101 protein-coding genes, 1 tRNA gene, 1 pseudogene and 2 riboswitches (2 of these 105 cut by a window edge) are annotated in these 111,384 nt (G+C 73.4%); of the genes and pseudogenes, 44 read left to right on the top strand and 59 right to left on the bottom strand.

Annotation, left to right across the window (positions count from 1 at the left end; all coding sequences use genetic code 11):
- The 5 genes from ACIGW2_RS12120 to ACIGW2_RS12100 all read right to left on the bottom strand — a co-directional run.
- A protein-coding gene (locus ACIGW2_RS12120) for an FtsX-like permease family protein (RefSeq protein ID WP_391654053.1) crosses the window boundary here: on the bottom strand, positions 1-2,742 show its 5' portion. Its footprint begins 135 nt before the window's first position; the window shows 2,742 of its 2,877 coding nt (coding positions 1-2,742); the start codon lies at positions 2,740-2,742; its stop codon lies off the left edge, out of view.
- Positions 2,739-3,479: an ABC transporter ATP-binding protein gene (locus ACIGW2_RS12115; protein WP_391654054.1), complete on the bottom strand. Its 741-nt coding sequence runs from the start codon at positions 3,477-3,479 to the stop codon at positions 2,739-2,741. The genes ACIGW2_RS12120 and ACIGW2_RS12115 overlap by 4 nt, the downstream gene beginning before the upstream one ends.
- Positions 3,480-3,712: 233 nt before the next feature.
- On the bottom strand, positions 3,713-4,393 hold the full coding sequence (locus tag ACIGW2_RS12110; RefSeq protein ID WP_391654055.1) for a PadR family transcriptional regulator: 681 nt from the start codon (positions 4,391-4,393) through the stop codon (positions 3,713-3,715).
- Positions 4,394-4,500: 107 nt separating this feature from the next.
- On the bottom strand, positions 4,501-5,193 hold the full coding sequence (locus ACIGW2_RS12105; protein ID WP_399843136.1) for a hypothetical protein: 693 nt from the start codon (positions 5,191-5,193) through the stop codon (positions 4,501-4,503).
- Between the two features lie 226 nt (positions 5,194-5,419).
- Complete coding sequence (locus ACIGW2_RS12100; RefSeq protein WP_399843133.1) at positions 5,420-7,060, bottom strand: protein kinase; 1,641 nt, start codon at positions 7,058-7,060, stop codon at positions 5,420-5,422.
- Between the two features lie 275 nt (positions 7,061-7,335).
- Here ACIGW2_RS12100 and ACIGW2_RS12095 point away from each other — a divergent pair, with 275 nt between their 5' ends.
- Entirely contained in the window at positions 7,336-9,045 is a 1,710-nt protein-coding gene (locus ACIGW2_RS12095; protein ID WP_399843130.1) for a protein kinase, read from the top strand.
- A gap of 3 nt (positions 9,046-9,048) precedes the next feature.
- Here ACIGW2_RS12095 and ACIGW2_RS12090 read toward each other — a convergent pair whose 3' ends face one another.
- From ACIGW2_RS12090 to ACIGW2_RS12080, 3 genes are all read right to left on the bottom strand, one after another.
- Positions 9,049-10,092 (bottom strand): phosphotransferase, encoded by a 1,044-nt coding sequence (locus tag ACIGW2_RS12090; protein WP_361578359.1) that lies wholly within the window; start codon positions 10,090-10,092, stop codon positions 9,049-9,051.
- Between the two features lie 15 nt (positions 10,093-10,107).
- Entirely contained in the window at positions 10,108-10,581 is a 474-nt protein-coding gene (locus ACIGW2_RS12085; RefSeq protein ID WP_399843127.1) for a pyridoxamine 5'-phosphate oxidase family protein, read from the bottom strand.
- 274 nt (positions 10,582-10,855) lie between these two features.
- Positions 10,856-11,515 carry a response regulator transcription factor gene (locus ACIGW2_RS12080; RefSeq protein ID WP_361578353.1) on the bottom strand — a complete coding sequence of 220 codons (660 nt, stop codon included), beginning with the start codon at positions 11,513-11,515 and terminating at the stop codon, positions 10,856-10,858.
- Positions 11,516-11,852: 337 nt separating this feature from the next.
- On the opposite strand from ACIGW2_RS12080, the gene pdhA reads away from it, so the two are divergent.
- The 7 genes from pdhA (at position 11,853) to ACIGW2_RS12045 (ending at position 19,690) form a co-directional block, all read left to right on the top strand.
- Positions 11,853-13,028, top strand: coding sequence for a pyruvate dehydrogenase (acetyl-transferring) E1 component subunit alpha (gene pdhA, locus ACIGW2_RS12075; protein WP_356073008.1), 1,176 nt, complete (start codon positions 11,853-11,855; stop codon positions 13,026-13,028).
- 2 nt (positions 13,029-13,030) lie between these two features.
- Positions 13,031-14,011, top strand: a complete 981-nt coding sequence (locus ACIGW2_RS12070; protein ID WP_356073006.1) for an alpha-ketoacid dehydrogenase subunit beta — start codon at positions 13,031-13,033, stop codon at positions 14,009-14,011.
- Positions 14,012-14,022: 11 nt separating this feature from the next.
- Positions 14,023-15,441 (top strand): dihydrolipoamide acetyltransferase family protein, encoded by a 1,419-nt coding sequence (locus tag ACIGW2_RS12065; RefSeq protein WP_391654061.1) that lies wholly within the window; start codon positions 14,023-14,025, stop codon positions 15,439-15,441.
- Between the two features lie 110 nt (positions 15,442-15,551).
- Positions 15,552-16,883 carry a hypothetical protein gene (locus ACIGW2_RS12060; protein ID WP_399843121.1) on the top strand — a complete coding sequence of 444 codons (1,332 nt, stop codon included), beginning with the start codon at positions 15,552-15,554 and terminating at the stop codon, positions 16,881-16,883.
- The gene (locus ACIGW2_RS12055; RefSeq protein ID WP_391654063.1) at positions 16,867-17,646 is read left to right on the top strand and encodes a hypothetical protein; all 780 of its coding nucleotides are present in this window, start codon (positions 16,867-16,869) and stop codon (positions 17,644-17,646) included. Before ACIGW2_RS12060 ends, ACIGW2_RS12055 begins: the two co-directional genes overlap by 17 nt.
- A 77-nt stretch (positions 17,647-17,723) precedes the next feature.
- A complete protein-coding gene (locus tag ACIGW2_RS12050) occupies positions 17,724-18,398 on the top strand; it encodes a GntR family transcriptional regulator (RefSeq protein ID WP_361578339.1) in 675 nt (224 codons plus the stop codon).
- On the top strand, positions 18,395-19,690 hold the full coding sequence (locus ACIGW2_RS12045) for a nitrate/nitrite transporter (protein ID WP_399843117.1): 1,296 nt from the start codon (positions 18,395-18,397) through the stop codon (positions 19,688-19,690). Before ACIGW2_RS12050 ends, ACIGW2_RS12045 begins: the two co-directional genes overlap by 4 nt.
- A 57-nt stretch (positions 19,691-19,747) precedes the next feature.
- Here the strand turns inward: ACIGW2_RS12045 and ACIGW2_RS12040 are convergent, their stop codons facing one another.
- Positions 19,748-20,575 (bottom strand): maleylpyruvate isomerase family mycothiol-dependent enzyme, encoded by an 828-nt coding sequence (locus ACIGW2_RS12040; RefSeq protein WP_361578333.1) that lies wholly within the window; start codon positions 20,573-20,575, stop codon positions 19,748-19,750.
- Positions 20,576-20,747: 172 nt separating this feature from the next.
- Between ACIGW2_RS12040 and ACIGW2_RS12035 the strand changes: the two genes are divergently transcribed.
- Positions 20,748-21,530 (top strand): carbon-nitrogen family hydrolase, encoded by a 783-nt coding sequence (locus tag ACIGW2_RS12035; protein WP_391654066.1) that lies wholly within the window; start codon positions 20,748-20,750, stop codon positions 21,528-21,530.
- A 7-nt stretch (positions 21,531-21,537) separates the two neighbouring features.
- Here the strand turns inward: ACIGW2_RS12035 and ACIGW2_RS12030 are convergent, their stop codons facing one another.
- Positions 21,538-22,146, bottom strand: coding sequence for a hypothetical protein (locus ACIGW2_RS12030; protein WP_391654067.1), 609 nt, complete (start codon positions 22,144-22,146; stop codon positions 21,538-21,540).
- Positions 22,147-22,232: 86 nt separating this feature from the next.
- Positions 22,233-23,705 (bottom strand): PLP-dependent aminotransferase family protein, encoded by a 1,473-nt coding sequence (locus ACIGW2_RS12025; protein ID WP_399843112.1) that lies wholly within the window; start codon positions 23,703-23,705, stop codon positions 22,233-22,235.
- A 64-nt stretch (positions 23,706-23,769) separates the two neighbouring features.
- Between ACIGW2_RS12025 and ACIGW2_RS12020 the strand changes: the two genes are divergently transcribed.
- Positions 23,770-25,023: a trans-sulfuration enzyme family protein gene (locus ACIGW2_RS12020; RefSeq protein ID WP_399843109.1), complete on the top strand. Its 1,254-nt coding sequence runs from the start codon at positions 23,770-23,772 to the stop codon at positions 25,021-25,023.
- A gap of 36 nt (positions 25,024-25,059) precedes the next feature.
- Here ACIGW2_RS12020 and ACIGW2_RS12015 read toward each other — a convergent pair whose 3' ends face one another.
- Genes ACIGW2_RS12015 through ACIGW2_RS12005 form a run of 3 tightly spaced genes read right to left on the bottom strand, consistent with a single transcriptional unit; the run spans position 25,060 to position 27,818 of the window.
- A complete protein-coding gene (locus tag ACIGW2_RS12015) occupies positions 25,060-25,554 on the bottom strand; it encodes an LURP-one-related/scramblase family protein (protein ID WP_399843106.1) in 495 nt (164 codons plus the stop codon).
- A gap of 42 nt (positions 25,555-25,596) precedes the next feature.
- Positions 25,597-26,349, bottom strand: a complete 753-nt coding sequence (locus tag ACIGW2_RS12010) for a hypothetical protein (RefSeq protein WP_391654071.1) — start codon at positions 26,347-26,349, stop codon at positions 25,597-25,599.
- Positions 26,350-26,405: 56 nt separating this feature from the next.
- On the bottom strand, positions 26,406-27,818 hold the full coding sequence (locus ACIGW2_RS12005; protein ID WP_399843103.1) for a hypothetical protein: 1,413 nt from the start codon (positions 27,816-27,818) through the stop codon (positions 26,406-26,408).
- Positions 27,819-27,971: 153 nt separating this feature from the next.
- On the opposite strand from ACIGW2_RS12005, the gene ACIGW2_RS12000 reads away from it, so the two are divergent.
- Positions 27,972-29,759, top strand: a complete 1,788-nt coding sequence (locus ACIGW2_RS12000; protein ID WP_399843100.1) for a thioredoxin-like domain-containing protein — start codon at positions 27,972-27,974, stop codon at positions 29,757-29,759.
- A 50-nt stretch (positions 29,760-29,809) separates the two neighbouring features.
- Here the strand turns inward: ACIGW2_RS12000 and ACIGW2_RS11995 are convergent, their stop codons facing one another.
- Together ACIGW2_RS11995 and ACIGW2_RS11990 are read right to left on the bottom strand one after the other, a co-directional pair.
- The gene (locus ACIGW2_RS11995; protein WP_391654074.1) at positions 29,810-31,105 is read right to left on the bottom strand and encodes a M18 family aminopeptidase; all 1,296 of its coding nucleotides are present in this window, start codon (positions 31,103-31,105) and stop codon (positions 29,810-29,812) included.
- Between the two features lie 239 nt (positions 31,106-31,344).
- Positions 31,345-33,174 (bottom strand): acyl-CoA dehydrogenase, encoded by a 1,830-nt coding sequence (locus ACIGW2_RS11990; RefSeq protein WP_361578304.1) that lies wholly within the window; start codon positions 33,172-33,174, stop codon positions 31,345-31,347.
- A 165-nt stretch (positions 33,175-33,339) separates the two neighbouring features.
- Here ACIGW2_RS11990 and ACIGW2_RS11985 point away from each other — a divergent pair, with 165 nt between their 5' ends.
- The 3 genes from ACIGW2_RS11985 (at position 33,340) to ACIGW2_RS11975 (ending at position 36,305) form a co-directional block, all read left to right on the top strand.
- A complete protein-coding gene (locus ACIGW2_RS11985; RefSeq protein WP_391654075.1) occupies positions 33,340-33,858 on the top strand; it encodes an SseB family protein in 519 nt (172 codons plus the stop codon).
- A 138-nt stretch (positions 33,859-33,996) separates the two neighbouring features.
- Positions 33,997-34,959, top strand: coding sequence for a pirin family protein (locus ACIGW2_RS11980; RefSeq protein ID WP_391654076.1), 963 nt, complete (start codon positions 33,997-33,999; stop codon positions 34,957-34,959).
- Between the two features lie 284 nt (positions 34,960-35,243).
- Positions 35,244-36,305, top strand: a complete 1,062-nt coding sequence (locus ACIGW2_RS11975) for an AI-2E family transporter (protein ID WP_391654077.1) — start codon at positions 35,244-35,246, stop codon at positions 36,303-36,305.
- Between the two features lie 203 nt (positions 36,306-36,508).
- Here the strand turns inward: ACIGW2_RS11975 and ACIGW2_RS11970 are convergent, their stop codons facing one another.
- Together ACIGW2_RS11970 and ACIGW2_RS11965 are read right to left on the bottom strand one after the other, a co-directional pair.
- Positions 36,509-37,330, bottom strand: coding sequence for an MBL fold metallo-hydrolase (locus ACIGW2_RS11970; RefSeq protein ID WP_391654078.1), 822 nt, complete (start codon positions 37,328-37,330; stop codon positions 36,509-36,511).
- Between the two features lie 545 nt (positions 37,331-37,875).
- Complete coding sequence (locus tag ACIGW2_RS11965; protein WP_399843093.1) at positions 37,876-40,062, bottom strand: SpoIIE family protein phosphatase; 2,187 nt, start codon at positions 40,060-40,062, stop codon at positions 37,876-37,878.
- A 155-nt stretch (positions 40,063-40,217) separates the two neighbouring features.
- Here ACIGW2_RS11965 and aspS point away from each other — a divergent pair, with 155 nt between their 5' ends.
- Positions 40,218-42,038 carry an aspartate--tRNA ligase gene (gene aspS, locus ACIGW2_RS11960; protein ID WP_356063603.1) on the top strand — a complete coding sequence of 607 codons (1,821 nt, stop codon included), beginning with the start codon at positions 40,218-40,220 and terminating at the stop codon, positions 42,036-42,038.
- Positions 42,039-42,128: 90 nt separating this feature from the next.
- Here aspS and ACIGW2_RS11955 read toward each other — a convergent pair whose 3' ends face one another.
- From ACIGW2_RS11955 to ACIGW2_RS11945, 3 genes are all read right to left on the bottom strand, one after another.
- On the bottom strand, positions 42,129-42,935 hold the full coding sequence (locus ACIGW2_RS11955; protein WP_399843089.1) for a hypothetical protein: 807 nt from the start codon (positions 42,933-42,935) through the stop codon (positions 42,129-42,131).
- A gap of 264 nt (positions 42,936-43,199) precedes the next feature.
- Positions 43,200-44,807, bottom strand: coding sequence for a methionine--tRNA ligase (metG, locus tag ACIGW2_RS11950; RefSeq protein WP_356063598.1), 1,608 nt, complete (start codon positions 44,805-44,807; stop codon positions 43,200-43,202).
- Between the two features lie 145 nt (positions 44,808-44,952).
- On the bottom strand, positions 44,953-46,641 hold the full coding sequence (locus ACIGW2_RS11945; RefSeq protein WP_399843085.1) for a VWA domain-containing protein: 1,689 nt from the start codon (positions 46,639-46,641) through the stop codon (positions 44,953-44,955).
- A 229-nt stretch (positions 46,642-46,870) separates the two neighbouring features.
- Here ACIGW2_RS11945 and ACIGW2_RS11940 point away from each other — a divergent pair, with 229 nt between their 5' ends.
- Positions 46,871-48,952 (top strand): PhoX family protein, encoded by a 2,082-nt coding sequence (locus ACIGW2_RS11940; RefSeq protein WP_391654083.1) that lies wholly within the window; start codon positions 46,871-46,873, stop codon positions 48,950-48,952.
- A gap of 39 nt (positions 48,953-48,991) precedes the next feature.
- On the opposite strand, the gene ACIGW2_RS11935 is transcribed toward ACIGW2_RS11940, so the two are convergent.
- From ACIGW2_RS11935 to ACIGW2_RS11910, 6 genes are all read right to left on the bottom strand, one after another.
- Complete coding sequence (locus ACIGW2_RS11935; protein ID WP_399843082.1) at positions 48,992-49,996, bottom strand: hypothetical protein; 1,005 nt, start codon at positions 49,994-49,996, stop codon at positions 48,992-48,994.
- Positions 49,997-50,176: 180 nt separating this feature from the next.
- Entirely contained in the window at positions 50,177-51,589 is a 1,413-nt protein-coding gene (locus ACIGW2_RS11930) for an APC family permease (RefSeq protein ID WP_399843528.1), read from the bottom strand.
- 468 nt (positions 51,590-52,057) lie between these two features.
- Positions 52,058-54,130, bottom strand: coding sequence for an FUSC family protein (locus ACIGW2_RS11925; protein ID WP_399843079.1), 2,073 nt, complete (start codon positions 54,128-54,130; stop codon positions 52,058-52,060).
- Between the two features lie 80 nt (positions 54,131-54,210).
- The gene (locus tag ACIGW2_RS11920) at positions 54,211-54,447 is read right to left on the bottom strand and encodes a DUF2630 family protein (protein ID WP_391654086.1); all 237 of its coding nucleotides are present in this window, start codon (positions 54,445-54,447) and stop codon (positions 54,211-54,213) included.
- Positions 54,448-54,529: 82 nt separating this feature from the next.
- Positions 54,530-54,973, bottom strand: coding sequence for a hypothetical protein (locus tag ACIGW2_RS11915; protein WP_361584644.1), 444 nt, complete (start codon positions 54,971-54,973; stop codon positions 54,530-54,532).
- Positions 54,970-55,410 carry a hypothetical protein gene (locus tag ACIGW2_RS11910; RefSeq protein ID WP_356063579.1) on the bottom strand — a complete coding sequence of 147 codons (441 nt, stop codon included), beginning with the start codon at positions 55,408-55,410 and terminating at the stop codon, positions 54,970-54,972. The genes ACIGW2_RS11915 and ACIGW2_RS11910 overlap by 4 nt, the downstream gene beginning before the upstream one ends.
- Positions 55,411-55,507: 97 nt before the next feature.
- On the opposite strand from ACIGW2_RS11910, the gene ACIGW2_RS11905 reads away from it, so the two are divergent.
- The 3 genes from ACIGW2_RS11905 (at position 55,508) to ACIGW2_RS11895 (ending at position 57,078) form a co-directional block, all read left to right on the top strand.
- On the top strand, positions 55,508-55,978 hold the full coding sequence (locus ACIGW2_RS11905) for an RrF2 family transcriptional regulator (protein ID WP_399843526.1): 471 nt from the start codon (positions 55,508-55,510) through the stop codon (positions 55,976-55,978).
- A 108-nt stretch (positions 55,979-56,086) separates the two neighbouring features.
- Positions 56,087-56,569, top strand: coding sequence for a RidA family protein (locus ACIGW2_RS11900; RefSeq protein ID WP_399843075.1), 483 nt, complete (start codon positions 56,087-56,089; stop codon positions 56,567-56,569).
- Between the two features lie 101 nt (positions 56,570-56,670).
- Positions 56,671-57,078 (top strand): hypothetical protein, encoded by a 408-nt coding sequence (locus ACIGW2_RS11895; RefSeq protein WP_391654089.1) that lies wholly within the window; start codon positions 56,671-56,673, stop codon positions 57,076-57,078.
- A gap of 68 nt (positions 57,079-57,146) precedes the next feature.
- Here the strand turns inward: ACIGW2_RS11895 and ACIGW2_RS11890 are convergent, their stop codons facing one another.
- Together ACIGW2_RS11890 and ACIGW2_RS11885 are read right to left on the bottom strand one after the other, a co-directional pair.
- Positions 57,147-57,779: an FMN reductase gene (locus ACIGW2_RS11890; RefSeq protein ID WP_361584659.1), complete on the bottom strand. Its 633-nt coding sequence runs from the start codon at positions 57,777-57,779 to the stop codon at positions 57,147-57,149.
- 3 nt (positions 57,780-57,782) lie between these two features.
- A complete protein-coding gene (locus ACIGW2_RS11885; RefSeq protein ID WP_391654090.1) occupies positions 57,783-58,877 on the bottom strand; it encodes an LLM class flavin-dependent oxidoreductase in 1,095 nt (364 codons plus the stop codon).
- 101 nt (positions 58,878-58,978) lie between these two features.
- Between ACIGW2_RS11885 and ACIGW2_RS11880 the strand changes: the two genes are divergently transcribed.
- Genes ACIGW2_RS11880 through cobM form a run of 3 tightly spaced genes read left to right on the top strand, consistent with a single transcriptional unit; the run spans position 58,979 to position 61,147 of the window.
- Positions 58,979-59,110: a DUF6126 family protein gene (locus ACIGW2_RS11880; RefSeq protein ID WP_356063565.1), complete on the top strand. Its 132-nt coding sequence runs from the start codon at positions 58,979-58,981 to the stop codon at positions 59,108-59,110.
- A 43-nt stretch (positions 59,111-59,153) separates the two neighbouring features.
- Positions 59,154-60,401, top strand: a complete 1,248-nt coding sequence (cbiE, locus tag ACIGW2_RS11875; RefSeq protein WP_399843069.1) for a precorrin-6y C5,15-methyltransferase (decarboxylating) subunit CbiE — start codon at positions 59,154-59,156, stop codon at positions 60,399-60,401.
- Positions 60,398-61,147 (top strand): precorrin-4 C(11)-methyltransferase, encoded by a 750-nt coding sequence (cobM, locus tag ACIGW2_RS11870; RefSeq protein WP_356063561.1) that lies wholly within the window; start codon positions 60,398-60,400, stop codon positions 61,145-61,147. Before cbiE ends, cobM begins: the two co-directional genes overlap by 4 nt.
- Before the next feature lie 159 nt (positions 61,148-61,306).
- Here the strand turns inward: cobM and ACIGW2_RS11865 are convergent, their stop codons facing one another.
- From ACIGW2_RS11865 to ACIGW2_RS11855, 3 genes are all read right to left on the bottom strand, one after another.
- Positions 61,307-61,381, bottom strand: a complete 75-nt coding sequence (locus ACIGW2_RS11865) for a 50S ribosomal protein bL37 (protein WP_099895366.1) — start codon at positions 61,379-61,381, stop codon at positions 61,307-61,309.
- A 109-nt stretch (positions 61,382-61,490) separates the two neighbouring features.
- Complete coding sequence (locus ACIGW2_RS11860; RefSeq protein ID WP_399843065.1) at positions 61,491-62,057, bottom strand: GNAT family N-acetyltransferase; 567 nt, start codon at positions 62,055-62,057, stop codon at positions 61,491-61,493.
- Positions 62,058-62,161: 104 nt separating this feature from the next.
- Entirely contained in the window at positions 62,162-63,403 is a 1,242-nt protein-coding gene (locus tag ACIGW2_RS11855; RefSeq protein WP_399843062.1) for a cobalt-precorrin-5B (C(1))-methyltransferase, read from the bottom strand.
- 12 nt (positions 63,404-63,415) lie between these two features.
- On the opposite strand from ACIGW2_RS11855, the gene ACIGW2_RS11850 reads away from it, so the two are divergent.
- On the top strand, positions 63,416-64,159 hold the full coding sequence (locus ACIGW2_RS11850) for a cobalt-precorrin-6A reductase (protein ID WP_391654096.1): 744 nt from the start codon (positions 63,416-63,418) through the stop codon (positions 64,157-64,159).
- Positions 64,160-64,251: 92 nt separating this feature from the next.
- On the opposite strand, the gene cobJ is transcribed toward ACIGW2_RS11850, so the two are convergent.
- The 3 genes from cobJ to ACIGW2_RS11835 are packed head-to-tail and all read right to left on the bottom strand — an operon-like array spanning position 64,252 to position 67,753.
- Entirely contained in the window at positions 64,252-65,760 is a 1,509-nt protein-coding gene (cobJ, locus tag ACIGW2_RS11845) for a precorrin-3B C(17)-methyltransferase (RefSeq protein ID WP_399843058.1), read from the bottom strand.
- Positions 65,757-66,410: a precorrin-8X methylmutase gene (locus tag ACIGW2_RS11840; protein WP_361584679.1), complete on the bottom strand. Its 654-nt coding sequence runs from the start codon at positions 66,408-66,410 to the stop codon at positions 65,757-65,759. Before ACIGW2_RS11840 ends, cobJ begins: the two co-directional genes overlap by 4 nt.
- Positions 66,407-67,753 carry a cobalamin biosynthesis protein CobG gene (locus ACIGW2_RS11835; protein WP_399843055.1) on the bottom strand — a complete coding sequence of 449 codons (1,347 nt, stop codon included), beginning with the start codon at positions 67,751-67,753 and terminating at the stop codon, positions 66,407-66,409. Before ACIGW2_RS11835 ends, ACIGW2_RS11840 begins: the two co-directional genes overlap by 4 nt.
- A 112-nt stretch (positions 67,754-67,865) precedes the next feature.
- A riboswitch (cobalamin riboswitch) is annotated at positions 67,866-67,949 on the top strand.
- A gap of 58 nt (positions 67,950-68,007) precedes the next feature.
- Here ACIGW2_RS11835 and cobN point away from each other — a divergent pair.
- The gene (gene cobN / locus ACIGW2_RS11830) at positions 68,008-71,634 is read left to right on the top strand and encodes a cobaltochelatase subunit CobN (RefSeq protein ID WP_399843052.1); all 3,627 of its coding nucleotides are present in this window, start codon (positions 68,008-68,010) and stop codon (positions 71,632-71,634) included.
- Positions 71,635-71,831: 197 nt separating this feature from the next.
- Here the strand turns inward: cobN and ACIGW2_RS11825 are convergent, their stop codons facing one another.
- A complete protein-coding gene (locus ACIGW2_RS11825; RefSeq protein ID WP_399843049.1) occupies positions 71,832-72,179 on the bottom strand; it encodes a DoxX family protein in 348 nt (115 codons plus the stop codon).
- A 92-nt stretch (positions 72,180-72,271) separates the two neighbouring features.
- Between ACIGW2_RS11825 and ACIGW2_RS11820 the strand changes: the two genes are divergently transcribed.
- The 3 genes from ACIGW2_RS11820 (at position 72,272) to ACIGW2_RS11810 (ending at position 74,279) form a co-directional block, all read left to right on the top strand.
- Entirely contained in the window at positions 72,272-72,715 is a 444-nt protein-coding gene (locus ACIGW2_RS11820; RefSeq protein WP_361584691.1) for a MarR family transcriptional regulator, read from the top strand.
- Positions 72,716-72,894: 179 nt separating this feature from the next.
- A complete protein-coding gene (locus ACIGW2_RS11815) occupies positions 72,895-73,920 on the top strand; it encodes a hypothetical protein (RefSeq protein WP_399843045.1) in 1,026 nt (341 codons plus the stop codon).
- A 2-nt stretch (positions 73,921-73,922) separates the two neighbouring features.
- Positions 73,923-74,279, top strand: coding sequence for a GntR family transcriptional regulator (locus ACIGW2_RS11810; protein ID WP_356063531.1), 357 nt, complete (start codon positions 73,923-73,925; stop codon positions 74,277-74,279).
- Here the strand turns inward: ACIGW2_RS11810 and ACIGW2_RS11805 are convergent.
- Entirely contained in the window at positions 74,272-74,829 is a 558-nt protein-coding gene (locus ACIGW2_RS11805) for a histidine phosphatase family protein (protein WP_399843042.1), read from the bottom strand. The two genes, ACIGW2_RS11810 and ACIGW2_RS11805, sit on opposite strands and share 8 nt — an antisense overlap.
- A 108-nt stretch (positions 74,830-74,937) precedes the next feature.
- A riboswitch (cobalamin riboswitch) is annotated at positions 74,938-75,018 on the top strand.
- Positions 75,019-75,076: 58 nt separating this feature from the next.
- Between ACIGW2_RS11805 and ACIGW2_RS11800 the strand changes: the two genes are divergently transcribed.
- Positions 75,077-75,304 carry a CbtB-domain containing protein gene (locus ACIGW2_RS11800; protein ID WP_356063526.1) on the top strand — a complete coding sequence of 76 codons (228 nt, stop codon included), beginning with the start codon at positions 75,077-75,079 and terminating at the stop codon, positions 75,302-75,304.
- 15 nt (positions 75,305-75,319) lie between these two features.
- On the top strand, positions 75,320-76,198 hold the full coding sequence (locus ACIGW2_RS11795) for a CbtA family protein (protein WP_399843038.1): 879 nt from the start codon (positions 75,320-75,322) through the stop codon (positions 76,196-76,198).
- 213 nt (positions 76,199-76,411) lie between these two features.
- Here the strand turns inward: ACIGW2_RS11795 and ACIGW2_RS11790 are convergent, their stop codons facing one another.
- On the bottom strand, positions 76,412-77,389 hold the full coding sequence (locus ACIGW2_RS11790; protein ID WP_399843035.1) for a D-2-hydroxyacid dehydrogenase family protein: 978 nt from the start codon (positions 77,387-77,389) through the stop codon (positions 76,412-76,414).
- A gap of 254 nt (positions 77,390-77,643) precedes the next feature.
- Here ACIGW2_RS11790 and ACIGW2_RS11785 point away from each other — a divergent pair, with 254 nt between their 5' ends.
- From ACIGW2_RS11785 to ACIGW2_RS11775, 3 genes are read left to right on the top strand one after another with little or no spacing between them, the layout of a single operon-like run.
- The gene (locus ACIGW2_RS11785) at positions 77,644-79,137 is read left to right on the top strand and encodes an APC family permease (RefSeq protein WP_399843032.1); all 1,494 of its coding nucleotides are present in this window, start codon (positions 77,644-77,646) and stop codon (positions 79,135-79,137) included.
- Entirely contained in the window at positions 79,134-79,574 is a 441-nt protein-coding gene (locus tag ACIGW2_RS11780) for a hypothetical protein (protein ID WP_391654106.1), read from the top strand. The genes ACIGW2_RS11785 and ACIGW2_RS11780 overlap by 4 nt, the downstream gene beginning before the upstream one ends.
- A complete protein-coding gene (locus ACIGW2_RS11775; RefSeq protein ID WP_391654107.1) occupies positions 79,571-80,932 on the top strand; it encodes a hypothetical protein in 1,362 nt (453 codons plus the stop codon). The genes ACIGW2_RS11780 and ACIGW2_RS11775 overlap by 4 nt, the downstream gene beginning before the upstream one ends.
- A gap of 12 nt (positions 80,933-80,944) precedes the next feature.
- Here the strand turns inward: ACIGW2_RS11775 and ACIGW2_RS11770 are convergent, their stop codons facing one another.
- Entirely contained in the window at positions 80,945-82,186 is a 1,242-nt protein-coding gene (locus ACIGW2_RS11770) for an NAD(P)/FAD-dependent oxidoreductase (protein WP_399843029.1), read from the bottom strand.
- Between the two features lie 123 nt (positions 82,187-82,309).
- Entirely contained in the window at positions 82,310-83,257 is a 948-nt protein-coding gene (gene sigJ, locus ACIGW2_RS11765; RefSeq protein WP_356063509.1) for an RNA polymerase sigma factor SigJ, read from the bottom strand.
- A gap of 308 nt (positions 83,258-83,565) precedes the next feature.
- Here sigJ and ACIGW2_RS11760 point away from each other — a divergent pair, with 308 nt between their 5' ends.
- From ACIGW2_RS11760 to ACIGW2_RS11745, 4 genes are all read left to right on the top strand, one after another.
- Positions 83,566-84,018 (top strand): hypothetical protein, encoded by a 453-nt coding sequence (locus tag ACIGW2_RS11760; protein ID WP_391654110.1) that lies wholly within the window; start codon positions 83,566-83,568, stop codon positions 84,016-84,018.
- A gap of 116 nt (positions 84,019-84,134) precedes the next feature.
- Positions 84,135-84,731 (top strand): toxin, encoded by a 597-nt coding sequence (locus ACIGW2_RS11755; RefSeq protein ID WP_399843523.1) that lies wholly within the window; start codon positions 84,135-84,137, stop codon positions 84,729-84,731.
- Positions 84,732-84,787: 56 nt separating this feature from the next.
- The gene (locus tag ACIGW2_RS11750; protein ID WP_361584721.1) at positions 84,788-86,038 is read left to right on the top strand and encodes an MAB_1171c family putative transporter; all 1,251 of its coding nucleotides are present in this window, start codon (positions 84,788-84,790) and stop codon (positions 86,036-86,038) included.
- Positions 86,035-86,652, top strand: coding sequence for a hypothetical protein (locus ACIGW2_RS11745; protein WP_391654111.1), 618 nt, complete (start codon positions 86,035-86,037; stop codon positions 86,650-86,652). The genes ACIGW2_RS11750 and ACIGW2_RS11745 overlap by 4 nt, the downstream gene beginning before the upstream one ends.
- A 25-nt stretch (positions 86,653-86,677) precedes the next feature.
- Here the strand turns inward: ACIGW2_RS11745 and ACIGW2_RS11740 are convergent, their stop codons facing one another.
- Positions 86,678-87,076 carry a hypothetical protein gene (locus ACIGW2_RS11740; protein ID WP_399843024.1) on the bottom strand — a complete coding sequence of 133 codons (399 nt, stop codon included), beginning with the start codon at positions 87,074-87,076 and terminating at the stop codon, positions 86,678-86,680.
- A gap of 183 nt (positions 87,077-87,259) precedes the next feature.
- Here ACIGW2_RS11740 and ACIGW2_RS11735 point away from each other — a divergent pair, with 183 nt between their 5' ends.
- Positions 87,260-89,446: an FG-GAP-like repeat-containing protein gene (locus ACIGW2_RS11735; protein ID WP_399843022.1), complete on the top strand. Its 2,187-nt coding sequence runs from the start codon at positions 87,260-87,262 to the stop codon at positions 89,444-89,446.
- A 179-nt stretch (positions 89,447-89,625) separates the two neighbouring features.
- On the opposite strand, the gene ACIGW2_RS11730 is transcribed toward ACIGW2_RS11735, so the two are convergent.
- From ACIGW2_RS11730 to ACIGW2_RS11680, 11 genes are all read right to left on the bottom strand, one after another.
- A complete protein-coding gene (locus ACIGW2_RS11730; protein ID WP_399843020.1) occupies positions 89,626-90,276 on the bottom strand; it encodes a pentapeptide repeat-containing protein in 651 nt (216 codons plus the stop codon).
- Positions 90,273-90,785: a hypothetical protein gene (locus tag ACIGW2_RS11725; RefSeq protein WP_391654116.1), complete on the bottom strand. Its 513-nt coding sequence runs from the start codon at positions 90,783-90,785 to the stop codon at positions 90,273-90,275. The genes ACIGW2_RS11730 and ACIGW2_RS11725 overlap by 4 nt, the downstream gene beginning before the upstream one ends.
- 20 nt (positions 90,786-90,805) lie before the next feature.
- Positions 90,806-95,551 carry a putative T7SS-secreted protein gene (locus tag ACIGW2_RS11720; protein ID WP_399843017.1) on the bottom strand — a complete coding sequence of 1,582 codons (4,746 nt, stop codon included), beginning with the start codon at positions 95,549-95,551 and terminating at the stop codon, positions 90,806-90,808.
- Between the two features lie 2 nt (positions 95,552-95,553).
- Positions 95,554-96,198 (bottom strand): hypothetical protein, encoded by a 645-nt coding sequence (locus tag ACIGW2_RS11715; protein ID WP_361584739.1) that lies wholly within the window; start codon positions 96,196-96,198, stop codon positions 95,554-95,556.
- Entirely contained in the window at positions 96,195-96,692 is a 498-nt protein-coding gene (locus tag ACIGW2_RS11710) for a hypothetical protein (RefSeq protein WP_399843014.1), read from the bottom strand. The genes ACIGW2_RS11715 and ACIGW2_RS11710 overlap by 4 nt, the downstream gene beginning before the upstream one ends.
- Before the next feature lie 117 nt (positions 96,693-96,809).
- A complete protein-coding gene (locus ACIGW2_RS11705) occupies positions 96,810-97,148 on the bottom strand; it encodes a MerR family transcriptional regulator (RefSeq protein ID WP_356063481.1) in 339 nt (112 codons plus the stop codon).
- A 241-nt stretch (positions 97,149-97,389) separates the two neighbouring features.
- Positions 97,390-97,671 (bottom strand): SCO5918 family protein, encoded by a 282-nt coding sequence (locus tag ACIGW2_RS11700; protein ID WP_391654120.1) that lies wholly within the window; start codon positions 97,669-97,671, stop codon positions 97,390-97,392.
- Between the two features lie 682 nt (positions 97,672-98,353).
- Positions 98,354-98,557, bottom strand: coding sequence for a cold-shock protein (locus tag ACIGW2_RS11695; protein ID WP_356063473.1), 204 nt, complete (start codon positions 98,555-98,557; stop codon positions 98,354-98,356).
- A 296-nt stretch (positions 98,558-98,853) separates the two neighbouring features.
- Complete coding sequence (locus ACIGW2_RS11690; protein WP_391654122.1) at positions 98,854-99,201, bottom strand: YciI family protein; 348 nt, start codon at positions 99,199-99,201, stop codon at positions 98,854-98,856.
- Positions 99,202-99,237: 36 nt separating this feature from the next.
- On the bottom strand, positions 99,238-99,891 hold the full coding sequence (locus ACIGW2_RS11685) for a CatB-related O-acetyltransferase (protein WP_399843009.1): 654 nt from the start codon (positions 99,889-99,891) through the stop codon (positions 99,238-99,240).
- Positions 99,892-99,943: 52 nt separating this feature from the next.
- Positions 99,944-100,342, bottom strand: a complete 399-nt coding sequence (locus tag ACIGW2_RS11680) for a VOC family protein (RefSeq protein ID WP_391654124.1) — start codon at positions 100,340-100,342, stop codon at positions 99,944-99,946.
- A gap of 165 nt (positions 100,343-100,507) precedes the next feature.
- Here ACIGW2_RS11680 and ACIGW2_RS11675 point away from each other — a divergent pair, with 165 nt between their 5' ends.
- Both ACIGW2_RS11675 and ACIGW2_RS11670 read left to right on the top strand, forming a co-directional pair.
- Entirely contained in the window at positions 100,508-101,161 is a 654-nt protein-coding gene (locus ACIGW2_RS11675) for a TetR/AcrR family transcriptional regulator (protein WP_399843005.1), read from the top strand.
- 248 nt (positions 101,162-101,409) lie between these two features.
- On the top strand, positions 101,410-101,868 hold the full coding sequence (locus tag ACIGW2_RS11670) for a hypothetical protein (protein ID WP_391654126.1): 459 nt from the start codon (positions 101,410-101,412) through the stop codon (positions 101,866-101,868).
- Positions 101,869-101,960: 92 nt separating this feature from the next.
- On the opposite strand, the gene ACIGW2_RS11665 is transcribed toward ACIGW2_RS11670, so the two are convergent.
- Positions 101,961-102,677, bottom strand: a complete 717-nt coding sequence (locus ACIGW2_RS11665; RefSeq protein WP_399843001.1) for a TetR/AcrR family transcriptional regulator — start codon at positions 102,675-102,677, stop codon at positions 101,961-101,963.
- Between the two features lie 105 nt (positions 102,678-102,782).
- Between ACIGW2_RS11665 and ACIGW2_RS11660 the strand changes: the two genes are divergently transcribed.
- A complete protein-coding gene (locus ACIGW2_RS11660; RefSeq protein ID WP_399842998.1) occupies positions 102,783-103,976 on the top strand; it encodes an FAD-dependent monooxygenase in 1,194 nt (397 codons plus the stop codon).
- A 282-nt stretch (positions 103,977-104,258) separates the two neighbouring features.
- Here the strand turns inward: ACIGW2_RS11660 and ACIGW2_RS11655 are convergent, their stop codons facing one another.
- The 3 genes and pseudogenes from ACIGW2_RS11655 to ACIGW2_RS11645 all read right to left on the bottom strand — a co-directional run bounded on the left by ACIGW2_RS11655 (position 104,259) and on the right by ACIGW2_RS11645 (position 105,542).
- Positions 104,259-104,819, bottom strand: a complete 561-nt coding sequence (locus tag ACIGW2_RS11655) for a DUF5994 family protein (protein WP_391654130.1) — start codon at positions 104,817-104,819, stop codon at positions 104,259-104,261.
- Between the two features lie 142 nt (positions 104,820-104,961).
- Positions 104,962-105,117 (bottom strand): annotated as a pseudogene (locus tag ACIGW2_RS11650) (serine/threonine-protein phosphatase); the annotation flags it as partial.
- 152 nt (positions 105,118-105,269) lie between these two features.
- Positions 105,270-105,542, bottom strand: coding sequence for a hypothetical protein (locus tag ACIGW2_RS11645; RefSeq protein WP_391654132.1), 273 nt, complete (start codon positions 105,540-105,542; stop codon positions 105,270-105,272).
- Positions 105,543-105,768: 226 nt separating this feature from the next.
- On the opposite strand from ACIGW2_RS11645, the gene ACIGW2_RS11640 reads away from it, so the two are divergent.
- The gene (locus tag ACIGW2_RS11640) at positions 105,769-106,293 is read left to right on the top strand and encodes a DUF5994 family protein (RefSeq protein WP_399842995.1); all 525 of its coding nucleotides are present in this window, start codon (positions 105,769-105,771) and stop codon (positions 106,291-106,293) included.
- Between the two features lie 18 nt (positions 106,294-106,311).
- Here ACIGW2_RS11640 and ACIGW2_RS11635 read toward each other — a convergent pair.
- A tRNA-Gly gene (locus ACIGW2_RS11635) sits at positions 106,312-106,382 on the bottom strand.
- Between the two features lie 417 nt (positions 106,383-106,799).
- Between ACIGW2_RS11635 and dcd the strand changes: the two genes are divergently transcribed.
- A complete protein-coding gene (gene dcd, locus ACIGW2_RS11630; RefSeq protein ID WP_030690788.1) occupies positions 106,800-107,375 on the top strand; it encodes a dCTP deaminase in 576 nt (191 codons plus the stop codon).
- 13 nt (positions 107,376-107,388) lie between these two features.
- A complete protein-coding gene (locus ACIGW2_RS11625; protein WP_356063452.1) occupies positions 107,389-107,886 on the top strand; it encodes a phosphoribosyltransferase in 498 nt (165 codons plus the stop codon).
- Between the two features lie 75 nt (positions 107,887-107,961).
- Here the strand turns inward: ACIGW2_RS11625 and ACIGW2_RS11620 are convergent, their stop codons facing one another.
- Complete coding sequence (locus ACIGW2_RS11620) at positions 107,962-108,852, bottom strand: Yip1 family protein (RefSeq protein WP_391654134.1); 891 nt, start codon at positions 108,850-108,852, stop codon at positions 107,962-107,964.
- Positions 108,853-109,044: 192 nt separating this feature from the next.
- On the opposite strand from ACIGW2_RS11620, the gene ACIGW2_RS11615 reads away from it, so the two are divergent.
- On the top strand, positions 109,045-109,839 hold the full coding sequence (locus ACIGW2_RS11615) for a hypothetical protein (protein ID WP_399842992.1): 795 nt from the start codon (positions 109,045-109,047) through the stop codon (positions 109,837-109,839).
- Positions 109,840-109,923: 84 nt separating this feature from the next.
- On the opposite strand, the gene ACIGW2_RS11610 is transcribed toward ACIGW2_RS11615, so the two are convergent.
- A protein-coding gene (locus ACIGW2_RS11610) for a heterodisulfide reductase-related iron-sulfur binding cluster (RefSeq protein ID WP_391654136.1) crosses the window boundary here: on the bottom strand, positions 109,924-111,384 show its 3' portion. Its footprint extends 795 nt past the window's final position; only the last 1,461 of its 2,256 coding nucleotides appear in the window; its start codon lies beyond the right edge, outside the window; its stop codon occupies positions 109,924-109,926.

The following is a 111,384-nucleotide window of genomic DNA, read 5'->3' as shown; positions in this document are numbered from 1 at the left end:
GCCCTCGGTGCCGCCCCAGCCCTCGGCCACGCTCTGCTCGTAGAAGCGGACCGCTTCCCGCTCCTCGGTGAGCCGCAGCGCCACGGCGGGCAGCACGCCGGCGGCGGAGCCCAGGACCACGCCCATCGCCGCGACGACGCCGCACTGGAAGCCGCTGAGGGTGCGGCGCACCCGGGGCGGGGCGCCGACCGCGGAGAGGGTCTTCAGATCGGCCTCGGCGTCGGCCTGGGCGAGACCGGTGGCGATGCCGGCCGCGCCGATGGTGACCAGGCCGGCGAAGACGGTCAGCGCGAGCAGCACCAGGCTGTTCTTGCTGACGTAGCCCTCCTCCAGGGTCAGCTCGACCTGGCTGCCCAGCTTGGCGATCTCGCCGTCGAGCCGCTGCCGCTGCTCGCTGCTCGGCAGCCGGTCGGTGGTGAAGTACGCGCCCATGGGGGCGGTCGTCAGTCCGGCGGCCTTGGCGGCGGCGGGGGTGAGGACGCTCTGCACGCCGTACGAGCGCGGCGAGCCGGGCACCTGGTAGGCCGGGAAGGACGTGACCTCGCCGGGCAGCGGCTTGTTGTCCTGGGCGGCCTTGTCGTAGGCCTCCATGTCGGTGATCAGCCGGATGCCGACGGTGTGCGTCTTCCGGTCGACCTGCGGTGCGCTGAAGCTGACCAGCTTGCCCTCGGCGAGGGCCTTGGCGGCGCCCGGGTCGGTGATGCCGAGGACCTTCAGGATGGGGGCGTCCGCGATGAGCATGTTGCCCTCCACGTAGACGCCCTCGCCCTCCATGCCCCGGCAGCGCCAGTCCTCCGTGCGCAGCTTGGTGCGCTCGGCGGGGGTGAAGCGCTCCGAGGGGTCGCTGCCGTCCTTGGTCGGTGCCCAGAGCGGGCACTCGTTGGCCGGCGGGGTGACGATCTCGAAGCGGCCGCAGCCCTGGCCGCCGCCCCAGCTGTCGCAGCCGGGCTTGCCGACGGAGATCCGGGAGACGTCGACGCGGAGGTCGACCGGGAAGAAGCGCTGCACGGCGTCGCGGACGGCCGGCGCGTCCCGCCCGCCCTCCTCGGTGACGATCGCGGCGACGGCCCCGTACGGCAGCTTCGGCTGGTACTCGTTCAGTCCCTGGGCGTCCCGGCTCGCGGCGTACGTGGAGACGGCGACGGTGCCCGCGACGGCGGCCAGGACCGCGGCGACGGCGGGCGCCGTGCGGCCCCGGTTGCGCACCGCGTCGCGCAGCGCGAGCCGCGGCGACAGCGGCAGCCAGCGCCCACCGCGCCCGAACAGGCCGACCAGCGCCGGGGTGAGGGCGACCACGCCCAGCTCGGCGATGGCCGAGCCGCCCGCGACCATGAGGACCTGGTCGGTGAAGACCGAGCCGTACAGCGCGATCACGGCGCCGAGGGCGACGGCGATCAGGCCGAGCACGGGCAGCACCCGGCTGGAGCGGCGGACGCCGCGGCGGCCGGTGAGGGAGGCGAGGACGGTCTGCCGGGAGGCGGTGACCGCAGGGACGATCGCGGAGAGCAGACCGGTCAGGACCGCGAGGCCGGCGATGCCGAGGAGCTCCAGCGGCCGGATGGTGAAGCCGCCGAACCGCTGCCCCATGTACTCCTCCAGGAGCGGCCGGAGCACGAAGGTGAGCAGCAGGGCGAGGACCGTGCCGACGAGGGCCGCGGCGGCGCCGATGACCAGGCCGCCGCTCAGCACGATGGCGCGGATGTGACGGCGGTCGCCGCCGTTGGCGCCGACCAGACCGAGCTGGCGGCGCGAGCGGCGGGCGCCGACGGCGAAGGCGGGGCCGGCGAGCAGGCAGATCTCCAGCATCGCTAGGCCGACGATGGTGCCGACGGCGGCCAGCGCGGCGGCGTCACCCGCGGCGCTGCGCTCGTACGGGCGCCCGCCCTCCCGCTGGTAGAGCGGGATCTCGGAGTCGGCGGGCGGGTCGAGGACGACCGCGCGCGAGGTGACCAGGACGCCCTTCTTGTTGATCTCCTGGACCGTGTTCCACGTGAAACCACCGGCCCGGGAGGTCTTCACCAGATAGGTGGTGGTGAGGTCGGGCGCCGGGATGCCGGCCTTCTCGACCGCGGCCCCGTACGGCGCGAGGAAGGCCCCCGGCAGCGCGTTGACCTGCTCGGTCTTCAGCTCGCTGGGCAGCTCGTAGGCGCCGGTGATCCGGTACTCGCGGTCGAAGCCGCGGGCGGTGAGGGTCGAGCCGACCGTGAGCCCGCTGCTCTTCAGGAACGCGGTGGTGGCGGCGAGCTCGTCGTTCTTCTCCGGGAAGCGGCCCTCGGTGAGCGTCATGATGCCGCGGGCGATCGGGTCGGCGGCCTTCAGCTCGCGCACCTGGGTCTGCAGCAGACCGTGCGCGGTGGTCAGCTTGGCGCCGCCGCGGGTGTCGGTGAGGACCGTCGCACCGGCGGGTATGACCTTGCGGACGTCCGTCGGGCCGTCCGGCCAGGGCTTGTTGCTCTTGCTGTAGTCCTCGACGGGCGTGAACTGGTCGCCCTTCGGGTCCTGGAGCAGCGGGACCCCGCTCATCTGGGCGTCCCTCAGCTCCGCGTCGGCGGCGCCCAGGGAGCGCTCCAGCTGCTGCGCGGGGGTGAGTTCGGAGCTGCGCATGGTCAGCTGGAAGGCGCTGACGCCGAGGATCGGCAGCGCGATCATCGCGAGGACGAGGAAGCTGCGGCCCTTGGAGCGCCAGGCGTCACGGCGGGCGATGCGGACCGCGGCCCGCCAGGAGTGGAACCAGGTCGTCACTGCTGCGTCACCCGGCCGGTCAGGAGCGAGTCGGCCTCGCTGCGCACGGTCTGGTCGACGACGGAGCCGTCCCGCAGGAACACCACGCGGTCGGCCCAGGCGGCGAACCGCGGCTCGTGGGTGACCAGGATGCCGGCGGCGCCCGCGTCGCAGCGGGAGCGGAGCAGCGCGAGCACGGACTCGCCGGTCTCGGAGTCGAGGGCACCGGTGGGCTCGTCGGCGAGCACCAGCCGGCGTGCGCCGACCAGGGCGCGGGCGATGGCCACCCGCTGCTGCTGGCCGCCGGACATCTCGTCGGGGAAGCGGTCGGCGAGGTGGCCGAGGTCCATCTCGGCGAGCGCGGCGAGGGCCTCGCCCCGGGCCTTGCGGGCGGAGACGCCGTCCAGTTCGCGGGGCAGGGCCACGTTCTCGGCGGCGGTGAGCGCCGGGATGAGGTTGTAGTCCTGGAAGACGTAGCCGATGCTGCGGCGGCGCAGCGCGGCGAGCTCCTTGCGGCCGGCGGTGGTGATGTCGGTGCCCTCGACGAAGACCTGGCCGGAGGTCGGGGTGTCGAGGCCGCCGGCGATGGTCAGCAGCGTCGACTTGCCGGAGCCGGACGGGCCCATGACGGCGACGAGTTCGCCGGGGTGGACGTCGAGGTCGACGCCGCGCAGGGCGTGCACCTCCGTGGCGCCCGAGCCGTGGACTCGGGTGAGGTTCTGCAGGCGCAGCACGGGCTGCTGCTGGGCGGTGGTCATGGAATCCCCCTCGGGCGTACGCGGCGAACGGGCGCGCGCGGAGCGGTCGCGATCGGCGCCGGGCGTACGGACGGTCTGGGTAGGCCGGACGGCTGTCCGGAGGGTCGGACGGGTGGACGGAAGGTCAGGCGGTGAACGGAAGGCCAGGTCGCGGACGGAAGCGGAAAGGCACTCGGAAGCGGAGGCCCGGATGCCCGGAGCCCGGAAGGGCGGCGGGAAGGAGGGCCGGGCGCTCAGCGCCGGCGGGCGGACCCGGTGGCCGGCGCGGTGCCGGTACGGGGAGCGGGGCCGGCGGCGGCCTCGGCCGCTCCCCCTGCCGGACCCGGCCCCGGGCCCGGGGTCTCGGCCGTGGCTCCGGCGGCCGCGGCCACCGCCGAGAGGCGGATCAGCCGCGCCTCGCAGTGGTCGAGCCAGCGCGCCTCGGCCTCGGTCTGGAAGATCAGCTGCTCCAGGACCAGGAGCCAGGCGACGTCGTCGCGCTCCTGGGCCCCGCCCCGCTCCACGGCGGTGATCGCCTGCGCCTTGAGCCGGGTGTAGTCCTGCATGGCCTTCACCGTGTGGCGGCGCTGCGACTGGATGACGTCGCGGATGTCGACCCCTGGCGCGCCGACGGCCATGGCGAGCTTGATGGCCAGCTCGTCACGGGCCGGACTGGTGCGGTCCACGGGGTTCTCGAACCAGCTGCGCAGCTCGGCGCGACCGCTGTCGGTGATCGCGTAGAGCGCGTGACCGGCCGCGTCCTCCCCGTCCTGGACGACCATGCCGTCCCGTTCGAGACGGCTCAGGGTCGTGTAGACCTGGCCCACGTTGAGCGGCCAGGTGGAACCGGTGCGGGACTCGAACTCGGTGCGGAGCTGAGAGCCGTAGCGCGGCCCGCGTTCGAGGAGGGCGAGGAGCCCGTGGCGGATCGACATACCGAGTATGTATACCGAGTAAGTCGGTGAGGACAAGCGCCGTACGACGGATGCGGAGGGTCCGACTCAAGGGGGACCCGGCGGTCCGGCCCGGCCCCCGCGGGCGCTCAGCGGCGCCGCATCCGGACCCCGAGGAAGCCGATGCCGAGACCGACCAGGGAGAGCCCGACGCCCAGTGTGAGCACGGGAATCCGCCGGTCGGAGAGGCTCGTGGCGGCCTCCGCGCCGATGCCCGCGCCGGCCGCCGGCTGATGCGCGGCGGGGCTCGAAGCGGCCGGCGGGTCCGTCTCCGGGAGGACGTCGGCGGGGTCCTCGGGGCTTGTTTCCGGCTCCGCTTCTGTTGCCGTTTTGGTACGAGCGGGGTCGGCCGGGCTCTCCCGTGCCGGCTCGGCGGGCGAGCCGGACCGCCCGGGCCGCTCCCGGCCCTCCCCCGCGAGGCGCCCCGCGAGCGAGGGGGAGCCGCTGGGCCCGGGCGCCTCGGAGGGGCCGTGGGCCCCGGAGCTCGCGGACGGCGACCCGGCCGCCCCGGAGGCGGAGGGCGCGGCGGAGCCGCTCGGCGCGGGCGCGGGGGAGACGGTCGCGGAGGGCGGCGCGGAGCCGCGCGGCGCGGTGCCGCTCGGTGCGGGGGCCGAGGTCCCGGGCGCCGAGGTGCCGGGCCCCGAGGGGGACGAGGGCGTGGGGGTCGGCGCCGGGGTGGCCGTGCCGGAGGCCGGTGCCGTGGCCCGGGGCGTGGCTTCGGCCCCGTACGCCGGTGTCACCGCGCCCGCGGCCAGCCAGCAGACGAGGACGGGCGCGAGCACCCGCGCACGAGGACCTGATCCTGGAGTCACCGGGTGACCCCCTCCCGTACCGAACCGCCGAGTCGCGTTGTTCCACTCAGCGTCACATGTCGGCACAAAGCGGGCATCCCGGACGGGGCCGCCCGGGGGCGGTCCCGCCCGGGACGGAAGGGATCAGGGCCGGATCGGCGGCCGGATCAGGAAGGGATCAGGGCCGGATCAGGGAGTGATCGGAGAGGAACGGGGGCTACTGCTGCGGCGGGTTGCCCGTCGAGACCTGGAAGTCGAACTCGGCGTCGGCCTTGCTGATCTCCGTGCCCTGGCGCGGGTACTGCGTCATGACCGTGCCCTGGCCGTAGGTGGACTCGTCGACCGAGGACTCCGACTTGATCTTCCAGCCGGCGGCCTGGAGGCAGTCCTTCACCGACTTGATGTTCTTGTAGGTGAAGTCGGGGACCTCGAACTTGTCCGGGTCGCTGCTGGACTCGCGCGGCTCGGTGCACTTCTTCGAGTCGATCGTCTTGCTGTAGTCCGGACCCTTGTAGCCGGGGGCGGTGCTCGTCGTCTGGGTCGGGTCCGTGCCGCCGCCGCCCGCCTCGTTGTCCGGGTCCCGGTTCATCAGGGAGATGCCGGTGATGACGCCGGCCACGACGATCAGGGCGGCCGCGATCAGCGCGATCCGGTTCCGGCTGCCGCTGCCGCCGCCGGTGCCGCCCACGTGCGACTGCACCGTGTACGGGCCGGGCGCGGGCGTCGCCACCGGCGCCGGGGTCTGGTAGGCGGGCGCCGGGGCCGGGGTGTGCGCCTGCGGGTAGCCGTAGGAGGGCGCCGGGGTGGGGACGCCGTACGGGCCGGGCTGCGGGGTGTGCGGCATCGGCGGCTGGTACGGGGTCTGCACCCCGTGCGTGGACGGCGGCGGGGTCTGGCCGACCGGCGGGAAGACCGCCGAGCCGACGCCCGAACCGCTCTGCACCGGGCCGCCCGCGACGATCACCGGCGCGCCGGTCTGCCCGGCCGACAGCACCCGCAGGCACTCGTCGCGCATGGCGGCGGCGCTCGGGAAGCGCTCGTTCGGGTTCTTCTTCAGGGCGCGGGCGACGAGCGCGTCCATCGCCGGGGTCACCGAGCGGTTGACCGTGGACGGCGCGACCGGCTCCTCCTGCACGTGCGCGTACGCGATGGCCAGCGGCGAGTCCGCGTCGAAGGGCAGACGGCCCGTCAGGAGCTGGAAGAGCATGATGCCGACCGAGTACAGGTCGGAGCGGGCGTCGACGCCGCGGCCCAGGGCCTGCTCGGGGGAGAGGTACTGCGGGGTGCCGACGACCATGCCCGTCTGGGTCATCGAGGTGACCCCGGACTGCATGGCGCGGGCGATGCCGAAGTCCATGACCTTGACCACGCCGCGCTTGGTCATCATCACGTTGCCCGGCTTGATGTCCCGGTGGACCAGGCCCATTTCGTGGCTGGTCTCCAGGGCCGCGAGCACGTCCGCGGTGACCTTCAGCGCCTTGTCGGCCGGCATCGCGCCGTACTGCTGCACGTCCGCGGCGAGCACCGAGCCGAGCGGCTGGCCCTCCACGTACTCCATGACGATGTACGGCATGACGGCGCCGTCGAGGGTGTCCTCGCCGGTGTCGAAGACCGACACGATGTTCGTGTGCGACAGCTTGGCGACGGCCTGCGCCTCGCGGCGGAAGCGTTCGCGGAAGGACTGTTCGCGGCCCAGCTCGGTGTGCAGCGTCTTGATCGCGACCTGGCGGTCCAGCGCGCTGTCGTACGCGAGGTAGACGGACGCCATGCCGCCTTCGCCGAGCAGGTCACGCAGCTGGTACCGGCCGCCCGCGACCGAACCGCCCGCATAGCGGCCCTGTGCGCCGTCCTGGCTCATCTCGTGCTTCCCCCTACGCGCGCGTGGCGGCGCTGATCCGGAATTTCCTGGCCAAGTCTGCCCGAGGGCAGTGACACGTCAAGCCGGGCACCGGTTCGGTGCCCGTTCCGTGACCCTCCGCACAGCAGACGTCGCGGAAGCGTGACAGGAACGGCATGGATTTGCACAGGTGTACGTGCTGGGAGTGGGATGACCCCTTCATCGCGGACCGTGATGTCGTACGGAGCCTGTAGCGTGACGACTGGACACGGCACGAGAGACGACGGCGAGGACTGATGGCACCCGATTCCGAAGCTGGTGGCGGAGTGCCGGACGCGTCCGCCGAGTCCTGGGGCGTCGGCGGAGTCGTCGGCGACGGACGCTACCGGCTGACCCACCGTCTGGGCCGCGGCGGCATGGCCGAGGTGTTCGCGGCCGAGGACGTGCGGCTCGGCCGCACGGTCGCGGTGAAGCTGCTGCGCGCCGACCTCGCCGAGGACCCCGTCTCCAAGGCCCGTTTCACGCGCGAGGCGCAGTCGGTCGCCGGCCTCAACCACCACGCGATCGTCGCCGTGTACGACTCCGGCGAGGACTTCGTCGGCGGCCAGTCCGTGCCGTACATCGTGATGGAGCTGGTCGAGGGCCGCACCATCCGCGACCTGCTGATCAGCGCCGAGGCACCCGGTCCCGAGCAGGCGCTCATCATCGTCTCCGGCGTCCTTGAGGCCCTGGCCTACTCCCACCAGCACGGCATCGTGCACCGGGACATCAAGCCGGCCAACGTGATCATCACCCACACCGGCGCCGTCAAGGTCATGGACTTCGGCATCGCGCGCGCCCTGCACGGCGCGCAGTCGACCATGACCCAGACCGGCATGGTCATGGGCACGCCGCAGTACCTCTCCCCCGAACAGGCGCTCGGCAAGGCCGTCGACCACCGCTCGGACCTGTACGCGACCGGCTGCCTGCTCTACGAACTGCTCGCGCTGCGGCCCCCGTTCACCGGCGAGACCCCGCTGTCGGTGGTCTACCAGCACGTCCAGGACGCCCCGATCCCGCCGTCCGAGGTCGCGCAGGGCGCGCCGCCGGAGCTGGACGGCCTGGTGATGCGCTCGCTCGCCAAGGACCCGGACGACCGGTTCCAGAGCGCCGAGGAGATGCGCGGCCTGATCCAGTACGGGCTGCAGATGCTCCAGGAGCAGGGCGGCCACACCGGCACCTGGAACACCGGTCCGGTCGACATGCACGAGGGCATGCACACGCCGGTCGGCGGCGTCGCCACGACCTCGGTGCTCGGCCACCCGATGCACCACGACACCGCGCAGGGCCCGATCCTGCCCCCGATGAACCCGGAGGACGGCGCCGCCGGTTACGGCCCCGGGGGCTACGACGGCGGCCTCGGCGGCTACGGCCAGGACGGCTACGGCGCGGCGGGCGGCAACGGGCGGAAGGGCGGCCGCGGCAAGGTGCTGCTCTTCGTCGCGCTCGCGCTGATCGCGATGATCGCGGGCGTGGCGTACGCGCTGGACAAGGCCGGAGACAAGGGCGACGGCGGGGGCACCAAGCCGCCGACGGTCACCAACTCCCCGTCCACGAAGAACGAGTCGCCGACCCCGTCCGAGGAGCCGAGCGACCAGACCGAGTCGCCGGACTCCTCGTCCGGCGGCGACCAGGGCTCGTGGACCCCGCCCACCAAGCGCCCGACCTACCGCCCGACCGAGGAGCCCACCCGGACCCAGGAGCCGACCACCGAGCCGACGGGCACGACGGACGGCGGTACGGGGACGACGGACGGCGGCACCACCGACGGCGGCACCACGGACGCCGGCACCACCGACGGCGGCACGAGCGACGGCGGCACGACCACCTCCGGCACCGGCGACGGCGGCACCACCGGCACCTCCACGGGCACGTCCACCGGGACCACGACGGGCACCTCCACGGGGACGTCCACCGGCACCTCGACGGGCACCTCCACCGGGACCACGACGGGCACGGGCCGCTGACCCTCACCCCGTGAACGCGTCGCGCACCGCCTCGTACTCACGGGTCCACCACACCGCCAGGGCCGACACCGCGGGAAACTGCGGGTCGGCCCTGTGGTCGTGCAGCTGGTAGCGCCAGCGCAGGGTCCAGAAGTCGTTGAGGCGCTCCCACCACACCCGCTCCACCGCCGCGGCCAGCTCGGCGCCGTCCGCGCCCGCCGCGCGCCGGTAGGCCCGCGCGTAGGCCCGCACCTTGTCCAGGGCCAGCTCGCCCGCGGGGCGTACGAAGAAGATCGCGGCGGCCCGGACCGCCTCCTCGGCGCGGGGGCGCGCCCCGAGCCGGTCCCAGTCGACGATCGCGGCCGGTTCGGCGCCCCGGTAGAGCAGGTTGAAGGGGTGGAAGTCGCCGTGCACCCAGCCGGTCGCGGCGGCGGCCGGCGGGCGGCGGTGGGCGTGTGCGGCGAGCAGCACGCGGCGTTCGCGCAGCCGGTGCTCGGCAAGCTCGTCGAAGCCGTCGCGCGGGCGGCGGGCCCGGACCAGGCGGAGCAGCTCGTCGATGAGCCGGAAGGTGTCCTCCGGGCGGGCGCTCTCGTGGCCGCGCTCGGCGGGCGGGGCGCCCATGACCCGGTCGAGGCCGGTGTGGACGCGGCCGAGGAGGCCGCCGAGCCGGCGGCAGCCGCCCGCGGACAGCTGGGCGCCGTCCCGGTGCCGGCCGTCGATCCAGGGGTACAGGGCGTAGCAGCGCCCGCCGATGACGGCGACGGTGCGGCCGCCGCCGTCGGGCAGCGGCGGGGCGACGGGCAGGCCGAGGGCGTGCAGCCGCTGGGTGGCCCGGTGCTGGCGCACGATGGTGTCCCGGTCGGCGGTCCTGGCGTCCACGTGCTGCTTGAGGAAGTAGGCGCCGCGGGTGGTGGCGAGCCGGTAGCCGCGGTTCAGCAGGCCCTGGGCCACGGGCTGGCAGGACAGCGGCTCGCCGGCCCCGGGGTAGCGGCGCAGCAGGGCGCGTACGGGCGGGGCGGGGAGCTGGGCGGGGAGCAGCGGGGCCGGGAGTACAGATGAGCGCGGCACTCCGCAGATGTTAGATCACGCTGCGTGGTGGAACGGTCGCTCGCCTGTGGGACCGCTGTTTTCGGCCGGGCGGTCGGCCGGGCGGTCGGCCGGGCGGTCGGCCGGGTAGTCGAGGTTGTGCAGGGTGACGAACTGCGGCTCGATCCGCATGTAGACGGGCTCGAAGGGCTCGCCGTCCACGTGGCTGGGCTCCGCCCCGAAGGCCGCGCGCTCCTCGGGGGTGGGCTCGGTGATCTCGGCGGTGCCGGTGAACTGCACGGCCCACAGCCGTGCGGCGCCCGAGTGGAGGTTGTCCGCGCCGTAGGCGACGACGCTGCCGTTGCAGGCCCGGTGGTAGCCGAGGCCCCGGTGCAGCCGGATGAGGACGCGCCCGTCCGCCACGACGTGGCGGGCCGGGGCGACGAAGGGCATCGCCCGCATGCTCGTGGCCAGCCGCCCGTACGACACGCTGCCCAGCAGCTCGATGGCGCGGATCTCCTCGGTGGACATGGATCCACTCTCCGCCGCCGGTCCAGCCCGTGGAAGGGGCCCCCGCCCCGGTTCGGGAGGACGTTGGTCCCGAAGCGGACCCGTCCGGCCCCGGCCCGGACCTCGGCCCCAGGCCCTGGACCTCGGCCCCAGGCCCTGGGTCTCGGCCCCGAGCCCTGGACCACGGCCCTGGCCCCGGCCCCAAGCCCTGGACCCCGGCCCTGGACCCCGGCCCCGGACCCCGGCCCCGGACCCGGACCTCGGCCCCCGGCCCCAAGCCCGCCGGCTCAGCGGCTCAGCGGCGCTCGGCCTGCATCCGCGCCACGTACGCGGCGGCCTGCGAGCGGCGCTCCATGCCCAGCTTCGACAGCAGGCTGGACACGTAGTTCTTGATGGTCTTCTCCGCGAGGTGGAGGCGCTCGCCGATGGCCCGGTTGGTCAGGCCCTCGCCGATCAGGTCGAGGATCCTGCGCTCCTGCTCGGTGAGCCGGGCCAGCCGGTCGTCGCCCTTCGGGCCGTTGCCGTCCCGCAGGCGCTCCAGGACCCGTGCGGTGGCCACCGGGTCGAGCAGCGACTTGCCGTCGGCGACGTCCCGGACCGCGCTCAGCAGTTCGTTGCCCCGAATGGCCTTGAGGACATAACCCGAGGCCCCGGCCATGATCGCGTCGAAGAGGGCCTCGTCGTCCGCGTACGAGGTGAGCATCAGGCACTTGATCGCGTCGTCCTGGGAGCGCACCTCGCGGCACACCTCGACCCCGCTGCCGTCCGGGAGCCGGACGTCGAGCACGGCCACGTCGGGGCGGGTCGCGGGGATCCTGACCAGGGCGTCCGCGGCGGTGCCGGCCTCGCCGACGACCTCGATGTCGTCCTCCACGGAGAGCAGCTCGTGGACGCCGCGCCGCACGACCTCGTGGTCGTCCAGCAGAAATACCCGGATTTTTCCTTCTTCGCGCACGCGGTCAGTCTCACATATTGGCTCTTCCCGCGCCCGGGGTGCCCGGGATAACGTGCCGGGTGTTCCGACGACGCCGTCGGGCCGCTGTCCCATGCGCTGACCAGCGGCGAATGCCCGTTTTCTCGATTTACTTGGAAATCCAAGCAAAATCGCAGGTCAAGTGGGGTTTCGCAGGAATGCCGCACTGTGGGTAACGTGCCTATGACGACGCTTGCCGGAGCACCTGTCACGCCGACCCCGGCCGCGTCGCACCCACCCCGTGCGAAGGGTACGGAGAAGGCGGAGCCGCACTGGCCTCAGGCGAACCCGGAGGCCGGACCGACGGAGGAGCACGCACGTGACCGTGGAGAGCACTGCCGCGCGCAAGACGACGCGACGCAGCAGCGGCACCAAGCGCACCACCAGCGCGACCGCGAAGAAGGCGCAGGCCCCGCAGCAGACGGAGCCCGAGCTCATTCAGCTGCTGACGCCCGAGGGCGAGCGCGTCCAGCACCCCGAGTACGACATCGACCTGAGCGCCGAGGAACTGCGCGGCCTCTACCGCGACATGGTGCTCACCCGCCGCTTCGACGCCGAGGCCACCGCCCTGCAGCGGCAGGGCGAGCTGGGCCTGTGGGCCTCGCTGCTCGGCCAGGAGGCCGCCCAGATCGGCTCCGGCCGCGCCCTGCGGGACGACGACTACGTCTTCCCGACCTACCGCGAGCACGGCGTCGCCTGGTGCCGCGGCGTCGACCCGACCAATCTCCTCGGCATGTTCCGCGGCGTGAACAACGGCGGCTGGGACCCGAACAGCAACAATTTCCACCTGTACACGATCGTCCTCGGCTCGCAGACCCTGCACGCCACCGGTTACGCGATGGGCGTCGCCAAGGACGGCGCGGATTCCGCCGTGATCGCGTACTTCGGCGACGGCGCCTCCAGCCAGGGCGACGTCAACGAGTCCTTCGTCTTCTCCGCGGTCTACAACGCCCCGGTCGTGTTCTTCTGCCAGAACAACCAGTGGGCCATTTCCGAGCCGATCGAGAAGCAGACCCGCGTTCCGCTCTACCAGCGCGCCCGCGGTTTCGGCTTCCCCGGCGTCCGTGTCGACGGCAACGACGTCCTCGCCTGTCTCGCCGTGACCCGCTCGGCGCTGGAGCGCGCCCGCCGCGGCGAGGGCCCGACCCTCATCGAGGCGTACACCTACCGGATGGCCGCGCACACCACCTCCGACGACCCGACCCGCTACCGCCGGGACGCGGAGCGCGAGGCCTGGGAGGCCAAGGACCCGATCCTGCGCCTCAAGGCCTACCTGGAGAAGGAGGGCCACGCCGACGCCGCCTTCTTCACGGAGCTGGAGGCCGAGAGCGAGGCCCTGGGCAAGCACGTGCGCGAGGTCGTGCGCGCCATGCCCGTGCCGGACCACATGGCGATGTTCGACAACGTGTACGCGGACGGGCACGCGCTCGTCGACGAGGAGCGCGCCCAGTTCGCCGCCTACCAGGCGTCCTTCGAGGGCGGAGAGGCCGAGTAATCATGGCTGTTCAGAAGCTTCCCCTGGCCAAGGCGCTCAACGAGTCGCTGCGCAAGGCCCTGGAGACCGACCCCAAGGTCGTCGTCATGGGCCTGGACGTCGGCAAGCTCGGCGGTGTCTTCCGGATCACCGACGGTCTGCAGAAGGACTTCGGCGAGGACCGGGTCGTCGACACCCCGCTCGCCGAGTCCGGCATCGTCGGCACCGCGATCGGCCTCGCCCTGCGCGGCTACCGCCCGGTCGTGGAGATCCAGTTCGACGGCTTCGTCTTCCCCGCGTACGACCAGATCGTCACCCAGCTGGCGAAGATGCGGGCCCGCTCGCTCGGCGCCGTGAAGATGCCGGTCGTCATCCGCATCCCGTACGGCGGCGGCATCGGCGCCGTCGAGCACCACTCCGAGTCGCCCGAGTCGCTCTTCGCGCACGTGGCCGGCCTCAAGGTGGTCACCCCGGCCAACTCCTCCGACGCCTACTGGATGCTCCAGCAGGCCATCCAGAGCGACGACCCGGTCATCTTCTTCGAGCCCAAGCGCCGCTACTGGGACAAGGGCGAGGTCGACGTCGAGGCCATCCCCGGCGAGCTGCACAAGGCCCGGGTGGCCCGCGAGGGCACGGACCTCACGCTCGTCGCGTACGGCCCGATGGTGAAGACCTGCCTGGAGGCGGCCGCGGCCGCCGCCGAGGAGGGCAAGTCGATCGAGGTCGTGGACCTGCGCTCGATCTCCCCGCTGGACTTCGACACCATCCAGGCCTCGGTCGAGAAGACCGGCCGGCTGGTCGTCGTCCACGAGGCCCCGGTGTTCTTCGGCTCCGGCGCGGAGATCGCCGCCCGGATCACCGAGCGCTGCTTCTACCACCTGGAGGCCCCCGTCCTGCGGGTCGGCGGCTACCACGCGCCGTACCCGCCGGCGCGCCTGGAGGAGGAGTACCTGCCGGGCCTGGACCGCGTGCTCGACGCCGTCGACCGCTCGCTGGCGTACTGAGGAGCCGCACCATGACCATCCGCGAATTCAAGATGCCCGACGTGGGCGAGGGCCTCACCGAGGCCGAGATCCTCAAGTGGTACGTCCAGCCCGGTGACACGGTCGAGGACGGCCAGGTGGTGTGCGAGGTCGAGACGGCCAAGGCCGCGGTCGAGCTGCCGATCCCGTTCGACGGCACCGTGCACGAGCTGCTCTTCCCCGAGGGCACGACGGTCGACGTCGGCCAGGTGATCATCTCCGTGAACGTGGGCGGCGGCGCCGAGCCCGCCGAGCCGGCGGCGCCCGCCGCGGCGGCCGCCCCCGCCCAGGAGCCGGTGGCCGAGCCGGCCGCCGAGCCCGAGCCGGAGGGCCGTCAGCCGGTCCTCGTCGGGTACGGCGTGGCCGCGTCGGCCACCAAGCGCCGCGCCCGCAAGGGCGCCCCGGTCCCGGCCCAGGCCCCGGCCGCCGCCGCGATCCAGGGCGAGCTCAACGGCCACGGCGCCGCCCCCGTGACCGCCGACCGTCCGCTGGCCAAGCCGCCGGTGCGCAAGCTCGCCAAGGACCTGGGCGTCGACCTGGCCACGGTCACCCCGACCGGCCCGGACGGCATCATCACCCGCGAGGACGTGCACCGCGCGGCGGCCCCCGCGCCGACCGCCCCGGCGCCCGCGGCGGCTCCCGCCCAGGCCCCGGTCGCCGTGCCCGCCCCGGCCGCGGCGCCCGTCGCCGCGCCCGCCGTCTCCTCGGACGCGCGGGAGACCCGCGTCCCGATCAAGGGCGTGCGGAAGGCCACGGCGGCGGCGATGGTCGGCTCGGCCTTCACCGCGCCGCACGTCACCGAGTTCATCACCTTCGACATCACGCGCACGATGAAGCTGGTCGAGGAGCTCAAGTCCGACAAGGACATGGCGGGCCTGCGGGTCAACCCGCTGCTGCTGATCGCCAAGGCGGTCCTGGTCGCGATCAAGCGCAACCCGGACGTCAACGCGGCCTGGGACGAGGCCGCCCAGGAGATCGTGCTCAAGCACTACGTGAACCTGGGCATCGCGGCGGCCACCCCGCGCGGTCTGATCGTGCCGAACATCAAGGACGCGCACGCCCAGACCCTGCCGCAGCTCTCGCAGTCCCTCAGCGAGCTGGTCTCCACCGCCCGCGAGGGCAAGACCACCCCGGCGGCCATGCAGGGCGGCACCTTCACCATCACCAACGTCGGCGTCTTCGGTGTCGACACCGGTACGCCGATCATCAACCCGGGCGAGTCCGCGATCCTCGCGGTCGGCGCGATCAGGCTCCAGCCCTGGGTCCACAAGGGCAAGGTGAAGCCCCGTCACGTCACGACGCTGGCGCTGTCCTTCGACCACCGCCTGATCGACGGCGAGCTGGGCTCGAAGTTCCTCGCGGACATCGCGGCGGTCCTGGAGCAGCCGAGGCGGCTCATCACCTGGGCGTAGCCGACGGGTCGCGCTGCGTTGTTTCACGTGAAACGCCCGGTGGAGGACGGTGACGTCCCCCACCGGGCGTGCGCGTTTGCGGGAGGCCGGCGTTTGGCAGGAACCGTTCGATGAACACGAACACCACAGAGCCGGGAGAAGCCCGCCTCCAGGATGCGCGCACCGTCCGCAACGTCCTGGTCGCGCCCCCGGAGCTGCACGAGGACGAGACGGTCCGGGACTTCTTCGGGACCGTCGTCACACCCGAGGAGCTCGCGTCCGGGGAGCTCGCGTCCGGGGCGGTGGATCCGGCCGGGAAGAGCGTGTACCTGTGCGGCGACCTAGCGAGGATCGACGTCCGCGGGCTGCGGGCTGCGGCCCGGGTGTTCGTGGTCCGGGAGCTGTCGCAGGGGTACGGCGACGGTGAGGGGGACGGAGAGCGCGAGAGGCCCTGGGCCGTGGTCGGTTCCGGCCGGGTGCCGCTCCGGGTGCACGGCGTGGGCGTCTACTACCGCCGTTTCTTCGAGCCGGACGAGGACCATGCCGGGCGGATCCGCGCCGAGCACGTCTTCCAGTCGCTGACGGAATCCACCAAGGCGGGCACGGCCCTTCGCACCGGGATCTATCTGACCCCCGTCACCCGGGACGGCGACGGACTGCATTTCCGGCTGCTCCGGTGTTCCACGAACCTCTCCGGTCCGACCGAGAACTTCGGCCCGACCGACACGTCCCTCGTCGGGGCGCTGAACGACGAGGCCGGCACCGTCTTCCGGAATCACGCGCCGCTGAACCACGTCCTCGCGCAGATCTACCACAACACCGGGGCCACGCCCGAGCGCAGACAGTCCAAGGCGAGGATCTCCTCGCACGCCGACAAGACCAAGGACATGCCGGTCGACGGCGTGATGGCCTTCTGCACCTTCTACGAGGGGCTGGACGCGCTCCAGCCGCTGCCGGGGGACCCGTTCGACCTCGGGGTGAAGGGGACCAGCGCGCTCACCCGGCTCCAGTTCCGCCTGAAGGAGCCCGGCGAGGAGGCGCCCGGCGGGGAAGTGCCGGGCGGGGAAGTGCCGGCGGCGGGGACGGAAGGGCGGGACACGGCCGCGTACCCGGAGCGGTTCGGCCTGACGCTCCATCCCGGGTCGGTGTTCTTCATGCCGCTCTCCACCAACCGCCTCTACACGCACGAGATCCGCCCGGCGGCCCTGGACGCGGCGGTGCTCCCCACCCGCCTCGGGTACGTCGTGCGCTGCTCGGGCACCGAGGCCGTGCACCGGGACGGCCGCACCTTCCTCAAGGCGCCCGGAGGCGGCCTGGTGCCGCTGGAGCCGCCCACCCAAGAGGGCATGGACGAGCTGCGCCGGCTCTACGCCGAGGAGAACCGCAGCTCGGCCTTCGTCGACTACGGGGACAGGTTCCGCTTCAGCATGAACACGGGAGACTACGGTGCCCCTCGGCTCTGACCTCGCGGACGCGATCCTGGCGTTCCCCCTGCCGGCGGAGGCGGAGCCGCCCTCCTTCGCGGAGCTGTCGGCTTCGGTGGCCTGGGAGGAGCTCGGCAAGGGCCGGCGGGGCGCCGTGCTGACCCGGGTCGACGCGTCGGGGGCCGTGCCCCTGGTCCGCACCACCACGCGGTACGCAAGCCCGGCACAGCGCTTCCGCGCGGTCCACGAGCGCCTGGCGCGGCGCGTCCAGGAGCACGCGGGGCTCGGGACCGCCTTCGACAACGCGCTCGTCGAGACCTACACGCACGCCTACCGCACCATGGGCGCGCACTCCGACCAGGCGCTCGACCTGGCCGACGACTCGGCCATCGCCGTCTTCTCCTGCTACCGGGACCCCGCGGCGGCGCCGTCCCGGAAGCTGGTCGTCTCCTCCAAGGAGGACCCCGGCGCCGAGCCGCTGGAGCTCCCGCTCGTCCACCACGGAGTCGTCGCCTTCTCCGTCGCCGCGAACCGCCGCCTCCGCCACCGGATCCTCTGGTCCGCCCCCGGCGACGCACCGGACAACCCCTGGCTGGGCGTCACCTTCCGCACCTCGAAGACCCTGCTCCGCTTCCACGCCGGCCGCCCCCACCTCCCCGACGGCACCCCCCTCACCGAGGCGGACGAGCCCCAGAGGGCGGAGTTCTACCGCCTGCGCCGCCGCGAGAACACCGAATCGGACTTCGCGTATCCCCCGCTGTCCTGCACCCTCAGCCCGAGCGACCTGCTGCCGCCGGTCTGACCCGGGAGAACGACCGGCCCCGTCCGCATCGCGGACGGGGCTGCCTCTTGCACCCCACTTGTATCTATGCTGTGCGCATGCCATCACCAGCTCCCTCGGCGGCGGTCGCCGCCGTCAAGCAGCCGCCCGCGGCCGACCGGGTCTACATGCACGTCAAGCAGGCGGTCCTCGACCGGCGTTACGAGGGCGGGACGCTGCTCACCGAGGGGGAGCTGGCGCAGGCCGTGGGGGTGTCGCGGACGCCCGTGCGGGAGGCGTTGCTGAAGCTGGAGATGGAGGGACTGCTCAAGCTCTATCCGAAGAAGGGCGCGCTGGTGCTCGCCGTCTCCGCGCAGGAGATCGCGGACGTCGTGGAGACCCGGCTGCTCGTCGAGGAGTTCGCGGTGCGGCGGGCCGTGCCCGCCCCCGGGGCGCTGGTCGCGCGGCTCGAACAGCTGCTGGAGGAGCAGAAGCGGCGGGCCGAGGCCGGGGACCTGGCCGAGGTCGCCGTCGCCGACCGCTGCTTCCACGCCGAGATCGTCAAGCACGCCGGCAACGAGATCCTCGCCCGCCTCTACGACCAGATGCGCGACCGGCAGCTGCGGATGGGCGTCGCCGTGATGCAGTCCCAGCCCGACCGGATCGCCAAGAACATCGCCGAGCACGAGGAGATCCTGGAGCGGATCCGGGAGGACGACGCCGAGGGCGCCGCGCACTGCGTCCGGCAGCACCTCAGCTGGGTCAAGGTCCTCGCGCGGGGTGAGGAGCGGTGAGCACCCCCTCCCTGCCCGGCGACCCGCCCGGCGGCCGGCGCGCCGCCCTCGTCTGGGGCGTCGGCGTCGCCGTCTACTTCGTCGCCGTCATCTTCCGGACCTCGCTCGGCGTCGCCGGACTCGACGCCGCCGACCGCTTCCAGGTCAACGCCTCCGCCCTGTCCACCTTCTCCATACTCCAGCTGCTCGTCTACGCGGGCATGCAGATACCCGTCGGCCTCATGGTCGACCGGCTCGGCACCAAGAAGGTGCTGACCATCGGCGTCCTGCTGTTCACCCTCGGCCAGCTGGGCTTCGCGCTGTCCCCCTCGTACCCCATGGCGCTCGCCTCCCGCGCCCTGCTCGGCTGCGGCGACGCGATGACCTTCATCAGCGTGCTGCGGCTCGGCAGCCGCTGGTTCCCGGCCCGCCGCGGGCCGCTCGTCGCCCAGGTCGCCGCGCTCTTCGGCATGGCGGGCAACCTCGTCTCGACGATCTTCCTCTCCCGCGCCCTGCACGGCCTGGGCTGGACCACCACCTTCGTCGGCAGCTCCTTCGCCGGCGTCCTCGTGCTCGTCCTGCTCCTGCTGTTCCTGAAGGACCACCCCGAGGGGTACGAGCCCGCGCCCGCCGCCCACGCCGGCGCCGCCTTCGTACGCCGCCAGATCGCCGAGTCCTGGCGCGAGCCCGGCACCCGGCTCGGCATGTGGGTGCACTTCACCACCCAGTTCCCCGCGATGGTCTTCCTGCTGCTGTGGGGGCTGCCGTTCCTCGTCGAGGACCAGGGACTCGACCGCGGCACCGCCGGCGAGCTGCTGACCCTCGTCGTGCTGTCCAACATGGCCGTCGGCCTCGCCTACGGGCAGATCATCGCCCGCCACCACGCCGCCCGCGCCCCGCTCGCCCTCGGCACCGTCGGCGCCACCGCCCTGCTGTGGGGCGCCACCCTCGCCTACCCGGCCGACCACGCCCCCATGTGGCTGCTGGTCACCCTGTGCGCGGTCCTCGGCGCCTGCGGCCCCGCCTCGATGATCGGCTTCGACTTCGCCCGCCCCGCCAATCCGCCCGAGCGCCAGGGCACCGCCTCCGGCATCGTGAACATGGGCGGCTTCGTCGCCTCCATGACCACCCTCTTCGCCGTGGGCGTGCTGCTCGACGCGACCGGCGACGACTACCGGGTCGCGTTCTCCTCCGTCTTCGTCCTGGAGGCCCTCGGCGTCGTGCAGATCCTCCGGCTCAAGGCCGCCAGCGCCCGCCGGGAGCGCGAACGCCTCGTCGCCAGCCGCGTCGAGGCCGTGCACGTCCCCGTGTAGCGCCGGCCCGGGCGCCGCGACGACCAGCGGCGGCACGGCGGACCGTTCACGGACCGCCTAGTTCGGCGTGACCGCGAAGTGCGCCAGGATCGCCGCCGCCAGCGCCTCGTCGCCCTCCGTCTTCACCCGGTCGGCGACGTCGGCGGGCCGCACCCGGCCGCAGGCCAGGCGTACGTACGTCTCCCAGTCCGTCGCCAGCGTCACCGCCGGGCCGAGCGAGGGCGCGCCGTCGATCGAGCCGTTGCCCTGGGCGTCGACCCGGACCGTGCGCAGGAACTCCACGGGGCCGCTCACGTCCAGCACCACCGCCGAGGACGCGGGCGCGCCCGCCTCCTTGGCCACCACGTGCGGCAGCGCCTCCAGGAGGACGTCCCGGGTCACGTACGCGCCGGGGGAGTCCAGGTTGCCCGGGACGCCGAGCGCGGTGCGCAGGTCCTGCTCGTGCACCCAGCAGTCGAAGGCGCGCATCCGGTAGGCGAGTTCCAGGGTCTGCTCGGCGCCGAGCGGGGCCCGCATCAGGGCGTCCGGCTGCCGGGTCTCGTTGCGCAGCTGGCGCGCCCGGCGGATCAGCACGTACTCCAGCTCCGCCGTCATCTCCGGCGCGGTGTGGTGCCGCCGCACGTCGACCTGCATCTCCATGTAGCGGGCGAAGTCGCTGCGCACGTGGTAGAGGTCGCGGGGCAGGCTGTGGATCGGGCGCGGGTCGCCGAGCATCTCCGTCTCCATGCCGATGACATGGGAGACGATGTCGCGGACCGACCAGCCGGGGCACGGCGTGGCGCGATTCCACTCGCCCTCGACGAGCGGCTGCACCAGCTCGGCTATCGCTTCGATCGAGTGGGTCCAGGCGTCGGCGTAGTTCTGGAGGCTGGGATGGACGGTCACGGGACCCCTCGGCGGTTCTTCGATACGCGGGCTGGAGCGGCTGGCGGGCTGAAAACACGCCTGCGTGGCAGGCTCGGACGCTAAGTTACGCTGCCCGAAGGCACCCCGGCAGTGCTTTCGTGTGACGATCGTAGGCCGGTGTTGACGGCTCGAATGCCAGGACGGTGGTACTGTGCGCGCCTCTCTGCTCCAGATCGCGGTGGACTCGGACGAATCGGCCGAAATCCGCCGCCGACGGGTGGCCGCCCTGGTGCGCGCCGAACGCGGCGCCGCGGACCTCGTCGTCCTCCCGGAACTCTGGCCCGTCGGGGCCTTCGCCTTCGAGGCGTTCGCCGCCGGCGCCGAACCGCTGAAGGGCCCCACCTACGAGGCGATGTCCGCCGCCGCGCGGGACGCGGGGGTCTGGCTGCACGCCGGATCGATCGTCGAGGCCGCCGCGGACGACGCCCTTTACAACACCTCGCTGGTCTTCTCCCCCGACGGCGAACTCGCCGCGAGCTACCGCAAGATCCACCGCTTCGGCTTCGACCGGGGCGAGGCGGTCCTGATGACGGCCGGCGAGGACCTGGTCACCGTCGACCTGCCCCGGCTCACCGTCGGCGTCGCCACCTGCTACGACCTGCGCTTCCCGGAGCTCTTCCGCGGCCTGGTCGACGCCGGCGCGCAGGCCTTCGTCGTCCCGGCCGGCTGGCCGGCCCGGCGCCGCGCGCACTGGACGCTGCTCGCCCGGGCCCGCGCGGTCGAGAACCAGGCGTACGTGCTCGCCTGTGGCACCGCCGGCACCCACGCCGGTGTCGAGCAGGCCGGGCACTCGATCGTCGTCGACCCCTGGGGCGAGGTGCTCGCCGAGGCCGGCCCGGACGAGGAGGTCCTGCGGGTCGACCTCGACCCGGCGCGGGTCGCGACCACCCGCGAGCAGTTCCCGGCCCTGAAGGACCGCGTCCTGGGCCGCTGAGACGGCGTCAGTACGCGGCCTCCGCCCACAGCTCGGCCACCCGGCGCACGCCCGCCTTCACGGCACCCACCCGGGTCAGGGCCGAGCGGTCGACGCCCGCGAAGACCAGCGCCATCGCCAGGTCGGCGCCCTCCGCCCGGCCCTCGGCCCGTACCGCGAGCGACGCGCCCTTGCCGCGCCCGGACTCCCGCACGGTCACGGTCACGCCCGGGTCCTCCTCGTCGGCGTCCCGGGTGAGGGTCCAGGCGCGCCGGTCGAGCGCGGCCAGCCGGTAGGTGTCTCCCGCGTGCCGCAGCTGGAGGGCGCGCTGCACGAGCGTGGCGCCGATCCGGTTGCGCGTGAGGCGCACGTGCCGGTCGCCGACCCGCAGGGTGGCCCGGTTGAGGGTGGGCAGCCGCAGGTTCTCGACGTGCATCCCGCGCGACTCGAAGGTGGTCACGGGCAGCAGCCCGCCCCGTACCTCCGTGACCACCGACTCGGGGACGACCCGCGGCAGCGGACAGGTGAGCACGATCTCGCCGAACTCCGGCGACGCGCCCCGCCATCCGGAGCGGACGTCGGGCCGTTTGCCCTCCTTCCACGGGACAAGGGCGAAGGGGGTGACGGTGGCGTGCACGGATGCGGCTCCTTCGGGGCGAGGGCGAGGGCGAGTACGGGGACGAGAGGGACGGGGACGAGGGGGACGGGGACCGGGGCGAGTCCTCAGACGGTGATGGCGTTCAGGGCGGCGGGCCGGACCTCGGCCCCCGGCGCGTACTCGGCCCAGGCCGAGGCCAGCCGGGACACCGCCTCCGTGAGGGTGGCGGGCGGCAGCAGGAAGTGCAGCCGCAGCCGGCGGGTGCTGCCGCCGAGCGCGTCCATGGTCGAGCCGGGGAGCACGGCCACCCCGTGGCGCAGCGCGCTCTGGGCGAAGGACACGCCGTCGCCGTACGGGAGGCCGACCCACAGCGTCTGTCCCCCGGCGGCCGGCGGGCAGTGCCAGTCGGGGAGCCGGCGGGCCAGCTCGGCCCGGAGGTGGGCGTGCCCGGCGCGCAGCTCGGCCAGCCGGGAGCGCAGCACCGGCCCGAAGTCGCCGAGCAGCCGGGCCGCGACCAGCTGGGAGGGGACGTCGCTGCCGAGGTCGTGCAGCGCCTTCAGCCGGGCCAGGCGGGCGACCAGCGGCGCCGGGCCGCGCACCCAGCCGATCCGCAGGCCGCCCCAGACCGCCTTGCTGAGCGAGCCGACGCCGATGACCTCCGTGCCGTACGAGGACAGCGGCGGCGGGCCCCCGTCACCGGAGCCGAAGTCCAGCTCGGCCAGCACCTCGTCCTCGACCAGCGGGACGCCGTGCTCCTCGGCGGCGGCGACCAGGCGCCGCCCCGGCAGGGCGGGCAGGACGGTGCCGGTGGGGTTCTGGAAGCGGGGGATCACGTAGGCCAGGGCGGGGCGGTGACGTTCCATCACCCGGATCGCGGCCGGGACGTCGGCGCCGTCCGGGCCGACGGGAACGGGGTGCGGCACGGCCGCCGCCTCCCGGAAGAGGTCGAGCGCCCCCGGATAGCTCGGCGCCTCCACCAGGACGCCGTCGCCGGGCGCCACGAGGAGCCGGGTGAGCAGTCCGATCGCCTGCTGGGCGCCGGTGGTGACGAGGACCTGCGCCGGGTCGGTCGGCACGCCCCGGTCGGCGTAGCGGCGGGCGATCGCCGCGCGCAGCGCGGGCAGTCCGGCCGGGTGGTAGCCGAGGTCGTGGGCGGGGAGTTCGAGGTGCGCGTACGCCTCCGCGAGCGCGGGCGGCGGGGCGGGCGGCGCGGCGCAGCTGAGCAGCAGCACGCCGTCGGAGGCCTCCAGCAGGTGCAGGAACATCGGGTTGGACGTCTCCGTGACCCGCTGCCGGGGCCCGGGCGCCGCGGAGGGTTCGAGCGCGGCGGGCGCGACCCGGGTGCCGCTGCCCTGCCGGCGCACCAGGCGCCCCTCCTGACGCAGCGTCTCGTACGCGGCGACCACCGTCGTCCGGCCCACCGACAGCGCGGCGGCGAGCCGCCGGTCGGGCGGCAGCGCGGCGCCCGGCGGCAGCAGGCCCTCGTCGACCAGCTGCCGGATCCGGGCGGCGAGCAGCAGGTACAGCGGTCCGCGCCCGGCCGACCAGCGGCCGAGCCAGGCGACGAGTTCGCCGAGGGTGGGGGCTATTGGATCCATCGGCGGACCAATCTGCCGGGATTGGTCCTGTGGACGCAAGGGCTCCGTGTCCAGACTGACCGTCATGACCGCCGACGCGCACACCGACGCAGCCGCCCGCCACCCCGAGGCCGCCCCTTCCCAGGCCGATCGCCACCCCGACTCCGCCCGTCCCGAGACCCTCGCCGTGCACGCGCCGCAGCCGGAGATCCGCGGCAGCCGGCCGCTCGGCGTGCCCATCCACCAGAACCACGTCTTCGCCTTCGACAGCGCCGACGCGCTCGCCGAGGCCTTCGGCTCCCCCGACGAGTTCCTCTACAGCCGCATGGGCAACCCCACCGTCCGCGTCCTGGAGACCGCCGTCGCCCGCCTGGAGGGCGGCGCGGACGCGCTCTCGTACGCCTCCGGGATGGGCGCCATCAACGGCGTGCTGCTCGCCCTGCTGTCCAGCGGCGGGCACGTCGTGGCGCAGCGCTGCCTGTACGGCGGCACCTACGCCCTGCTCACCGACCTCGCCGCGCGCTGGGGCGTCGAGGTCACGTACGTCTCCGGCACCGACGCCGACGAGGTGCGCGCGGCGCTGCGCCCCGGGACGGCGCTGCTCTACCTGGAGACCATCGCCAACCCCACCACCCGGGTCTCCGACCTGCCCGCGCTGATCGCCGTCGCCCGGGAGGCCGGGGTGCCGAGCGTGGTCGACAACACCTTCGCCTCGCCGCTGCTGTGCCGGCCGATCGCCTACGGGGCGGACGTCGTCGTGCACTCGGCGACCAAGTACCTCGCGGGCCACGCCGACGTCCTCGGCGGCATCGCGGTCTTCCGCGACAAGGCCCTGCACGGCCGGGTCCGCCACTACGCGGTGGAACAGGGCGCGGTCACCGACCCGTTCGCCGCCTGGCTGACCCTGCGCGGGCTGCAGACCCTGCCGCTGCGCGTCGAGCGGCAGAGCGCGAGCGCCGCCGACCTGGCCGCCCGCCTCGCCGGCCACCCGGCGGTGGCCGCCGTCCGGCACCCGGCCCTCGCCTCGCACCCGGACCGTGCGATCGCGGCCCGGCTGCTGCCCCGGGGCGGCGGCGGGGTGGTCTCGCTGGACCTCGCGGGCGGCCGCGAGGCCGGCAAGGCCTTCGTGGAGGCGGTCCGGGTGGCCTCGCTCAGCGTCTCGCTCGGCGACGTGAAGACCCTGGTGATGCACCCGGCGTCGACCTCCCACCGGCAGCTCGACGAGCAGGCCCTCACGGCGGCCGGCATCGGGCCCGGCACGGTGCGCCTATCGGTCGGCATCGAGCACGTCGAGGACCTGTGGACGGACCTGGAGCAGGCCCTCGCCAAGGCCCTGTAGCGCCGGCCGGCGAACCGGCCGTCGCCGAGGAGCGGCTCAGTCGCCCTCCCGCTCCCGCTCCGCCATCCGGATCACGCACACCGCCACCGCGATGAGCAGGGCGGGATCGGCGTCCTCGCGGACCACGTTGACGGCGTACGTGTCGCGGACGTGGAACCACTGGCGGGAGATGTGGGCGAGGAGCTCGTCCTCGTACTCGACGGTGAACTCCCGGTCCAGGACGCGTCCGCTGACGTCCAGGCCGGTCCCGTCGGCGAGGGCGACCCGGAAGTGGTTGCGGAGCAGGGAGAGGCGCTTGCGGCGGACGGTGGCGAGCGGGCGGTCGTCGCGCTCGATCGTCATCGCGTCCCGCAGGCTGAACATCTTCTGCCGCAGGGTGACCAGGACCCGCCCGTCCGGGTCCTTGAGCTCCAGGGTGTCGCGCAGCCGCAGCGCCTTGCCGTCGACGAGGAAGGCGTGCCGGCCCCGCTCGTCCTCGATCCAGTAGTCGTCGCCGAGGGCGAGCAGTTTGTCCCGTACGAGGTATTTCATGCGCCGATCCCTTCCCCGCCGCGGCCTGGGTCACCGCCGGAATCACCCGCCGAAGTAGCGGGTGAACGGGTCCGGGCCGACGCCGACGGCCTCGCCGAAGGGCGTGTCCAGCTGGTGGATCAGCAGCACCGTGAAGGCGATGAACCCGGACAGGCCCATCACGAGGATCACGTGCGTGCTGCTCCGGTTGAGCCCGAAGAGGAACATGAAGGCCACGGTCAGCACCCCGCCGATCACCAGGCCCGCCCACAGCACCACGGACAGGCGCTCCTGGGCCGCCGCCTCCCGGCCGCGCCGGGCGTCGTCCACGTAGCCGATCTGGGCGAGCAGCTCCTGCGCGGCGATCTGCTGGGCGGTGGTCCCGCGCCCGCGCAGCTCGCCCTCCGCGCGCAGCCGGCCGAGCAGCGTCCAGCCCTCGTCGCCGAGCGGCTCGCGCTCGGCCATGCGCGGCCACTCGACGTCCACGACGTGGCCGGCGTACGAGCGGGCCGCCTCCCGCACCGGTCCGCGCTGCTCGGCGGGCAGGGCGTCGGCCAGCAGGTACGTCTGGTGCAGGGCGCTGGCCTCGGCCTGGACCCGGTCGTCGGCGGCGGCGCGGTTGTCCCAGACGGAGACCAGGCACAGGCCGAGGATCAGGGCGTAGAAGACCGACACCATCATCGAGATGTACTCGGCGACGTCCTCGCGGACCTCCTCCCCCTCGGCGAGCGGGAAGAGCTTGGTCTTGACGTACACGGCGACGGCGGAGATCAGGGCGACGACGAAGACGACGGCGAGGGTTTCCAGCAGGGCCATGAGGTCTCTCAGGAGGTCTCGGGAGTGCTCGGAAGGTCTCGGGGGAGCGGAAGGGCTCAGGGGCGGCGGCTGCCGAGCAGGGCGGCGGCGACCGCGGCCGGGATCAGGAGCAGCAGCAGGGTCAGGACCACGCCGAGGTGCGGCAGTTCGCGGGAGCGGCGCTGCAGCCGGGGCAGCAGGCCCTCGTCGTCGGGCACCGCGACCCGGGCGGGCGGCGGCCGGACGGCGGGCGGCCGGCCGGGGGGCACCTCGGCGGCCGGGACCCGGGCCTCGGCCGGCGGTGCGGCCGGCTCGGCGGCCCCGGGGGCCTCGGCGGCGCCCGGCGGGACGGCGCCCGGCGGCAGCCCTCCGACGGCGGCCCCGCCGAGCGCGGCCGCCTCGGCCGCCTCGGCTGCTTCGGCGGCGGCCGCCGCCTCCGCCGCCCGCAGGGCCTCCGCCACGGCGGCCTCGACCGCTGCCGCCGTCGCCGCGGCCACGGCAGCCGCCCGGGTCGCGGTGGCACCGGCGGTCCCAGGAGCCCCAGGAGCCCCGGGAACCCCAGGAGCCCCGGGCGCGCCCGGGGCGCCGGTGGACGGCGCGGAGGGCCCGGGGGGCCTCGGAGGCCTGGAGGGCCTGGAGGCGGCCGGTGGGGGTGGCGGGGGCGGTGGGGCCGCCACCCGGAAGGCGGCCGAGGCGCGGGCGGTGAGCGGGGGCGGCGGGAGCCGTTCCCCGCGTTCGCCGACGGTGGTGAGCCGGTCGGTGCCCCCGGCGAGCCCCGCGCTGCGGTGGGTGCCCGGCCCGCGCCGTACGGTCGCGGTGCAGTCGGCCGAGGCGCCGGGGGCCAGCTCCGGCAGGGTGCACACGAGGCCGCCGGGGCCGGCGCCGAAGCCGGGGTCGGTGAGCCGGAGGGCGTGGACCGGCCGGTTGCCGCGGTTGCCGACGGTGTAGCGGACGGTGGCGGTGCGCCCGGCGCCCGGCCCGGCGCCCGTTCCGGGGGCGGGCGGCCCGACCCGTACCGCCTCGGCGAGGGTCAGGGCGCCGCCCACGCCCTCGTACCCCGAGCGGGCCCGGGCGGTGGCCCGCTGTGCCAGGGAGGGGATGTCGCCGGTGGCCCGGGCGGTTCCGGCGTGCCGGCCGGGCAGGGCGGGGAAGCGGGCGGTGCACACCAGGGAGCGGAGGGGGCCCAGCGTGGTGCGCGGGCAGTGCGCCCGGCCGCCGGGCACGGCGGGGTCGCGGACGGTGACCCCGTACAGATCGGCCTCGCCGCGGTTGACCAGCCGGTACCGCTTCACCACGGTGCCGCCGGTCCGCACCCGGACGTCGCCGGACGTCCCGGGCACGGTGTTCACGGTGACGCTCAGGGCCAGCGCGTCGGCGCCGGCGCCGCCCGCGTGCGCGGTCGGCACGGTCCGCGGTCCCACCACGAGCAGGAGCGCCGGCAGGAGGAGCGCCGGCACGAGGCGCACCGGGGGTGCGTGCCGAGCCCGCATGGCCTCTCCCCCTCCCCGCCGAACAGTCGGATGATCGTTCCGCTGGTCATGCTGGCCGCCCGTCCCCCGCGACCCCCCGCCAAGACACGCCCCCGTCCCGCCACCCGGACCCCGCATTCACCCGTCCGGCGATCCGTGCGGCACAGTTGAGCCATGAACGACGTCTCTCCGCGCGCCCGCGCCCGTGTCCGTGCCCCCGAGCTGATCGGCAAGGGTGGCTGGCTCAACACCGGCGGAGACGATCTGACCCTCATGGACCTGAGGGGCAAGATCGTTCTGCTCGACTTCTGGACCTTCTGCTGCATCAACTGCCTGCACGTCCTCGACGAGCTGCGCGAGCTGGAGGAGAAGCACCGCGACACCCTGGTGATCATCGGGGTGCACTCGCCGAAGTTCGTCCACGAGGCCGAGCACCAGGCCGTCGTCGACGCCGTCGAGCGGTACGAGGTGCACCACCCGGTCCTGGACGACCCGGAGCTGGCCACCTGGAAGCAGTACGCGGTACGGGCCTGGCCCACGCTCGTCGTCATCGACCCCGAGGGCTACGTCGTCGCCCAGCACGCGGGCGAGGGGCACGCCAACGCGCTGCGCACCCTCGTCGAGGAGCTGGAGGCCGAGCACGAGGCCAAGGGCACCCTGCGCCGCGGCGACGGGCCGTACGTGCCGCCGGAGCCGGTCGCCACCGACCTGCGCTTCCCCGGCAAGGCGGTCCTGCTGCCGTCCGGGAACCTGCTGGTCTCCGACACCACCCGGCACCAGCTCGTCGAGCTGGCCGCGGACGGCGAGACCGTGGTGCGGCGGATCGGCGGGGACGACGTCTTCCGCGAGCCGCAGGGCCTGGCCGTCCTGCCCGACGGCACGGTCGTGGTCGCCGACACCGTGCACCACGCGCTGCAGCGCTTCGACCCGGAGACCGGCGCGGTCGAGCGGATCGCGGGCACCGGCCGCCAGTGGTGGCAGGGCTCGCCGACCGAGGGGCCGGCCCTGGAGGTCGACCTGTCCTCGCCGTGGGACGTGGCCTGGTGGCAGGGCAAGGTGTGGATCGCGATGGCCGGCGTCCACCAGATCTGGACGTACGACCCGGAGACCGGCACCGTCGAGGTCGCCGCCGGCACCACCAACGAGGGTCTGGTCGACGGGCCGGCCGCCGAGGCATGGTTCGCCCAGCCCTCCGGGCTCGCCGCCACCGCCGACCGCCTGTGGATCGCCGACTCCGAGACCAGCGCGCTGCGCTGGATCGACACCGACGGCCTCGTGCACACCGCCGTCGGCACCGGCCTCTTCGACTTCGGGCACCGCGACGGCGCCGCCGACCAGGCCCTCTTCCAGCACCCGCTGGGCGTCACCGCGCTGCCCGACGGCTCGGTCGCCGTCTCCGACACGTACAACCACGCGCTGCGCCGCTTCGACCCGGCGAGCGGCGAGGTCACCACCCTCGCCACCGACCTGCGCGAGCCCAGCGACGCGGTCGTGGTCGGCGAGGACGTCGTGGTCGTCGAGTCCGCCCGGCACCGCCTCACCCGGCTCCGGCTGCCCGAGGAGGCCGTCCAGGTCGAGTCCGTGGCCCACCGCACGCAGCGCGAGGCCACCGACGTCGCCCCGGGCCGGCTCCGCCTCGACGTGGTCTTCCAGGCCCCCAAGGGCCAGAAGCTCGACGAGCGCTACGGCCCCTCGACCCGGCTCCTGGTCTCCTCCACCCCGCCCGAGCTGCTGCTCTCCGGCGAGGGCACGGGCACGGACCTCTTCCGCGAGCTGGAGCTGAACCCGGAGCTCACCGAGGGCGTCCTGCACGTCTCCGCGATGGCCGCCTCCTGCGACGACGACCCGTCCAACGAGTACCCGGCCTGCCACGTCCACCAGCAGGACTGGGGCGTGCCGGTCCGGATCACCGAGGACGGCGCGGCCCGGCTGCCGCTGATCCTCGCGGGAATGGACGCCTGACGCGCGAGAGGGGCCCCCGCCGCACGGCAGGGGCCCCTCTCGCGTCCGCCTCAGCCCTCCAGGAAGGCCAGCAGCGCGTTCGCCAGGTGGTGCGGGTCCTCCGCGCCGCACAGCTCGCGGGCGCTGTGCATCGACAGGCAGGCGACGCCGATGTCGACGGTCGCGATGCCGTGCCGGGCGGCCGTGATCGGGCCGATCGTGGTGCCGCAGGGCATGTCGTTGTTGGAGACGAAGGACTGCCAGGGCACGCCCGCCTTCTCGCAGGCGGCGGCGAACACCGCCCGGCCGCTGCCGTCGGTGGCGTAGCGCTGGTTGACGTTCACCTTGAGGATCGGGCCGCCGTTGGGGCGCGGGTGGTGCGTCGGGTCGTGGCGCTCGCTGTAGTTGGGGTGCACGGCGTGGCCGACGTCGGAGGAGAGGCAGACCGAGCCGGCCAGGGCCCGCGCCTTGTCCTCGTAGCCGCCGCCGCGCGCGTACACCGAGCGCTCCAGGACGTTGCCGAGCAGCGGGCCGTGGGCGCCGGTGTCGGCCTCGGAGCCGTTCTCCTCGTGGTCGAAGGCGGCGAGCACCGGGATGTACGGCAGCTCCTCGCCCCGGTTCACGGCGGCGGCCAGCGCGGCGACGCAGGCGTGCACCGAGATGAGGTTGTCCATGCGCGGGCCGGCGAGCAGCTCGCGGTCGCGGCCCAGGTAGGCGGGGGCCTCCAGGGCGTGGACCATGAGGTCCCAGCCGGTGACGTCCTCGGCGTCGACCCCGGCCTCCTCGGCGACGAAGGAGATCAGGTCGCCCTCGTGGACCTCGCCGAGGCCCCAGATGGGCTGCATGTGGCGCTGGCGCTCCAGCTTCATGCCGTCGTTGACGCCCCGGTCCAGGTGGATCGCGAGCTGCGGCACGCGCAGCAGCGGACGGTCCACGTTCACCAGGTGCGTGCTGCCGTCCCTCAGGGTCAGCCGGCCGGCCAGGCCCAGGTCGCGGTCGAGCCAGCTGTTGAGCAGCGGCCCGCCGTAGATCTCCACGGCGACCTGGCGCCAGCCCTCGCGGCCGAAGTCGGGCTGCGGCTTGACCCGCAGGTTCGGCGAGTCGGTGTGCGCGCCGACGATCCGGAAGGGGGTGTGCGGGGCGGCGCCCTCCGGCACGTACCACGCGATGATCGCGCCGCCGCGGATCACGTACTTCCCGCCCGACGTCCCGTCCCAGGCGTCGGTCTCCTCGACCCTGCGGAAGCCGGCCTTCTCCAGCCGATCGGCCGCGTCGGCCACCACGTGGTACGGCGACGGCGAGGCCGCCAGGAAGGTCATGAGGTCATCGGTGTGGCCGCGGTCGAAGCGGGAAGGTGCGCTACTCATGACGTTCACCTTACGCATGTCCCGGAATACGGACCCGGGGTACCGGACCCCGGCGGGGGCGGAACGCGCCGCTCCCGGAAACCCGGGACGGCCGGCCCGGGGAAACCCGTGACGGCCCGCCCCCGGAAGACCGAGCGCCGCGCCCCCGGAAAGGGCGGAACGGCCCGCCCCCCTCCCCGGGGGCGAGCCGTTCCTGTGCGGAGCGAGGTCGCGTACCTGTGCGGTACTCAGGCCGAGGCCTAGAACGCGGCCTCGTCCAGGTCCATCAGGCCGCGGTCCACGCCCTCGGCGAGGACGCGCTCCGTGGAGACGCCCGGCAGGACGTTGGCGGCGAAGAACTTCGCGGCCGCGATCTTGCCCTGGTAGAAGGCGACGTCCTTGCCGGAGGCGCCGGCGGCCAGCTTCTCGGCGGCCACGGCCGCGCCGCGCAGCAGCAGGTAGCCCACGACCACGTCGCCGGAGGCCATGAGCAGGCGGGTGGTGTTGAGGCCGACCTTGTAGATGTTCTTGACGTCGTCGCCGGTGGCGGTGAGGTCCGTCAGCATGACGCCGACGATGCCCTCCAGGTCGACGGCCGCCTTGGCGAGCGCGTCGCGGGCGCCGGCCAGCTCCTCGCCGCCGGTGCCGACCGCGAGGAACTTCTTGATCTCCTCGGCCAGCGCGTTCAGGGACGCGCCCTGGTCGCGGACGATCTTCCGGAAGAAGAAGTCCTGGCCCTGGATGGCCGTGGTGCCCTCGTAGAGGGTGTCGATCTTGGAGTCCCGGATGTACTGCTCGATCGGGTACTCCTGCAGGAAGCCGGAGCCGCCGAAGGTCTGCAGCGACTGGGCGAGCTGCTCGTAGCCCTTCTCGGAGCCGTAGCCCTTGACGATCGGGAGCAGCAGGTCGTTCAGGCCGTGCAGGGCCTTGGCGTCCTCGCCGGCCGCCTCCTTGAGCTGGATCTCGTCCTGCACGGTGGCCGTGTAGAGGACGAGGGAGCGCATGCCCTCGGCGTACGCCTTCTGCGTCATCAGCGAGCGGCGGACGTCCGGGTGGTGCGTGATGGTGACCTTGGGCGCGGTCTTGTCCATGAAGTTCGCCAGGTCGGTGCCCTGGACGCGCTCCTTGGCGTACTCCAGGGCGTTGAGGTAGCCCGTGGAGAGGGTGGAGATCGCCTTCGTGCCGACCATCATGCGGGCGAACTCGATGATGAGGAACATCTGGCGGATGCCGTCGTGCTTGTCGCCGATCAGCCAGCCCTTGGCGGGGTGCTTGTCGCCGAAGGTCATCTCGCACGTGTTGGAGGCCTTGAGGCCCATCTTGTGCTCGACGTTGGTGGCGTAGACGCCGTTGCGGGCGCCGAGCTCGCCGGTCTCCCAGTCGAACTCGTACTTCGGGACGAGGAAGAGGCTCAGGCCCTTGGTGCCGGGGCCGGCGCCCTCGGGGCGGGCGAGGACGTAGTGGAGGATGTTCTCCTCCATGTCGTGCTCACCGGAGGTGATGAAGCGCTTGACGCCCTCGATGTGCCAGGAGCCGTCCTCCTGCTGGATGGCCTTGGTGCGGCCGGCGCCGACGTCGGAGCCCGCGTCGGGCTCGGTGAGCACCATGGTGGAGCCCCAGCGCTTCTCGACCGCGATCTTCGCGATCTTCTTCTGCGCCTCGTTGCCCTCGTTGTAGAGGATGCCGGCGAACGCCGGGCCGGAGGAGTACATCCAGATGGCCGGGTTCGAGCCGAGCAGCAGCTCCGCGTAGGCCCAGATGAGCGAGCGCGGGGAGACGGTGCCGCCGATCTCCTCCGGGATGCCCAGGCGCCAGTACTCGGACTCCATGAAGGCGTTGTACGAGTTCTTGAAGGAGGCCGGGACCGGGGCGGTGTTGGTCTCGGGGTCGAAGACCGGCGGGTTGCGGTCGGCGTCGGCGAAGGACTCGGCCAGCTCGTTCTCGGCGAGGCGGCGGATCTCGTCGAGGATGCTCTTCGCGGTCTCGACGTCCATCTCCTCGAACGGACCGCTGCCGTACACCTTGTCGCGGCCGAGGACCTCGAAGAGGTTGAACTCGATGTCGCGGAGATTCGACTTGTAGTGCCCCATGGCGACGGCTCCGTAAGGATCGGGGAGGAGGTGTCCTCGTACGCGTACTCGTACTACTCGTGAGTAGCTCACGCTCTCTACGATGATGCTACCCGCCGGTAATAAAGGCAACCCCTTTCCGGACATCTGTGACCGGCGCCGCACCCGCTCGATACCCTTGCTGTCATGTACGGCTACGAGCAGAACCCGGGTGCCCAGCAGCAGTACGCCCCGCCCCCGCAAGGGCAGTACGCCCCGCCCGGCATGCAGCAGGGGATGCAGCCGGGCATGCAGCCGGGCATGCAGGGCGGTTACGCCCAGCAGCCCCCGCTGTACCCGGAGCCGTCGCCGCCCTCGCTCGCGGACGCGGTGCGCGCCTTCACGACCGGACAGATGGCGGCCGAGGACTTCCAGCAGATCTTCGCGAGCTCCAAGGTCTACTGCCCGCGCGGCGACAACCCCGGCTTCCTCGCGCTGCACAACACCCAGCAGCCGGTGATCCCGATGTTCACCTCGCTCAAGGAGCTGCGGCGCTACGCCGGCAAGGAGTCCAAGTACTTCGTGATCACCGGAGCCGAGGTGATCGACCTGCTGCCGACCGGCTACGGCTTCGTCCTCGACATGGAGGGCGACCACCGGATGGTGTTCGACGCCAAGGCGGTGGAGCAGATGGTCGACTTCGCGATGCGCCGGATGTACGGCTGAGCGAGGCTGGTGTCGTGGTGGAACGCCCGGGAGGAATTCCTCCCGGGCGTTCCGCGTTCCGGGTGGCAGGAAGTTCATCGTTCAACTAAAGTGGTCGTACGACGCACCGCCCCCGTGCGTGCCCTAGGAGGTCCCGCCATGCCCGCCGTGACTGTCGAGAACCCGCTCACCCTGCCCCGCGTCGGCGCCCCCGCCGACGCCGTCGCCCGCCCGGTGCTCGCCGTGACCACGGCCCCGCAGGGCTTCGAGGGCGAGGGCTTCCCCGTGCGCCGCGCGTTCGCGGGGATCAACTACCAGTACCTCGACCCGTTCATCATGATGGACCAGATGGGCGAGGTGGAGTACGCGCCCGGCGAGCCCAAGGGCACGCCCTGGCACCCGCACCGAGGCTTCGAGACCGTCACCTACATCATCGACGGGATCTTCGACCACAAGGACTCGCAGGGCGGTGGCGGCACCATCACCAACGGCGACACCCAGTGGATGACCGCCGGCTCGGGCCTGCTGCACATCGAGGCCCCGCCGGAGCACCTGGTCGTCAGCGGCGGCCTCTTCCACGGCCTCCAGCTGTGGGTGAACCTGCCGGCCGAGGACAAGATGATGGCCCCGCGCTACCAGGACATCCGCGGCGGCCAGGTGCAGCTGCTCACCTCGCCCGACGGCGGCGCGCTGCTCCGCGTCATCGCCGGCGAGCTGGACGGGCACCAGGGCCCGGGCATCACCCACACCCCGATCACGATGATCCACGCGACCCTCCGCCCCGGCGCCGAGATCAACCTGCCGTGGCGCGAGGACTTCAACGGCCTCGCCTACGTGCTCGCCGGCCGCGGCACCGTCGGCGCCGAGCGGCGCCCGGTCCACATGGGCCAGACCGCCGTCTTCGGCAAGGGCGGCGTGCTCACCGTGCGCGCCGACGAGAAGCAGGACGGGAACACCCCCGACCTGGAGGTCGTGCTCCTCGGCGGGCGCCCGATCCGCGAGCCCATGGCGCACTACGGCCCGTTCGTCATGAACACCCAGGCCGAACTCCGCCAGGCCTTCGAGGACTTCCAGGCCGGCCGGCTCGGCACGATCCCGGCCGTGCACGGCATGGGCGAGTGAGGTCCGTCCCGGACGCGTCCGGGAGCGGTACGGGGACGAGGGCGCGGCTCTCGTCCCCGTACCGCGTTTTGGCCGGACGCCTGCCGGACGGATGCCTTCGGGTCGGGCGCCTTCGTGGGGGGGGGCGGGCTCCCGGTCGGATGCCTTCCGGGCGGAGGCCTCCCGGGCGGGCTCCCCGTCCGGACGGGTCCCGGGCCGCACGGCCTGACGAGGTCTGACATGGCGTCACCCGGACGGCCCGGCAGCGCGCGACGACACGCCGGGCGGCGTGGTCCGGTGGGTCCATGCCCGCCGAAGCCCGCCCCCTGCTGCCCGAAGGCGCCCGCCGCACCGCCGCCTGGTGCGCCGTCGTGCTGCTCGTCGCCGGGGTCGCCGCCGTCTTCGTCTGGCTGTGCGTGGTCTTCAAGGCAGCCGTCACCCCCGCCCTGCTCGCCCTGCTGGGCAGCGCGCTCCTCGGCCCGCTGCACCGGCGCCTGCTGCGCATGAAGGTGCAGCGCTCCCTGGCCGCCGGGCTCACCGTGCTCGCCGTCCTCGCGGTGGTCGGCGGGGCCACCTACGTGGTCGTCGCCGCGCTCGTCGACACCGGCGACCAGATCGTCGACTCGCTGCGGCAGGCCGCCCAGGACATCGCCCGGCACTTCGGCGCGGCCGGCACCTCGCTCGACGACCTCGCCGCCAACGCCCGGCAGCTGCTCGCGAAGTTCGGCGGCACGGCCGCCTCCGGGGTGATCTCCGGGCTCAGCGTGGTCGGCCAGATGCTCGCCACCGCCGCCCTCGCCCTCATCCTCGTCTTCTTCTTCCTGCGCGACTCCGACCGGGCCGTCGGCGCGCTCCGCTCGCTCGCCCCGCGCTCCACCGGCGACCTCGTGGAGGCCATGGGCCGGCGCGCCTTCGAGGCCGTCGAGGGCTTCATGCGCGGCACCACCTTCGTGGCCCTGGTCGACGCCGTCCTCATCGGCACCGGCCTGCTGGTGCTGCGCGTGCCGGGCGCGATCGGGCTCACCGCGCTCGTCTTCGTCACCGCCTACATCCCGTACCTCGGGGCCTTCCTCTCCGGCGCCGTCGCCGTGCTCGTCGCCCTCGCCGACCGGGGCTTCGCCATCGCGCTGTGGACGCTCGGCGTCGTCCTCGCCGTCCAGGTGATCGAGGGCCACCTGCTCCAGCCGCTGGTCCAGTCCCGCACCGTGCAGATGCACCCGGCCGTCGTCATGCTGGCCATCACCGCGGGCGCCTCCGTCGCGGGCGTCCTCGGCATGCTCCTCGCCGTGCCGCTGACCGCCGCCTTCTTCGGCGTCGTGGGGGAACTGCGCAGCCGCTACGGGGCGGGCGGGCCGGAGACCGCCTAGGGGGTGTCTTGTCGATCAGGCCGGATCAGGGAGCGGCGTCTGGTGCGCGCGATCGCAAGGCGGAGGTGGGTGCACCGCCCGGGCGAAGCCCAGGGGGCCATCGGCGACCGACGACAACGCGGCGAGCGTGCGTGCCAGGCGCAGCGAGCCCGGCATGATCGGCGATACACCCCCTGGGTCCGGACGGGGCCCAGGCGCTCTTTCTAGGTGGCCGCCGCCGGGGCGCCGCCGGGCTCGAAGGACCGGAGCATCGCTTCGAGGGCCGCCTGGTCGGGGCCGACGAAGGGGTCGGCGTCCGGGGCCGCCGTGATCGTGTCGATCATGCGGAGGGTCATCCGCACCGCCGGCGGGAGGTGCGTGCACAGCACGATCTCCGGGTTCATCGCCCGCAGCGGCTCGATCGTCGCCCGGTACTTCGCCGGGTCCACGACGTGCACCCACGGGCTGTCCAGCGTCGCCCACAGCAGCTGCGCGGCGCGCAGGTCCTCCGGCTTCAGGTCGTTGGCGTGGCCGCTCTCGGCGAGTTCGGCGGTCGGCACGGGACCGCCGAAGCAGTCGGAGGTGAAGCAGATGCGGGTCCGGTCGTCGTAGAAGCCGACGGTCGCCGGGCTGTCGAAGAGCGGCGGCCGGAAGGCGCGCAGCATGCGGTCGCCGACGTCGAGCGACTGGCCCGGGTTGAGGAAGTGGAGACGGTCCATGGGCAGCGGGCGCTCGGTCGTCATGATCCCCGCGCCGAGGAACGTCGTCACGACCCGGGCCCGGGGGGCCGCCACCAGGAGGTCGAAGATCCCGCCGGTGTGGTCCCGGTCGGGGTGCGTGAGCCAGATCCAGCGCACGTCGGCCGGGTCGACGACGGAGCCGAGCGCGGCCACGAAGTCCCGGTCGGAGAGCGAGAGTCCGGTGTCGACGACGACCGGTTCGCGGGCCGTGAGGACGTACGCGTTGACGGGGACGTGCCCCATCCCGGGTATTTCGAGGCTGTCCGCCAGCACGGTGGTGTCGCTGCCGACCTTGTGGGTGTCCATGGCGTGCTCCGTGGTCCCCCCGTGGTTCCCCCGCGGTCCCCCCCCCCGCCTGTCCGCCGACGGACGTCGACGGCCGTACGCCACCAGTCTCCGCCCCGTACTGGATCCCCGCCCGCCGGACACCGGGTCGCCGGCCACCAGGTCGCCGGGCCCGCCGGACCGCCGGGCGGTCGGACGCCGGACACCGGGGCGCCGGGGCGTCGGGCCACCGGGCGCCGGGGCGTCGGGCCACCGGGCCACCGGGCGTCGGGCCACCGGGCCACCGGGCGTCGGGCCACCGGGCCACCGGGGCGTCGGACACCGGGCCACCCGGCGCCGGGGCGTCGGGCCACCCTGACACCGGGCCACTGGGGCGTCAGGCCACCGGACACCGGGGCGTCGGACACCGGCCGGGGGCTCGGCCCCCTGCCCCGGCCCCTGCCCCGGCCCCTGCCCCGGCCCACCGGCCCACTGGCCCACCGGGTCGTCGGGCCGTCGGCCACCGGCCCACCGGACCACCGGCCCACCGGACCACCGGGCCGTCGGCCACCGGCACCGGGCCGCTGTCAGGCGCAGCAGCCGTTGCCCGAGGACGGCTCGTCCAGCTCGAACCAGATCGCCTTGCCCTCGCCGCGCGGGTCCACGCCCCAGGAGCGGGCCAGCAGCTCCATGAGGATCAGGCCGCGCCCGCTGGAGGCCATCTCGCCCGGGTGGCGCTTGTGCGGCAGCTCGTCGCTCGCGTCGGCGACCTCCACCCGCAGCCGGCGGGAGTCCTCGTGGCAGACCACCTCGGCGAGCAGGAGCGCGTCGCCGTCGGTGTGGACGAGGACGTTGGTGACCATCTCGGAGACCATCAGGACGGCCGAGTCGACCTGGTCCGGGTCGTTCCAGTCGTGCAGCAGCTGCCGCACCTGCTCGCGGGCGGTGGCGATCCGCTCCGGCTCGGCCTGGGCGACCGTCATCATCGTGCGGCGCGGGGCCTCCCGGAGCGCCGCCCGGCCGGTGGCCTGGCGGGAGAGCAGCAGCACCGCGATGTCGTCCTCGCGGCGGTCGGCGAGCGGGCCGGTGGTGTGGTGCGAGCCGGGCCCGTGGACGGCCTCGACGAGCCGGTCGGCGAGGGCTTCGAGGTCCTCGCCGTCGTCGGCCTCCAGGAGCCGGCGGATGCGTTCCCAGCCGCTGTCGAGGTCGTGCCCGCCGGTCTCCAGGAGCCCGTCGGTGCAGATCATCAGCGTCTCGCCGGGCTGCAGGGTGAGCCGGGTGGTGGGGTAGTCGCTGTCCGGGTCGATGCCGAGCGGCAGACCGCCGGCGGTGGGCCGCAGCAGAACCGTTCCGTCGGTCATCCGCACCGCCGGATCCGGATGCCCGGCCCGCGCGATGTCGACCGTGCCGGTGTCCAGGTCCACCTCCAGATAGAGGCAGGTCGCGAAGCGCGCCCCGCCGTACGCGTCCTCCGCGTCCGAGCCGCCCGCCGGGGCACCCGCCGAGCCGCCCGCCGGGGCGCGTTCGCGGCGTGCGCCGTGGGCGCCGTCCGCGCCGTCGTTGATCCCGGCCAGGAAGCGCGAGGCGCGCGACAGCACGGCGTCGGGGCGGTGCCCCTCGGAGGCGTAGGCGCGCAGGGCGATCCGCAGCTGCCCCATGAGCCCCGCGGCCCGCACGTCGTGCCCCTGCACGTCGCCGATGACCAGGGCGATCCGGCCGGCGCCCGAGCCGCCGGGCAGCCGGATCAGGTCGTACCAGTCGCCGCCGACCTGGAGCCCGCCGCCGGTGGGCACGTACCGGGCGGCCACCCGGATGCCGGGGATGCCGGGGCCGAGGACCGGCATCATCGTGCGCTGCAGGCCGAGCGACAGCTCCCGCTCGGACTCGGCGACCCCCGCCCGGGCCAGCGCCTGCGCGAGCATCCGGGCCACCGTGGTGAGGACCGAGCGCTCGTCCGGCGTGAAGGCCACCGGGTGCTTGAAGGCGGCCATCCAGGTGCCCATGGTGCGCCCGGCGACCACGAGCGGCACGAAGGCCCAGGAGCGCCGCTCGAAGCGCTGGGCGAGCGGCCAGGTCATCGGGTAGCGGCGGGCGTACTCCTCGGGCGAGGGCAGGTAGATCGCCCGCCCGGTCCGCACCACCTCGGCCGCCGGGTAGTCGGTGTCCAGGGTCATCGAGGTGAACGGCCCCTCGTCGCCCTCGCCGTGCCCGTGGTGCCCGATGACGGTGAGCCGCTCGCCGGACATGCCGAAGACGGCGAGGCCGTCCGGCGAGAAGCCCGGCATCGACAGCGAGGCCGCCACCCGCAGCACCTCGGCCGTCGACCGGGCCTCCGCGAGCGCCCGGCCGGCGTCCAGCAGGAAGGCCTCGCGCGAGCGCCGCCAGTCGCCGGTGATCGGGGTGTGCGGCCCCGAGGCGCCCGGCTGCGGCTCGGCGACCTCCTGGATGGTGCCGATCAGGCGGTAGTCGCGGCCCTCGACGAGCGGCTTCGACCGGCTCCGTACGGTACGGATCACCCGCCCGTGCTCGTCCATGATCCGCAGCCGGGCCTCGGCGAGGGTGCCCTCGGCGACGGCGAGGTTCACCACCCCGTCGATCTCGTTCCAGTCGACCGGGTGGAAGCGCGCGCGCACCTGCGCCTCGGTGAGCCGTACGGGCTCGGCGGGCAGGCCGAGCAGCCGGGCCGCCTCGGCGTCGAGCGTGACGGTCCCGGAGGCGTTGTCCCAGCTCCACAGGCCGGTCGCGACGGCGGCCAGGACGTCCTCGGTGCGCATTGCCCCACTTTATGAATATCGGACAGCAGGTCGCCACTGCCCGCCACCGCCCGCCACCGGCGGTATTCGAATCGCGATCCCGGGCATCCCGGTACCCTGGGTGGGCTTGACATATCAAGCGGACCCACGGATCCCGAAGAACTGGATGAACGACGATGCATCGGTACAGGTCCCACACCTGCGGCGAGCTCCGCGCCTCTGACGTCGGCACCGACGTCCGGCTGAGCGGCTGGCTGCACAATCGGCGCGACCTGGGCGGCATCCTCTTCATCGATCTGCGCGACCACTACGGCATCACCCAGCTGGTCGCCCGTCCCGGCACCGCCGCGGCCGAGGTCCTCGACAAGCTCACCAAGGAGACCGTCGTCCGGGTCGACGGCAAGGTCGTCTCCCGCGGTGCCGAGAACGTGAACCCGGAGCTCGCGACGGGCGAGATCGAGATCGAGGCCGCCGAGGTCGAGGTGCTCGGCGCGGCCCAGCAGATCCCCTTCACCATCAACACCGACGACGGTGTGAACGAGGAGCGGCGCCTGGAGTACCGCTTCCTCGACCTGCGCCGCGAGCGCATGCACAAGAACATCATGCTGCGCTCGGCCGTCATCGCCGCGATCCGCTCCAAGATGGTGGCGCTCGGCTTCAACGAGATGGCGACCCCGATCCTCACCGCGACCTCCCCCGAGGGCGCCCGTGACTTCGTGGTGCCGTCCCGCCTCAACCCGGGCAAATTCTACGCGCTGCCGCAGGCCCCGCAGCAGTTCAAGCAGCTGCTGATGATCTCCGGCTTCGACCGCTACTTCCAGATCGCGCCCTGCTTCCGCGACGAGGACGCCCGCGCCGACCGCTCGCCGGGCGAGTTCTACCAGCTCGACGTCGAGATGAGCTTCGTCGAGCAGGAGGACGTCTTCCAGCCGATCGAGAAGCTGATGACCGAGCTCTTCGAGGAGTTCGGCGGCGGCCGCCCGGTCAGCTCCCCCTTCCCGCGGATCCCGTTCCGCGAGTCGATGCTGAAGTACGGCAACGACAAGCCGGACCTGCGCACCGACCTCGAACTCGTCGACATCACCGACGTCTTCGAGAACTCGGAGTTCAAGGCCTTCGCCGGCAAGCACGTGCGCGCGCTCGCCGTCCCGAACACCGGCGACCAGCCGCGCAAGTTCTTCGACTCGCTCGGCGACTACGCGGTCTCGCTCGGCGCGAAGGGTCTGGCCTGGGTGCGCGTCGGCGAGGGCGGCGCCCTCACCGGCCCGATCGCCAAGTTCCTCACCGAGGAGAACGTCAAGGTCCTCACCGAGCGCCTCGGCCTGGCCGAGGGCCACGCCGTCTTCTTCGGCGCCGGCGAGTTCGACGAGGTCTCCAAGATCATGGGCCCGGTCCGGGTCGAGGCCGCCAAGCGGGCCGGCCAGTTCGAGGAGAACGTCTTCCGCTTCGCCTGGATCGTCGACTTCCCGATGTACGAGAAGGACGAGGAGACCGGCAAGATCGACTTCTCGCACAACCCCTTCTCGATGCCGCAGGGCGGCCTGGAGGCCCTGGAGACCCAGGACCCGCTGGACGTCCTCGGCTGGCAGTACGACATCGTCTGCAACGGCATCGAGCTGTCCTCCGGCGCCATCCGGAACCACGAGCCCGAGATCATGTTCAAGGCCTTCGAGATCGCCGGCTACAGCCGCGAGGTCGTCGAGACCGAGTTCGCCGGCATGCTCCGCGCCTTCCAGTACGGCGCCCCGCCGCACGGCGGCATCGCCCCGGGCGTCGACCGCATCGTGATGCTCCTCGCCGACGAGCCCAACATCCGCGAGACCATCGCCTTCCCGCTCAACGGCAACGCCCAGGACCTGATGATGGGCGCCCCGACCGAACTCGACGAGGCCCGCCTCCGCGAGCTCCACATCCAGCTCCGCAAGCCCGCGGAGACGAAGGTCGTGGAGGGCCGCCCGGTCTCGGACTCGGTCCACCCGGACGCGGCCCGCGGCTGACGCGCGTGAGCCTCCGGCTCTGAAGGGGCCCCGCCCGTGGGAACACGGACGGGGCCCCTTGCGTATGGCCGGAACGTGACGTCCGGTCCGTCAGTTCAGGGGGCGGCGCATCTCGTCGCGGATCGTGAGGGTGGTGCGGGCGGCCTTCGCGAGGTCGAGGGCGGCCGGGTCGGTGGTCGCCGTCGCGACCGACATCTCCGCGACGGCCGCGTTGGTGTTGGCGTCCGCCCACGCGCACACGGGGTAGGTGACGGGGCCGCCCTCGGACTGCTCCGTCGCGAGGACCTGACAGGTGACCTCGGTGTCCGCGCCGGGCGGTGTCACGTCCTTCGGCGGGACCAGGACCGTGGTGCCCTTGCCCCCGGCCGCGCCCTTCAGGATGTTCCGCCGGGCCGTGTCGGGCTCCTTGATCCGCCCGTACAGCCCGGTGACGACCAGGATCCCCACCCCGTCCTCGCCGGAGCCCGCGTACTGCCCCACCACGCCCTCGGGGTCCTTGATCACGGCCTCGCTGCTGCCCGCGAGACCGGCCGCGGCCTGCTGGGACTGGTCCTTGCCCAGCGCGTACCGGCCGTCCAGCAGCGTCTTCGGCAGCACCAGCCGGTGCGTCGCGGCCGGATACGCGGAGTCGGACCCGGTGCCGCGCAGCCCGCCGTTGCCGATCCACGACAGCAGCAGGACGCCGGCGATCCCCGCGGCGGTGAGCCCCAGGATCAGCCCGGTCCGGTTCTTCTTCACCGGCGCCGGCGACGGCCCCCACGCCCCCGGCGCCTGATACGGGCCGGGCGGCGGGCCCTGGTACGGCCCCTGATACGGGCCCGGGTACGGCGTCGGCTGCTGGTACGGGCCCTGCGGCTGCGGTCCGTACGCGGGGTGCTGGGGCGGTGGTGTCGACATGGCCCGGCACCCTAGGCCCGCCGGGGACACGACGGCGCCGATCCGGCCACCGCTGAGCGCCTGAGGACTGAGCCCTGATCTCGCTGTGAAGGAGCGTTCGCCGCCTTGCCAGTCAGGATCCGCCTGGCCGGGGATATCTGGGGAGCTGTGTGGCCGTGAAGCGTTCTCTTCACCTCCGCGGGTGAACCCGCAGGACAGGAGGGGGTACGGCGAAGGCCGCCGTCCCGGGGTTCCGGGACGGCGGCCTTCGGTGCGTACGGAAGGTCAGGCCTTCTTCGGGTCCTCCAGGCGCGGGAAGAGGACCGCGCCCTTCGTGATCGTCGCGCCGGGCGGGAGCTGGCCCCAGGTCGCGGCGGACTGGACCGGCTGGGCGGCCAGGGTGCCGAGCGCGGGCTCGGCGCCCAGGGAGTCCCACAGGGCCTGCGAGGTCTCCGGCATGATCGGGTTCAGCAGGACCGCGACCGCGCGGAGCGACTCGGCGGCCGTGTAGAGGATCGTCGCCAGGCGGGCCCGGCCCTCCTCCGACTCGTCCTTCGCGACCTTCCACGGCTCCTGCTCCGTGATGTAGCCGTTGACCTGCTTCACGAAGTCGAAGATCGCCAGGATGCCGGCCTGGAAGTCGAGCTCCTCGCCGATCTTCCGGTCCGCCGTCTCGACCGCCTTCGCCAGGCCCTCGTGCAGCGCCTTCTCCGCGTCGCCCTCGGCCGTCGCCGCCGGCAGCTCGCCGCCGAAGTACTTGCCGACCATGGCCGCCACGCGCGACGCGAGGTTGCCGTAGTCGTTCGCCAGCTCGGAGGTGTAGCGGGCGGAGAAGTCCTCCCACGAGAAGGAGCCGTCCTGGCCGAACGCGATCGCCCGCAGGAAGTACCAGCGGTAGGCGTCCACGCCGAAGTGCGAGGTCAGGTCCTGCGGCTTGATGCCGGTCAGGTTCGACTTCGACATCTTCTCGCCGCCGACCATCAGCCAGCCGTTCGCCGCGACCCGGCCGGGCACGGGCAGGCCCTGCGCCATCAGCATGGCCGGCCAGATGATCGCGTGGAAGCGGAGGATGTCCTTGCCGATGAGGTGGACGTTCGCCGGGAAGGTCTCGTCGAACTTCTCCGGGTTCTCGTTGTAGCCGACCGCCGTCGCGTAGTTCAGGAGCGCGTCGATCCAGACGTAGATCACGTGCTCCTTGTCCCACGGCACCGGGATGCCCCAGTCGAAGGTCGAGCGCGAGATGGAGAGGTCGTCCAGGCCCTGCTTGACGAAGTTCAGCACCTCGTTGCGCGCCGACTCCGGCTGGATGAAGCCCGGGTTCGCCTCGTAGAACTCCAGCAGCTTCGGGCCGTACTCGCTCAGCTTGAAGAAGTAGTTCTCCTCCTTGAGGATCTCCACCGGCTTCTTGTGGACGGCGCACAGCTTCGTGCCGTCCTCCGCCTCGATGAGGTCGCCGGGGAGCTTGAACTCCTCGCAGCCCACGCAGTACGGGCCCTCGTAGCCGCCCTTGTAGATCTCGCCCTTGTCGTACAGGTCCTGCACGAATTCCTGGACGCGGTCGGTGTGCCGCTTCTGCGTGGTGCGGATGAAATCGTCGTTCGCGATGTTCAGGTGCTCCCAGAGGGGCTTCCAGGCCTCCTCGACGAGCTTGTCGCACCATTCCTGCGGGCTGACGCCGTTCGCCTCCGCGGTGCGCATGATCTTCTGACCGTGCTCGTCCGTGCCGGTGAGGTACCACACCTTCTCACCGCGCTGGCGGTGCCAGCGGGTGAGCACGTCGCCTGCGACGGTCGTATAGGCGTGGCCCAGGTGAGGAGCGTCGTTGACGTAGTAGATGGGGGTCGTGACGTAGAACGCCTTCGAGCCCTGCTTCTCGGATCCAGTGGCCGCCATGGTCCGAATTTTAACGGTCGGGCGGAGTCCCTCTCACACGGATAAAGCCGGGGCCGGAGGGTGCTCGCCCCCCGGCCCCGGCCCCGCGTCCGCGATCGGCGTCTGCGATCAGCGCCCGTGATCAGCGTTCCTGATCAGTCGCCGGTCAGAGCGACCAATCCGCGAGCAGGCCCCGGTAGAACGCCGTGTGCGGCGTCTCGACCGGCGTCTCGCCCGCGAAGTGGACACCCGTACGGGGAGTGGCCAGCTTGCGCAGGTAGTCGAAGGCCTTGCCGTCCTCCTCGCCCCACACCGTGAAGCGCCAGTGGATCTCCCGGTCCGGGCGCTCCGCCGCCTCCGTCAGGGCCTGCGTCGCGGCCGTCTTCGACTCCGGCGCGCCGTCCGTCTGGAAGACCACCAGGGCCGGGCGGGTCGGGTCCGCGGACTTGTCGTGGAGGGCGAGGACCTCCTCGATCGCACGGTGGTAGTTCGTCCGGCCCAGCCGGCCGAGGCCCGCGTTGATCTCCTCCACCCGGGTGGGGGTGAGCTCGGCGGGGGTCAGCTCGACCGTGCCGTCGATGTCCGTCGAGAAGAAGACCGTGGTCACGGCCGCGTCCTCGGACAGGTGCGCGGCGAGCGCCACCGTCTGCTCCGCGAGCCGCTGGACCGAGCCGTCCTTGAAGTACGGGCGCATCGACCCCGACCGGTCCACCACCAGGTACACCGCGGCCCGCGCCCCGGTCAGCCCCTGCTTCTTCAGGACCGACCCAGCCGCCTTGTACGCGTCGGCGAGGTGCGGCGCCGCGGCCTTCACCTTCGCGAGGGAAAGCGCGGGCTTGCCGACGACGGCGGGGGCCGCGGGCTCCTCGGCGGCCGGTGCTTCAGGGGCCGCGGGCTCCTCGGCGGCCGGTGCTTCAGAGGCCGCGGGCTCCTCGGCGGCCGGTTCCTCCGCGGCCGGCTCCTCCGCGGCGGCGGCGGGCTCCGGCTCGGGCTGCGGCTCGGGCTCCGGCGCGGTCTCCTCCTGTACGGGGGCGAGCTCGGGCTCCGGCTCCTCCCGTACGGCCTCGGGCTCGGCCTCTTCCCGTACGGCCTTCGGCTCCGGCGCCACCCCGGCCTCCGGGGCCACCACCGTCTCCGCCTCGGCCTCCGGGGCCACCACCGGCTCCGGCTCGGCCTCCGGGGCCACCTCCGACTCCGGCTCGGCCTCCGGGGCCACCTCCGGCTCTGCCTCGGCGACCGGCTCCGGCGCCACCCCGGCCTCCGGGGCCACCTCCGACTCCGGCTCGGCCTCCGGGGCCACCTCCGGCTCTGCCTCGGCGACCGGCTCCGGCGCCACCCCGGCCTCCGGGGCCACCTCCGGCTCCGCCTCGGCGACCGGCTCCGGCTCCGCCTCGGCCTCCGGGGCCACCTCCGGCTCCGGCGCCACCCCGGCCTCCGGGGCCACCTCCGGCTCCGCCTCGACCACCGGCTCCGGCTCGGCGACCGGCTCCGGCTCCTGCTTCTCCTCCACCACCGGCTCCACGACCGGCTCCGCCTCCACCACCGGCTCCGGCTCCGCGCGGCGGGCCGGGGGGATCTGCGGGTTGTCGAAGGAGGCCGCCACCAGGTCCGCCGCCGCGCGCTCGGCGAGGGTCTCCGGGGCCGGCTTCGCCTCCGGCTCGGGCTCCACGACCGGCTCCAGCACCGGGTCCGGCTCCGCCGGCGCCTTCGCCGCCGGGGCCTCCGCCTCCGTCGGCTCCGTCACCGCCTCGGGGGATGTGCCCTGGGGCGGGACGGAGGTTGCCGGGACCTCGATCTCCGCGCCGTTCGCGCGGTCGCGGCCGAATACCTTGCGCAGCAAGCTCCGAATACCCATGGGCGAACCCCTTCGCATGAGGTGGGTGCGGTATGCGTCCTATGTCCCCGGCACAACGGCGATTCCTGGCCAGGGCAGACACGTAAGGTTAGCGGCCGCCCTCCCCGGCCCCTACGACCCGGGCGCCCGCGGTCGCCGCGCATTCATCACGCGTTCACTCTCCCGCCGCCGACGGGCAGACGTGCGCACATAACGTCGCGGCCGACCGCGCTCAATCATGGAGGACGACGTGCGCCCACTGCTGCCGCTGCTGAGCAACCACGCCCACGGAGGCGGCCGTTCCGCCCTGACCTGCCGCTACCGCTGTGGTGACGCCTGTTTCCAGGAGGTCCCCAACACCAGCGACAACGAGTACGTCGGCGACGTCATAGCCGGGGCGCTCTCGCGCCGTTCCCTCATGCGCGCCGCGGCCGTGGTGACCGTGGCCTCCGCCGCCGGCACGGCGCTCGCCGTCGGCAACGCGCCCGCCGCGGAGGCGCACACCGGCCAGGCGGCCGCACAGGGCGGGCCCGGCGCGCGGGGCAAGGCCGACGGCGCGCGCGGTCTGCGCTTCGCGCCGGTCGCGCCCAACACCGACGACCGGGTCACCGTTCCCGCCGGCTACTCCCAGAACGTGGTCATCCGCTGGGGCGAGCCCATCCTGCGCGGCGCCCCGGCCTTCGACGCCGAGAAGCAGACGGCCAAGGCGCAGGCCGGGCAGTTCGGCTACAACAACGACTTCCTCTCGCTGCTCCCGCTGCGCGGCGAGCAGCACCGCCAGGTCCTCGTGGCCAACCACGAGTACACCGACGAGAACCTGATGTTCCGCGGCTACGACCCCGCCAACCCGACCCGCGAGCAGGTCGAGATCGCCTGGGCCGCGCACGGCCTGTCCGTGGTCGTCGTGCAGGAGGAGCACCGCACGGGCCGGCTGACCCCGGTCACCCGCCACCACCTCAACCGGCGCCTGACCGCCACGAGCGAGTTCGAGCTGACCGGCCCGGCGGCGGGCAGCGACCTCGTGAAGACCTCGGTGGACCCGGAGGGCCGCACCGTCCTCGGCACGCTCAACAACTGCGCCGGCGGCACCACCCCGTGGGGCACCACGCTGCACGGCGAGGAGAACTTCAACCAGTACTTCGCCAACGGCTCGACCAGCACCGACAAGCGCTACGGCATCGGCACGGCCGCCAGCGAGCGCAAGTGGGAGCGCTTCGACAAGCGCTTCGACCTCGCGCAGGAGCCCAACGAGGCGCACCGCTTCGGCTGGGTCGTCGAGCTCGACCCGTACGACCCGGACTCCACGCCTCGCAAGCGCACCGCGCTCGGGCGCTTCAAGCACGAGGCGGCGCAGCCGCGGCTGACCGCCGACGGGCGCCCGGTCGTCTACATGGGCGACGACGAGCGCTTCGACTACTTCTACAAGTTCGTCTCCTCGAAGCGGATGAAGAAGGGCGGCTCGCGGGCCGCGCACGCGCACAACCTCACCCTGCTCGACGAGGGCACCCTCTACGTCGCCAAGCTGACCGGCGACTCCCCGGCCGCCGAGATCGACGGCACCGGCAAGCACCCGAACGACGGCGAGTTCGACGGTTCCGGCGTGTGGATCCCGCTGGCCACGGCCGGCCCGGACGGCGCCGTCTCGCACGTGCCCGGCATGAGCGCCGAGGAGGTGTACGTCTTCACCCGGCTCGCCGGTGACAAGGTCGGCGCCACCAAGATGGACCGCCCCGAGGACGTCGAGCCGTCCCCGCGCACCGGCCGCGTCTACGTCGCGCTCACCAACAACTCCAAGCGCGGCACGCCCGGCAACGCCCCGGCCGACGAGGCCAACCCGCGCAACGTCAACAAGCACGGGCAGATCCTGGAGCTCGCCGAGCACTGGGACGACCCGGCCTCGGACGGCTTCGCCTGGCGCCTGTTCCTGGTGGCCGGCGACCCGAACGACCCGGCCACCTACTTCTCCGGCTTCCCGAAGGAGAAGGTCAGCCCCATCTCCTGCCCGGACAACGTGGCCTTCGACCCGCACGGCAACCTGTGGATCTCCACCGACGGCAACCAGCTCGGCTCGCACGACGGCCTGTTCGGCGTCGCCACGCAGGGCGAGCGGCGCGGTGAGCTCAAGCAGTTCCTGACCGTGCCGGCCGGTGCCGAGACCTGCGGCCCGCTGGTCCAGGACCGGCGCGTCCTGGTCTCCGTCCAGCACCCGGGCGAGGTCGACGGCGCGTCCGTCGAGAAGCCGGCCTCCGTCTGGCCCGACGGACCCGGCAAGATCGTCCGCCCGTCGGTCGTCGCCGTCTGGCGCACCGACGGCCGCGACATCGGCGTCTGACCGGAGCCCGGAAGCGGGTTCAGGAGCAGGGGGCGGGCGTCAGCCCGTCCCCTGCTCCGTCGCGCCGAGCCCGACGCCCTCCCGGAACCGCACGAACTGCTCCTCCGGCTCCCCGGTGTAGACCCACGGCACCCAGGCCGCCCGCGACCCGAGCAGCGCGAGCAGCTCCCGCGCCATCTCCACCTGGCCGGCGTAACAGGCCGCGTGCGCGAGGTAGTTGAGGTCGGGCACCTCCTCCGGTGCCACCGGCCGGCCCGGCTCCCGGCCGCCGAGCCAGCGCGCGTGCGTCCGGCGCAGCTCGGTCACCGCGAGCTCGTGCTTCCAGTGCTGGTCGAAGCCGCGCACCGGCCCGCGGCCGAGCGCCCCGTCGACCACGTACCGGTACTCCTCGACCCGCGCGATCTGCACCAGCACCGGCAGCGGCGAACCGGGCGGCGCGACGCCCGCCGCGTCCCGGGCGAAGTCGTACATCGCGCCGTGCGTCCCGTGCCACCGCGCCGACCAGTAGCGCAGCACCTGCGCGTGTCCCTCGGTGTTGTACGGGTCGCGGCGCCGCAGCTCGGCGAACCAGTGCCGCAGCCGCTGGCGCGGCACCCCGCCCTCGTACAGCCGCGCCACCGAGAGCAGCGAGACCCACGGCATCGGATCGTCCGGGGCCGCGTCCGCCGCCGTCAGGCAGGCGTCGACGGCGGCGTCGAGCCGCCCCCGGTCCACGATGCTGCCGCGCCCTGCGGCGATGGCCGCGTCGAAGACCCGGACCACCTCGGTGGCCGCCCGCAGCACCGCGGCGTCCGGGTTGCCCGGCTCGGCGGCCCGCCAGGCCTCGACGGTCGAGCTGCCGGCCGCCGCGTGCGAGAGCAGCCGCAGCCGGTGGGTGCGGCGCGGCCAGTCGTCCCTGGTGGCCCGCAGCAGGTCCCGTACGCCCTGCCAGCGCCCGATCACCATGTCGTGCCGGGCCTCGGTGAGCGCCCGGTCGCCGCAGTCCGGGTCGAAGTCGGGCACGAACCGGCCCGGACGTGACGAGCGGCGGCGCAGCGCGGCCATCGGGTGCCTCCCTCGCGAGGTCTGCGGATACGGGTACGGATGCGATGTGGATGCGGATGCGGATGCGGATGCGGTACGGGTACGGGTGCGGGCCCGGGTGGGGCGACGGGTGCGGGCCCGGGGGTCCGGCGGCCCGGCGACCCCGGCCACAGCCCAGGCGCACGGACCCGTGATGCTCCGTCAGAAGTCGGTCGCGAGCGACTCGTCCGTGCGCCGGGCGCGCGGCGAGTCCGGGGCCGCGAACGGTTCGGCCGCCGCCAGCGCGCGGGCCGCGTCGAGGCGGGCCGGCCGGTAGTAGGGGCTGCCCTTGCGCCAGTACACGAGCATCGGGACGACGCCGAGGCCCAGTCCGCCGAGGCCGATGGCCAGCGAGGCGGCGGACAGTTCGCCGAGCGACTCGACGAAGGTCCACAGCATGAACGCCGAGCCGGCCAGCGGCCACACCCCGCCCAGCAGGAACTCCTTGACGGAGCGCAGCAGCAGGCCCTTGTACGCGACGACGGCGGCGATTCCGGCGAGCGCGTAGTAGAACGCGATCAGCAGGCCGATGCCGGCCACCGCGTCGCCGAGGACCTGGCCGACCGAACCGGCGGCGGCCGCGGCCCCGAACATGACGAGCGCGGCGATGCCGACGGCGAGGACGGCCACCCACGGGGTGTTCCAGCGGCGGTGGACGGTGCCGAGGACGGCGGGCAGGGTGCGGTCGCGGCCCATCGCGAACAGCGAGCGGGTGACCTGGATGAGGGTGGTCTCCAGGGTGGCGACGGTCGACAGGAGGACGGCCAGGATGAGCAGTTTGCCGCCCACGCCGGGCCAGATCTCCTGACCGAGGACGGCGAGCACGTTGGCCCCGGCGTGCTCGATTTGGCCCGCGCTCAGGAGCACGTTGACGGCGACGGTGAAGGCCTCGAAGAGCAGGAAGACCACGCCGACGCCGACGAGCGCGGCGAGCCCGGCGGTGCGCCGGCTGTCGCGGGTCTCCTCGCTGAGGTTGCTGGTGACGTCCCAGCCCCAGTAGTAGAACGCGGCGATCAGTGTCCCCGCCGCGAAGCCCGACGGCCCGTCGAACCGGCCGAGGCCGAACCAGGACCAGTCGAAGGCGGCGGCGTGCCCGTGGTGCGCGAGGGCGGCCAGCAGGAAGACCACGAGGAGGAGCAGTTCCACGCCGGAGAGCAGGAGTTGGGCGCGGACGGTGAGCCGGACGCCGCCGAGGACGACGAGCAGCATCATCAGGAACCAGCCGGCGCCGACCAGCGACGCGAGCACCGTGTCGTCGGCGAGCTCGACGTCGATCAGCGACAGCGTGAGCGCGCCCGCGGGCAGCGAGCCCGCGACCATGAACACGGTCGCGGCGAGGACCAGCGCCCAGCCGGAGAGGAAGCCGAGGAAGGGGTGGAGGGTGCGGCCCACCCAGGAGTACCCGGCGCCCGCGTTGACGTCGATCCGGCCGAGCCGGGCGTAGGCGAGGACGATGCCGAACATCGGTATCGCGCAGTAGAGCAGTGCGGCCGGCCCGGCGAAGCCGACCGCGCCGAACAGCACGGCGGTCGCGGCGGCCAGCGAGTACGCGGGGGCGCTGCCCGCCACCGCCATCACGATCGTGTCGAAGGTGCCGAGGGCGTTGGGCTGGAGGCCCCGGCCGGGGGAGCGGCCGGCCTCTCTGCCGGAACGGCCCGAACGACCGGAACTGCCGGAAGCGCTGCGCATGGCGGTGTCCTCGGGGACGCGGGGAGTGGGGGGGAGGGGGAGGGGGAGGGGGAGGGGCGTGGGGACGGGGGGATGTGCGTGGGGGAACGGCGGGTCCGCGCCACCAGAGAGTCGCTCGTGGCCGGAAAGCGGCGCGGATCACGGTGAATTCGTGCGCATCGTAGTCGCCCCCGCGCGTTCCGGTAACGGCGGTGGGAGGGTTCGGTTCCGCAACCGCCGGTAAGGGCTTCCGTACGCCCCTTTGGCCGGGTTTACGGCCCGGGTGGCGCAGAAGAGAGCGCCCGCCCCGAGCCGCCCCGCCTTGAGCAGTCCCGCCCCGACCCCCCCGCGTCGAGCCGCCCCGCCCCGAGCAACTCACCGCTCCCCCTCCGGTGTCGCGATGGCCCGCGCCGCCCGCACCTCCTGCCGGAGCGGGGCGAGGACGCCGTCCTCGTCGCCGCCGAGGTCGGCGCGCACCTCCACGAGCACGTCGCTGGAGCGCAGCCCGTCCGCCAGTTCCCGCAACTGGGTCTCGACGGCGGCGACCTCGGCCGGTTCGGGCGGCGCGGCGCCGTGGTCGACGCGGATCCGGGCGGCGGTGGTGGCGTCCACGATCCGCTCGACGGCGATGGCGAGCGGCCACCACGCGGCGGCCAGGTCCCCGGCGGGCGGCGGCTCGGTGAGGGCGCGCTGGAACTCCGAGCGTACGGAGGACATGTCGCGGTACAGCTTGCGGCGCGCGCGGTGCCGGGCGGACGGGTCCTCCTCGCCGGACGGGGGCGCGGCGAAGGCGAGGCGTACGTACGCGGCGGTGTCCTCGACCGCGTCGGCGAGCCGGTCCGCGACCCGGGTGTGCCAGGACTCCGGCCACAGCAGATAGCCCGCGACCAGCGCGATGCCGCAGCCGATCAGCGAGTCGTAGAGCCTCGGCAGCACCAGGTCGAAGCCCTGGTGGTTGAGCAGGTCCGACAGGAGCAGGATGACCGGCGTGATGGCGGCGGTCTGGAAGGCGTACCCCTTCGCGGAGAAGGCCGGGATCAGCGCGGCGAGCGCCACCATCACCGGCACGTCCCACCAGCCGCGCGGCACCGCGGCGAGCAGCGGCGCGGCGACGACGAGCCCGGCGGCGGTCCCGGCCGCGCGCAGCACCGCGCGCGAGAACACCGAGCCGAAGTCCGGCTTGAGGACGAAGGTGACGGTGAGCGCGACCCAGTACGAGCGGGGCACCGGGATCAGCGAGACCAGTGCCTGCGCGAGGCCGATGCAGAGGGCGAGCCGCAGGCCGTAGCGCCAGGAGGCGCCGGACAGCAGCACGTTGCGGGCGGTGCGCCGGATCCGGACGCGGAGGGCGGCGGGGCGGCCGAGCCGGTCGTCCACGTTGTGCGGGTCGGGCTCGGTCCGGTGGACGACGCTCGCCGCGTGCCGCAGCGCCGCGTCGACCGCCTTCTCGGAGGGCCGGCGGGCCTCCGGCAGCCGCGGCTCGTACGGCGGGCCGGCCCGCCCCGGCTTCCTCTCCCGCTCGACGGTGTCCGCGAGTTGGTGCACCGCGGCGGGGATCTCGGGCGGCAGGGGCCGGTGGAAGCGGCGGGCCGCGAGGTGGGCGGCCGGGGCGGCCTCCAGGAGCGGGATGAGCACGTTGAGCTCGGCGAGCAGCCGCACCAGGGTGGGCGCCCGGCCGTGCTGCCGGGCGCGACGGGCGAGCACCAGGTCGTAGGACTGGTTGAGGGAGGCGGTGACGGCCTGCCGCTTCTCGTCGTACGCGTCGGTGCCGGCGGCCTCGAAGAGTTCGGCGAGCGCGCGGTAGGTCCCGGCGACGGCGGTCCGTTCCGGAGCGCCGCCGCGCAGCGGCCAGCCGAGCAGGGTGAGGACGAGGACGACGACCCCGCCGAGCCCGAGCAGCAGCGGCGCCTTCCACCACGGCTGCGGCATCGGCAGTCCGGCGCCGACCACCGCGTTGAGCAGGAGCAGCAGCCCGGAGACGGAGGCGACGGCACCGATCGACGAGATCATCCCGGAGACCAGCGCGACGAGGGTGAGCGCGGCGACGGCGACCCAGCCCTCCCCGTACACGAGGGTGCCGAGGGTGACGCCGACGGCGCCGAAGAGCTGGGGGACGGCGATGTTGAAGAAGCGCATCCGGTACGCGTCGGCGGTGTCGCCGATGACTCCGGACAGGGCGCCCATCGACACGAGAGCGCCGTAGGCGGGCTGCCCCGCGGCGAGGCCGGCGGCGAGCGGCGCGGCGAGCGCGATCGACGCGCGGCCGACGGCGGGCCAGGGCACGGGCGTCGGCTGCGGCCGCAGACCGGCGGTCAGCCAGGAGGGCGGGGAGAGCCGGGCGGACCGCCCTTGCCGCCGTCCCGACCGCCGTCCCGACCGCGCGCCTTTCGTGGATCCCGCCGGTCCCGCGGATCCCGCCGATTGCTCCGATTGCGCCGGTTTCGCCATGGGTCACACGTTACGGCGGCGGCCCGGGGGCGACAGGGCGACAGGGCGACAGGGCGCCGGGGAGGGCGGCGGCGGGGGTCTCAGCTGCGGTAGCCCTCGACCTCGGCCGCGGGGCGGACCGCCGCGGTGTCGGGGTCCTCGCCGAACTCGGCCTTCGCGCGCCGCTGCCGCAGCAGGTCCCAGCACTGGTCGAGCCGGACCTCCAGCTCGGCGAGCCGGGCGCGTTCCTCGTCGCCGAGGCCGCCGGCGCGTTGGCGCAGGGAGCGCTCCTCCTCGACGAGGGAGCCGATGTTCTCGAGGATCTCGTCGTTCTCCATGTCTTCCAGCGTGGCCGATCGGCGCCCGCTCCGCGAGGCGGACGGACGCCGATCGGTGCTTCCAGGGGGGCGGGGACGCCCGTCAGTGGCGCAGGGCCTGGGAGACCTGGGCCTCGGTGGCGCCGGAGAGGGTCCGGTTGCTGCGGGCCGTGCCGGTCTTGGACTTGCCGGGCTCCACGCCGTCGATGCCGAGGACGACGGAGTCGAGGAAGTTCCCGTCCTTGTCGCGGAAGGTGACCATGACGGTGTAGTCGGCCGTCTTGTCCTTGGGGTTGGTCGCGGTGATCTCGGCGACCGTCCGGTCCCCGTCCTCGGACGTCGGCCCGGCCTTCACGTCGCCGGTCGCGTTGACCCCGTCCTTGACCTCGTTCATCTTCTGCTGCGCGGCCGAGGCCACGGCGGCGGTGGCGGTCGAGACGAGCTCGCCCGCCTTCTCCTTGGCCTGGTCGCAGCCGGTCAGCGCGACCGGGCCGAGGAGGCCCAGGGCGAGGAGCGCCGCGCCGGTGGCCGTGCGGCGGCGGCTCACCAGGACTCACTCCCGTAGTCCTTGTCCGAGGCGAGGGCCCAGACGATGAAGACGGAGACGGCCATGGAGAACAGCGCCCACCACGGCTGGTAGGGCAGGAAGAGGAACTGCGCGACGATGTTCAGCGAGGCGAGGGCGATGCCCGCGATCCGGCCCCACTCGGCGCCGCTGAGGATGCCGCCGCCGGCGATGGCGATGACCACGCCGAGGCAGAGGTGGATCCAGCCCCAGGACGTCAGGTCGAACTTGAAGACGTAGTCGCCCACGCGCGTGTAGATGTCGTCCTCGGCGATGCCGGCGATGCCCTGGAGGACGTCGATGACGCCGGTGACCAGCATGAGGACACCGGCGAACATGGTGCCGCCGGACGCCCAGGCGCCGGAGGTCGACTGCTTTGGGGGACGCGGCTGCTGTGAGGAAGCGGTGTTCTGGCTCATGGGTTCATCGTGGGAGCGTTTGTTCGGATGTGAATCTTCTGCTGGGCCGATCGGGTGACGGGCGAATCCTGGATGTGTAATATCCAGGATCATGAGGATGAACGAGGGCGTGGAGTGGGCGCTGCACAGCTGCCTCAACCTGGCCTGGATCGGCGAGGAACGGGCGGTCACGGCGGCCCGGCTCGCGGCCTACCACGAGCTTCCCGCCCCCTACCTCAACAAGCAGCTCCAGGCCCTGGTCCGGGCCGGCATCCTGACCTCCGTGTCCGGCCCGCGGGGCGGCTTCCGGCTGGCCAGGGGGCTCGACCGGATCACGCTGATGGACGTGGTCGTGGCGATCGAGGGCCCTGACGAGGCCTTTCGCTGCACCGAGATCCGCGGGCAGGGCCCCGGCGCCGGCATCGGCCGGCCGACCGTCGAGTGCGCCATCGCCGACGCGATGGGCCGCGCCGAACTGGCCTGGCGGCGCGAGCTGGCCGCCCGGACCCTGGCCGACGTGCGGGCCCAGGCGGAACGCCAGGCGCCGGGCGCGTCGGACCGGATCCGCCGCTGGTTCGCCTCGGCCTGACGGGCGCCGCCCGAGGGCGGCGCGCCTCCCCTTGCCCCCTCCGCTCCACATTCTGGATATCGAATGTCCCGTTTAGGTTCCCCGTTGACGGAAGGACGTACGCACGCCATGAGCACTCCGCGCACCGACAAGAAGACCGACGAGAACACCGACGAGAACACCGACCGGACCGCCCGCCAGCGCACCGACCGGCGCACCCTCACCAACCCGGCGCCCCTCCACGACCCCACGCCCTTCGGCTACAGCCACGCCGTCTCGGCGCCCGGCGAACTCGTCTTCATCGCGGGCCAGTACGCCTCCGACGCCACCGGCGCGCCCGTCCCCGGCGACTTCGCCGCGCAGGTCGAGCTGGCGCTCGCCAACCTCCGGCACGCCCTGGCCGGCGTGGGCCTCGGCCCGGAGCACGTGGTCCGGCTCGGCTCGTACGTCGTCGAGCACGACCTCGCCAAGCTGGAGGTCCTCGGCAAGGCGCTGCACGCCGTCTTCGGCGACCGGCTCCCGGCGCAGACCCTGAGCGGGGTCGCGGCCCTGGCGCTGCCCGGGATGCTCTTCGAGATCGACGCGGTGGCCGTCCGCCCGGCCGGCGCCTGATCCACTTGCGGCGGGCGGGGCCGGGGTGTGCCCTGGAGGGTGCACCGTCCGGTGCGAGGGCGCGCCGCCGGGCGCGCCCCGTGCGGGAAAGGAGCTCCGCCATGGCAGCACACGCAGCCGCCCCCGCCCGCCGCGGGCAGGTCTCCACCCACGGCTGGGGACTGCCCGTCGTCCTCGGCATCTGCTACGGCCTCTACGCCCCCACCGTCGCCCGGCACGGCGAGGGCACGAGCTGGGGCCAGTTCTGGCTCGGCGTGATCAGCGGCGCGGCGCTCGCCGTCGCCGTCTACGCCCTCCGCCGCCACGGCCGCCGCCTCCCGCGCGAACTCCGCGCCCCCGCCTGGGGCGCCCTCGCCGGCATCGCGACGGGCTTCCTGGTGAGCCTCGCCGACCGGAGCGTCTTCTCCTCCTCGATGCTCGGCCTGGTCGTCGCCGGGGCGACGACCGCCTTCGCCTTCTACGCCTTCTACACCCACGAGGACGCGAGGGGCCGCCCGGCGCCGTACTGAGCGCCGGCGCCCGGGCAGCCGGCCCGCCGTGCCGGGCGCCCGGGCAGCCGGCCCGCCGCCGTGCCCGGTCAGTCCAGCCTGAGGTCCGCCAGGCCGGCCAGTTGCTGCTCGAAGGGGACGACCTCGTCCGTCGGGGTCGTCCGCTCCGGGCGGGCGGCGATCAGTTCGGCGAACTCGGCGCCCGCGCGGTTGATGCGGTGCGGGAGGCCCTCCGTGTACTCGTCGCCGCCCGTGCCCCAGTCCTCCGAGGCCGCGTAGACGGCGGTCGGGGCGACCAGGGCGCGCAGGTAGGCGAAGAGCGGGCGCAGGGCGTGGTCGAGCACGAGCGAGTGGCGGGCGGTGCCGCCGGTCGCGCCGAGCAGGACCGGGGTGCCGGTCAGGGCGGCCGGGTCGATCAGGTCGAAGAAGGACTTGAACAGACCGCTGTACGAGGCCGTGAAGACCGGGGTGACGGCGATGACGCCGTCGGCGCCGGTCACCGTGTCGATCGTCTCCTGCAGCTTCTGTGACGGGAAGCCGGTGACGAAGTTGTTGGCGATGTCGACGGCCAGGTCGCGCAGTTCGACCACCTCGACGTCGACCGCGTACTCCTGCTCGGCCAGCCGGTAGCGGGTGGCCTGGAGGAGCCGGTCGGCGAGCAGCCGGGTGGAGGACGGGCTGCTGAGGCCCGCCGAGACGGCGACGAGCTTGAGCGTGCGCATGGGTCAGGCCTCCTTGGGGGCCGTGGGGGCGGCGGCCGTGACGGCCGGGTGGAGCGGTGCGGTCGCGGGGACGTCGGCCGGGCGCAGGTTCTCGAACTCCTTGCGCAGCACCGGCACGACCTCCTCGCCGAGGATGTCGAGCTGCTCCAGGACGGTCTTCAGGGGCAGTCCGGCGTGGTCGATCAGGAACAGCTGGCGCTGGTAGTCGCCGACGTAGTCGCGGAAGGACAGGGTGCGCTCGATGACCTCCTGCGGCGAGCCGACGGTCAGCGGGGTCTCGCGGCTGAACTCCTCCAGGGACGGGCCGTGCCCGTAGACCGGCGCGTTGTCGAAGTACGGGCGGAACTCCCGTACCGCGTCCTGCGAGTTCTTCCGGACGAAGACCTGGCCGCCGAGGCCGACGATGGCCTGCTCGGGCGTGCCGTGGCCGTAGTGCGCGTAGCGCTGGCGGTAGAGCCGGACCATCTTCTCGGTGTGCTGCTTGGGCCAGAAGATGTGGTTGGCGAAGAAGCCGTCCCCGTAGTACGCGGCCTGCTCGGCGATCTCCGCGGAGCGGATGGAGCCGTGCCAGACGAAGGGCGGGACGCCGTCCAGCGGGCGCGGGGTGGCCGTGAAGCCCTGGAGCGCGCTGCGGAACCTGCCCTCCCAGTCGACCACGTCCTCCCTCCACAGCCGGTGGAGCAGCGCGTAGTTCTCGATGGCGAGCGGGATGCCCTGGCGGATGTCCTGGCCGAACCACGGGTAGACCGGGCCGGTGTTGCCGCGGCCCATCATCAGGTCGACGCGCCCGTCGGCGAGGTGCTGCAGGGTCGCGTAGTCCTCGGCGATCTTCACCGGGTCGTTGGTGGTGATCAGGGTGGTCGAGGTGGAGAGGATCAGGTTCTCCGTGCGGGCCGCGATGTGCCCGAGGAGCGTGGTCGGGGAGGAGGGGACGAACGGCGGGTTGTGGTGCTCGCCGGTCGCGAAGACGTCCAGCCCGACCTCCTCGGCCTTGAGCGCGATGGCGACGGTGTTCTTGATCCGCTCGTGCTCGGTGGGGGTGCGGCCGGTGGTGGGGTCGGTCGTCACGTCACCGACGGTGAAGATCCCGAACTGCATCGTGCTCACCTCTCGCGGGGTCCGCTGTTGGTTGAATCTTAAACTGTCTCGCTCAACGGCGCCACCCCCCGCCCTATTCCGCGGCCCGTACCCTGAAGGACATGACCCAGGACCTGGAGCGCTGGAAGGAGCGGGGCGTCATGCTCCGCGTCTTCGTGTACGTCTTCGTGACGCACGCCCTCGCCGGCTTCGTCTGGCTGCTCTTCTACGTCGGCGAGCACGCCCCCAAGTGACCGAGCCGCAGCCCGCCGCCGGGGCTCACGTAGAGTCCCGGTCGTGAACGCTGCGATACCGGTGCCCGCGGTGTCGGTCGTCGGAATCGGCGCCGACGGCTGGGACGGGCTCCCCGAGAACTCCCGCCGCCCGCTGCGCGCCGCCGACGTCCTCATCGGCGCCCCCCGCCAGCTCGACCTCCTGCCGGCCGCCGACTGCCCCGGCGAACGCGTCCCCTGGCCCAGCCCCCTGCGCCCCGCCGTCCCCGGCCTCCTCGCCGCCCACGAGGGCCGCGCCGTCGCCGTCCTGGCCAGCGGCGACCCCTCCTTCTACGGGATCGCCCGCACCCTCACCGAGCTCCTCGGCCCCGACCGGCTCGACGTCCGGCCGCACCCGTCCTCCGTCTCGTACGCCTGCGCCCGGCTCGGCTGGGCCCTGGAGCAGACCGAGACCGTCTCCCTGGTCGCCCGCCCGCTCGACGCGCTCACCGCCGCCCTGCACGACGGGCGCCGGCTGCTCGTCCTCGGCGAGGGGCCCGAGAGCCCCGCCCGGGTCGCCGCGCTGCTGCGCGAGCGCGGCTGGGGCGGCACCCGCATCCGCGTCCTGGAACAGCTCGGCGGCCCGCGCGAACGCGTCCTCGACGGCACCGCCGACGGCTGGCCGCACGAGCGCACCGACGCCCTGCACGTCCTCGCCCTCGACTGCGTGCGCGACCCGGACGCCGGCCGGCCGCGGCTCGGCCTCACCCCCGGACTGCCCGACGATGCCTACGAGCACGACGGACAGCTCACCAAGCGCCACGTGCGCGCCGCGACCCTCGCCGCCCTCGCGCCCGCCCCCGGCGAACTGCTCTGGGACGTCGGCGGCGGCTCCGGCTCCATCGGCATCGAGTGGATGCGCGCGCACCGCTCCTGCCGGGCCGTCGCCGTGGAGAAGTCGGAGCGGCGGGCCGCCCGCATCGGGCGCAACGCGGCCGCCCTCGGCGTCCCGGCGCTCCGGGTCGTCACCGGCCCCGCGCCCGCCGCGCTCGCCGGCCTCCCCGCCCCCGACGCCGTCTTCGTCGGCGGCGGACTCACCGCCCCCGGCCTGCTCGACGCCTGCTGGGACGCGCTGCCGGCCGGCGGCCGGCTGGTCGCCAACACCGTGACCCTGGAGTCCGAGGCGCTGCTCGCCCGGTGGTACGCCCGCCACGGCGGCGAACTGGTCCGGCTCGCGGTCGCCGCCGCCGTGCCGGTCGGCGGCTTCACCGGCTGGCGCCAGGCCATGCCGGTCACCCAGTGGTCCGTAACGAAGGGTTCGAGAGAGCAATGACCGTCTACTTCATCGGCGCGGGCCCCGGCGCGGCCGACCTCATCACCCTGCGCGGCGCGCGGACCCTCGCGAAGTGCGGCGTCTGCCTCTACGCGGGCTCGCTCGTGCCGCGCGAGCTGCTCGCCGAGTGCCCGCCGGACGCGAAGCTCGTCGACACCGCGAACCTGGACCTCGACCGGATCGTCGCCGAGATCGTCGCCGCCCACGAGGCCGGCCAGGACGTGGCACGGCTGCACTCCGGCGACCCGTCCGTCTTCAGCGCGATGGCCGAGCAGATGCGCCGCCTGGACGCGGCCGGCGTCCCGTACGAGGTCGTGCCCGGCGTCCCCGCCTTCGCGGCGGCCGCGGCGGCGCTGAAGCGCGAGCTGACCGTCCCGACCGTCGGCCAGACCGTCATCCTGACCCGCATCGCCCAGCAGGCCACCCCCATGCCGGAGGGCGAGGACCTGGCCACCCTGGGCCGCAGCGGCGCGCTGCTCGTGCTGCACCTCGGCGCGCGGTACGTGGACCGGATCGTCGCCGAGCTGGTGCCGCACTACGGCACCGACTGCCCGGCCGCCGTCGTCGCCATGGCCAGCCGCCCGGACGAGCTGGTCCTGCGCGGCACCCTGGAGGACATCGCCGAGCAGGTGAAGGCGGCCGGCATCACCAAGACCGCCGTGATCGTCGTGGGCCGCACGCTGGCCGCCGCCGAGTTCCGCGACAGCCACCTCTACGACCCGGCCCGGGACCGCCACGTCTGCTGAGACGGGGCGGCCCCGGGCCGTGCGGGCCCGTCCGGCGTCAGGGCCGGACGGGCCCGAAGTCCTGCGTCCCGCGCCAGGAGTGCTGCGCCAGGAGTGCTGCGTCGGGCGTCCTGTGTCGGGCGTTCGACGTCAGGCGTCCTGCGCGTCAGGCGTCAGGTGTCAGGCGTTCGGCCGCTTGCCGTGGTTCGCCTTCTTCTTCTTGCGTGCCCGCTTCTTGTTGCCGCGCTTGGCCATGGGACTCCCTCTCGGTCTCGCGTAGGGGACGCTGCCGTCGCCAGCCTAGGTTCGGCGGCCGGGCCCCGCACCTCGGCTCCCGGCCGCGCGGCGCGTGGGGCGCGGAAGCTCAGCCCCTCGCCCCGGCCAGGGCGGCCCACTCCGGCGCGAGCACCGCCATCACCGTCGCGTCCACCCGCTCGCCCTCCCACAGCAGCGCCCCGCGCAGCACGCCCTCCGCGCGGAAGCCGGCCTTCTCGTAGGCGCGGCGCGCCCGCGGATTGAACGCGTACACCTCCAGCCACACCCGGTACAGGCCGACGGTCTCGAAGGCGTGGCCGAGCACCAGCCTGGTCGCCTCGGTGCCGAGGCCCCGGCCGAGGGCGCCCGGCGCGAGGCAGATCCGGAAGCCGCAGCTCTCGTTGTCCTGGTCCCACTCGTTGAGCACGACCTCGCCGGCCACCCGGCCGGTCGCCCGGTCCACCACCGCCAGGTCGAGCCGGTTGGTCTGGGCGCCGCGCGTCGCGTACCACCGGCGCAGCGCCCGCTCGTCGACCTCCGCGTGCGAGCCGGTGAGCCGGCCGATCTCGGGGTCCCGCAGCATCGGCAGCAGGGCGGGGACGTCGTCCTCGGTGACCGGGCGGAGCAGGACGCGTGCGCCGGTGAGCGTGGGCTTGTACGAGAAGTCGGTCGTCATCCGGGCATTGTCGGGGCCGCCGGTGCGCGCCGTCCTCCGGTTTCCCGTACGGGGCGCGCGCCGTCCTCCGGTTTCCCGTACGGGGCACGGGCCGCGCGCCGGGCTCACGCCCCGGGCAGGCCCTCCGCGCCCGGGCCCGCGGGGGCGGAGCGTCCGACGACCGTCCCGGCCCGGTCGATGCAGATCACGTCGACCGCGACCGGCGCGCCGCGCAGCACCGCGAGGGCCTCGTCGCGGGCGCGGGCGGCGACGAGGTCGCCGAGCGGGACGCCGGCCGCCTCGCACAGGCGGAGCGCGGCGAGACCGGTGTTGGCGGCGGCGATCTCCGCGGCGAGCGCCTCGGACGCGCCGCCGGTGCGGGCCAGCGCGGCGAGGAAGCCCTTGTCGACCTGGGAGCGGGCCGAGTGCAGGTCGAGGTGGCCGGCCGCCAGCTTGGACAGCTTGGCGAAGCCGCCGCAGATCGTGAGCCGGTCCACCGGGTGGCGGCGAACGTACTTGAGCACCGCGCCCGCGAAGTCCCCCATGTCGAGCAGCGCGATCTCCGGCAGCTCGTACAGCTCGGTCACCGTGCGCTCGGAGGTGGAGCCGGTGCAGCCGGCGACGTGCGTGAGGCCGCCGGCGCGGGCCACGTCCACCCCGCGCCGGATCGAGTCGATCCAGGCCGAGCAGGAGTAGGGCACGACGACGCCGGTGGTGCCGAGGATGGACAGGCCGCCGAGGATGCCGATCCGGGGGTTCCAGGTGGAGCGGGCGATCTCGGCGCCGTTGTCGACGGAGACGGTGATCTCCACGTCGCCGGTCCCGCCGTGGCGGGCCGCGACCTCGGCGACGTGCTCGCGCATCAGCTGCCGCGGCACCGGGTTGATCGCGGGTTCGCCGACCTCCAGGGGCAGGCCAGGCAGGGTGACCGTGCCGACCCCCGGCCCCGCCCGGAAGACCACCCCGGAGCCGGCCGGCAGCAGCCGCACCGTCGAGCGGATCAGCGCCCCGTGCGTGACGTCGGGGTCGTCGCCCGCGTCCTTCACCACCCCGGCGGTGGCCGAGCCCGCACCCGTACCCGCAGTCGCACCCGTACCCGTACCCGTACCCGAGGCCGGGCCCGCAGCCGCACCCGCAGTCCCGCCCGTCCCCGTACCCGAGGCCGGGCCCGCGTCCAGGGACTCCACGGCGAGCGCGAAGGACGGCGTCTGGCCCTTCGGCAGGGTGATGGTCACCGGGTCCGGGAACTCCCCGGTGAGCAGCGCCGTGTACGCGGCGGTCGTCGCCGCCGTCGCGCAGGCGCCGGTCGTCCAGCCGGGCCGCAGGCCGGTGTGCTTGAGTTGGGCCGCACGCCCGCCGGAACTCATGAAGGGCCTCCCATGCACGTGCTCATCCTCGGCGGGACGACCGAGGCCCGCGTCCTGGCCGGACTGCTCGATCCCTCGGTACGGGTCACCAGCTCGCTCGCCGGGCGGGTCGCCGCGCCCCGGCTGCCCGCCGGGGAGGTCCGGATCGGCGGCTTCGGCGGGCCGGCCGGGCTCGCCGCGTGGCTGCGGGAGCACACCGTGGACGCGGTCATCGACGCCACCCATCCCTTCGCCGAGCGGATCAGCTTCAACGCGGCCGAGGCGGCCGCCACCGCCCATGTTCCCCTGCTGGCGCTGCGCCGTCCCGGCTGGGTCCCGGTCGACGGGGACGACTGGCGCTCCGTGACCTCGCTGGCCGAGGCGGCCGGGGCCCTCGACGGCCTCGGCGACCGCGTCTTCCTCACCACCGGCCGGATGGGGCTCGCCGCCTTCGCCGACCGGCCCGAGTGGTTCCTGGTCCGCTCGGTGGACGCCCCCGACGCGCCGATGCCCGCCCGTGCCGAAGTGCTCCTGGACCGCGGCCCGTTCACCCTCGACGGGGAGCGCGCGCTCATCCGGGAGCACCGCGTCGACGTCCTGGTGACGAAGGACAGCGGCGGCGCCGCGACCGCCCCCAAGCTCCGGGCCGCCCGCGAGGCGGGCCTCCCGGTGGTGGTGGTCCGCCGGCCGCCGGTGCCGGAGGGCGTCCCGGTCGCCACGACCCCCGAGGAGGCCGCGGCCTGGGCGCTGCGCGCCCCGGCCCCCGACACGGCCTGATCCCCAGCCCGGTCCGGCGACGCCGGGGCCCGAACCCGAACCCCGAACCCGGGCCCCGGGCCTGCGCCGGAGGCCGGCCGGGCCGCCCGGCCTCAGCCGTAACGGCGGGGCGTCCAGGCGATCGTCCGCCCGTCGGCGCGCTCCGTGACCCTCGTCTGGGACGAGCCGATGAGGAGCAGCGTGCGCATGTCGACCTCGGCCGGGTCCAGGGTCTTCAGGGTGAGGACCCGGACCGACTGCTCCGGGCCGCCGACGTCGCGGGCGACGACCACCGGGGTGTCGGGGGAGCGCACGTCGAGGAGCAGCTCGCGGGCCGCGGCGACCTGGTGGGTGCGGGACTTCGAGCCCGGGTTGTAGATCGCGAGGACGAGGTCGGCCTCGGCGGCGGCCCGCAGCCGGCCGGCGATGACCTCCCAGGGCTTGAGGCGGTCCGAGAGCGAGATCGTCGCGTAGTCGTGGCCGAGCGGGGCGCCCGCGGCGGCGGCCGCGGCGTTGGCGGCGGTCACCCCGGGGAGGACCCGTACGGGCACGTCGGCGTAGCGCTCCTCCGCCGCGATCTCCAGGACGGCCGTGGCCATCGCGAAGACACCCGGGTCGCCGCCCGACACGACGGCGACGCGGCGCCCGCGCCGGGCCAGGTCGAGGGCGAACTCGGCGCGCTCCGACTCGACCTTGTTGTCCGAGCCGTGCCGGCGCTGCGAGGCGCGGAGCACCGGGACGCGGTCGAGGTAGGTGGTGTAGCCGACCAGGTCGTCGGCGTTGACCAGGGCCCCGCGCGACTCGGGGGTCAGCCAGGGCGCCCCGGCCGGGCCGGTGCCGACCACGACGACCTCGCCGACCGTCTCCCGGGACTCGGGCGCCACGGCGTCGATCCGGGACGGCAGCACGGCCACCGAGAAGTACGGCACGGACGCGGGGTCGATCTCGGCGACCCGCCCGGTGCGCTCGCCGGCCATGAACGCGCGCTCCACGTACCGCGCGTCGTCGAGCCGGCCGGCCCGCTCCAGGGCCCGCTTCACGGTCGGGAAGGTGCGGCCGAGCTTCATCACGACGGCCGAGTCCGTGCCCGCGAGCCGGGCCGTCAGCTCGTCCTCCGACAGGGTGCCGGGGACGATCGTCAGCACCTCCTCGGCCTCGCACAGCGGCTCGCCGAGCCGCGCCGCCGCGGCGCTCACCGAGGTGACGCCGGGGATGACGGTGGTGTCGTAACGGTCCGCGAGCCGCTTGTGCATGTGCTGGTACGAGCCGTAGAACAGCGGGTCGCCCTCGGCGAGGACGGCGACCGTGCGCCCCGCGTCGAGGTGCGCGGCGAGCCGGGCCGCGGCCTCCTCGTAGAAGTCGTCGAGCGCGCCGCGGTAGCCGCCGGGGTGGTCGGTGGTCTCCACGGTGAGCGGGTACATCAGCCGCTCCTCGATGTGGTCCTCGCGGATGTGCCCGGCGGCGATCGAGCGCGCGATGGACCGCCCGTGGCGGGCCGAGTGGTAGGCGATGACGTCCGCCTCGGCGATCGCCTTCACCGCGGCCACCGTCATCAGGTCCGGGTCGCCGGGCCCGAGCCCGACCCCGTACAGCTTGCCCTTCACGCCCTTCACGTCGCTCATGCCTGGATCTCCGCTTCGTGCGCGAGCGCGTTGAGCGCCGCCGCCGTCATCGCGCTGCCGCCGCGCCGGCCGCGCACCACCAGGTACTCCAGGCCGAGGGTGTTCGCGGCGAGCGCGTCCTTGGACTCGGCGGCGCCGATGAAGCCGACCGGGATGCCGAGCACGGCCGCCGGCTTCCCGGCGCCCTTCGCGATCATCTCCAGGAGGTGAAAGAGCGCGGTCGGCGCGTTGCCGATGGCGACGACCGAGCCCTCCAGGCGGTCCCGCCACAGCTCCATCGCGGCGGCCGAGCGGGTGGTGCCGAGCTCGGCGGCGAGGCCGGGAACGGCCGGGTCGGACAGGGTGCACACCACGTCGTTGTCGGCGGGCAGCCGCTTGCGGGTCACCCCGCTGGCCACCATCTGCGCGTCGCACAGGATCGGCGCCCCGGCGCGCAGCGCGGCGCGGGCCGCGCCGACCACGCCCGGCGAGTACGCGACGTCCCGGACCAGGTCGGTCATGCCGCAGGCGTGGATCATGCGCACCGTGACCGTGGCGACGTCGGCGGGCAGCGCCGCGAGATCCGCCTCGGCGCGGATCGTGGCAAAGGAGCGGCGGTAGATCTCCGCGCCGTCCTTCTCGTACTCGAACATCCTCTTGCTCTCGCTCATCTCGTGGTGCGGGCGGTGTGCACCGCTTCGGACAGGGAGGTACGGGGGGTGGGCACGCCGTCGACGAGATAGCCGCCGTCCCCGGTGGCGACGACGTCGACCCACGTGCCGTGCGGGTGCCCGCAGCGGCGCTCGCATCCGGCGAAGTGCACGGGCAGCGGCCCGCCGGGCGCCCGCCCGGCGTCGGCCCGCACGTCCGCGAGGGACTTGGCGCAGCCGGGCCGCCCGGTGCAGGCGGTGACGCCGACGGCGGCGGCGTCGGGGCGGGTCACGAAGCCGTGCGCGGCGAGCGCGGGCAGCCCTGCGGCGGGCCCGACGAGCACCACACCGCGCCAGGGCGTGAACCGCACCTCGGCCACCGGCAGCAGGGCCCGCGCCTGCGCGACCGAGAGCCGCCCGAGCGGCGCGAGCACGTGCAGGGCCCGGTCACCGAGCGGGCCGGGGGCGAGCGGGGCGGAGGGCGACGGGTCGGGGGTCTGCGGGTCGGGGGTTGACGGGTCGGGGGCGTGCGGTACGGCTCCGAGGGGGCCGGGCGCGGGCGGCCGCGCCCCGGCCGGGGCCGGGGCAGCGGCCGGAGCCGGCGGGCCCGTCGGCGGCGCCGGCTGCGGAAGGGGCGGGTCCGGTACGGGGCGGGTGCCCGGCACGGGCAGGGCCGTCAGGTCCGGGGCGTGGCCGGGCGGCAGTTCCCGGACTCGCCAGGCACCGTTTCCGGCCGTTTCCGCGGCGTCCAGGAAGGCGAGCGCGGCGGCGAGGGCGGCGCGCGGGGCGTCGGCGCCGGGCACCTCGACGGTCTGTCCGGCGCAGCGCAGCAGCGCCGTGCCGCCCTCTGCTGCGATCAAGGTCACATCGCCGCCGAGCCCGGCGACGTCCCCCCGCCCGTCGTCCAGGACGAACAGGAATCGCCCGGAAAGGGCCGCGGCCCGCGGCGTCGCGCAGAGCAGCCGGTCGAGCTCGCGCACCCACAACTGCACGTCCGCGTGGCCGAGTCCGTCGAGACCGGCGGCCGGCGAGGCCACCACGTTCCGCACCCGCTCGTGCGTCTCGGAGGGCAGCAGCCCGCCCGCCCGGAGCCGGCCGGCCAGCTCGCCCGCGCAGTCGTCCCGCAGACCCCGCAGCTCGGCGTTGCCCCGCGAGGTGATCCCGATCCCGCCGTCCCCCAGCTCCTCGGCGGCGGCCGCCAACAGCTCCACCTGATCCCCCGTCAACCTTCCGCCGGGCAGCCGGAGTCGGGCGAGGAACCCGTCGTCGGCGCGGTGCAGGCGCAGCGCCCCGGGGCAGGCGTCACCACGGTCCCGTATGAGAGGTTCGTCCCGTTCGGACGAGGTGTGTCGGCTGGCGGGCATGGCGGCGAGCATACCCACGGGATTCCCGCCGTCACCCTGTGATCAGCACCCCACCACTTCCCGGCACGAACCCCATAGGATGCAGACCGGCATGGGGTCCCAGGGCCCCGGGGAGGAAGCCCGGTGAGAATCCGGCGCGGTCCCGCCACTGTGAACCGGCCTCGGGGCGACCCGGGTGCCGGTGAGTCAGGAACTCCCGCCGTCCAACGACCACCCGGGGCGCGGACACCCCGAGGAAGGGCCTGAGCCTCGCCATGCTCCTGCTGCTGTCGCACTCCGACACCGACCTGCTCAGCGCCCGTGCGGCCAACGCCGCCGCCTCCGGCGACGAGGGCGTCGAGTGGCGCTACGCCAACCCCGCCCGCCTGCCCCAGGACGAGCTGCCCGCCCTGCTCGACGGCGTCGGCCTCGTCGTCGTCCGGCTCCTCGGCGGCGTCCGCTCCTGGCAGGAGGGCCTCGACGCGGTGCTCGCCACCGGCAAGCCCGTCGTGGTGCTGAGCGGCGAGCAGGCGCCCGACGCCCAGCTGATGGCCGCCTCCACCGTGCCGGTCGGCGTCGCCACCGAGGCGCACGCCTATCTGGCGCACGGCGGACCCGCGAACCTCGCCCAGCTCGGGCGCTTCCTCTCCGACACCGTGCTCCTCACCGGCCACGGCTTCGAGGCCCCCGCCGCCGCCCCCACCTGGGGCGAGCTGGAGCGCACGCCGACGCGCACCGACGGCCCGACGGTCGCCGTGCTCTACTACCGCGCCCACCACATGAGCGGCAACACCGCCTTCGTCGGCGCCCTCTGCGACGCCATCGAGGCGCACGGCGCCCGCGCCCGCGCGCTGTACGTGGCCTCCTTGCGCGCCCCCGAGGACGAGCTGCTCGCCGAACTCCGCGGCGCCGACGCCATCGTCACCACCGTCCTCGCCGCCGGCGGCACCCGGCCCGCCGAGGCCCAGGCCGGCGGCGACGAGGACGCCTGGGACGCGGGCGCGCTCGCCGCGCTCGACGTGCCGATCCTCCAGGCCCTGTGCCTCACCGGCTCCCGGTCGGCCTGGGAGGAGAACGACGAGGGCCTGTCCCCGCTGGACGCCGCCAGCCAGGTCGCCGTGCCCGAGTTCGACGGGCGCCTGATCACCGTCCCGTTCTCCTTCAAGGAGATCGACGAGGACGGCCTGCCCGCGTACGTGGCCGACGCCGAGCGCGCCGCCCGGGTCGCCGGCATCGCCGTCCGGCACGCCCGGCTGCGCCACATCCCGAACGCCGACAAGAAGCTGGCGCTCGTCCTCTCCGCGTACCCGACGAAGCACTCCCGGATCGGCAACGCGGTCGGCCTCGACACCCCCGCCTCCGCCGTCGAGCTGCTGCGGCGGCTCATCGCCGAGGGCTACGACTTCGGCCCGGTCGAGGACATCCCGGGCCTGGTCTCCGGCGACGGCGACGAACTGATCTACGCCCTCATCGAGGCCGGCGGCCACGACCAGGACTGGCTCACCGAGGAGCAGCTGGCGAAGAACCCGGTCCGCATCCCGGCCGCCGACTACAAGCGCTGGTACGCCGAGCTGCCGGCCGAACTGCGCGAGCAGGTCGAGGAGCACTGGGGCCCGGCGCCCGGCGAGATGTTCCTCGACCGGTCCCGCAACCCCGAGGGCGACATCGTGCTCGCCGCGCTGCGCCGCGGGAACCTGCTGATCCTCATCCAGCCGCCGCGCGGTTTCGGCGAGAACCCGATCGCGATCTACCACGACCCGGACCTGCCGCCCTCGCACCACTACCTGGCCGCCTACCGCTGGATCGCGGCCCGCGCGGAGGACGGCGGCTTCGGCGCCGACGCCATGGTCCACCTCGGCAAGCACGGCAACCTGGAGTGGCTGCCCGGCAAGAACGCCGGCCTGTCCGCCGCCTGCGGCCCGGACGCCGCCCTCGGCGACCTGCCGCTGGTCTATCCCTTCCTGGTCAACGACCCGGGCGAGGGCACCCAGGCCAAGCGGCGCGTCCACGCCACCCTGGTCGACCACCTCGTGCCGCCGATGGCGCGCGCCGACTCCTACGGCGACATCGCCCGCCTGGAGCAGCTGCTCGACGAGTACGCCCAGATCAGCAGCATGGACCCGGCGAAGCTGCCGGCGATCCGCGCCCAGATCTGGACGCTGATCCAGGCCGCCCGGCTCGACCACGACCTGGGCCTGGAGGAGCGCCCGGAGGACGACGGCTTCGACGACTTCCTGCTGCACGTCGACGGCTGGCTGTGCGAGGTCAAGGACGCCCAGATCCGCGACGGTCTGCACGTCCTCGGCGGTGCGCCGGAGGGCGAGGCCCGGGTCAACCTGGTCCTGTCGATCCTGCGCGCCCGCCAGATCTGGGGCGGCACCCAGGCGCTGCCCGGCCTGCGCGAGGCCCTCGGCCTCGACGAGTCCGCCGCCACCCGGACCACCGCCGACGAGGCCGAGGCGAAGGCCCGCGAGCTGGTCGAGGCGATGGAGGCGGCGGGCTGGGACCCGGCCGCCGTCGCGACCGTCGCCGCCGGGCACGGCCGGGCCGTCGCCGACGTCCTGGACTTCGCCGCCACCCAGGTCGTGCCCCGCCTGGCCGCCACCACCGACGAGCTCACCCACGCCGTCCACGCCCTAAACGGCGGCTTCGTCCCGGCCGGCCCGTCCGGCTCGCCGCTGCGCGGCCTGGTCAACGTGCTGCCGACCGGCCGGAACTTCTACTCCGTCGACCCCAAGGCCGTGCCCTCCCGGCTCGCCTGGGAGACCGGCCAGGCGCTCGCCGACTCGCTGCTCACCCGCTACCGCGAGGACAACGGCGCGTGGCCCACCTCCGTCGGCCTCTCCCTGTGGGGCACGAGCGCGATGCGCACCGCCGGCGACGACGTCGCCGAGGCCCTCGCGCTGCTCGGCGTCCGCCCGCTGTGGGACGACGCCTCGCGCCGGGTGAACGGTCTGGAGCCCATCCCGCTCGCCGAGCTCGGCCGCCCGCGCATCGACGTGACCCTGCGCATCTCCGGCTTCTTCCGCGACGCGTTCCCGCACGTCATCGGCCTCCTCGACGACGCCGTGCGGCTGGTCGCCGGGCTGGAGGGCGAGTCGGCCGAGGACAACTTCGTGCGCGCCCACGCCCAGGCCGACCTGGCCGAGCACGGCGACGAGCGCCGCGCCACCACCCGCATCTTCGGCTCCCGCCCCGGCACCTACGGCGCCGGCCTGCTCCAGCTGATCGACTCGCGGGACTGGCGCACCGACGCCGACCTCGCCGAGGTCTACACGGTGTGGGGCGGCTACGCGTACGGCCGCGGGCTGGAGGGGCGCCCGGCGCGCGCCGAGATGGAGACGGCGTACAAGCGGATCGCGGTCGCGGCGAAGAACACCGACACCCGCGAGCACGACATCGCCGACTCGGACGACTACTTCCAGTACCACGGCGGCATGGTGGCGACCGTCCGCGCGCTGCGCGGCACCGCCCCCGAGGCGTACATCGGCGACTCCACCCGCCCCGAGACCGTGCGGACCCGCACCCTGGTCGAGGAGACCTCCCGCGTCTTCCGGGCCCGCGTGGTCAACCCGCGCTGGATCGAGGCCATGCGCCGGCACGGCTACAAGGGCGCCTTCGAGCTGGCGGCGACCGTCGACTACCTCTTCGGCTACGACGCCACGACGGGCGTGGTCGCCGACTGGATGTACGACAAGCTCACGCAGGAGTACGTCCTCGACGAGCAGAACCAGGCCTTCCTGAAGGAGGCCAACCCCTGGGCCCTCCACGGCATCGCCGAGCGGCTCCTGGAGGCCGAGTCCCGCGGCATGTGGGAGAAGCCGGACCCGGAGACGCTGGCCGCGCTGCGCCAGGTCTTCCTGGAGACCGAGGGCGACCTGGAGGCCGGCGCCGAGGACTGAGCGCCGGCAGAGGGAGCACGGGGGAGAAGAGCGCGGGCACACCGCGCACGGGAAAAGCGAGCGCGGGCCTGAACGGGAGCCCGGGCGGGGCCGGGGCCGGTCCTGCCCGGGCTCCCGTCGCCGTACCCGGTGTCCCGGGCGTCCCCGCCGTCGCCGCCGTACCGGCCGGGGCGCGACGTCACCGTCGCGCCCGGGGATCAGGCGGAGGCTATGCGCAACACCAGCGCCGCCGCCGCGAGCAGCGTGAGCACGACGACCGGTGCCACGTTGAAGTCCTTCACGCGCAGGTGCGAGATCACGGCGCCGATGAAGTAGAGCGTCAGGCCCACCGCCGCGGCCGCGCCGAGCACCGGGACGAACAGGCCCGCGAGCAGACCGAGCGCGCCGGCCGCCTTCGCCGTGGCCAGCCAGGGCAGCCAGGTCTCCGGCACGCCCACCTTCTCCATGCTGCTCACCACCTGCGGATTGCGGGTGAAGGTCAGCACGGCCGAGGCGGTGGACGCGAACGCGAGCAGCCCCGCGACGACGACGTATGCGATGAACATGGTGGAGCTCCAACGATCTGGGGACGGAAACCGTTGAAGAGTAACAACGATTTGTCGCTGTCCACAATGGAGCCGCTGTTACGGTGGACGACATGGCAGACGCGCACCCCAACGACCGGCTCGGGTTCCTGCTCTCCTTCCGGGGTGAGCTCACCGGTGCGCGCATCCGCGCCGCCCTGGCCGTCGCCGGGCTGCACCCGCGCAACGCCATGACCCTGATGCGGCTCGCCCCGGGCGCCACCAGCCAGCGCGACCTCGCCGCGGCGATGGAGATCGACCCGAGCCAACTGGTCGCGATCCTCAACGAGTTGGAGTCCTCGGCGCTGTGCGAGCGGCGCCGCGATCCGGCCGACCGCCGGCGCCACATCGTGGAGATCACCCCGGCCGGCCGGGACGCCCTGGAGCGCATCGACGAGGCGGTGAGCGCGGCCGAGCGGGAGCTCTTCGGCGACCTCACCGAGGCCGAGCAGGCCCTGCTGCGGAGCCTGCTCGACCGGGTGGTCGTGGACCCGACCACCCACGAATGTGGCGAGTAGTCGCCACACCTGCCGCCCCACCCGTCGCCGCGCCCGCCGTCACGCCTGCCGCCGCACCCGCAACCTCCCCCTCGCCCACACAGCCCTCCCTCGCCCTCGCCCGCGTCACCCCCTCGGGGCCGTGCGCCCTCCAACTTGTTCTAGTAGAGTGCGAACAACTAGAACCGAGGGAGGGTCCTGTGAACAGTCCCGCGATGCGCCTCCGCGCGCTCGCCGCCGCCCCGTTCGTCCTCGCGCTCGCCGCCCACCTGCTGCTCCTCGTGCTCTGGCACGACCGCCTGCCCGACCCGCTCGCCACCCACTTCTCGGCGGCCGACGGCGGCCGCGCCGACGGCTTCACGAGCCTCGCCGGCTACGCCGCCATCAGCTCCGGACTGCTCCTCGCGCTCGGCGCCGGCTGGACCGTCTTCGTCCGCCGCTCCGTGCTCTGGGGCGCCTGGGCCACCGCCGGCTTCATCGGCGGACTGCTCGACCTGCTGCTCCGCGACAACCTCGACGCCGCCGACGCGGCCGAGGTCCGCACCCCGCTCGCCGTGTTCACCGTGGCCGCCGCCCTCGGCGCCCTGGCCGGCCTCGCCGGCTGGGCCCTCACCCGCTTCACCCGCCTCGTCCCGCCGGAGCCGGTCGCGCCCGCCGCCCCGGCCCGCACGCCGCACCTCGAACTCGGCGCCCACGAGGTGGCCGGCTGGTCCCGCGCCGCCACCTCGACGCCCGGGACCGTGCTCGGCGCCGCCTTCGTCGTCGCCGGCGCGGGCGCCCTCTTCCCCGCGCTGCTCGTCACGCCCTGGCCGTACGTCCTGATCGCGGGCATCGGCCTGGTCGTCGGCGTGTCCGGACTGGCCCTCTCCCGCGTCCGGGTCACCGTCGACCGGCGCGGCCTGACCGTCACCCCCGGCCCGCTCACCCGCCCCCGCGTCCGCGTCCCGCTCGACGAGGTCGCCTCGGCCACCGTCCGCGAGGTGCGGGCCGTCGCCGAGTTCGGCGGCTGGGGCTACCGCACCCGCCCCGGCCGCTCCGCCCTGCTGCTCCGCTCCGGCGAGGCCCTCTCCGTACGCCGCGCGAACGGCTTCGAGTTCCTCGTCAGCGTCGACGACGCCGAGACGGCCGCGGCCCTGCTCAACACCCTCGCGGCGCGCCACACCGCTGGGACCGGCCCCGCGCCCGGGAGCACGTCGGGGTCCACGCCGCCCGGTGAGAGGATCTGACCGTGCTCTTCCGGGTCGACCCCGCCTCCGCCGTCCCCCTCGGCGACCAGATCGCCGCCTGCGTCCGCGGCGCGCTCGCCGACGGCAGCGCCGAGCCGGGCGAACGTCTCCCCGCCGCCCGCGAGTTGGCCGAGTCCCTCGGCGTCAACGTGCACACCGTGCTGCGCGGCTACCAGCGCCTGCGCGAGGAGGGCCTGATCGAACTGCGCCGCGGCCGCGGGGCCGTCATCGTCCCCGGCGCCCAGGCCCCCGACCGCGCCCAGCTGGTCGAGCGGCTGCGCGCGCTGGTCGGCGAGGCGCGCCGACTGGGCCTGACGGACGAGGAGTTCCTGGACCTGGCGCGCGGCAGCCTCAGCTGAGCGGCGCGCCGAGCCGCAGGTTCCAGCGCCCCGCGCGCCCGGACAGCTCCACCCGTTGCAAGGGGCGCACGTCCAGCCGCCAGAACACCTCCTCCGGAGCGCCCAGGGCGTGTGCCACGGCCGCGCGGATCACGTCCGGCTCGGCGAAGACGCAGACGCTCTCCGCCCCGCCCAGCTCGTCCAGCCACCGCCCGACCCGGGCGCGCAGCTCCCGCAGCGACTCGCCGCCGTGCGGGGCCGCGCCCGGGTCGGTGAGCCAGGCGGCCACCGACTCCGGTTCCTCCGCGGTGAGTTGGTCGAGACGGCGCCCCCGCCAGCGCCCCATCGCACACCCCGCCAGCGCCGGCTCCGGCGAGGCCGCGGTCACGCCCAGCGCCTCCGCCGTCGCGCGGCACCGCCCGGAGGGCGAGCTCACCACCCGTACCGAGGCCGCGAGACGGAGCGGACCGAGGCCCGCCGGCGGCGGTTCCACCGGCCCCGCGTCGTCGAACGCGGCGGCGCGCAGGCCCGCGGTCAGGGCGGGCGCGATCAGGGAGACCCGTACGGTCATGGGTGATTCATCCCTCACTTCACCGACCGGGCCACCAGGCGCTCTTGGCGCGGAGTGTCCGGCGCGGTACGGTCAGTCGACATTTCCACAGAACGACGACGGCGAGACGGAAGTCCGGTGCAAGTCCGGCACGGTCGCGCCACTGTGAGCCGCCCCGAGGGCCCGGGTCCCCGGAGCGGTGAGTCAGACCCGACGACCGTCGTCGCGCACCACCGTATGGGACGCGAGTTCCCGAGGAGGTACCACCATGGCCGAGGCCATCGCTTCGCCCGTCGTCACGTCCACCCCTGCCGTCGCCCCGGTCTCGCTGCCGGTCCGCGCCGTGCTTCCGTGGGCGCTGTTCGCCGGTGTTCTGATGCTCGTCGCGCTCTACTTCGTCGGTGCCGAGCAGGGGGCGACCTCCCTGTTCGCGGGCAGCGACGTGCACGAGTGGGTGCACGACGGGCGCCACCTGCTCGGTTTCCCCTGCCACTGAGGGGCTTCCGCGCACATGTCAGTCTCCAACCCCCCACCCGGCACGCCCGCCGCGCCCACGGGTTCGCTCGTGGGCCGGCTCCTGCTCCGGGGCATGCTCGCGGGCCTGATCGCCGGACTGTTCGCCTTCGCCGTCGCGTACGTCGTCGGTGAGCCGTCCGTCAACGCTTCGATCGCGGTCGAGGAGGCGGCGGCGGCCGCCCAGGCGGAGCACCCGGGCCAGGCAGGGCACGCCGAGCACGCGGCCCCGGGTCACGACCACGGTGCCGACGGCGCGGCCACGCAGGCGGACGCCGAGGAGGAGATCGTCAGCCGGGACCTCCAGTCCACGGCGGGCCTCGCCACCGGCGTCCTCGTCTACGGGGTCGCGCTCGGCGGCATCGCGTCCCTCGCGTTCTGCTTCGTCCTGGGACGGGTCGGCCGGTTCTCCGCGAAGGCCACGGCCGCGCTCGTCGCGGCGGCGGCCTTCACCACGGTCTATCTGGTGCCGTTCCTGAAGTACCCGGCGACCCCGCCGGCCGTCGGCAACCCGGACACCATCGGGAAGCGCACCACGCTCTTCTTCCTGATGATCCTGCTGAGCGTGCTGCTCGGCGTCGCCGCGGTCATCGCGGGCCGCCGGCTCGCCCCGCGCCTCGGCAACTGGAACGCGACGGTCGTCGCGGGCGCGGGCTTCGCCGCCGCGGTCGCCATCGCCTGCGCGGTCCTGCCCGCCAACGGGGACGCGGTCAAGGCCGACTTCCCCGCCGCCGTGCTGTGGGACTTCCGGCTCGCGACGCTCGGCATCCAGGCGGGCCTGTGGGTGGTCTTCGGACTCGCCTTCGGGCTCCTCGCGGAGCGCCTGCTGGCCCCGAAGCCGGAGGCCCGGGAGGCGGTTCCGGCGCCGGCCGCCTGATCCGGGCCGCCCGATCCCGGTCGCCCGATCCCGGTCTCCCGGTTCACGTACGTGCAGGGCCCCGGCCCCGTCCACCGCGCCAGGTGTACGGGGCCGGGGCCCCGTCCGTACCCGCGTCCCCACGCGCGCGTGCCCGGCGCGTCCCCACGCGCGCGTGCCCGGCCGCCCACCCGTCCGCCCGGGTACGGGTCCTCAGCCCGACTCCACGGGCCCTCACCCCAGCTCGCGCACCGGCTTCCCCGCCAGCCAGGCCTCGATGTCCTCCACCGCCTGCCCGAAGTAGCGGGCGTAGTTGCCGCGGGTGACGTACCCGAGGTGCGGCAGCGCGAGCACGTTCGGCAGAGTGCGCAGGGGGTCGTCGGCGGGCAGCGGCTCCGTCTCGTACACGTCCAGACCGGCGCCCGCGATCCAGCCCTCGCGCAGCGCGCGCAGCAGCGCGGCCCCGTCGACGAGTCCGGCCCGCGAGGTGTTCACCAGGTACGCGTCGGGGCGCATCGCGCGCAGCTCCGGCTCGCCGATCAGCCCGCGGGTGCGGTCCGAGAGCACCAGGTGGAGCGAGGCGACGTCGGCGGCGGCGAGCAGTTCGCGCAGGTCGCCGGCGCGCCGTACGCCGTGCTCGGCGGCCCGCTCGTCGTCGAGGTGCGGGCTCCAGGCGACCACGTCCATGCCGAAGGCCCGGCCGATCCGGGCCACCCGGCCGCCGATCTTGCCGAGGCCGACCAGCCCGAGGGTGCGGCCCGCGAGGTCGAGCCCCACGCTGGACTGCCAGGGCCCGCCGGCCCGCAGCGCGGCGCTCTCCGCGTGCACCTGCCGGGCCAGGCCCAGGATGAGCGCCCAGGTCAGCTCGGTGGGCGGCTCGGAGGCGCTGGCCGTGCCGCAGACCGTGATCCCGCGCGCGCGGGCGGCGGCCAGGTCGATCGAGGCGTTGCGCATCCCGGAGGTGACGATCAGCCGCAGCCGGGGGAGCCGGGCGAGCAGCGCGGCGTCCAGCGGGGTGCGCTCGCGCATCACGACCAGGATCTCGCAGTCCCCGACGGCGGCCACGAGCGCGTCGGCGCCGGCGTCGGTGCGCGGGTCGAGGTGCTCGCGCAGCGCGCGGACCTCGACCCGGCCGTCGAGCGGGCTCCAGTCGGCGGAGGTGAGGGCGACGCCCTGGAAGTCGTCGAGGATCGCGCAGCGGGGCAGAGTCATGCCGGCCATGATCGCGCACCGGGCGGGAGCGGCGGCACCCCGCACGGGCCAGCGGCCGGTACGGGTCGGCTCGGGGCGACGATCGTACGGCGCCCGCGGCGGGGGCGCGCGCCGGGCTGCGGCGGGCGGGTGAGCGTGTCCCCGCGGGTCGTTGCCGAAGCGACAAACCCCCACCCTCCGCACAGAATCGGGATGATCCACCGGCCCGGCCAGACGCCCGCCGGGACTGGCGGTGGGGAGAGGGAGCCGCGCAGATGAGTTCCATGGACGTACCGGCCGAGGTGCCCCACCAGGCCGGTCAGCAGACCACCACCACGGCCGTCGCCGCCGGCCGCAGACCCGCCACCCCCACCATGACCTGGGTGACGCTCGCGCTGATGACCACCGCCTCGGTGGCCAGTCTGCGGGCCGCTCCCACCATGGCGGTCTACGGCCTCGCCTGCGTGTTCCTCTACCTCGTGCCGGCGGTCGCCTTCCTGCTGCCCACGGCGCTGGTCTCCGCCGAGCTCGCCTCGGGCTGGAGCGGCGGCGTGTACCGCTGGGTCGCGGAGGGACTGTCGAAGCCGCTCGGCTTCCTCGCCGTGTGGTGCCAGTTCGCGATGACGATCTTCTACTACCCGAGCCTGCTCGCGTTCGTGGCCTCGACCATCGCGTACGTCATCGATCCGGCCCTCGCCTCCAACGGCCTCTACACGGCGATCGTCATCATGGTCCTCTACTGGACCGGCGTGTGGGTGTCCTCGCGCGGCACCAAGACCCTGGCCGGGCTGTCCAGTTGGGGCCTGATCATCGGCACCCTGGTGCCCGGCACGATCCTCGTCGTGCTCGGCATGGTCTTCCTGGGCCAGGGCAACCCGTCCGCCGCGCCCATGGACGGCAGCCACCTGCTGCCGCAGTGGACCGGACTCGCCAGCCTGGTCCTGATCGTCAACAACTTCCTCTCCTACTCCGGCATGGAGATGAACGCGGTGCACGTCTCCTCGCTCAAGGACCCGGCGAAGGAGTACCCGAAGTCGATGTTCCTGGCGATGGGCCTGGTGCTGCTGATCTTCATCCTGCCCGCGCTGGCGATCAGCTGGGTGGTGCCGGCCGACAAGCTGAGCCTGACGGCGGGCGTGATGCAGGCCTTCGACGCCTTCTTCTCCTACTTCGGCGTGGGCTGGATGACCCCGATCGCCGCCGTGATGCTGATCTCCGCCTCCCTGGCCGGCATGCTGACCTGGCTGGCCGGCCCGTCCAAGGGCCTGCTCGAGATCTCCCGGCACGAGGGCTATCTGCCGCCGTTCCTGCAGAAGTTGAACAAGTACGGCATCCAGCAGAACATCCTGGTCACGCAGGGCGTGGTGACCTCGCTGATCGCCCTCGGGTACGCGCTGATCCCGAACGTGTCGAGCGTCTACTGGATCTTCTCGACGATCACCACCCAGGTGTACCTGATCGTCTACCTGCTGATGTTCGCGGCGGCCATGCGGCTGCGGAGGAACCAGCCCGACCACCCGCGCGGCTACCGCGTCCCGGCGCTCGGCCTGGTGTGCGTGGTCGGCCTGCTGGCCTCCGCCGCCGCCCTGGCCATCGGCTTCGTACCGCCCTCGCAGTTCGCGGGCGGGAGCGTCTGGTCGTACATCCTCATCGTCGGCGGCGGTCTGGTGATCCTGGGACTGCTGATCCCCTGGCTGTTCCTGAGGTTCCGCAAGCCGAGCTGGAGCGCCGCGGCCACCGGTGAGAACGGACGGGAGACGACGTCATGAGCCCCACCGAGTTCGCCGCCCGGCACAAGTGGATCTATCTCGGCGCGATCGTCATTCTGGTCGGCCTGCTCGTCACCGGCCTGGTCCGCTACAGCAGCGCGAAGCGCTCCGCGGAGACCTCGAAGAAGGCCGACCAGCTGAGCCGGGAACTGGTCAGGGCCGGTTACCCCGCCCCCGACAAGGACACCACCGAGCGGCTGCTCGGCACCGACGGCGGCCAGGTCTGCGAGGCCCCGGGCAACGCCCTGAAGAAGGCCCTCTACCGGATCCAGGCACTCTCCAACGGCGCCACCGGCCCCGGCATGCGCCCGGTGATCGCCGACAGCAAGGCGGTCGGCGCCGAGCGGATCGTCCTGAAGGTCTACTGCCCCGACAAACTCGACGAGTTCGACGAGGCGGTCGAGGAGTACGAGACCGACGAGACGGTACGCCGATGAGCACCGCGGCGGGCCCGCCGGAACCGGCGGGGGAGCCCGTGCAGGGGCCGCCCGGCGAGGAGGCCGACGAACTCGGCGTCCTCCGGGCCCGGGTGGCCTCGCTCGAAGCGGCCGCCGCTGCCGCCGCCGCGAAGCCGGCACGTCCGCCGCACCACCGGGTCCGGGCGTTCTTCTCGGCCCTGCTCATCGTCGTCGGCTGCGTGCTCGCGCCGCTCGGTCTGGTGGCCGCCTGGGCGGCGGACCAGATCGGCGACACGGACCGGTACGTGGCCACGGTCACGCCGCTCGCCTCCGACCCGGAGGTCCGGGCGGCGGTCGCCGACCGCGTCACCGACGTCGTCATGGAGCGCATCGACCTCGACGCCCTCCTCGAAGGCGTCGCCCCGGACCAGCGCCCGGCGCTCGCCAAGGCGCTGGGCAAGCTGGGCGACTCGCTGGAGGGAGCCGTACGCAGCTTCGTCCACGACAAGGCACAGGACGTCGTCGCATCCGACGCCTTCGAGACGGTGTGGACCGAGGCCAACCGGGCCGTCCACACCTCCCTCGAACGCGCCCTGACCGGCAGCGACGAGGGCGCGGTGAAGATCGAGGAGAACACCGTCTCCCTCGACCTCGGCCCGGTCGTGGACCGCGTGAAGGAACGCCTGGTCGACTCCGGCCTGACCGTCGCGGGCCGCATCCCCGAGGTCCACACCGCCTTCACGGTGGTCCAGGCCGACGACATCGGCAAGGTCCGCACCCTCTTCGACCTGCTCCAGAAAATGGGCTTCTGGCTCCCGGTCCTCGCGGTCCTCCTGGTCGTCGCCGGCGTCCTGCTCGCGAGCCACCGCCGGCGCACCCTGATCGCGGCGGCCCTCGGCTTCGCGGCGGCCTCCCTGCTCCTCGGCATCGGCCTGACCGTCTTCCGCTCGGTCTATCTCAACGCCCTCCCGGCCGGCGTCTCGCCGGGAGCCGCGGGCTCCGTCTACGACATCCTGGTCCGCTACCTGCGCACCTCGGTCCGCGTCTTCGTCACCCTCGGCCTGATCGCCGCGCTCGCCGCCTGGCTCTCCGGCCCGAGCCGCCCCGCCCGCCTGACCCGCGGCCTGTGGCACTCCGGCATCACGGCCACCCGCACCACCGCCGACCGCGCCGGCCTCCGCCTGGGCCCGGTCACCCCCTTCGCCCACCGCCACTCCACCCTCCTCACCTGGCTCCTGCTGGCCGCGGCGGTCCTCGCGTACGTGCTCTGGCCGCACCCGACGGGCTGGGTGGTCGTGGGCCTCGCCCTCGCCTTCCTCCTCGCCCTGGCGGTGAAGGACTTCCTGGCGGAGGAGACGGGCGAGGACCGGGGCCCCGCCCGCACCGCCCACCCGTAGTCCGGCCGCACCTCAAGCCATCGCCTCCGCGGTGGCCCCCGTCACGGCCGCGTGGCGGACCACACGGCGCCGGCGGGTGGGGAGGCCGTTGGTGGGGTTGGCGACGCCCCAGGCGGCGCCCTTGCAGATGAGTTCCTTGTAGACGGCGGCGAGGCGGCCGGTGAGGGCGCGGTCGACGGCGCGGTCGTCGGCGGTGACGAACTGGATCAGGCCCTCCTTGCGGCCCAGGGAGACGCACTGCTGGAAGTAGCGGAGGGGGACCTGCGGGACCTTGGTGCCGGTGAGCCGGGCGGCGATGGCGTCGGCGGCCTGCCAGGCCATGGGGACGCCCGTGGCGCAGGACATGCGCAGCGGCTTGTCGTTCGGGCCGAGCGCCATCGCCGCGTCGCCGATCGCGTAGACGTCGGGGTGCGACACCGAGCGCATGGTCCCGTCGACGACGATCTGGCCGGCGTCGGTGAGCCGCAGGGCGGTGGCCTCGGCGAGCGGGCGGACGGCGAAGCCGGTGGTCCAGACGGTGACGTCGGCGGCGAGGGGCGTGCCGTCGGCGGTGACCACCCGGTCGGCGGCGACCTCGGCGACGGCCGTGTGCTCGTGGACGGTGATGCCGAGCCCGTCGACCACCTTCCGCAGGTGGGCGCGGCCCTTCGCGGAGAGCCAGTCGCCGAGGGCGCCGCGGGCGACCAGCGCGACGTCGAGGTCCGGGCGGGTCTCGGCGATCTCGGTCGCGGCCTCCAGGCCGGTCAGCCCGCCGCCGACGACGACCACGGTCCGGCCGGCGCCGAGCGCCGCCAGCCGCTCGCGCAGCCGCAGGGCGCCGGGGCGGCTGGACAGTTCGTGGGCGTGGGTGGCGGCGCCGGGGACGCCGCCGTCGTTCCAGCCGCTGCCGAGGGCGTAGACGAGGGTGTCGTACGGCAGGTCCGCGGTCTGCTCGCCGGCGCCGGCGCCGGCGCCGTCCCCCGTGCCGCTGCCGGCGACGGTGACCGTCTTCCGCTCGACGTCGACGGCGGTGACCCGGCCGAGCCGCAGCTCGACCCCCGTACCCGCGAACATCTCGGCGAACGGACGCGGCCTGAGGTCCTGTCCGGCCGCGAGCTGGTGCAGCCGGACCCGCTCGACGAAGTCGGGCTCCGGGTTCACCAGGGTGATGGCGACGTCCTCGCGGTGCAGCCGCCGGGCGAGGCGGCCGGCCGCGAGGGCGCCGGTGTAGCCGGCGCCGAGGACGACGATGCGGTGCTGCTGCGTGTGCTGCATGTCGGTGCTCCTGTCTGGACGGTTCCGCCGCGGTCCGGCGTGGTGTCGCCCCTTGAACCGGGCGGCCCGACGTTTCCTGACAGGTTCGGGGTGTGACCTGCGTCACATGCATGTCGGCCCTCGTCAGAGGGTGTGGAGCGGCGCCTCCCGGGGTCCTTCGCCGGCGGCCCAGAGCTCGGTCGCGCGGACCAGCTTGTCGGGGTTCACCTGGCTGCGGACCGCGACGATGCCGTCCGCCGTGACGTCCAGGCAGCTGATCCCGACGACCCGCCCGTCCACGACGGCGAGCAGGGCGGGCCCGCCGTTGGCGATCGCGACGTGGATCTCGGGCGTCCCGCCGAGCAGTGTCCGCTTCGCGGGGCTCGGCTTGAAGAGGCCGCGCAGGAACGTGGCCACCGCGACCGCGCCCTCGAACGCCTTCGCCCGCGCCGGCACCTTGCCGCCGCCGTCGCCGACCGAGATCGCGTCCTCGGTGAGCAGCCGGAGCAGCGGCTCGGTCTGCCCGCTGGTCGCCGCGGCCAGGAACTCCTCGACGATCCGCCGGGCCGCGGCCTCGTCGATCTCGGTGCGCGCCCGGCCGTCCGCGATGTGCTTCTTCGCGCGGTGGTACGTCTGCTGGCTGGCCGACTCGGTGATGTCGAGGATCTCGGCGATCTCCCGGTGCGGGTAGTCGAACGCCTCCCGCAGCACGTACACGGCCCGCTCGCCCGGCGACAGGCGCTCCATGAGGACGAGCACGGCGTACGACACCGACTCGCGCTGCTCGGCCGTGTCGGCCGGCCCGAGCATCGGGTCCCCGGCCAGCAGCGGCTCGGGCAGCCACCGCCCGACATAGGTCTCGCGCCGGGCCCGCGCCGACGTCAGCTGGTTCAGGCAGTAGTTGGTGAGCACCTTGGTCAACCAGGCCTCGGGCACCTCGATCCGCCCGACGTCGGCCGCCTGCCACCGCAGGAACGTCTCCTGCACGGCGTCCTCGGCCTCCGCCGACGAGCCGAGCAGCCGGTAGGCGATGGCCTCCAACCGCGGCCGCGCGGCCTCGAACCGGTCCACGTCACTCATGATCAGGGCCATGGGCCCCATGGTAGGCGGGAGTTCCCCTGCTCGCCCGGTGCCGGGGGACTGTCGCGGTGTCAGGGGTGCGCTATGGAGCGGCCCCTGACGGGCTGGCATACTGCACGGGTAGCCCTTCGTGCATCCCCCGTCGCGAAGGGCTACACCTTTGAGCAGTGGCGGGCGGTGTCCGCGCACGGGTGTGTCACACGGCCAGGGGACTCCCCTGTGGTCCCCTGGCCGTGTTTTTTGTAGTTAACAGTGACGTAGAGTGTTTACGCAAGCCCGGCACCTGCGCCGGTGCGCGATGCGAACAGTAGGTAAACAGGATGGGCATCGGAGAAGAACAGGCGCCTGAGCTGCACTCGTTGCAGCAGAAGGTCGAGTACATGCTGGAGAAGACCTTCCCCGGCCAGAAGGTGTCCGGGCGGACCTTCGCCGAGCTGGTCAAGGAGCGCGGCGGCTCCCTCTCCCACAGCTACTTCTCGAACATCCTGGCCGGCAAGGTCACGCAGCCCTCCGAGGAGATCCTCAAGGCGCTCGGGCTCGGCTTCGGCGTGGACTGGCGGTTCTTCAAGGAGGAGTCGGAGGTCGTCGGCGACGTCGTCGCCGGGCTCCAGTTCCTCGCCAAGCGGCGCACGGGCGAGATCGGCGGCCTCGCGGGCCGGGGCATCGACGACGACGGACTGCCGGCCGAGCTCCTGGAGTTCGCGCTCTCCCTCCTCGCCGACACCAAGGCGAAGGAACGGCCGGAGGACGGGACGGCCCCGGCGGGCGAGTAGCGACCGGTCGGCCCACCGGACGGCGGCAGCGGGGCGCGGCTCCATGGCGGCGACCGGCGTTGGCTAAACTCGCCAGGCGCATGTCACACACGCGTGACGACGACCAAGAGGCCCCCATGTCCCTGCGCGAACTGCGCAAAGAGTGCGAAGCTGGACTGGCTGACCTTCCGATACCGGCGCCCTTCACCATCGAAGGCCTGGTGGCGAACATGGAGGCGGCCAGAGGCCGCACGATCGTCCTCCAGGAGCTGCCCGAACGCCTGGCGCGCGTCAACGCCGCCTGCGGCCTGCGCCTGAAGGCCGGTGACACGAGCTATGTGCTCTACCGGCCCCGCCCCACCGCGTACCAGACCCAGCACGTGATCCTGCACGAGCTGTGCCACGAGTGGTTCGACCACGGCACCAGCCTCGACGCGGACCGGCTCCGGGCGCTGCTCCCGGTGTTCGACACCTCGCTGATCACGCGGATGCTCGCCTCGGACGCGGTCCAGGCCCGGGCCCAGTACGACACCCACGACGAACGCGTCGCCGAGTTCGGCGCCTCCCTGATCCCCCGTATGGCCAGGGACGTGACCAGCGACGACATGGTCGGACGGCTCGCCAACTCGCTCTCCCGCCCCGTCGCCCACCGCCGCCGCTCGCTCTTCCGCGACACGCTCGGCCTTCGCGAGGCGTTCCGGCTCCGCGACACGTTCCGCTTCCGCCGCTCGTGACCCCGCGCGGCCGCGGCCCCCAGCCCCCACACCCGTAGAACACCCGAGGAACTGACGTGACCGGACTCGACCTCGCCGGCTACCTCGTCGCCGGTCTGATGACCGCCGTCGCCCTGTGGCGCATGCCGGCCGCCCTCTGGGGCGACGAGGAGGACAAGCGCCGCCGCGCCCTGTGGGGCTGCTACGCGGGCTTCGCCCTCGCCCTGTGGACCAAGACCCGCGTCGTCCGCATCGGCCTCAACAACAGTGCCGTCGTGGACCTCGCGGTGCTCATCAAGCACTACACCTCCACCATCGCGATCCTGGCGATCCTCAGCTACATCGTCGCCATCTACGGGCACTTCCCGGAGGGCGGCACGATCCCCCGCCACGTACGGTTCGCCCGGATCGTCCAGCGCGTGGCGGCCAAGGCCTCCGTGGCCACCCTGATCCTGCTGACCGTGCTCTTCTTCACGGTCGTGGACCGCTCGGTCCCCGCCGACCGGTTCGTCGCCGAGCACGCCGGCCAGTGGGGCGCCACGCTCTACATGAGCGTGTTCTACCTGTACTTGGGCGCCGCGTCCGCCGTCTGCGCGTACCAGTGGGCCCTCGCCACCGCCGACGCCCGGGCGCTCCACCTCCGGGTCGGCCTCGGCATGATGACCTTCGCGATGTTCATCGGCGTCGGCTACACCCTCTCGCGCACCCTCTTCCTGTGGATCAGCGTGGTCGACCGGCCGAGCGAGGGCTTCGCGCTCGCCTTCGACGAGATCACCGAGGCCGCCCAGGTGGTCCTCTTCGCCTTCTTCGCGATCGGCGCCTCCCTGCCCGCCTTCAGCAAGGGCTGGCGGCGCGTCCGGCTGTGGCGGGCCCAGGCGAACCTGCACCCGCTGTGGCGCGAGCTGATGGCCGCCTTCCCCGACCAGCCCTTCGCCCCGCCGGCCTCGCTCGCCCGCGAACTGACCCGCTTCGGCACCCCGGCCGACCTGCGCGTCGACCGCTGGGCCGCCGACATCGCCGACGCCGTCGAGAAGCTCCGGCACTACGTGCCCGACGGCCTGCTGACCGCCGCCCGCGAGGCCGCCGAACGCGAGGCCGCGGACCCGGCGGAGGCGGGCTCGCTCGCCGACGCGTACTGGATCAAGGCCGCCCTGGTCGCCAAGGCGGAGGGCGCGCCCGCCGGGAAGCCGGCCGCCTTCGCGACCAAGCACGTCACGGACCAGGACGGCGAGGTGGCCTGGCTGGTACGGGTGGCCGCCGCGTACAAGACCATCCCGGACCAGCGCAGCCGCGCCGTGCTGCGCTCGACCCTGGAGCACACGGCATGACGACCGGTACCGGCACTCGTATGCGTCACGGAGGTACGGGGGACGCGGCCCCGGTGGCCCGGACGGTCACCGACGTCCTCCAGCCCCGCAACGTCCTCCTCGCCGGCATGCTCGGCATCGGACTCGCCGCGGCCGGCGGCCACTGGAGCGGCCTGCTGTGGGGACTGCTCGGCGCCCTGTGCGCCGGGCTGATACCCGCCGGCTACATCGAGTGGGAACGCAAGCGCGGCACCTGGGGCGACCGCCACGTGGTCGACCGCACCCAGCGGGCCCCGATCTTCTTCGTCATCCTCGGCTCCATCGGCACCGGTTCGCTGGTGATGCTCCTCGGCGGCGCGCCCACGCCCATCCTGGTCGCGATGCTCGCGCTGTGGGTGATGACCGTGGGCCTCCTCGCCGTGAACACCGTCTGGAAGATCTCTGTCGACTCCGCCGTCGCCTCGGCGGTGGTGGCCCTGCTCGCCGCCGTCCACTCGCCGTGGTGGCTGTGCGCCTACGCCCTCACGGCCGCCGTCTGCTGGTCCCGCGTGGCGCTGACCTACCACACGGTCGCCCAGACCCTGGCGGGCGCCGCCCTGGGCGCCTCGACGGCGGCCGCGTTCCTCCTCGTCTGACGAACGGCACCTCACGGGCGGCGTCTCACGGACGGGGGGCGCCCGGCGGCCGGAACGGCACGGCCACGTCCGCCACGTGCTCGTCGGGCCCGGCCGTGGCCCCATTCGGGTGGTACACCTCGCGGTGGGAGGCCGTGCGTACGCAACCGCGGCCGGTGAGCCAGGCGTTCACGGCGTCGTGGGCGGCCGCCATCGCCGGGTGGCTCCCGGCCCGCTTCGCCAGGGCGGTGTACGCCTCGCGGTGCGCGGGCTCGATCCGCACCCCGGTCCGCTCCGTCGGTCCGACCGGAGCGTGCGTGGGGGCGCAGACCTCGACCAGTCCGGCGGAGTCCTCGCTCACCAGGGCGTGGTAGACGGCGAAGACCGGCCCGGCGAGATCGGCGCCCGCCCCGCGCAGCCGGGCCTGCCCCTGGGGGAGGGGCAAGCAGACGAGGCGCGGAGGGGACGGGCGGACCGCGACCGGTGCCGGGGCCACCGGCGAGATTCCGACAGGTTTCCTTTTCGGCCATGTTCGGGGGCGTGCCCTGGCGTCGTACAACTCTTCGGCCCGTCCGCGGTCTCACTCGGTGGGGCGCATGGTGCGCCCGGCGCCTTGGGGGGATTGCTCGTGTCTCTGGTCCGTTCGACGCGACGGCGGCTCGCCGTCGCCACCGTTCTCGTCGTCACGCTCGGGACGGCCGGTCTGACCGCTCCGGCGTACGCCGCCCCGCTCTCGGGCGGGGCGCTCACGGCGGACGCGACGACGAGCACGGACCCGCTGGCGTACCCCAGGGGCAGCAGGCTCACCGGGGTCGGTGTGACCGGCTTCCTGACGACCGACAGCAGCGGTGTCACGACCTTCCGGCGCTACTCGGACGGTTCCGGGCAGGGGTACAGCGGCGCCGTGTACTTGCGCTCGACGCCGACGACGGACTTCCTGGTCTTCCGGGGCGCGTACACGATCGCGCAGCGGAACCTGGCGACGAACGGCTCCCTCGAAGTCGCCGTCGGTTCCCTGCCCGGCGACGCGAAGTGGGCGGGCGCGGCGGGTGACGCCGTCTTCACGACCGTCGTCACCGAGGCCGGCACGGTGCTCCGCAAGCACGTCGACGGCGCTCCCGTCGTGACCGTCACCGGCCTGCCCGCCGACGCGACGCTCGTCACGGTCACACCTGCCACCCACGCCCACGCCAAGGTCACCTTCTCGCAGAGCGGGTCGAGCAAGTGGGGCTTCCTCGACCTCGCCACCGGCGTCCTCACCCCCGGGTCTCCCGGGATCGGTACGCACGCGGTCTCCGTGACCCACACCGCCTGGGTCTCCGGTGCGGCGACGGACCAGGGGCCCCGGGTCTTCGTCGCGGACCGGGCCTCGGGCGCCGTGCAGGAGGCGCCGGTGCCTCCGGTGCCGTCGCTCGGCAACCTCCAGGTCGGCCTGGTCGGCGACTGGGTCCTCTACGGGCAGAAGGGCGGCATGGACTTCGTCCAGCCGAGCGTGCACCACGCCATCACCGCCTACAACCTCGTCACCGGGACCACGGTCAAGGTGCTCGACCACGCCTACGAGTTCGCGTCCGCCCCCGACGGCAGCCTCTATGCGCGCGGCGGCCTCGTCGGCCAGGGGGAGGGCATGTACCGGATCGCGGCCGGCGGTGGCGACGCCCTGAAGGCCGAGCTCATCGCGGCGACCGGCGAGCCCACCGAGGTCGTCGCCACGGCTTCCACCGTGCCCCCGGCCGTCCTCGACCTCGACCGGGCCAACGGGTTCACCTTCCGGTGGACGCTGTCGCGAGAGGTGTCGATGGCGAAGCTCACCGTCCGCCACGTACGGACGGGAAAGGCCCACACCATGACCGCCGCGCTCAGTGGCAGCACGCCGGTCTTCAGCTGGGTCGACGACGACTGGGCCGAGGACGCCCCCAACGGCGACTACACCTGGAGCATGACCGGCACGCCGGCCAACGGCATCGGCCCGGACGTCACCGCCGGCGGCACGTTCAAGGTCGTCCGCAAGGCGCAGCCGCACGACTTCAACGACAACGGCAGCCCCGACCTGCTCAGCCGGGACTCCGCAGGCCGCCTGTGGCGCACGGACCTCTTCTACCGTCCGACCGACGCGCGCCGCGGCGTCAACGAGGCCGGGACCAGGACCTATCTCGGCTCGGGCTGGGGCATCTACGACCGGATCGAGGCCGCCGGGAACCTGGGCGGCACCCCGGTCGGGGACCTCCTGGCCCGCGACAAGTCCGGTGTGCTCTGGCTCCACCAGGGCACGGGAACCGGCAACTTCGCCACCCGGATCCAGATCGGTGGCGGCTGGCAGGTCTACGACAAGATCACGTCCGGCAGCGACCTGACCGGCGACGGCCGCGTCGACGCGCTGGCCACGGACAAGTCCGGCGTGCTCTGGCTCTACACCGGCACCGGCAGCGCCACGAAGCCGTTCCTCCCCCGCAAGAAGCTCGGTACCGGCTGGCACGTCTACAACGACATCACGGCCGTCGGCAACATCGCGGGCGGCACCGCCGGTGATGTCGTCGGCCGTGACAAGGACGGCGTGCTCTGGCTCCACCTGGGCAAGGGCGACGGCACGTTCGCGCCCCGTTCGAGGATCGGCACCGGATGGAACGGCTTCCGCCCGCTGATCGCCGCCGGTGACGCGGACGGCGACGGACGCCCCGACCTCATGGGCCTCGGCGTGTCCTACCAGACGCCGAAGCTGTACAAGAGCACCGGCGACTGGAGGGTCCCGTTCCGTACCGGCGAGGCCATGTACCTGCAGCAGGTCACCGCGAACACAGCGGACTTCGTGTTCTGACCCCGCAGCCCCCGTACCGCGCCTCACCGGAGCTCCGCCACCGCCGCACCCCGCACCTGCTCCAGGTCGGCGATGGAGGGCGGGGCTCCGGCAGCGGCGTGCGGAACGTGACCCCGGTGGTCAGGAGATCGTCGTCCAGTCCGCCCAGGGAGAGCGACACGTGCGCCCGCACCTCGGCGTCACCGAAAGGGTCCTGCGCGGTCCGCAGGCAGGCCTCGGCGCGGCACCCGGGCGCCGGTCAGCACCGCGCCGTCCAGGCGGGCCGCGACCAGGACCGCGTCCGTCAGGTCGGCGTCGGAGAGGTCCGTGCCGGTGAGGTCGGCGCCGACGAGTCGCGCACCGCGCAGGGAGGCCCCGCGGGCGACGGCGCCGGCCAGCCGGGCGCGGGAGAGAAGGGTGCCGTCGGCGCGGGCGCCGGTCAGGTCGGCGCCGCCGAGGTCGCAGAGGCCGGCGTTCGCCTCGGTGAGCGTGGCGCCCGTCAGGGTGGCCTCGCGCAGATCGGCGCCGGTCAGCGAGGCGCCCGTGAGGTCGCACCGGGCGAGGACGGCGCCCCGCAGGTCGGCGTGACCGAGGTAGACGCCGGTCAGGTCCACGCCCGAGAGGTTCGCTCCCGCGAGCGGGATGCCGCCGAGGTCGTTCTCGGTGCCCCACGGCCCCGTCCACGTCCGCACCATCGCACGCCAGTCGCCGGCCCCGCCGGCCCCGCCGGCCCCGCCGGTCAGGACGGACCAGAGCGCGGTCAGGAACGCGGCGTTCTCCGGCCGGGTCCACCGCTCCCGCAGCCCGGCGGCGTGGCTGTCCTCGTCGGCGGTGCCGGGCGGAGTGGTCACGACCCCCAGCCCGGACCACGGCCCGGGCGGTCGCTGACGGAGAGCTCCGCCACCGCCGCGTCCCGCACCTGCTCCAGGTCGGCGATGTAGGGCGGGGCGTCCGGCAGCGGCGTGCAGAACGTGACCTGGGCGGTCAGGAGATCGTCGTCGAGCCCGCCCAGGGAGAGCGACACGTACGCCCGCACCTCGTCGTCACCGAAATGCTCCTGCGCGGTCCGCAGACAGGCATCCGCGTACGCGAGGCAGCGGCGCAGCAGCACGGTGGCTCGCTCGTCCGCGGCGGCGGGCTCGGTCGGGAGGTCGTAGTCCGTCATCCCGCGGCCGTTGACCGTGGTCTCCTCGGCCAGGCGGTCGAAGTGGGGCCCGGCCGGGTCCGGGAGGAGATCGGTCAGCACCCGCGCGCCGCTCCCCGTCACCGACCAGCCCCGCTCCACGACCTCCTGGAACATCGGCGGGATGTCCGAAGAGGACAGACCGGTCAGGTCCGCGTCCGCCAGGAGCTTCCTCATCCACTGGTTGGTGCGCACGTCTACCCTTCGCCGAGTGCGGCGAGACCCTTCCTGATGCCCGCGATGAATCCGGGGTTGTTGCCGACGGCCTTCTCGATGCTTCGCGGGAGCCCCTCGAACTTCCCGGTCTCGAAGTCGAACTGGTACTTCGCCCCCTTGTTGCTCTGGTCCTGGAAGTGCAGCTGCCCTGGGCGCTGGCCGGGGTTGGGGTTCTCCACGTCGATCCGGTAGGGCCCATGGTTCCACAGCGTCTTGCTGGTGATCTGGGGTCCGTTCGCGCCGATCATGCCCCGGTCGGCGGGGTCCTTGATGCCGTAGCGCTCGCGGTCCTCCTTGATGCGCTGCTCGACGACGTCCGGGTGGTAGGGGTCCTTCTCGAACGCCGGTGACGAGGTGTACCCCTCGCGCAGCGGCTCGTAGGGAGCGAGGCCCAGCGGGTCGGCCCAGGTGTGCGGGTTGTGCACGTAGGCCGAGGGGTTGGGGCCGGGCGCGAGGCCGAGCGGGTCCTGGGTGAGATAGCGGGCGGTCTCGGGGTCGTAGTGCCGGTGCAGGTTGTAGTGCAGGCCGGTCTCGGTGTCGTAGTACTGCCCCGGGAAGCGCAGCGGGGTGTACGCGGTGCTGTTCCTGGACCAGGCGGTGGTGCCCCAGAGCGTCGAGCGGGTGAGCCAGGCGATCCCGCCCGTCTCGTCGACGAGTTCGGTCGGGGTGCCGACGAGGTCGGTGGCGATGGCGAAGAAGCGCTCGTCGAAGACCTCCTGCGAGGTCTCGTCGGTGAGCACGCGTTCCGTCTGGGCCAGCGGCCGGATTCCGTGGTGGTCCCACGTCAGGGCGACGGGCCGGGCGAATCCGGAAGCGGTGCCGGTCTGTTCGCACAGGGTCCAGCCGTCCCAGGTGAAGCGCACCTCCTCGACGACCGTCTCCCCGTCCTCGCCCAGGCGCTGCTTCGCGGTGCGCCGGCCCAGCGGGTCGTAGCGGTAGCGCCACCGGGTGCCGTCGGGGGTGGTGACGGCGGTGAGCCGGTCCTCGGCGTCCCAGCTGTAGCGCCAGGTGTCGGCCTTGCGGGACAGCCGGGTCTTGCGGCGCACGGTGACCCGGCCGGCGTCGTCGTGCTCGAAGCGCACGGCTCCGGCCCGGGTGAGGTCCGTGCCGGCGTAGGCACGCGGGCCGGTCGCCTCGTGTCCGGCGTGTTCCCGGGGCCAGGACGCCCCGGTCTGCTCGCCGGCCTCGTCGTAGGCGTACGTCTCCGTCCAGCCGGGGGCCGACACGGTGGTGACGCGGCCCGCGCCGTCGAGCTCGTAGCGGAAGGAGCCGCGCAGGCTGTCGTCGAGGGCGGTGAGGTGGCCGTCCGCGCGGTAGGCGTAGCCGCGGCGGCTGACGGTGCGGGCGCCCGCGGTGAGGTGCCGGCCGGTCAGCCGTCCGTTCTCGTCCCAGGTGGACGCCAGCGTCAGGGCGTCGCCGACCTCCTGGCGGACCTCCCGGCCCGCCGCGTCGCGGGCGAAGCCGATGCGGCGCGTTCCGCTGGTGAGGGTGGCGAGACGTCCGGCGGCGTCGTAGCGGTAGGTGGTCGTGTGCCCGGTGGGAGTGGTGCGGCGGGAGCGGCGCCCGGCGGCGTCGTGGGCGAAGGCGAGCAGCCGCCCGTCCACGATCTCCGCCTTCAGCTCGCCACGGCGGCCGTACTGCCGCACCAGCTCGCCGTCCGGTCCCGCCGCGTGCACGAGTCGTCCGACGCCGTCGTAGGCGTAGGTGGTCACGTGGCCGGCCGCCTCCTTGCGGACGACCCGACCGAGCGCGTCCCGCTCGTAGCGGACGGTCTCCCCGGCCGCGTTGGTCCGGGCGATCACCTCTCCGGCGGCGTCCAGCGTGTAGCGGAGGGTTCGTCCGTCGAAGTCCGTCTCGGCGACCGTGCGGCCCGCCCGGTCGTAGGTGTACGACCAGGTCAGCCCCCGCGGTCCGGTGACCGTGGTCAGGCGCAGCGAGGCGTCGTGCTCGAAGGTGTGGCGCGCGCCGTCGGGGCCGGTGCGGGCGGAGAGCAGGTCGAAGTGGGTGTACTCGAACCGGCTGGTGAGGCCGGCCCGGTCGGTGTGGGAGGTGCAGTTGCCCTCGCCGTCGTACGTCCAGGTCTCGGTGGTGCCGTCCGGGTGGACGCGCCGGGAGAGCTGCCCGTCGGGCGTCCAGTCGAGGGCGGTGACCGCGCCGAGGGGGTTCGTGAGGCGGACGAGGCGGCCGAAGGCGTCGCGCTCGTAGCGCGTGGTCCCGCCGACCGGGTCGGTGACCTCCAGCGGCAGACCGGCCGCGTCGCTGCGGTACGTCGTGACCGCGCCGGACTCGTCGGTGCGGGAGACCGGGTGGCCGTGTGCGTCGTAGCGGTAGCGGGTGGTGTGACCGGCGGCGTCGGTGACGGCGACCAGGTTGCCGTGGGCGTCGTACTCCTGCTGGACGCGGGTGCCGTCGGCGTCCGTGAACACCCGGGGGAGCCCGTGCTCGTCGCGCTCGACGGCGACCCGGCCGCCGTCCGGCCGCAGGACCGTGAGGAGCCGGCCGGCCTCGTCGTAGGTGTACGAGGTCGTGCGGCCCAGCGCGTCCGTCCGCGTCAGCAGGTTGCCGTGCGCGTCGTGGGTGAAGCGGGTGGTGTGGCCGAGCGGGTCGGTGGTCGCCAGGACGCGGCACGCGCCGTCGATCAGGTGACGGGTGACGCGGCCGTCGGCGGTGGTGAGGGTGGTGGTCCGGTGGCCGGTGGCCGGGTCGGGGGCGCCGTACGCGAGGGTGAGCTGGAGGTGGCCGGCCTCGCCGCCCTCGCCGATGACCCGGTCCTGCTCGTCGTAGGCGTAGTCGTAGCGGCTGCCGTTGGAGTCGATCCACGCGATCACCCGGTGCCGTTCGTCGTAGACGAAGGTCAGGGTGGCGCCGGACGGCTTGGTGACGGCGGTCAGGTCGCCGTCGGTGTAGGCGTAGCGCTTGAGGTCCCGGGCGGTGCCGTCGGGCAGTCGCAGGGACAGCCGGGTCACCCGGCCGTCCGCGGTGTCGACGGCCACGTGGTAGCCGCCCGAGTGGACGAGGGCGAGCGGGGTGCCGTCCTCCGCGCGCTCGATGCCGACGGTGTGCCGTTCGCCCCGGTCGGCGGTGCGGACCAGCCAGGCCACCCCGTCGCCGCCCGGCTCGGTGCCGGCCGGGGCGGCGAAGTGGCGGGTCAGCCCGGTGTCGGGGTCGGTGAGGGTGTAGTCGCCGTGTTCGTCGCGGGCGAGCAGGCCGCGCCGCACGCCGGACTCGGGAAGGGTGGGGACGCCGGGCACCGGGTGCGGGTGGCTGAGCAGCAGCCCGTCGTCGGTGACGTGGACGACGCCGCGGGCGTCGATCTCCAGGCGCTCGTCCACGGTGGAGGACCAGGAGGGGCCGAAGAAGCGTCCGGCGGTGTAGCCGGACTCGGTGCGCCGGGTGACGGCCAGCGGCAGCGTGCCGGGCAGCACCACGTCGGTCTGCGGCAGGAACATCCGCCCCGAGGCGAGGTCCACCGGGTCGGTCTCGCCGACGGGCCGGTGGGCGTCGGGCCGGTTGTGCGTGCCGTTCGGGGCGTCGTCGAGCAGCCGGCGCGCCCGGTTGGCGTCGGCGGCCAGGTCGGCGGCCTCCGCCGCGACCCGCACCCCCTTCACCGCCGCGCCGCCACCGCCCGTCGCGGCGGTCAGCACCAGGTCGGGGACGAGCCGCCCGAAGCCCTCCGCGGGGTCCTTCATGAAGTTGTCCAGCATCTGCTTGCCCGCGCCCCACGGGTCGTTGGCGACCTGGACGAGGCCGGCGGCGAGGCTGTTGAGCTGGGTGGCGTACTCGGCGGGGTGGGTGATGTTGTACGGGTCGGTGGGGTTGACGCTCCGCACGAAACTGAGCAGCCCCGCCGTGCCCTTGACGATGCCGCCGCCGAAGTGGGTCTTCATCACCTCCAGTTCGGCGAGGCCGTCCAGGGCCTGTTCGGCGTACGAGGGCTTCGGCGGAGCCTCGTCCCGGGCGGCCCGCACCGCGGAACGGGCGGTCTCCGCCGCGCTGTTGCGCTGCTTGCGGGCCTCGGCGAGGATCTCCTGCGCCTCCTCCATCAGCGCCTTTCCGGGGTCGACGAAGGCCCCGGGCCTGGGCGGCAGGGAGGCGGGGTCGCGCTGGTCGGCGGGCTGCGCGTTGTACCGCTCGGCGGCGGTCCGGTAGGCCTCGACCTTCTTGAGGTGGGCGTCCGCCGCGTCCTCGGACGCCTTCGTGCCCTGCTTCCACTTGTCGATGGCGGCCTGGGCCTGCCCCTGCGCCCACTCCACCGTCGAGGCGAAGTTCGCGAGGGCGGTGGCGGCCTTCCCGAAGGCGTCGGCGCCCTTGAACCACTTGGCCGGCTCGACGGCCACCTTCTCCCGGAACGCGTCCGCCGCCGCGCCCTTGAGCGCGGACGGGTCCAGGCCCTTGAGCCCCTTGCCCACCTTGTCGAACGAGGACTGCAGGTCCTGGAGATGGGAGGCGGTGGAGCGCAGCTCGGAGACGCTGCCGTAGATCAGCTTGGTCTTGTCCTCGGTCTGCCCGAGGTCCATCTCGTCGACCTCGGCGCCCATCCGGTTGGCCACCGAACGGGACTGCTCGCGCACCCAGTCGGCTCCGGAGTCCCAGCCCACGTCCTCCAGCCGGTCGGCGGTCCAGTTGCCGGCGTCCTCGACCCGGTTGCCGACCCACTCGACGCCGTCCTCGACCACCTTCTCGACGGAGTCGGGCGTGATGTCGCTGATGAAGTCCCCGATGCCCACCGTCAGTTCCCCCCGTCACTCTGCTGCCGGGCCGCCCTTTCCTCGGGGGACGGGCCGTAGGTCTCGTCGACGGCGCGGTCGAAGGCGTCCTGGTCCACGCCGAGGAGCTCGTTGAGGATCCGCGACTGGCGTCCGCCGTTGCCCTCGGTCAGGACGGCACGGCCGGTGTCCTTCCACGTCTGGGTGATGTCGTCCCCGGCGCGTTCGAAGGACTCGGCGCTCCAGTCGGGGTTCAGGTAGTCGGGGGTGAGGACGTCGCCCCAGCTCTGTTTGACGACGTCCGCCTCGGAGGCGTGGGGGTTGCCGACGGCGGAGTTCACCGCGATCTTGAACGTGCCGTCGATGTACTGGTCCTCCTCCCACACGAGCCCGGCGGCGAGGCCCAGCGCCGCCGCGAGGGTGTTGGCGTCCTGGAGGAGCGCCCGTACGCCCCACTCCCAGCGCTCGCAGTAGTCCTCGAAGTCCGTCGCCAGTCCGTGGTGCCCGGCCTCCATGCCCGTCAGCGACAGGTCCGAGAGCCCCTTGCCGAGCACGGCTCCCGTGCCCGTGCCGATCTCCCGCAGCTCCTCGGTGGCCGAGCGGATGCCCTCGGTGAGCAGCTTGACGGTCTCGGGGGAGAGGTGCAGGTCCTCGGGGCCGCCGCTCACCGGACACCCCCGTCCCGTACCGGGGCGTCGCCGGCGCCACCGACAGCGCCATCGACGGCTACGTCGACGGCGACGGAGTCGGGCACGATGCCGGCGACCGGCGGGAAGAACATCGCCCCGTCGGGATCGGCGATGTCCACCGCCACACCGGCGGGAACGCCCATGGCGGGAACGATCTCGTCGAGCAGCCGTGCCCCGCGCAGCACCGAGTACTCCCACTCGCGTCCGGTTTCGCCGTGCCCCGCGGTGTCGCCGTTCCGCGCGGTGTCGCCGTTCCGCGCGGTCTCCCGGGCGCGGGTGAACCGGGCGAGCGCCGCCTCGTCGGTGAAGGCGCAGATCCAGCGCACTCCGCCGAGCTCCGCCGTCCACAGCCCGCCCGAGTCGATCGGTACGAGCACCAGCGCCCGCCGCAACTCGCCCACCATGTCCCTGGCATCGCCCTGCCCGCCCCGCACCCCGGCGATCCGCTCCGCGAGCGCCGTACGGTTGCCCATGCTGTCCCCCTTCGCGTCGCCAGGAGCCTTCCCGCTTGGGGGAGTACACGCGCACGGAGGACAGATGGTTTCCGCGTCCGGTTTCCCCGTCCGCGCGGCAGGCCCGGGGGCGCGGGGTCAGTCGGTCTCGGGGGGACGGGAGTCGTCCGCCGCCCGGCGGTACTCCTCGTTGATGCGCTGGGCTTCCTGGAGCTGGTCCTCGAGGGCGATGATGCGGCAGGCGGCCTCGATGGGGGTGCCCTGGTCGACGAGTTCCCGGGCACGGGCGGCGATGCGCAGCTGGTAGCGGGAGTAACGCCGGTGGCCGCCCTCGGAGCGCAGCGGGGTGATCAGCCGGGCCTCTCCCAGGGCGCGGAGGAACCCGGGCGTCGTACCGATCATCTCGGCGGCCCGCCCCATCGTGTAGGCGGGGTAGTCGTCGTCGTCGAGACGGCCGAGCGGATCGTCTGCTGTCATTCTCACCTCTCCGTCGAACCTTCCGGTGGCCCGTGGCGGCGGTCCGGCACGTTCACCGAGGGTAATGCTGCCATCCGCGGCACCGGTGTCGGTGCCGTGACGGCCGGAGGAGTGGGCGAAGGGATCGTTCACCGGCGGGCGGGCGGGGCGCCCGCCGGGGCGGCGCAGACGTGAGGAGGGCCCGACCGGTGCGCACCGGTCGGGCCCTCCTGCGGGCGTGCGTGCGCCCGTCCGCCGGTCGTCAGGCCGCGGGGGGCGCGACCGGAGAAGCCGCCGGCGAGGGGGCGTCCGTGCGGGTGCCGCAGGCGAAGCCGAGCTTGGTCATGGCGCGCAGGACCTCGCCGACGCCGAAGTCACGGCGGTCCTGGCGGGTGATGACCGCCCCGACCTGCTTGGCGGGGTAGTGGCGGCGTCCGATGGTCACGAACGCGCCGGACACCGGCTCGGGCTTGACGCCCTTCATCGCTTCCAGGACACCGTTCTTCGTCAGCTCGAACGGGAAGCGGGCGATCACGCAGCGCATGCGACCTCACAGGGTGAAGGGCGGGGCGGACCGGACCGGTGCGGAGTGTCCGGGCGGTGGAGTTCGCTCAGTCGTACCTGGTCGGTGTACGCGGGACTGGCGCGGAAGCCGGCGAGCTGGTCCCGGGTGACGACGCCGGTGCGGCGTCCGTCGCCGTCCCGGATGACCAGGCGTGAGGCACGGGCTCCGCTCATCACCGCCAGGGCCACTTCGACGGTCATGTCCGCCCAGACGTGAGGGTCGGCCGCGGACGGGGTGGACGGGGGAGGGGGCTGTGGCTGCGTGGGTGTCACAAGCGGCTCCTGCGGGGAGGCGTGGGTGGTTGCCGGCTCGGGCGACCCGGTGCGGGGTTCCCGCCGGTCGGGTGTGTGCTCTTCATGCGGAATTTCCTCGGCGCGAGGCGCATCAAGGAATGTCCGCGGCGAACGCGCAGAACGGATGTCTTTCCCGACGGCTTCGCACGTGCCATGAAAGCCGCACCGCCGGGAGGGGCCGAAGAGTGCGGCCGGCGGTGGGGCGGTGGAGCGGTGGAGCGGTGGAGCGGTGCGACGTGGAGACGAGGTCCAGGCCGTCGCGCGTGAGGTTTCCGGGGTGAATTCGCTGGAACGACCCGTCGAGCGCATACGGCTGGGGCCCGCACCCCGAAGGATGCGGGCCCCAGCTACGGCGCGTGCGCCGGGAATCAGACGGTGACGATGTTCTCGGCCGTCGGACCCTTCTGGCCCTGCGCGATGTCGAAGCTGACCTTCTGGCCTTCCTGCAGCTCACGGAAGCCCTGGGCGGCGATGTTCGAGTAGTGGGCGAAGACGTCGGGGCCGCCGCCGTCCTGCTCGATGAAGCCGAAGCCCTTTTCCGCGTTGAACCACTTCACGGTACCCGTGCTCATGTCGTATCTCCTCTGAGGCTCATCGGCGTCCGCACCGTGCGAAAGCCGCGTCGCCGCGATGATTGCCCCACCGGAGAGTCCGGATATGAAAAAGCGCTCCCGCTGCCCTGAGGGCGGGCGGGCGCACTTGAAGTTCGGGAACCACAACTGCAACTGAAATCGACAGTAGCACGATGTCGCGCCGGAAACGCTCGAAATATCTCGGCTCCTTTTGCGCGACAAAAACCTTCGCCGCGCCGTCGGCTTAATTCTCATCCGGCGGAGTCAGATTCGGCGCGGCGCTCCCGGCGGGCCGGTCAGGCGGATTCGAGGAGGGGGCGGACCTCGACGGTCTCCGGGGTGGGCAGGCTCCTGGCCAGTTCGAGTGCTTCCGCGCGGTCGGCGACCTCGACGACGAACCAGCCGCCGAGGGTCTCCTCGCCGGTGTGCGCGGGCCCGTCGGCCACCGTGGTCGTCCCGTCGGCCGCGGTGCGCACGGTCGCGGGGGCGGTGCGCTCGGTCTCCAGGGCGTCGCCGCCGACCAGTTTCCCGGCCGCGACGAGGCCGCCGATCCAGCCTTCGTACTCCTTGCGGTACGCGGCCCGGTCGGCCCGGATCCGGCGGCGGGACTCGTCCGTCTCGAAGATCACCAGTGCGTACTTCATGGATGCTCCTCTCCGGCCGCCGTGCGGCGGCCGGTGTCAGCGTCGGGCGGTGCGGGCGGTGCGGGCGATGCGTTCGATGTCGGCGGGGGTGCCGGCCATGATGGTGCGGGCGTGCGCGGTGACCAGGTCGGCGGGCCAGTCCCACCAGGCGGCGCGCTGCAGCCGCTCGATGTCGGCGTCGTCGTAGCGCTGCCGGATCGGGCGGGCCGGGTTGCCGCCGACGATCGTGTACGGCGGGACGTCGGCGGTCACCACCGCCCCGGCCGCGATGATGGCGCCGTCGCCGATCCGTACGCCGGGCATGACGGTGGCCCGGTAGCCGAACCAGACGTCGTTGCCGACGACCGTGTCGCCGCGGCTCGGCATGGCGGTGACGATGTCCAGGGTCTCCTCGGCCCACCGGCCGCCGAACATGGTGAACGGATACGTCGACACGCCCATGGTGGGGTGCTCGGCGCCGGCCATCAGGAAGGTGGTCCCCGTGGCGATGGCGCAGTACTTGCCGATGACCAGGCGCTCCGGCCCGTAGGCGTAGAGGACGTTGCGGTGCTCGAACTCCGTGGCGCCGTCCGGGTCGTCGTAGTACGTGTACGCGCCGACCGTGATGTTCGGCGAGGTGACCAGGGGCTTGAGGAACACGACGCGTTCGTGCGCGGGCAGCGGGTGGACGGTGGTCGGGTCCGGTGACAAGGCGTGCTCCTTGCTGAGGTTGGGGGCGGTCGGCGTTGGGCTCGGTGGGGGCTCAGGCGTCCGGGGCGTCGGACGGGGTGACCCACTCGACGAACTGGACGATGACGCCGTTGGGGTCGGTGACCTGGAAGAGGCGCTCGCCCCAGGCCTCCTCGCGCAGCGGCATGGTGATTTCGACGCCCTCGGCGCGCAGTCGCTGCTCCTCGTGCTCGATGCCGGTGCTGGTGAAGGCGAGGATCAGGCCGGAGGCGTGCCGGTCGCGCTGGTCGGCCGGCAGCACCTCGGTGCCGCGGGCGAGCAGGACGATGTCCATCGCGGCGTCGTCGCGCGTGAGGGAGGCGAACCCGTCGGCGGCGGCCTGCTCGGCGTAGCCGAGGTGGGTGGTGAAGAACCGCTGGGAGGCGGCGACGTCGTCGACGGTGAGCGAGACGGTGGACGCGGTGATCTGCACGGTGCTGCTCCTGGGTGCTGGTGGGCGCTGGTGGGCGCAGGGCGGGTGCTGGTGGGTGCTGGTGGTGCAGGGCGGGTGCGGGCCCAGAACTTGCTACGGACGTAAAATTACATCGAGCATGCCGGGGGTGTCAACGTAAAAGTGCTACGGGTGTAAGATTGCGCCATGACTATCGACGAAACCGTGCCCGCGCCGCCTCCCGGCCTGCGGGAATCCAAGAAGCAGGAGACCCGGCAGCTCATCTCCGACGTCGCCACCGGCCTGTTCCTCGCCCAGGGGTTCGAGCAGACCACCATCGCCGAGATCGCCGCGGCGGCGCGGGTGGCGAAGAAGACGGTGACCAACTACTTCCCGCGCAAGGAGGACCTGGCCCTGGACCACCAGGACGCCTTCGCCGCCTCCCTGGCCGAGACGGTGACCGGCCGTCAGCCCGGCGAGTCCGCCCTCGCGGCCCTCCGCCGCGCCTTCGTCGACGCAGCCGCGAACGCCGACCCGGTCGCCGGTTTCTCCGGCCCCGAGTTCGCCCGCATGATCGCCGACAGTCCCACCCTCTCCGCACGGCTGCGGGACCTGCACGACCTGCGGGAAGCCGCCCTGGCCGACGCCCTGGCCGACGCCACCGGCACCCCCCGCGACGCCATCGCCCCCCGTGCCGCCGCCGCCCTCCTCGGCGCGCTGCACCGCACCCTGTTCCAGCGCATCCAGGAACTCACCCTCGCCGGCCAGGACAACGCCCACATCTCCGCCACCGTCATCGCGGAGGCCGACAGCGCCTTCGACCTGCTGGAGCCCTCCCTGGCCCACTACGCCACAGCCTGACCCGCCGCCGCCCCTCGGTGCCCCGGCAGGGTCCGGGGTGGCGGAGGAGAAGCCTGACGGGGCGGTGGCACATCACGCCGCACCGCCCCGTCGGGCTGGGGTCTCCGGCCGCTACGAGCCCGGAGAGACGGTGGCGGACAGGCCGGCTCCGGAGTGGCGGCACCGGGCTGAAGCACGGCAACCACGCTGCTCCGCACAGGACTTGGCGAGTCTGGTGCGCGGGAGCTTCGGGGATCTAGGCTGAGGACATGGACTGGGGGCCCTTGCTCGGCACGGCACTTGGCGCGCTCGTGGGCGTCGGCTCGACCTTGATCGTCGATCGTGTCCGTTGGCGGCGTGATCAGACGGCAAGGCAGCGGGACGTGAAACGTCAGCTTTACGGCGAGTACTTGGCCGCACTGATGCGGACAAGGAACCACTTGAAGGACATCGCGTCATCGTCTCTCGTCGCCGAGGATCGGGCCCTGCGGGCCCGGGAGGCATTCCGCGAGGGCGGGGCCTACGAGCTGCGGTACCAGGTGTCCCTCACCGGTACCACGGTGGTCGCCGAGCGCTCGGACGAGTCCCTCAGGCGGCTGCGGGATGTACGGAACCAGATCGAAGAGGGCGCCACGGGTGCCGATCTCAAAGAGGCCTACCACGCGTTGATCAGCGCTATAAAGGCGCTCCGGGACGCGATGCGTTCGGACCTCGAAGCAGGCGAATGACGTCGCTCCCGCTCCCGCTCTCGCTCCCGGCTCCGCCCGGAAGCGCGCGTGGGAGGTGACGCGGAACGCTGACGGGGGCGGTTCGGCCGTCCTCACCGCGCACGCTGGTCGATGAGAGTGGCCAGGCCGTCCAGGATCCGCTGCAGGCCGAACTCCCATGCCTGGTCCTGTCCCTCGGACCGGGCGGCCTCCGCGAAGGCCGCGGTGAGCGCGGGAAACCGCTCGCCGTGCGTCTGCAGCAGTGCGCCGAGGACGGTGCCCAGCTGGGCTTCGGGGTCACCCGAGGGGCCTGCCGCACGGGCCTGCTGAGTGATGCCGCGTACGTGCCCGACCAGCAGGACGGCCGCGTCCATCCGCTCCGCGCCGCTCAGACCGGTGCCGTCCAGGGCTGACACGGCACGCTCCAGCCAGGACAACTCTCCGGGCCCCATGATCCGCGGCCCGACGGTGGCATCCAGGGCCCAGGAGTGCTGACGGAAGACGGTGAACAGCCGGCGGGCCCAGACCTCCAACTCCTCGCGCCAGCCGCCGCGCCGTTCCTCCGCGGCCGGGTAAGGACCGATCGCGGCGTCGACCATCAGGGCGACCAGCTCGGCCTTGCCCGGCACGTACCGGTACAGCGCCATCTTGGTCACGCCCAGTCGCGCGGCGACCCGCTGCATGGAGACCTCCGCCAGTCCCTCCGCGTCGGCGATCTCGGTCCCGGCCCGCGCGATGCGGTCCAGGTCGAGTGTCGGCCTGGGGCCTCGCGCGGGCTTGGGGTGCGGACCCCACAGCAGTCGCGCCACCTCGGCGTGTTCGCCACCCATGTCCGCCGCCCTCCTGAGCTTTCCTGCCTTGCCGCATCAACTGTGTCTACGGTACACAGTAAATATCAGTGTCCGCAGGACACAGTTTTTGGGCGGAGGGAACCCATGAACAGGAACGTCCTCATCTCCGGCGCGAGCATCGCCGGCCCGGCCCTGGCCTACTGGCTGGGCCGCCACGGCTTCCGGCCCACCGTCGTCGAACTGGCCCCGGCCCTGCGCCAGGGCGGTCAGGCCGTCGACTTCCGCGGAGACGCGCACCTGACCGTGCTGGAACGCATGGGTCTGCTTCCCGAACTGCGCCGCATCCAGACCGGCGGCAGCCCCATGCGCTTCGTCGACGAACGCGGCCGCACTCTGCTGGACCTGCCGGCCGAGTTCGCCGGCGGTGAGATGGAGGTGCTGCGCGGTGACCTGGCCCGAGTGCTCCACGAGCACAGCGCGCCCTCCACCGAGTACGTCTTCGGCGACTCGATCGCCGCCCTCACCGAGACCGCCTGCGGCGTGCGGGCGGACTTCCGCAGCGGCATCTCGCGCGAGTTCGACCTGGTCATCGGTGCCGACGGGCTGCATTCCCAGGTCCGTCGCCTCGCCTTCGGACCGGAGAAGGACTACGTGAGCCACCTCGGCTACTACGCCGCGACCTGGCAGCTGCCCAACGAGCTGGGAGTCGGGAAGGGCTCGGTCGGGTACAACGTGCCGGGGCGGCTGGCCTCCGTCGGCGCCGACCACCGGGATCCGGCACGGGCCGGGGCGTTCTTCGTCTTCGCCTCGACGGAGCTGTCGTACGACCGCCACGACCCCGAACAGCAGAAGCGGCTGATCGCGGACGCGTTCTCCGGCCTCGGCTGGGAGGTCCCCCGCCTGCTGGACTCCCTCCACCAGGCCCCCGAGCTGTACTTCGACTCGATCAGCCGAGCGGACGTGAACACCTGGTTCCGGGGCCGCGTGTGCCTCGTCGGCGACGCCGCCTGCGGGGCCACCATCGGCGGCATGGGCACGGGAACCGCAGTGGTCGCCGCGTACGTCCTGGCCGGCGAACTCGCACGGGCCCAGGGCGATCACCGGACGGCCTTCGCCCGCTACGAGCGCAGGCTCCGCACGTACGCCGAGGGCTGCCAGGCAGGCGGCGACCGCACCGGCAAGTTCCTCGCCCCCGCCACCACCACCGGCATACGCCTCCGCAACACCCTGCTGTCCCGGCGCCTGCTCCTGAACGGCATGCTCAAGCTGGGTGAGAAGGTCAGCAGCACCGTGACCCTGCCCGACTACCCGACCGACCCCAGCCACGTCAGCCGATGACCGAGCGCCCCTACTCGACCTGAGGCCCCGTGAGGCCCCGCCGACGACGAAGCCCCAGGTCGCTGACCTGGGCCTTCGTTCACGAGCGGATGACGGGAATCGAACCCGCGCTATGAGCCTGGGAATCACCGATGCCCGTCTCGATCATCTAGCGCCTGACCTGGGGAAACGCCCCCTCGTGCCGGCTTTCCACCGGCTCGGTGGGCACCCGATTCGACCGCTGTTCACCGCCACCAAGGGCACGGATGGGGCACGGGATCGGAGGGCGGGTTGCAGCAGGTGTCATCTCCGCATGCCCTGGGGCAGGTAGATCATGCGTGCCCCGACGACGGGGCGGGGGCGGGGCCGGGGCCGCCGGGCGGCGCCGCCGTCCGTCTCCCAGGCGTCCTCACGGGCCCCTGCCTCCCGCAGGAGACGACCGGTCTCGTGCTCCTCGGACATCAGGGTGCCGGTGGTGTGGACGTTGCCCGGGGCGGACGCGGCGGCCATCAGGCGCGCGGCGGAGGAGGGTTCGGTCTCCGGGGGGATGACGAGCAGGTCGCAGCGGCCGAGGCTGTAGGAGAGCAGGATCATCGTGTCGGGGGCCTGGTCGGTGAACCAGCCGACGTGCACGGCGTAGCCGCCGACGGGGACCTTGCGCGGGGCGACAGGCCAGGAGGCCGGGTTCGCGGTGAGGCGCGTGACGCGTCCGAAGCGGTCCCGCAACGCCTCCACCAGGGGAAGCAGCTCGGTGGCGAGATCGCGTGAGTACGGCCACCAGGCGCCGTCCAGCAGGCCGGCCATGGCGGTGTTCGGGGTGAGGGCCAGGCGGGCCTGGCGCGTGGGAGCAGTGGTGCTGGTCATGAGACCGGGACCCGTCCCCGGGGCGCCTGCGGGCGCCCCGGCCTAGTGAGCGCCGGGAACGACGTCCGCGTGACAGCGGGTGTACGAAGTGCTCCCGGTACCTCCAACGTACTCCGCGCCGGAGCCGGACGCGCCGAGTCCGTCATCGGCGTCCGCGCCATTCGATGAGGACGAGGGTGGCGTCGTCGGTGGTGGTCTCGCCGCGGGCCCGCCGGAGCGTGTGGGACAGGTCGCGTGCCACGGCCCGTACGCCCCGGTCGGCCTGGTCCAGCCGGTGGACCCAGTCGATCAGCTGGTCCGGTACCGTCCGACAGTCATCCGGGGCCTCCAGATGGGTGGACGCTGGTGACGACCGGGGCCGGTGCCGTTCCGGCGGTATCGCGGTGTGGCTTCCAGGATGCTCCGCGGGGGCAGGGGCCGCCACGCGCGCCGCCGGCTCCGGCCGACCGGTCAGGGTTCCTCGGAGTGTGACCCGGTGCCGCTCGGCGGCCTGCTGGTGGCCAGCCAGGACCGGGCCGGTTCGGCGGTGCGGGCGGTGTCGACGGTGAGGTGGAGGCGGGTGCCCCCGCCCGGGGTGGGATAGCTGCGCTGCTCGTCACCGGCGAAGCAGTGCCGGAGGACGTCCGCCACCATCCGGGCGGCGTCCGGGGTGGCGGCGACGATGCGGACTTCGGCGTACCCCGGCGGCGGCAGCGCTTCCGCTCCTGTCTCGTTGCGGCCCAAGGCGGCACCGTCCTCTCCCGTCGAAGCTGGGTCGGTCAGGTCTCCGTACGTCCACGGTACGTCCGAAGACCTGCACCGATGGGTTCCCCGGCGGGGAGCGGCGCGTCCCCGGGTCCTCCCGGAGTACGGTGAAAGAACGGGGCCGCCGCCCCGCTCACCGGCCCGGCGTCCGCCGTGGCACCGGTCCGGGCGGTAGCGGCACTACCCGTGGACGGGCGGACCGATCATGACCGACACAGGCATTCCCCTCACGCCGTCGCGCCTCCTGCCCGACGAGGTCCACCGGGCCGTCGGACCGGGCACCGCGCTGCTCAGGCTGGAGACGACGGGGACCCGGCAGAGCCTCCTGGACGGCGCGTGGTGGCCACGCTCGCGTGACGTCGAGCGGGAGCTCCCGCCGCTGATCACCGCCCTGACCAAGCACCTCGGGCCCCTCACCCGGATCGGTCTGGACGCCTCCGCCTGGAACGGCATTCCCACTCGCCTGACCGTCGACGACCGGATCGTGCACCTCGATTCCTTCCCCGTCGGCGACGACACCGTCCTGATCACCCGCGGCGACAACGACCACTTCTCCCTCATGGTCGTCCCGCCCTCCGCCACGCCCGAGGCGGCCCGCACGGCCATGGCCCGCGCCGTCCACGCCGACAACGTCACCCAGGCCGCCGCGATCCTCTTCGCCGAACTCCCCCACGCCGCCGTGCCGTCGGTCGGCACCGCCCCGGAGAACGACGAAGCCCCAGGTCGCTGACCTGGGGCTTCGTGGAAGAGCGGATGACGGGAATCGAACCCGCGCTATAAGCTTGGGAAGCTCATGTTCTACCATTAAACTACATCCGCAAACGCCGCGAAGATCGATGCGGCATCGTTGCACACTGTACCCCATCCGGCACGTGAGGCGAAGCGCCCCTCGGTGGGGGAGGGTCTGCGGAGTGGTGCCTAGGGGGGTTCGGGGGGATCCCCTAATGTGGCTGTCTCGTCCACCACTTGTCGGGGAAGGGACTTGATGGGTTCGATGGAGCGCACCGTCGTCCGTTGTGCCGAGGGGCACGTGTTCAGTACCGCTTCGTTCCCGCTCGCGCAGCTCGGGGCCGGGCGGATCGGGCCCGGGCGGCTCATCCGGTGTCCGCGGTGTGCGCGGTTGCGGCATGCCGTGCCCGTGGAGCTCGAGCGGCGCTGACGGTAGCGGGGGTGTCACTCACGGGCACGGAGGTTCCCGATTGGGGAGGCTCCGTGCCCTCTGCGTATCGTGGGAGCGTGCTTCTCTCAGACAAGGACATCCGGGCCGAGATCGACGCCGGGCGGGTGCGCATCGACCCGTACGACGAATCCATGGTTCAGCCATCGAGCATCGACGTGCGGCTTGACCGCTTCTTCCGGGTGTTCGAGAACCACCGCTACCCGCACATCGACCCCGCCGTCGAGCAGCTCGACCTGACGCGCGAGGTCGAGCCGGAGGGCGACGAGGCGTTCATCCTGCACCCGGGCGAGTTCGTGCTCGCCTCGACCTACGAGGTCATCACCCTGCCGGACGACATCGCCTCCCGTCTGGAAGGGAAGAGCTCCCTCGGGCGGCTCGGCCTGGTCACGCACTCCACCGCCGGGTTCATCGACCCCGGCTTCTCCGGGCACGTGACCCTGGAGCTGTCCAACCTCGCGACCCTGCCGATCAAGCTCTGGCCGGGCATGAAGATCGGCCAGCTGTGCATGTTCCGGCTCAGCTCGCCGGCCGAGTTCCCCTACGGGAGCGAGCGCTACGGCTCCCGGTACCAGGGCCAGCGGGGGCCGACCGCCTCCCGCTCGTACATGAACTTCCATCGGACCCAGGTGTGAGGCGGTAGCACGCATGACTGACGTACGCGAGAACCTGACCTACGAGGGCTTCGGGCGCGCCGTCCGCGAGCTGGCCCAGACGATCGCCGACGACGGCTACGAGCCCGACATCGTGCTCTCCATCGCCCGCGGCGGCGTCTTCGTCGCCGGCGGTCTGGCCTACGCCCTGGACTGCAAGAACATCCACCTCGTGAACGTGGAGTTCTACACCGGCGTGGGGACCACCCTGGAGATGCCGGTCATGCTGGCTCCCGTCCCGAACGCGATCGACTTCTCCGACAAGAAGGTCCTGATCGCCGACGACGTCGCCGACACCGGCAAGACCCTCAAGCTCGTGCACGACTTCTGCGTCGACCACGTCGCCGAGGTGCGCTCCGCCGTCATCTACGAGAAGTCCCACTCCCTCGTGAAGTGCGAGTACGTGTGGAAGAAGACCGACGAGTGGATCAACTTCCCCTGGTCGGTCGAGCCGCCCGTCGTCAAGCGCGAGGGCCAGGTCCTCGACGCCTGAGCCGGCCACAGCCCGTACGGGAAGGGCCCCCACCGTGAGCGGTGGGGGCCCTTCCCGTACGGGTTCAGGAGCGGGTTACAGCGTGCCCAGCTTGATCAGGCTCAGCAGTGCCACCAGCTGGATCGCCGACGCGCCCAGCGCCTTCGGCCACGGCAGGTCGTGGGAGCGGCTCACCATGAGCGTGAGGAGCGCTCCGGCGGCCAGCCAGGTCAGCCAGCCGACGATCTGGACCAGGCCGTTCTCGCCGCCCAGGAAGAGCGCGAAGATCAGCCGGGGGGCGTCCGTGATGGACATGATCAGCATCGACAGGCCGACCGTGGGCTGCCAGGTGCCGTCGCCGCCCAGCTGGCGGGCCAGGGTGTGGGTGACGGCGCCGAGGACCAGGCCGCCGATGACGAAGCCGACGCCGGTCAGCAGGACGTACGGGATCGCCGTCGACAGGGTCGCGTTGATCGCGTCCTCGCGGGCCTGGTCGAAGCCGAACAGCGCCAGCAGGCCGTAGAGGAAGGTGACGATCAGCGCCGGGCCCCACACGGCGTGGTCCCGCATCCGCAGGAAGGTGTCCGCCGGGCGCAGCACGATGCCGCTCAGCAGCGCCTTCCAGGGCAGCCGCGGGCCCGTCGGTACGGGGGCGGCGCCGGCCTGGTACGTGGCGCCCGCCCCGTACGGGTCGTCGTGGACGCTGAACGCCTGGGTGTGGCCCGGGTTGTTGGCCGCGTAGTGCTGCTGCGGGTGCTGCTGCTGCGGGGCGTAGGGGTCGCCGAAGTACTCCGGCTCCCCGTGCGCCGCCTGGCCGCCGCCCTGCCGGCCGCCCCACTGCTGTTGCTGCGGGTACTGCTGCTGCGGGCGCTGCGGGTGCTGCGGGTAGCCCGGCGGGGGCGCCTGGTACCCGTACGGCGCCTGCTGCTGCGGTTGTTGCTGCGGGGGGTTGTCGGCCCGGCCGCGTCCGTTCCTGAATCCAGCCACGTCAAGAACGTACCCGCTCCGGCTGCGGGCTCGCGCCTTCCGGGGATTGTGCGGCAGAGCTGTGACATCCCCTAGGGGTCCCGGGGTGGCCCACAGGTGTGGGGTGGTTGTTACGTTATCGACGTAAAAGGGATGGATCGGGCTCTTGCCTTCGAAATGTCGTCGAATCAGTCAGGCAGAAGGACGAATCCCATGCGTTTCACCCGTCGGACCCTCCGAACCGCCGCCGTCGCCACCGGCACCATCGCCGCCCTCACCCTCCCCGCGGCCGCCGCCTTCGCCGACGACCAGCCCGCCCCCGCCCCGAGCCCCGACAGCCGGTCCCAGGACCAGGGCGAGGGCCAGTCCCAGGGCCAGGACCAAGGCCAGGGCCAGGGCGACCAGGGCCCCGTCGTGGGGCGCGTCTTCGTGCAGGCGTACCGGCTCGCCGACGGCTCGGTCGCCAGGGTCTACCTGACCACGCCCACCGACTACCAGGCCGAGATCTGGGCCGGCGGCACCCTCCTCGACACCCTGACGACCTCCGGGCAGCCCGCCTACGGGCAGAACAACGGCCTCCACGTCGTCCTCCAGCCGGACGGCACCGTCTCCTCCTGGACGGACCAGGTCCCGACCCCCAAGCCGGACCCCAAGCCGACCCCGAAGCCCAAGCCGACCCCGGACCCCAAGCCGGCTGCCAAGCCCAAGCCCAAGCCCGCCGCCCTCCCCAAGGCCACGCTCGCCGACGGCACCGTCGCGACCTTCGGCAAGGCCGCGAAGAACGGGCCCCGGGTCGAGGTGTCCACCGTCAACGGCAAGCGGCTCGCCACCGTCGACCCGCGGCACCTCACCGTCCGGCACCACGGATGGACGTACGAGCTCGCCGTGCAGCCCGGCAAGAACCACTACCGCTTCGTCGTGATCGACACCCCCCGGAAGGGCGGCAACAGCTGGGTCTACGACCTGAACGGCACGCTCGTCGCGCAGTACCACGCCCAGAAGCACTGAGGCCGCGGTCGTCCCCCGCACGACGGAGGGCCGCCCCCGCATGCGCGGGAGCGGCCCTCCGTCACGTACCGCCGAGAACGGTTCCTACGCCTCGGCCGGCTCCGGCTCGGCCTGCTCGGCCTCCGGCTCCGCCGGGGTCTTGACCGAGTCCAGCAGCAGCTGGGCGACGTCGACGACCTGGAGGCTCTCCTTGGCCTTGCCCTCGTTCTTCTTGCCGTTCACGGAGTCCGTGAGCATGACGAGGCAGAAGGGGCAGGCGGTGGAGACGATGTCCGGGTTGAGGGACAGGGCCTCGTCGACGCGCTCGGTGTTGATGCGCTTGCCGATCCGCTCCTCCATCCACATCCGCGCGCCGCCGGCGCCGCAGCAGAAGCCGCGCTCCTTGTGGCGGTGCATCTCCTGCTGGCGCAGGCCCGGGACCTTGTCCATGATCTCGCGCGGGGGCGTGTAGACCTTGTTGTGGCGGCCCAGGTAGCACGGGTCGTGGTAGGTGATGAGGCCCTCGACCGGGGTCACCGGGATCAGCTTGCCCTCGTCGATGAGGTGCTGGAGCAGCTGGGTGTGGTGGATGACCTCGTAGTCGCCGCCGAGCTGCGGGTACTCGTTGGCGATGGTGTTGAAGCAGTGCGGGCAGGTGGAGACGATCTTCTTCGCCGACTTCGGCTTCCTGGTCGACTCGTCCTCGTCGTCCTCGCCGAAGGCCATGTTCAGCATGGCGACGTTCTCCTGGCCGAGCTGCTGGAACAGCGGCTCGTTGCCCAGACGGCGCGGGGAGTCACCGGTGCACTTCTCCTCGCCGCCCATGATCGCGAACTTGACGCCCGCGATGTGCAGCAGCTCCGCGAAGGCCTTGGTGGTCTTCTTGGCGCGGTCCTCCAGGGCGCCGGCGCAGCCGACCCAGTAGAGGTAGTCGACCTCGGTGAGGTCCTCGACGTCCTTGCCGACGATCGGGACCTCGAAGTCGACCTCCTTGGTCCACTCGACGCGCTGCTTCTTGGCCAGGCCCCAGGGGTTGCCCTTCTTCTCCAGGTTCTTGAGCATCGTGCCCGCCTCGGACGGGAACGCGGACTCGATCATGACCTGGTAGCGGCGCATGTCGACGATGTGGTCGATGTGCTCGATGTCGACCGGGCACTGCTCGACGCAGGCGCCGCAGGTGGTGCAGGACCACAGCACGTCCGGGTCGATGACGCCGTTCTCCTCGGCGGTGCCGATCAGCGGGCGCTCGGCCTCGGCCAGGGCGGCCGCGGGGACGTCCTTGAGCTGCTCCTCGGTGGCCTTCTCCTCGCCCTCCATGGTCTTGCCGCCGCCGGCGAGCAGGTAGGGCGCCTTGGCGTGCGCGTGGTCGCGCAGCGACATGATCAGGAGCTTCGGGGAGAGCGGCTTGCCGGTGTTCCAGGCGGGGCACTGCGACTGGCAGCGGCCGCACTCGGTGCAGGTGGAGAAGTCGAGGAGGCCCTTCCAGGAGAACTGCTCGACCTGCGAGACGCCGTAGACGTCGTCCTCGCCCGGGTCCTCGAAGTCGATCGGCTTGCCGCCCGAGGT

Source organism: Streptomyces sp. NPDC053541 (assembly GCF_044544705.1).
In the GTDB taxonomy this organism is placed as follows: Bacteria; Actinomycetota; Actinomycetes; order Streptomycetales; family Streptomycetaceae; genus Streptomyces.
The sequence above is the reverse complement of the archived record's forward strand: the minus strand, read 5'-3'. Positions and strand labels throughout refer to the sequence as shown.

Excerpts from the sequence above, each read along its gene's own strand:
- ACIGW2_RS11800 (WP_356063526.1), top strand. The coding sequence starts at position 75,077 with ATGGCCGAGGCCATCGCTTCGCCCGTCGTCACGTCCACCCCTGCCGTC.
- cobM (WP_356063561.1), top strand. The coding sequence starts at position 60,398 with ATGACCGTCTACTTCATCGGCGCGGGCCCCGGCGCGGCCGACCTCATC.
- ACIGW2_RS12025 (WP_399843112.1), bottom strand. The coding sequence starts at position 23,705 with ATGGATCCAATAGCCCCCACCCTCGGCGAACTCGTCGCCTGGCTCGGC.
- ACIGW2_RS11855 (WP_399843062.1), bottom strand. The coding sequence starts at position 63,403 with ATGAGTTCCGGCGGGCGTGCGGCCCAACTCAAGCACACCGGCCTGCGG.
- ACIGW2_RS12010 (WP_391654071.1), bottom strand. The coding sequence starts at position 26,349 with ATGGCCCTGCTGGAAACCCTCGCCGTCGTCTTCGTCGTCGCCCTGATC.
- ACIGW2_RS11825 (WP_399843049.1), bottom strand. The coding sequence starts at position 72,179 with ATGTTCATCGCATACGTCGTCGTCGCGGGGCTGCTCGCGTTCGCGTCC.
- ACIGW2_RS12095 (WP_399843130.1), top strand. The coding sequence starts at position 7,336 with ATGGCACCCGATTCCGAAGCTGGTGGCGGAGTGCCGGACGCGTCCGCC.
- ACIGW2_RS11690 (WP_391654122.1), bottom strand. The coding sequence starts at position 99,201 with ATGAAGTACGCACTGGTGATCTTCGAGACGGACGAGTCCCGCCGCCGG.
- ACIGW2_RS11900 (WP_399843075.1), top strand. The coding sequence starts at position 56,087 with ATGAGCACTCCGCGCACCGACAAGAAGACCGACGAGAACACCGACGAG.
- ACIGW2_RS11780 (WP_391654106.1), top strand. The coding sequence starts at position 79,134 with ATGAGCCCCACCGAGTTCGCCGCCCGGCACAAGTGGATCTATCTCGGC.
- ACIGW2_RS11820 (WP_361584691.1), top strand. The coding sequence starts at position 72,272 with ATGGCAGACGCGCACCCCAACGACCGGCTCGGGTTCCTGCTCTCCTTC.
- ACIGW2_RS11885 (WP_391654090.1), bottom strand. The coding sequence starts at position 58,877 with ATGCAGTTCGGGATCTTCACCGTCGGTGACGTGACGACCGACCCCACC.
- ACIGW2_RS11775 (WP_391654107.1), top strand. The coding sequence starts at position 79,571 with ATGAGCACCGCGGCGGGCCCGCCGGAACCGGCGGGGGAGCCCGTGCAG.
- ACIGW2_RS11675 (WP_399843005.1), top strand. The coding sequence starts at position 100,508 with ATGACTATCGACGAAACCGTGCCCGCGCCGCCTCCCGGCCTGCGGGAA.
- ACIGW2_RS12005 (WP_399843103.1), bottom strand. The coding sequence starts at position 27,818 with ATGCGGGCTCGGCACGCACCCCCGGTGCGCCTCGTGCCGGCGCTCCTC.
- ACIGW2_RS11920 (WP_391654086.1), bottom strand. The coding sequence starts at position 54,447 with ATGGAGAACGACGAGATCCTCGAGAACATCGGCTCCCTCGTCGAGGAG.
- ACIGW2_RS11925 (WP_399843079.1), bottom strand. The coding sequence starts at position 54,130 with ATGGCGAAACCGGCGCAATCGGAGCAATCGGCGGGATCCGCGGGACCG.
- ACIGW2_RS11770 (WP_399843029.1), bottom strand. The coding sequence starts at position 82,186 with ATGCAGCACACGCAGCAGCACCGCATCGTCGTCCTCGGCGCCGGCTAC.
- ACIGW2_RS11700 (WP_391654120.1), bottom strand. The coding sequence starts at position 97,671 with ATGCGCTGCGTGATCGCCCGCTTCCCGTTCGAGCTGACGAAGAACGGT.
- ACIGW2_RS12085 (WP_399843127.1), bottom strand. The coding sequence starts at position 10,581 with ATGTCCACCGAGGAGATCCGCGCCATCGAGCTGCTGGGCAGCGTGTCG.
- ACIGW2_RS11835 (WP_399843055.1), bottom strand. The coding sequence starts at position 67,753 with ATGCCCGCCAGCCGACACACCTCGTCCGAACGGGACGAACCTCTCATA.
- cobJ (WP_399843058.1), bottom strand. The coding sequence starts at position 65,760 with ATGAGCGACGTGAAGGGCGTGAAGGGCAAGCTGTACGGGGTCGGGCTC.
- ACIGW2_RS11905 (WP_399843526.1), top strand. The coding sequence starts at position 55,508 with ATGAACGAGGGCGTGGAGTGGGCGCTGCACAGCTGCCTCAACCTGGCC.
- ACIGW2_RS11850 (WP_391654096.1), top strand. The coding sequence starts at position 63,416 with ATGCACGTGCTCATCCTCGGCGGGACGACCGAGGCCCGCGTCCTGGCC.
- ACIGW2_RS11670 (WP_391654126.1), top strand. The coding sequence starts at position 101,410 with ATGGACTGGGGGCCCTTGCTCGGCACGGCACTTGGCGCGCTCGTGGGC.
- ACIGW2_RS11935 (WP_399843082.1), bottom strand. The coding sequence starts at position 49,996 with ATGGCCGCGCTGCGCCGCCGCTCGTCACGTCCGGGCCGGTTCGTGCCC.
- ACIGW2_RS12060 (WP_399843121.1), top strand. The coding sequence starts at position 15,552 with ATGAACACGAACACCACAGAGCCGGGAGAAGCCCGCCTCCAGGATGCG.
- sigJ (WP_356063509.1), bottom strand. The coding sequence starts at position 83,257 with ATGGCCCTGATCATGAGTGACGTGGACCGGTTCGAGGCCGCGCGGCCG.
- ACIGW2_RS11910 (WP_356063579.1), bottom strand. The coding sequence starts at position 55,410 with ATGAGCCAGAACACCGCTTCCTCACAGCAGCCGCGTCCCCCAAAGCAG.
- ACIGW2_RS12110 (WP_391654055.1), bottom strand. The coding sequence starts at position 4,393 with ATGTCGATCCGCCACGGGCTCCTCGCCCTCCTCGAACGCGGGCCGCGC.
- ACIGW2_RS11760 (WP_391654110.1), top strand. The coding sequence starts at position 83,566 with ATGGGCATCGGAGAAGAACAGGCGCCTGAGCTGCACTCGTTGCAGCAG.
- ACIGW2_RS12070 (WP_356073006.1), top strand. The coding sequence starts at position 13,031 with ATGGCTGTTCAGAAGCTTCCCCTGGCCAAGGCGCTCAACGAGTCGCTG.
- ACIGW2_RS11840 (WP_361584679.1), bottom strand. The coding sequence starts at position 66,410 with ATGAGCGAGAGCAAGAGGATGTTCGAGTACGAGAAGGACGGCGCGGAG.
- ACIGW2_RS12100 (WP_399843133.1), bottom strand. The coding sequence starts at position 7,060 with ATGAGCCAGGACGGCGCACAGGGCCGCTATGCGGGCGGTTCGGTCGCG.
- ACIGW2_RS11970 (WP_391654078.1), bottom strand. The coding sequence starts at position 37,330 with ATGGACACCCACAAGGTCGGCAGCGACACCACCGTGCTGGCGGACAGC.
- ACIGW2_RS11655 (WP_391654130.1), bottom strand. The coding sequence starts at position 104,819 with ATGACCAGCACCACTGCTCCCACGCGCCAGGCCCGCCTGGCCCTCACC.
- ACIGW2_RS11755 (WP_399843523.1), top strand. The coding sequence starts at position 84,135 with ATGTCCCTGCGCGAACTGCGCAAAGAGTGCGAAGCTGGACTGGCTGAC.
- ACIGW2_RS11955 (WP_399843089.1), bottom strand. The coding sequence starts at position 42,935 with ATGTCGACACCACCGCCCCAGCACCCCGCGTACGGACCGCAGCCGCAG.
- ACIGW2_RS11860 (WP_399843065.1), bottom strand. The coding sequence starts at position 62,057 with ATGACGACCGACTTCTCGTACAAGCCCACGCTCACCGGCGCACGCGTC.
- ACIGW2_RS11705 (WP_356063481.1), bottom strand. The coding sequence starts at position 97,148 with ATGACAGCAGACGATCCGCTCGGCCGTCTCGACGACGACGACTACCCC.
- ACIGW2_RS11710 (WP_399843014.1), bottom strand. The coding sequence starts at position 96,692 with ATGGGCAACCGTACGGCGCTCGCGGAGCGGATCGCCGGGGTGCGGGGC.
- ACIGW2_RS11625 (WP_356063452.1), top strand. The coding sequence starts at position 107,389 with ATGACTGACGTACGCGAGAACCTGACCTACGAGGGCTTCGGGCGCGCC.
- ACIGW2_RS11665 (WP_399843001.1), bottom strand. The coding sequence starts at position 102,677 with ATGGGTGGCGAACACGCCGAGGTGGCGCGACTGCTGTGGGGTCCGCAC.
- ACIGW2_RS11615 (WP_399842992.1), top strand. The coding sequence starts at position 109,045 with ATGCGTTTCACCCGTCGGACCCTCCGAACCGCCGCCGTCGCCACCGGC.
- ACIGW2_RS11695 (WP_356063473.1), bottom strand. The coding sequence starts at position 98,557 with ATGAGCACGGGTACCGTGAAGTGGTTCAACGCGGAAAAGGGCTTCGGC.
- ACIGW2_RS12115 (WP_391654054.1), bottom strand. The coding sequence starts at position 3,479 with ATGACCACCGCCCAGCAGCAGCCCGTGCTGCGCCTGCAGAACCTCACC.
- cobN (WP_399843052.1), top strand. The coding sequence starts at position 68,008 with ATGCTCCTGCTGCTGTCGCACTCCGACACCGACCTGCTCAGCGCCCGT.
- ACIGW2_RS11965 (WP_399843093.1), bottom strand. The coding sequence starts at position 40,062 with ATGCGCACCGAGGACGTCCTGGCCGCCGTCGCGACCGGCCTGTGGAGC.
- ACIGW2_RS11660 (WP_399842998.1), top strand. The coding sequence starts at position 102,783 with ATGAACAGGAACGTCCTCATCTCCGGCGCGAGCATCGCCGGCCCGGCC.
- ACIGW2_RS12020 (WP_399843109.1), top strand. The coding sequence starts at position 23,770 with ATGACCGCCGACGCGCACACCGACGCAGCCGCCCGCCACCCCGAGGCC.
- ACIGW2_RS11990 (WP_361578304.1), bottom strand. The coding sequence starts at position 33,174 with ATGGGGCACTACAAGTCGAATCTCCGCGACATCGAGTTCAACCTCTTC.
- ACIGW2_RS11980 (WP_391654076.1), top strand. The coding sequence starts at position 33,997 with ATGCCCGCCGTGACTGTCGAGAACCCGCTCACCCTGCCCCGCGTCGGC.
- ACIGW2_RS12065 (WP_391654061.1), top strand. The coding sequence starts at position 14,023 with ATGACCATCCGCGAATTCAAGATGCCCGACGTGGGCGAGGGCCTCACC.
- ACIGW2_RS12015 (WP_399843106.1), bottom strand. The coding sequence starts at position 25,554 with ATGAAATACCTCGTACGGGACAAACTGCTCGCCCTCGGCGACGACTAC.
- ACIGW2_RS12050 (WP_361578339.1), top strand. The coding sequence starts at position 17,724 with ATGCCATCACCAGCTCCCTCGGCGGCGGTCGCCGCCGTCAAGCAGCCG.
- ACIGW2_RS11930 (WP_399843528.1), bottom strand. The coding sequence starts at position 51,589 with ATGGCGGTGGCGGGCAGCGCCCCCGCGTACTCGCTGGCCGCCGCGACC.
- ACIGW2_RS11785 (WP_399843032.1), top strand. The coding sequence starts at position 77,644 with ATGAGTTCCATGGACGTACCGGCCGAGGTGCCCCACCAGGCCGGTCAG.
- metG (WP_356063598.1), bottom strand. The coding sequence starts at position 44,807 with ATGGCGGCCACTGGATCCGAGAAGCAGGGCTCGAAGGCGTTCTACGTC.
- aspS (WP_356063603.1), top strand. The coding sequence starts at position 40,218 with ATGCATCGGTACAGGTCCCACACCTGCGGCGAGCTCCGCGCCTCTGAC.
- ACIGW2_RS11985 (WP_391654075.1), top strand. The coding sequence starts at position 33,340 with ATGTACGGCTACGAGCAGAACCCGGGTGCCCAGCAGCAGTACGCCCCG.
- ACIGW2_RS11745 (WP_391654111.1), top strand. The coding sequence starts at position 86,035 with ATGACGACCGGTACCGGCACTCGTATGCGTCACGGAGGTACGGGGGAC.
- ACIGW2_RS11795 (WP_399843038.1), top strand. The coding sequence starts at position 75,320 with ATGTCAGTCTCCAACCCCCCACCCGGCACGCCCGCCGCGCCCACGGGT.
- ACIGW2_RS11995 (WP_391654074.1), bottom strand. The coding sequence starts at position 31,105 with ATGAGTAGCGCACCTTCCCGCTTCGACCGCGGCCACACCGATGACCTC.
- ACIGW2_RS11805 (WP_399843042.1), bottom strand. The coding sequence starts at position 74,829 with ATGACCGTACGGGTCTCCCTGATCGCGCCCGCCCTGACCGCGGGCCTG.
- ACIGW2_RS11890 (WP_361584659.1), bottom strand. The coding sequence starts at position 57,779 with ATGCGCACGCTCAAGCTCGTCGCCGTCTCGGCGGGCCTCAGCAGCCCG.
- ACIGW2_RS11725 (WP_391654116.1), bottom strand. The coding sequence starts at position 90,785 with ATGAGGAAGCTCCTGGCGGACGCGGACCTGACCGGTCTGTCCTCTTCG.
- ACIGW2_RS12000 (WP_399843100.1), top strand. The coding sequence starts at position 27,972 with ATGAACGACGTCTCTCCGCGCGCCCGCGCCCGTGTCCGTGCCCCCGAG.
- ACIGW2_RS11640 (WP_399842995.1), top strand. The coding sequence starts at position 105,769 with ATGACCGACACAGGCATTCCCCTCACGCCGTCGCGCCTCCTGCCCGAC.
- ACIGW2_RS11945 (WP_399843085.1), bottom strand. The coding sequence starts at position 46,641 with ATGGGTATTCGGAGCTTGCTGCGCAAGGTATTCGGCCGCGACCGCGCG.
- ACIGW2_RS11880 (WP_356063565.1), top strand. The coding sequence starts at position 58,979 with ATGACCCAGGACCTGGAGCGCTGGAAGGAGCGGGGCGTCATGCTCCGC.
- ACIGW2_RS11790 (WP_399843035.1), bottom strand. The coding sequence starts at position 77,389 with ATGACTCTGCCCCGCTGCGCGATCCTCGACGACTTCCAGGGCGTCGCC.
- ACIGW2_RS11895 (WP_391654089.1), top strand. The coding sequence starts at position 56,671 with ATGGCAGCACACGCAGCCGCCCCCGCCCGCCGCGGGCAGGTCTCCACC.
- ACIGW2_RS11975 (WP_391654077.1), top strand. The coding sequence starts at position 35,244 with ATGCCCGCCGAAGCCCGCCCCCTGCTGCCCGAAGGCGCCCGCCGCACC.